At 63.9% G+C, this 109,376-nt stretch carries 110 protein-coding genes, 1 other RNA gene and 1 pseudogene (1 of these 112 running past the window's edge); 74 read left to right on the forward strand and 38 right to left on the reverse strand.

Features of this window, described 5'->3' with window-relative positions:
* The 5 genes and pseudogenes from AC3WL2_RS13945 to moaE form a co-directional block, all read left to right on the forward strand.
* Positions 1-144 (forward strand): annotated as a pseudogene (locus AC3WL2_RS13945) (phosphonate ABC transporter, permease protein PhnE); the annotation flags it as partial.
* 291 nt (positions 145-435) lie between these two features.
* On the forward strand, positions 436-1,830 hold the full coding sequence (locus AC3WL2_RS13950; protein WP_102685458.1) for a PhoH family protein: 1,395 nt from the start codon (positions 436-438) through the stop codon (positions 1,828-1,830).
* 123 nt (positions 1,831-1,953) lie between these two features.
* Entirely contained in the window at positions 1,954-2,424 is a 471-nt protein-coding gene (moaC, locus tag AC3WL2_RS13955) for a cyclic pyranopterin monophosphate synthase MoaC (protein ID WP_046857035.1), read from the forward strand.
* Positions 2,424-2,669 (forward strand): molybdopterin converting factor subunit 1, encoded by a 246-nt coding sequence (moaD, locus tag AC3WL2_RS13960; RefSeq protein WP_023629385.1) that lies wholly within the window; start codon positions 2,424-2,426, stop codon positions 2,667-2,669. Before moaC ends, moaD begins: the two co-directional genes overlap by 1 nt.
* A 2-nt stretch (positions 2,670-2,671) precedes the next feature.
* Positions 2,672-3,118, forward strand: a complete 447-nt coding sequence (gene moaE, locus AC3WL2_RS13965; protein WP_102685459.1) for a molybdopterin synthase catalytic subunit MoaE — start codon at positions 2,672-2,674, stop codon at positions 3,116-3,118.
* Between the two features lie 124 nt (positions 3,119-3,242).
* On the opposite strand, the gene rhlB is transcribed toward moaE, so the two are convergent.
* Complete coding sequence (rhlB, locus tag AC3WL2_RS13970) at positions 3,243-4,715, reverse strand: ATP-dependent RNA helicase RhlB (protein WP_102685460.1); 1,473 nt, start codon at positions 4,713-4,715, stop codon at positions 3,243-3,245.
* Between the two features lie 92 nt (positions 4,716-4,807).
* Positions 4,808-5,464, reverse strand: coding sequence for an alpha/beta hydrolase (locus AC3WL2_RS13975; protein WP_102685461.1), 657 nt, complete (start codon positions 5,462-5,464; stop codon positions 4,808-4,810).
* Positions 5,465-5,799: 335 nt separating this feature from the next.
* Between AC3WL2_RS13975 and AC3WL2_RS13980 the strand changes: the two genes are divergently transcribed.
* From AC3WL2_RS13980 to AC3WL2_RS13995, 4 genes are all read left to right on the forward strand, one after another.
* Entirely contained in the window at positions 5,800-6,828 is a 1,029-nt protein-coding gene (locus tag AC3WL2_RS13980; protein WP_102685462.1) for an amino acid ABC transporter substrate-binding protein, read from the forward strand.
* Between the two features lie 78 nt (positions 6,829-6,906).
* Positions 6,907-8,085, forward strand: coding sequence for an amino acid ABC transporter permease (locus AC3WL2_RS13985; RefSeq protein WP_102685209.1), 1,179 nt, complete (start codon positions 6,907-6,909; stop codon positions 8,083-8,085).
* A 10-nt stretch (positions 8,086-8,095) separates the two neighbouring features.
* Positions 8,096-9,193, forward strand: coding sequence for an amino acid ABC transporter permease (locus AC3WL2_RS13990; RefSeq protein ID WP_102685197.1), 1,098 nt, complete (start codon positions 8,096-8,098; stop codon positions 9,191-9,193).
* Between the two features lie 10 nt (positions 9,194-9,203).
* Entirely contained in the window at positions 9,204-9,968 is a 765-nt protein-coding gene (locus tag AC3WL2_RS13995; protein ID WP_023629378.1) for an amino acid ABC transporter ATP-binding protein, read from the forward strand.
* A 154-nt stretch (positions 9,969-10,122) separates the two neighbouring features.
* Here AC3WL2_RS13995 and algW read toward each other — a convergent pair whose 3' ends face one another.
* A complete protein-coding gene (gene algW, locus AC3WL2_RS14000) occupies positions 10,123-11,283 on the reverse strand; it encodes a Do family serine endopeptidase AlgW (protein ID WP_102685198.1) in 1,161 nt (386 codons plus the stop codon).
* A 205-nt stretch (positions 11,284-11,488) separates the two neighbouring features.
* Between algW and AC3WL2_RS14005 the strand changes: the two genes are divergently transcribed.
* The 3 genes from AC3WL2_RS14005 to cysN all read left to right on the forward strand — a co-directional run bounded on the left by AC3WL2_RS14005 (position 11,489) and on the right by cysN (position 15,253).
* Complete coding sequence (locus AC3WL2_RS14005) at positions 11,489-12,247, forward strand: Nif3-like dinuclear metal center hexameric protein (protein ID WP_102685199.1); 759 nt, start codon at positions 11,489-11,491, stop codon at positions 12,245-12,247.
* Positions 12,248-12,418: 171 nt separating this feature from the next.
* Positions 12,419-13,336 carry a sulfate adenylyltransferase subunit CysD gene (cysD, locus tag AC3WL2_RS14010; RefSeq protein WP_011535568.1) on the forward strand — a complete coding sequence of 306 codons (918 nt, stop codon included), beginning with the start codon at positions 12,419-12,421 and terminating at the stop codon, positions 13,334-13,336.
* 15 nt (positions 13,337-13,351) lie between these two features.
* Positions 13,352-15,253, forward strand: coding sequence for a sulfate adenylyltransferase subunit CysN (gene cysN, locus AC3WL2_RS14015; RefSeq protein WP_102685200.1), 1,902 nt, complete (start codon positions 13,352-13,354; stop codon positions 15,251-15,253).
* Between the two features lie 177 nt (positions 15,254-15,430).
* On the opposite strand, the gene AC3WL2_RS14020 is transcribed toward cysN, so the two are convergent.
* Positions 15,431-15,910, reverse strand: a complete 480-nt coding sequence (locus AC3WL2_RS14020) for an Lrp/AsnC family transcriptional regulator (RefSeq protein ID WP_102685201.1) — start codon at positions 15,908-15,910, stop codon at positions 15,431-15,433.
* A 127-nt stretch (positions 15,911-16,037) separates the two neighbouring features.
* Here AC3WL2_RS14020 and AC3WL2_RS14025 point away from each other — a divergent pair, with 127 nt between their 5' ends.
* Entirely contained in the window at positions 16,038-17,234 is a 1,197-nt protein-coding gene (locus AC3WL2_RS14025) for a methionine gamma-lyase (RefSeq protein ID WP_102685202.1), read from the forward strand.
* A gap of 24 nt (positions 17,235-17,258) precedes the next feature.
* Positions 17,259-19,949, forward strand: a complete 2,691-nt coding sequence (gene mdeB / locus AC3WL2_RS14030; protein WP_173862477.1) for an alpha-ketoglutarate dehydrogenase — start codon at positions 17,259-17,261, stop codon at positions 19,947-19,949.
* Between the two features lie 107 nt (positions 19,950-20,056).
* Here the strand turns inward: mdeB and AC3WL2_RS14035 are convergent, their stop codons facing one another.
* Positions 20,057-20,494, reverse strand: a complete 438-nt coding sequence (locus AC3WL2_RS14035; RefSeq protein WP_102685203.1) for a Z-ring associated ZapG family protein — start codon at positions 20,492-20,494, stop codon at positions 20,057-20,059.
* Between the two features lie 135 nt (positions 20,495-20,629).
* Between AC3WL2_RS14035 and AC3WL2_RS14040 the strand changes: the two genes are divergently transcribed.
* The 3 genes from AC3WL2_RS14040 to zapE all read left to right on the forward strand — a co-directional run bounded on the left by AC3WL2_RS14040 (position 20,630) and on the right by zapE (position 23,821).
* Complete coding sequence (locus AC3WL2_RS14040; protein WP_102685204.1) at positions 20,630-21,265, forward strand: alpha/beta hydrolase; 636 nt, start codon at positions 20,630-20,632, stop codon at positions 21,263-21,265.
* 26 nt (positions 21,266-21,291) lie between these two features.
* Positions 21,292-22,641 carry a tryptophan--tRNA ligase gene (locus AC3WL2_RS14045; RefSeq protein WP_102685205.1) on the forward strand — a complete coding sequence of 450 codons (1,350 nt, stop codon included), beginning with the start codon at positions 21,292-21,294 and terminating at the stop codon, positions 22,639-22,641.
* A gap of 85 nt (positions 22,642-22,726) precedes the next feature.
* Positions 22,727-23,821 (forward strand): cell division protein ZapE, encoded by a 1,095-nt coding sequence (gene zapE, locus AC3WL2_RS14050; protein WP_102685206.1) that lies wholly within the window; start codon positions 22,727-22,729, stop codon positions 23,819-23,821.
* 121 nt (positions 23,822-23,942) lie between these two features.
* Here the strand turns inward: zapE and AC3WL2_RS14055 are convergent, their stop codons facing one another.
* Positions 23,943-24,839, reverse strand: a complete 897-nt coding sequence (locus tag AC3WL2_RS14055; protein WP_173862478.1) for a GlxA family transcriptional regulator — start codon at positions 24,837-24,839, stop codon at positions 23,943-23,945.
* A gap of 207 nt (positions 24,840-25,046) precedes the next feature.
* Positions 25,047-26,087, reverse strand: coding sequence for an NADP(H)-dependent aldo-keto reductase (locus tag AC3WL2_RS14060; protein WP_102685207.1), 1,041 nt, complete (start codon positions 26,085-26,087; stop codon positions 25,047-25,049).
* Positions 26,088-26,343: 256 nt separating this feature from the next.
* Here AC3WL2_RS14060 and rplM point away from each other — a divergent pair, with 256 nt between their 5' ends.
* The 7 genes from rplM (at position 26,344) to AC3WL2_RS14095 (ending at position 31,203) form a co-directional block, all read left to right on the forward strand.
* Entirely contained in the window at positions 26,344-26,772 is a 429-nt protein-coding gene (rplM, locus tag AC3WL2_RS14065) for a 50S ribosomal protein L13 (RefSeq protein WP_008097538.1), read from the forward strand.
* A 14-nt stretch (positions 26,773-26,786) separates the two neighbouring features.
* Positions 26,787-27,179: a 30S ribosomal protein S9 gene (gene rpsI / locus AC3WL2_RS14070; protein WP_003260797.1), complete on the forward strand. Its 393-nt coding sequence runs from the start codon at positions 26,787-26,789 to the stop codon at positions 27,177-27,179.
* A 265-nt stretch (positions 27,180-27,444) separates the two neighbouring features.
* On the forward strand, positions 27,445-28,038 hold the full coding sequence (gene petA / locus AC3WL2_RS14075) for a ubiquinol-cytochrome c reductase iron-sulfur subunit (protein WP_023628711.1): 594 nt from the start codon (positions 27,445-27,447) through the stop codon (positions 28,036-28,038).
* Positions 28,038-29,249: a cytochrome b gene (locus AC3WL2_RS14080; RefSeq protein ID WP_023628712.1), complete on the forward strand. Its 1,212-nt coding sequence runs from the start codon at positions 28,038-28,040 to the stop codon at positions 29,247-29,249. The genes petA and AC3WL2_RS14080 overlap by 1 nt, the downstream gene beginning before the upstream one ends.
* Positions 29,249-30,028, forward strand: coding sequence for a cytochrome c1 (locus AC3WL2_RS14085; RefSeq protein ID WP_102685208.1), 780 nt, complete (start codon positions 29,249-29,251; stop codon positions 30,026-30,028). The genes AC3WL2_RS14080 and AC3WL2_RS14085 overlap by 1 nt, the downstream gene beginning before the upstream one ends.
* Positions 30,029-30,146: 118 nt before the next feature.
* Positions 30,147-30,770, forward strand: coding sequence for a glutathione S-transferase N-terminal domain-containing protein (locus AC3WL2_RS14090; protein WP_102682663.1), 624 nt, complete (start codon positions 30,147-30,149; stop codon positions 30,768-30,770).
* 13 nt (positions 30,771-30,783) lie between these two features.
* The gene (locus tag AC3WL2_RS14095) at positions 30,784-31,203 is read left to right on the forward strand and encodes a ClpXP protease specificity-enhancing factor (RefSeq protein ID WP_102682664.1); all 420 of its coding nucleotides are present in this window, start codon (positions 30,784-30,786) and stop codon (positions 31,201-31,203) included.
* A 56-nt stretch (positions 31,204-31,259) separates the two neighbouring features.
* On the opposite strand, the gene AC3WL2_RS14100 is transcribed toward AC3WL2_RS14095, so the two are convergent.
* The 5 genes from AC3WL2_RS14100 to AC3WL2_RS14120 all read right to left on the reverse strand — a co-directional run bounded on the left by AC3WL2_RS14100 (position 31,260) and on the right by AC3WL2_RS14120 (position 34,982).
* Entirely contained in the window at positions 31,260-31,478 is a 219-nt protein-coding gene (locus tag AC3WL2_RS14100; RefSeq protein WP_102682665.1) for a YgdI/YgdR family lipoprotein, read from the reverse strand.
* Positions 31,479-31,537: 59 nt separating this feature from the next.
* Positions 31,538-32,116 carry a BON domain-containing protein gene (locus AC3WL2_RS14105; protein WP_102682666.1) on the reverse strand — a complete coding sequence of 193 codons (579 nt, stop codon included), beginning with the start codon at positions 32,114-32,116 and terminating at the stop codon, positions 31,538-31,540.
* On the reverse strand, positions 32,113-32,706 hold the full coding sequence (locus tag AC3WL2_RS14110) for a phosphoheptose isomerase (RefSeq protein WP_102682667.1): 594 nt from the start codon (positions 32,704-32,706) through the stop codon (positions 32,113-32,115). Before AC3WL2_RS14110 ends, AC3WL2_RS14105 begins: the two co-directional genes overlap by 4 nt.
* An 87-nt stretch (positions 32,707-32,793) precedes the next feature.
* Positions 32,794-33,165: a YraN family protein gene (locus AC3WL2_RS14115; RefSeq protein WP_046857017.1), complete on the reverse strand. Its 372-nt coding sequence runs from the start codon at positions 33,163-33,165 to the stop codon at positions 32,794-32,796.
* Complete coding sequence (locus AC3WL2_RS14120) at positions 33,165-34,982, reverse strand: penicillin-binding protein activator (protein WP_102682668.1); 1,818 nt, start codon at positions 34,980-34,982, stop codon at positions 33,165-33,167. The genes AC3WL2_RS14115 and AC3WL2_RS14120 overlap by 1 nt, the downstream gene beginning before the upstream one ends.
* A gap of 188 nt (positions 34,983-35,170) precedes the next feature.
* On the opposite strand from AC3WL2_RS14120, the gene rsmI reads away from it, so the two are divergent.
* The 18 genes from rsmI to lpxC all read left to right on the forward strand — a co-directional run bounded on the left by rsmI (position 35,171) and on the right by lpxC (position 54,592).
* A complete protein-coding gene (gene rsmI / locus AC3WL2_RS14125; protein WP_102682669.1) occupies positions 35,171-36,046 on the forward strand; it encodes a 16S rRNA (cytidine(1402)-2'-O)-methyltransferase in 876 nt (291 codons plus the stop codon).
* Positions 36,047-36,113: 67 nt separating this feature from the next.
* Positions 36,114-36,473: RNase P RNA component class A (gene rnpB, locus AC3WL2_RS14130), an RNA gene on the forward strand.
* A 309-nt stretch (positions 36,474-36,782) separates the two neighbouring features.
* Positions 36,783-37,238 (forward strand): division/cell wall cluster transcriptional repressor MraZ, encoded by a 456-nt coding sequence (mraZ, locus tag AC3WL2_RS14135; protein WP_011535546.1) that lies wholly within the window; start codon positions 36,783-36,785, stop codon positions 37,236-37,238.
* Positions 37,235-38,182: a 16S rRNA (cytosine(1402)-N(4))-methyltransferase RsmH gene (gene rsmH / locus AC3WL2_RS14140; protein ID WP_102682670.1), complete on the forward strand. Its 948-nt coding sequence runs from the start codon at positions 37,235-37,237 to the stop codon at positions 38,180-38,182. The genes mraZ and rsmH overlap by 4 nt, the downstream gene beginning before the upstream one ends.
* Complete coding sequence (ftsL, locus tag AC3WL2_RS14145) at positions 38,179-38,472, forward strand: cell division protein FtsL (RefSeq protein WP_023630124.1); 294 nt, start codon at positions 38,179-38,181, stop codon at positions 38,470-38,472. Before rsmH ends, ftsL begins: the two co-directional genes overlap by 4 nt.
* Entirely contained in the window at positions 38,472-40,202 is a 1,731-nt protein-coding gene (locus tag AC3WL2_RS14150; RefSeq protein ID WP_173862425.1) for a peptidoglycan D,D-transpeptidase FtsI family protein, read from the forward strand. Before ftsL ends, AC3WL2_RS14150 begins: the two co-directional genes overlap by 1 nt.
* Complete coding sequence (locus AC3WL2_RS14155) at positions 40,202-41,689, forward strand: UDP-N-acetylmuramoyl-L-alanyl-D-glutamate--2,6-diaminopimelate ligase (RefSeq protein WP_102682672.1); 1,488 nt, start codon at positions 40,202-40,204, stop codon at positions 41,687-41,689. The genes AC3WL2_RS14150 and AC3WL2_RS14155 overlap by 1 nt, the downstream gene beginning before the upstream one ends.
* Entirely contained in the window at positions 41,682-43,049 is a 1,368-nt protein-coding gene (locus tag AC3WL2_RS14160) for a UDP-N-acetylmuramoyl-tripeptide--D-alanyl-D-alanine ligase (RefSeq protein ID WP_102682673.1), read from the forward strand. The genes AC3WL2_RS14155 and AC3WL2_RS14160 overlap by 8 nt, the downstream gene beginning before the upstream one ends.
* Positions 43,049-44,131: a phospho-N-acetylmuramoyl-pentapeptide-transferase gene (gene mraY / locus AC3WL2_RS14165; RefSeq protein WP_011535540.1), complete on the forward strand. Its 1,083-nt coding sequence runs from the start codon at positions 43,049-43,051 to the stop codon at positions 44,129-44,131. Before AC3WL2_RS14160 ends, mraY begins: the two co-directional genes overlap by 1 nt.
* 6 nt (positions 44,132-44,137) lie before the next feature.
* A complete protein-coding gene (gene murD, locus AC3WL2_RS14170; RefSeq protein ID WP_102682674.1) occupies positions 44,138-45,484 on the forward strand; it encodes a UDP-N-acetylmuramoyl-L-alanine--D-glutamate ligase in 1,347 nt (448 codons plus the stop codon).
* The gene (gene ftsW, locus AC3WL2_RS14175; protein WP_102682675.1) at positions 45,481-46,695 is read left to right on the forward strand and encodes a putative lipid II flippase FtsW; all 1,215 of its coding nucleotides are present in this window, start codon (positions 45,481-45,483) and stop codon (positions 46,693-46,695) included. The genes murD and ftsW overlap by 4 nt, the downstream gene beginning before the upstream one ends.
* The gene (murG, locus tag AC3WL2_RS14180) at positions 46,685-47,764 is read left to right on the forward strand and encodes an undecaprenyldiphospho-muramoylpentapeptide beta-N-acetylglucosaminyltransferase (protein ID WP_046857007.1); all 1,080 of its coding nucleotides are present in this window, start codon (positions 46,685-46,687) and stop codon (positions 47,762-47,764) included. Before ftsW ends, murG begins: the two co-directional genes overlap by 11 nt.
* On the forward strand, positions 47,757-49,205 hold the full coding sequence (murC, locus tag AC3WL2_RS14185; protein WP_102682676.1) for a UDP-N-acetylmuramate--L-alanine ligase: 1,449 nt from the start codon (positions 47,757-47,759) through the stop codon (positions 49,203-49,205). Before murG ends, murC begins: the two co-directional genes overlap by 8 nt.
* Positions 49,202-50,158 (forward strand): D-alanine--D-alanine ligase, encoded by a 957-nt coding sequence (locus AC3WL2_RS14190; protein ID WP_102682677.1) that lies wholly within the window; start codon positions 49,202-49,204, stop codon positions 50,156-50,158. The genes murC and AC3WL2_RS14190 overlap by 4 nt, the downstream gene beginning before the upstream one ends.
* 5 nt (positions 50,159-50,163) lie before the next feature.
* Positions 50,164-51,033 carry a cell division protein FtsQ/DivIB gene (locus AC3WL2_RS14195; protein WP_023629819.1) on the forward strand — a complete coding sequence of 290 codons (870 nt, stop codon included), beginning with the start codon at positions 50,164-50,166 and terminating at the stop codon, positions 51,031-51,033.
* Between the two features lie 14 nt (positions 51,034-51,047).
* Complete coding sequence (gene ftsA, locus AC3WL2_RS14200; RefSeq protein ID WP_094010215.1) at positions 51,048-52,316, forward strand: cell division protein FtsA; 1,269 nt, start codon at positions 51,048-51,050, stop codon at positions 52,314-52,316.
* A gap of 55 nt (positions 52,317-52,371) precedes the next feature.
* Entirely contained in the window at positions 52,372-53,568 is a 1,197-nt protein-coding gene (gene ftsZ, locus AC3WL2_RS14205) for a cell division protein FtsZ (protein WP_016395521.1), read from the forward strand.
* A gap of 112 nt (positions 53,569-53,680) precedes the next feature.
* Complete coding sequence (gene lpxC / locus AC3WL2_RS14210) at positions 53,681-54,592, forward strand: UDP-3-O-acyl-N-acetylglucosamine deacetylase (RefSeq protein WP_046857004.1); 912 nt, start codon at positions 53,681-53,683, stop codon at positions 54,590-54,592.
* Between the two features lie 145 nt (positions 54,593-54,737).
* On the opposite strand, the gene AC3WL2_RS14215 is transcribed toward lpxC, so the two are convergent.
* Positions 54,738-55,199, reverse strand: a complete 462-nt coding sequence (locus AC3WL2_RS14215) for a DUF721 domain-containing protein (protein WP_102690691.1) — start codon at positions 55,197-55,199, stop codon at positions 54,738-54,740.
* Positions 55,200-55,531: 332 nt separating this feature from the next.
* Here AC3WL2_RS14215 and secA point away from each other — a divergent pair, with 332 nt between their 5' ends.
* The 4 genes from secA (at position 55,532) to AC3WL2_RS14235 (ending at position 61,240) form a co-directional block, all read left to right on the forward strand.
* The gene (gene secA / locus AC3WL2_RS14220; RefSeq protein WP_102682679.1) at positions 55,532-58,267 is read left to right on the forward strand and encodes a preprotein translocase subunit SecA; all 2,736 of its coding nucleotides are present in this window, start codon (positions 55,532-55,534) and stop codon (positions 58,265-58,267) included.
* 88 nt (positions 58,268-58,355) lie between these two features.
* The gene (gene argJ, locus AC3WL2_RS14225) at positions 58,356-59,573 is read left to right on the forward strand and encodes a bifunctional glutamate N-acetyltransferase/amino-acid acetyltransferase ArgJ (protein ID WP_102682680.1); all 1,218 of its coding nucleotides are present in this window, start codon (positions 58,356-58,358) and stop codon (positions 59,571-59,573) included.
* 93 nt (positions 59,574-59,666) lie between these two features.
* A complete protein-coding gene (locus AC3WL2_RS14230; RefSeq protein WP_102682681.1) occupies positions 59,667-60,299 on the forward strand; it encodes a glutathione S-transferase family protein in 633 nt (210 codons plus the stop codon).
* A complete protein-coding gene (locus AC3WL2_RS14235; RefSeq protein ID WP_102682682.1) occupies positions 60,296-61,240 on the forward strand; it encodes a Nudix family hydrolase in 945 nt (314 codons plus the stop codon). Before AC3WL2_RS14230 ends, AC3WL2_RS14235 begins: the two co-directional genes overlap by 4 nt.
* Before the next feature lie 139 nt (positions 61,241-61,379).
* Here the strand turns inward: AC3WL2_RS14235 and AC3WL2_RS14240 are convergent, their stop codons facing one another.
* The 3 genes from AC3WL2_RS14240 to AC3WL2_RS14250 are packed head-to-tail and all read right to left on the reverse strand — an operon-like array spanning position 61,380 to position 64,930.
* Positions 61,380-61,946, reverse strand: a complete 567-nt coding sequence (locus AC3WL2_RS14240) for a cob(I)yrinic acid a,c-diamide adenosyltransferase (RefSeq protein ID WP_102682683.1) — start codon at positions 61,944-61,946, stop codon at positions 61,380-61,382.
* A 1-nt stretch (position 61,947) separates the two neighbouring features.
* Positions 61,948-63,975 (reverse strand): sensor histidine kinase, encoded by a 2,028-nt coding sequence (locus AC3WL2_RS14245; RefSeq protein WP_102682684.1) that lies wholly within the window; start codon positions 63,973-63,975, stop codon positions 61,948-61,950.
* A 37-nt stretch (positions 63,976-64,012) separates the two neighbouring features.
* The gene (locus AC3WL2_RS14250; protein WP_102682685.1) at positions 64,013-64,930 is read right to left on the reverse strand and encodes a putative 2-dehydropantoate 2-reductase; all 918 of its coding nucleotides are present in this window, start codon (positions 64,928-64,930) and stop codon (positions 64,013-64,015) included.
* Between the two features lie 100 nt (positions 64,931-65,030).
* On the opposite strand from AC3WL2_RS14250, the gene AC3WL2_RS14255 reads away from it, so the two are divergent.
* The 3 genes from AC3WL2_RS14255 (at position 65,031) to AC3WL2_RS14265 (ending at position 67,903) form a co-directional block, all read left to right on the forward strand.
* The gene (locus AC3WL2_RS14255) at positions 65,031-65,516 is read left to right on the forward strand and encodes a YajQ family cyclic di-GMP-binding protein (protein ID WP_011535522.1); all 486 of its coding nucleotides are present in this window, start codon (positions 65,031-65,033) and stop codon (positions 65,514-65,516) included.
* A 113-nt stretch (positions 65,517-65,629) separates the two neighbouring features.
* Complete coding sequence (locus AC3WL2_RS14260; RefSeq protein WP_023631294.1) at positions 65,630-66,466, forward strand: mechanosensitive ion channel family protein; 837 nt, start codon at positions 65,630-65,632, stop codon at positions 66,464-66,466.
* A 198-nt stretch (positions 66,467-66,664) separates the two neighbouring features.
* Positions 66,665-67,903, forward strand: a complete 1,239-nt coding sequence (locus AC3WL2_RS14265) for an MFS transporter (RefSeq protein ID WP_102682740.1) — start codon at positions 66,665-66,667, stop codon at positions 67,901-67,903.
* An 89-nt stretch (positions 67,904-67,992) separates the two neighbouring features.
* On the opposite strand, the gene AC3WL2_RS14270 is transcribed toward AC3WL2_RS14265, so the two are convergent.
* Positions 67,993-69,540 (reverse strand): AmpG family muropeptide MFS transporter, encoded by a 1,548-nt coding sequence (locus AC3WL2_RS14270; RefSeq protein WP_102682686.1) that lies wholly within the window; start codon positions 69,538-69,540, stop codon positions 67,993-67,995.
* Positions 69,541-69,584: 44 nt separating this feature from the next.
* Positions 69,585-69,938, reverse strand: a complete 354-nt coding sequence (locus AC3WL2_RS14275; protein WP_102682687.1) for an MGMT family protein — start codon at positions 69,936-69,938, stop codon at positions 69,585-69,587.
* A gap of 152 nt (positions 69,939-70,090) precedes the next feature.
* On the opposite strand from AC3WL2_RS14275, the gene AC3WL2_RS14280 reads away from it, so the two are divergent.
* From AC3WL2_RS14280 to groL, 5 genes are all read left to right on the forward strand, one after another.
* Complete coding sequence (locus AC3WL2_RS14280) at positions 70,091-71,098, forward strand: DUF481 domain-containing protein (RefSeq protein ID WP_102682688.1); 1,008 nt, start codon at positions 70,091-70,093, stop codon at positions 71,096-71,098.
* Between the two features lie 162 nt (positions 71,099-71,260).
* Positions 71,261-71,986, forward strand: coding sequence for a HugZ family pyridoxamine 5'-phosphate oxidase (locus AC3WL2_RS14285; protein WP_102682689.1), 726 nt, complete (start codon positions 71,261-71,263; stop codon positions 71,984-71,986).
* A gap of 66 nt (positions 71,987-72,052) precedes the next feature.
* On the forward strand, positions 72,053-72,514 hold the full coding sequence (locus tag AC3WL2_RS14290) for an FxsA family protein (protein WP_102682690.1): 462 nt from the start codon (positions 72,053-72,055) through the stop codon (positions 72,512-72,514).
* A 286-nt stretch (positions 72,515-72,800) separates the two neighbouring features.
* Positions 72,801-73,094 carry a co-chaperone GroES gene (locus AC3WL2_RS14295; protein ID WP_003260750.1) on the forward strand — a complete coding sequence of 98 codons (294 nt, stop codon included), beginning with the start codon at positions 72,801-72,803 and terminating at the stop codon, positions 73,092-73,094.
* 48 nt (positions 73,095-73,142) lie between these two features.
* Positions 73,143-74,783 (forward strand): chaperonin GroEL, encoded by a 1,641-nt coding sequence (gene groL / locus AC3WL2_RS14300; RefSeq protein WP_102682691.1) that lies wholly within the window; start codon positions 73,143-73,145, stop codon positions 74,781-74,783.
* Between the two features lie 83 nt (positions 74,784-74,866).
* Here the strand turns inward: groL and AC3WL2_RS14305 are convergent, their stop codons facing one another.
* Positions 74,867-75,595, reverse strand: coding sequence for a phosphatase PAP2 family protein (locus tag AC3WL2_RS14305; RefSeq protein WP_102682692.1), 729 nt, complete (start codon positions 75,593-75,595; stop codon positions 74,867-74,869).
* Positions 75,596-75,657: 62 nt separating this feature from the next.
* Between AC3WL2_RS14305 and AC3WL2_RS14310 the strand changes: the two genes are divergently transcribed.
* From AC3WL2_RS14310 to AC3WL2_RS14335, 6 genes are all read left to right on the forward strand, one after another.
* Positions 75,658-75,795, forward strand: a complete 138-nt coding sequence (locus AC3WL2_RS14310) for a hypothetical protein (protein WP_158247503.1) — start codon at positions 75,658-75,660, stop codon at positions 75,793-75,795.
* Positions 75,776-76,459 carry a two-component system response regulator ColR gene (colR, locus tag AC3WL2_RS14315; RefSeq protein ID WP_102682693.1) on the forward strand — a complete coding sequence of 228 codons (684 nt, stop codon included), beginning with the start codon at positions 75,776-75,778 and terminating at the stop codon, positions 76,457-76,459. Before AC3WL2_RS14310 ends, colR begins: the two co-directional genes overlap by 20 nt.
* Positions 76,449-77,774 (forward strand): sensor histidine kinase, encoded by a 1,326-nt coding sequence (locus AC3WL2_RS14320; protein ID WP_102682694.1) that lies wholly within the window; start codon positions 76,449-76,451, stop codon positions 77,772-77,774. The genes colR and AC3WL2_RS14320 overlap by 11 nt, the downstream gene beginning before the upstream one ends.
* Positions 77,775-77,881: 107 nt before the next feature.
* On the forward strand, positions 77,882-78,562 hold the full coding sequence (locus tag AC3WL2_RS14325) for a class I SAM-dependent methyltransferase (protein WP_102682695.1): 681 nt from the start codon (positions 77,882-77,884) through the stop codon (positions 78,560-78,562).
* A gap of 6 nt (positions 78,563-78,568) precedes the next feature.
* Positions 78,569-79,270 (forward strand): lipopolysaccharide kinase InaA family protein, encoded by a 702-nt coding sequence (locus AC3WL2_RS14330; protein WP_102682696.1) that lies wholly within the window; start codon positions 78,569-78,571, stop codon positions 79,268-79,270.
* A complete protein-coding gene (locus AC3WL2_RS14335; protein ID WP_102682697.1) occupies positions 79,267-79,497 on the forward strand; it encodes a hypothetical protein in 231 nt (76 codons plus the stop codon). The genes AC3WL2_RS14330 and AC3WL2_RS14335 overlap by 4 nt, the downstream gene beginning before the upstream one ends.
* 57 nt (positions 79,498-79,554) lie before the next feature.
* Here the strand turns inward: AC3WL2_RS14335 and AC3WL2_RS14340 are convergent, their stop codons facing one another.
* From AC3WL2_RS14340 to gatC, 6 genes are all read right to left on the reverse strand, one after another.
* A complete protein-coding gene (locus AC3WL2_RS14340; protein WP_102682698.1) occupies positions 79,555-79,941 on the reverse strand; it encodes a carboxymuconolactone decarboxylase family protein in 387 nt (128 codons plus the stop codon).
* Positions 79,942-79,951: 10 nt separating this feature from the next.
* On the reverse strand, positions 79,952-80,995 hold the full coding sequence (locus AC3WL2_RS14345) for a calcium/sodium antiporter (RefSeq protein ID WP_102682699.1): 1,044 nt from the start codon (positions 80,993-80,995) through the stop codon (positions 79,952-79,954).
* Positions 80,996-81,056: 61 nt separating this feature from the next.
* Positions 81,057-81,431 (reverse strand): septal ring lytic transglycosylase RlpA family protein, encoded by a 375-nt coding sequence (locus AC3WL2_RS14350; protein WP_046856981.1) that lies wholly within the window; start codon positions 81,429-81,431, stop codon positions 81,057-81,059.
* 84 nt (positions 81,432-81,515) lie between these two features.
* The gene (gatB, locus tag AC3WL2_RS14355) at positions 81,516-82,961 is read right to left on the reverse strand and encodes an Asp-tRNA(Asn)/Glu-tRNA(Gln) amidotransferase subunit GatB (RefSeq protein WP_102682701.1); all 1,446 of its coding nucleotides are present in this window, start codon (positions 82,959-82,961) and stop codon (positions 81,516-81,518) included.
* An 11-nt stretch (positions 82,962-82,972) separates the two neighbouring features.
* Entirely contained in the window at positions 82,973-84,424 is a 1,452-nt protein-coding gene (gatA, locus tag AC3WL2_RS14360; protein ID WP_102682702.1) for an Asp-tRNA(Asn)/Glu-tRNA(Gln) amidotransferase subunit GatA, read from the reverse strand.
* Positions 84,425-84,439: 15 nt separating this feature from the next.
* Positions 84,440-84,727, reverse strand: a complete 288-nt coding sequence (gene gatC, locus AC3WL2_RS14365; protein WP_102682703.1) for an Asp-tRNA(Asn)/Glu-tRNA(Gln) amidotransferase subunit GatC — start codon at positions 84,725-84,727, stop codon at positions 84,440-84,442.
* A gap of 203 nt (positions 84,728-84,930) precedes the next feature.
* On the opposite strand from gatC, the gene mreB reads away from it, so the two are divergent.
* The 8 genes from mreB to tldD all read left to right on the forward strand — a co-directional run bounded on the left by mreB (position 84,931) and on the right by tldD (position 96,005).
* Complete coding sequence (gene mreB / locus AC3WL2_RS14370) at positions 84,931-85,968, forward strand: rod shape-determining protein MreB (protein ID WP_003255163.1); 1,038 nt, start codon at positions 84,931-84,933, stop codon at positions 85,966-85,968.
* A gap of 194 nt (positions 85,969-86,162) precedes the next feature.
* On the forward strand, positions 86,163-87,170 hold the full coding sequence (gene mreC / locus AC3WL2_RS14375) for a rod shape-determining protein MreC (RefSeq protein WP_173862427.1): 1,008 nt from the start codon (positions 86,163-86,165) through the stop codon (positions 87,168-87,170).
* On the forward strand, positions 87,170-87,658 hold the full coding sequence (mreD, locus tag AC3WL2_RS14380) for a rod shape-determining protein MreD (RefSeq protein ID WP_102682705.1): 489 nt from the start codon (positions 87,170-87,172) through the stop codon (positions 87,656-87,658). Before mreC ends, mreD begins: the two co-directional genes overlap by 1 nt.
* 29 nt (positions 87,659-87,687) lie before the next feature.
* Positions 87,688-88,287, forward strand: coding sequence for a Maf family protein (locus AC3WL2_RS14385; RefSeq protein ID WP_102682706.1), 600 nt, complete (start codon positions 87,688-87,690; stop codon positions 88,285-88,287).
* Between the two features lie 54 nt (positions 88,288-88,341).
* Entirely contained in the window at positions 88,342-89,799 is a 1,458-nt protein-coding gene (gene rng, locus AC3WL2_RS14390; RefSeq protein WP_046856978.1) for a ribonuclease G, read from the forward strand.
* An 88-nt stretch (positions 89,800-89,887) separates the two neighbouring features.
* Positions 89,888-93,697, forward strand: a complete 3,810-nt coding sequence (locus tag AC3WL2_RS14395) for a YhdP family protein (RefSeq protein WP_102682707.1) — start codon at positions 89,888-89,890, stop codon at positions 93,695-93,697.
* A gap of 14 nt (positions 93,698-93,711) precedes the next feature.
* Entirely contained in the window at positions 93,712-94,563 is an 852-nt protein-coding gene (locus tag AC3WL2_RS14400) for a carbon-nitrogen hydrolase family protein (protein ID WP_102682708.1), read from the forward strand.
* A gap of 2 nt (positions 94,564-94,565) precedes the next feature.
* Entirely contained in the window at positions 94,566-96,005 is a 1,440-nt protein-coding gene (gene tldD / locus AC3WL2_RS14405; protein WP_102682709.1) for a metalloprotease TldD, read from the forward strand.
* Positions 96,006-96,061: 56 nt separating this feature from the next.
* Here the strand turns inward: tldD and yjgA are convergent, their stop codons facing one another.
* Positions 96,062-96,583 (reverse strand): ribosome biogenesis factor YjgA, encoded by a 522-nt coding sequence (yjgA, locus tag AC3WL2_RS14410; RefSeq protein WP_023632090.1) that lies wholly within the window; start codon positions 96,581-96,583, stop codon positions 96,062-96,064.
* 109 nt (positions 96,584-96,692) lie between these two features.
* Here yjgA and pmbA point away from each other — a divergent pair, with 109 nt between their 5' ends.
* The 6 genes from pmbA (at position 96,693) to AC3WL2_RS14440 (ending at position 102,046) form a co-directional block, all read left to right on the forward strand.
* A complete protein-coding gene (pmbA, locus tag AC3WL2_RS14415) occupies positions 96,693-98,039 on the forward strand; it encodes a metalloprotease PmbA (RefSeq protein ID WP_102682710.1) in 1,347 nt (448 codons plus the stop codon).
* 231 nt (positions 98,040-98,270) lie between these two features.
* A complete protein-coding gene (locus AC3WL2_RS14420; RefSeq protein WP_046856974.1) occupies positions 98,271-98,672 on the forward strand; it encodes a hypothetical protein in 402 nt (133 codons plus the stop codon).
* Positions 98,665-100,041: a class II fumarate hydratase gene (locus AC3WL2_RS14425; RefSeq protein WP_102682711.1), complete on the forward strand. Its 1,377-nt coding sequence runs from the start codon at positions 98,665-98,667 to the stop codon at positions 100,039-100,041. Before AC3WL2_RS14420 ends, AC3WL2_RS14425 begins: the two co-directional genes overlap by 8 nt.
* 25 nt (positions 100,042-100,066) lie before the next feature.
* Positions 100,067-100,528, forward strand: coding sequence for a DUF2753 family protein (locus AC3WL2_RS14430; RefSeq protein ID WP_102682712.1), 462 nt, complete (start codon positions 100,067-100,069; stop codon positions 100,526-100,528).
* Position 100,529: 1 nt separating this feature from the next.
* Entirely contained in the window at positions 100,530-101,141 is a 612-nt protein-coding gene (locus AC3WL2_RS14435) for a superoxide dismutase (protein ID WP_102682713.1), read from the forward strand.
* An 11-nt stretch (positions 101,142-101,152) separates the two neighbouring features.
* Positions 101,153-102,046, forward strand: coding sequence for a ZIP family metal transporter (locus AC3WL2_RS14440; protein ID WP_102682714.1), 894 nt, complete (start codon positions 101,153-101,155; stop codon positions 102,044-102,046).
* A 48-nt stretch (positions 102,047-102,094) separates the two neighbouring features.
* On the opposite strand, the gene AC3WL2_RS14445 is transcribed toward AC3WL2_RS14440, so the two are convergent.
* The 12 genes from AC3WL2_RS14445 to AC3WL2_RS14500 form a co-directional block, all read right to left on the reverse strand.
* Entirely contained in the window at positions 102,095-102,415 is a 321-nt protein-coding gene (locus tag AC3WL2_RS14445; RefSeq protein ID WP_050704093.1) for a helix-turn-helix domain-containing protein, read from the reverse strand.
* Positions 102,412-102,780, reverse strand: coding sequence for a type II toxin-antitoxin system RelE/ParE family toxin (locus AC3WL2_RS14450; RefSeq protein WP_102682715.1), 369 nt, complete (start codon positions 102,778-102,780; stop codon positions 102,412-102,414). Before AC3WL2_RS14450 ends, AC3WL2_RS14445 begins: the two co-directional genes overlap by 4 nt.
* 98 nt (positions 102,781-102,878) lie before the next feature.
* Positions 102,879-103,151 carry an HPr family phosphocarrier protein gene (locus AC3WL2_RS14455; protein WP_102682716.1) on the reverse strand — a complete coding sequence of 91 codons (273 nt, stop codon included), beginning with the start codon at positions 103,149-103,151 and terminating at the stop codon, positions 102,879-102,881.
* A 19-nt stretch (positions 103,152-103,170) separates the two neighbouring features.
* Positions 103,171-104,025: an RNase adapter RapZ gene (gene rapZ / locus AC3WL2_RS14460; RefSeq protein WP_023629088.1), complete on the reverse strand. Its 855-nt coding sequence runs from the start codon at positions 104,023-104,025 to the stop codon at positions 103,171-103,173.
* Between the two features lie 2 nt (positions 104,026-104,027).
* On the reverse strand, positions 104,028-104,492 hold the full coding sequence (gene ptsN, locus AC3WL2_RS14465; protein WP_102682717.1) for a PTS IIA-like nitrogen regulatory protein PtsN: 465 nt from the start codon (positions 104,490-104,492) through the stop codon (positions 104,028-104,030).
* A 12-nt stretch (positions 104,493-104,504) separates the two neighbouring features.
* The gene (gene hpf / locus AC3WL2_RS14470; protein WP_023629086.1) at positions 104,505-104,813 is read right to left on the reverse strand and encodes a ribosome hibernation-promoting factor, HPF/YfiA family; all 309 of its coding nucleotides are present in this window, start codon (positions 104,811-104,813) and stop codon (positions 104,505-104,507) included.
* 78 nt (positions 104,814-104,891) lie between these two features.
* Positions 104,892-106,388 (reverse strand): RNA polymerase factor sigma-54, encoded by a 1,497-nt coding sequence (locus AC3WL2_RS14475; RefSeq protein WP_102682718.1) that lies wholly within the window; start codon positions 106,386-106,388, stop codon positions 104,892-104,894.
* Between the two features lie 174 nt (positions 106,389-106,562).
* Entirely contained in the window at positions 106,563-107,288 is a 726-nt protein-coding gene (lptB, locus tag AC3WL2_RS14480) for an LPS export ABC transporter ATP-binding protein (protein ID WP_023629084.1), read from the reverse strand.
* The gene (gene lptA, locus AC3WL2_RS14485) at positions 107,289-107,813 is read right to left on the reverse strand and encodes a lipopolysaccharide transport periplasmic protein LptA (protein WP_023629083.1); all 525 of its coding nucleotides are present in this window, start codon (positions 107,811-107,813) and stop codon (positions 107,289-107,291) included. It abuts the gene before it with no gap.
* A complete protein-coding gene (gene lptC, locus AC3WL2_RS14490) occupies positions 107,800-108,372 on the reverse strand; it encodes an LPS export ABC transporter periplasmic protein LptC (RefSeq protein WP_102682719.1) in 573 nt (190 codons plus the stop codon). The genes lptA and lptC overlap by 14 nt, the downstream gene beginning before the upstream one ends.
* 8 nt (positions 108,373-108,380) lie before the next feature.
* Entirely contained in the window at positions 108,381-108,905 is a 525-nt protein-coding gene (locus tag AC3WL2_RS14495; protein ID WP_102682720.1) for a KdsC family phosphatase, read from the reverse strand.
* Positions 108,906-109,376, reverse strand: partial view of a KpsF/GutQ family sugar-phosphate isomerase gene (locus AC3WL2_RS14500; RefSeq protein WP_102682721.1) — the final stretch only. It continues 504 nt past the right edge of the window; the window shows 471 of its 975 coding nt (coding positions 505-975); its start codon lies off the right edge, out of view; its stop codon occupies positions 108,906-108,908.

The following is a 109,376-nucleotide window of genomic DNA, read 5'->3' on the forward strand; positions in this document are numbered from 1 at the left end:
GGCGGGCTGGGGCAGATGCTCTACGCGACCCTGAGCCTGTTCCAGGAGGCCCAGGCCAGCACGGTGATCATCGCCATGCTGGTGCTGGTGTTGCTGGTGGACGCCCTGAGCGATGTGTTGCGCCAACGTTTCGTGCGGGCCTGAGTGTATTCGCGGCACCTGATCCCTGACTGTAGTCCTGCTCCGGGCCCACGCCAAGCCCTGTTCGTCAATCCGAAAAATAAACTTCACCTGAGCGTAAAAAGACTTTTTCCGGTCATGGTTTTTGCGGTATCAAGGAACCAGACAGCCGAACCCTGCAGCACAGGTGGCGTCATCCACGCCTTCCTTGCCAGGTGAGCTTCCCGCCCGTAACGACGCGGATACGGGGAGAACGGCAGTCACTCTGCGGCGCAGCCGTTCGCGCCGTGTGGCTTTCACATAAGGTGAACGAGTATGGATGACCAAGGACGCACCCCTTCCTCCAACCAGCCAATCCTGTATGTGCTCGATACCAACGTCCTGATTCACGACCCCAACGCCCTGCTCAACTTCGAGGAGCACCACGTCGCCATACCGATGACGGTGCTGGAGGAACTCGACAAGCTCAAGACCGGTAAACAGACCATCGCCGCCGAATGTCGCCAGGCCATCCGCCTGATCGACCAGACCCTCGGCGACGCCTCGCCCAGCGATGTCGAGCAGGGCGTGCCGATCCAGCGCGGCAAGAGCGGGCCCAAGGGCTTCCTGTCCATCCTCATGAGCACGCGCAACGAGCCCAACCGCCTGCTCCCCGAGAACCTCGCCGACAACATCATCATCAACCAGCTGCTGGACCTGCGCGCCAAGCGCAAGGACCTCGACGTGGTGCTGGTGACCAAGGACATCAACATGCGCCTGAAGGCGCGTGCCTGCGGGATCGCCGCCGAGGACTACAGCACCGACCAGTTGGTCGACGATGTGTCCTTGCTGTCCAAGGGCTACCACTCGGTCACAGGGTCGTTCTGGGACCGCGTGAGCAAGGTCGACACGCGCCAGGAGCGTGGCCGTACCTGGCATCGGGTGCAGTTGACGGACAACTTGCCCGCCGTGCACGTCAACGAGTTCATCATCGACGAGCAGGGCTTCGTCGGCTGGATCAAGGGCATCCGCAACGACGAACTGCTGCTGCTCGACCTGCACCAGGAACCGCTGCTGCACCAGGAGGCCTGGGGGCTCAAACCACGGGACATCCACCAGAGCCTGGCGCTGTTCGCCTTGCTCGACCCGGATATCCACCTGGTCAACCTGACCGGCGCGGCGGGCTCGGGCAAGACCATCCTGGCGCTGGCCGCGGCCATCGAGCAGACCATGGTCAGCAAGCGCTACCGGCGAATCATCGCCACCCGCAGCGTGCAGGGGCTGGATCAGGAGATCGGCTTCCTGCCGGGTACCGAGGCAGAGAAGATGGAGCCCTGGCTGGGCGCGATCACCGACAACCTCGAAGCCTTGCACATGGATGACGAGAGCACCCACGGCAGTGTCGAGTACATCCTCGAGCGGGTGCCGCTGCAGTTCAAGTCGCTGAACTACATCCGTGGGCGCAGCTTCCAGCAGAGCCTGATCCTCATCGACGAGTGCCAGAACCTCACGCCACACCAGATCAAGACCATCATCACCCGTGCCGGGACCGGCTCGAAGGTGGTCTGCCTGGGCAACCTGGCGCAGATCGACACCCCTTACCTGTCGGCCACCAGTTCCGGGCTGACCTACCTCACCGAGCGCTTCAAGGACTTCCCCCACGGCGTTCATATCACCCTGCAGGGCGTGCCACGCTCGGTACTGGCCGAGTACGCCGAGTCGCACCTGTAACCTGTCGCCGGCCAGCCCGTTCCCACCGTGGGAGCGGGCTGGCCCCGCGATGCGCTGTTCTGCCCTCTGCTCAAAGCTGACCGGCAGGTTTACACTCTGTCATCCCTTCCCAGGAGCAGAGCAGTGCTGACTCATCTTGATTCCCAGGGGCGCGCCAACATGGTCGACGTCACTGAAAAGGCCGTGACCGCCCGCGAGGCGATTGCCGAGGCACGGGTGCGCATGTTGCCGGACACCCTGCGCATGATCGTCGATGGCCAACACCCCAAGGGCGACGTGTTCGCCGTGGCGCGCATCGCCGGCATCCAGGCGGCGAAGAAGACCAGCGACCTGATCCCGCTGTGCCATCCGCTGATGCTCACCGGCGTCAAGGTCGAGCTGGCCGCCGAGGGCGAGGACGTGGTGCACATTGTCGCCCGCTGCAAGCTGGCCGGGCAGACCGGCGTCGAAATGGAGGCGCTCACCGCCGCGAGCGTCGCCGCGTTGACGATCTACGACATGTGCAAGGCAGTGGACAAAGGCATGGTCATCGAGCAGGTGCGCCTGCTGGAGAAGACCGGTGGCAAGAGCGGCCACTACAAGGTGGAGGGGTGATGAAGGTCAAGGTCATGTATTTCGCCCGCTACCGTGAGTTGCTGGGCATCGACGCCGAGCGCCTGGAAGGCGACTTCAAGGTGCTGGACGACGTGCGCCAGGCCTTGGCGGGCAAGGGTGGACACTACGCGGTGCTGGCCGAGCAGAACCTGATGTGTGCCCGCAACGAAGAGCTGTGCCGGCTCGATGAGCCATTGGAAGAGGGTGACGAGATCGCGTTTTTCCCACCCGTGACCGGAGGTTGACCATGACCGTGCGCGTTCAGGAGGCGGCCTTCGATCCGGGCGCCGAAGTCAACGCCATGCACGCCGCCAATGTCGGCGTGGGCGCGGTGGTCGGGTTTGTCGGCTATGTGCGTGACTTCAACGATGGCCGGGAAGTGGCGGGGATGTTCCTCGAGCACTATCCGGGCATGACCGAGAAGGCCCTGGCCAAGATCGTGGTCGAGGCCGAAGGGCGCTGGCCGCTGCTCAAGGTCGAGGTGCTGCACCGTATCGGCGCCCTGGAACCGGGCGAGCCGATTGTCTTTGTCGGCGTGGCCAGCGCGCATCGGCAGGCGGCGTTCGATGCCTGCAACTTCATCATGGATTACCTGAAAACCCGGGCGCCGTTCTGGAAGAAGGAGAATACCCAGGAAGGACCGCGCTGGGTGGAAGGCAAGCAGAGCGACCAGGATGCGGCGGGGCGCTGGTGATGCTCTATTCGCTGGCCGGGGCTGCGCCCCGGATCGCCGGCAAGCCGGCTCCCACAGGAGCGCGTATCTCTGTGGGAGCCGGCTTGCCGGCGATAGGGCAGCGTAGCGGCCCCGATCCTGCCATTCAGTGATGCTTGCGCGGCACGGGCTTCAACAGCTCGTCCGGCGGCATCTCGCACTTGATCTTGCGCCCCAGCAACTCTTCGATCGCTGGCAACTGGTACGAGTCGTCCTCGCCGGCAAAGCTGATCGACACGCCGCTGGTGCCGGCGCGACCGGTGCGGCCGATGCGGTGCACGTAGTCGTCCGGGTCTTCCGGCAGGGTGAAATTGATCACATGGCTGATGCCGTCGATGTGGATGCCTCGGCCGGCCACGTCGGTGGCCACCAGCACGGTGATGCGCCCTTCACGGAAGCTTTCCAGGGTGCGGATACGCTTGTGCTGCGGCACGTCGCCAGAGAGCTGGGCGGCGTTGATGCCGTCGCGCACCAGTTTTTCCTCGATGCGCCGCACCTCGTCCTTGCGGTTGGCGAAAACCATCACCCGTTCCCACTTGTTCTGCGTGACCAGGTTGTACAGCAGCTTGTACTTGTCGCTGCCGGCCACGGCGTAGACGTGCTGTTCGACGGTCTCGCTGGCGACGTTCTCCGGCTCGATCTCGACGATGGCCGGGTTGGTGGTCCACTGCTTGGCCAGGTTCATCACGTCGTCGGTGAAGGTGGCGGAGAACAGCAGGGTCTGGCGCTCGCTCTTGGGCGGGGTCTGGCGGATGATCTGGCGGACCTGGGGGATGAAGCCCATGTCGAGCATGCGGTCGGCCTCGTCCAGCACCATTACCTCGACCATGTCCAGGTGCACCTCGCCGCGCTGGTTGAAGTCCAGCAGGCGGCCCGGGGTGGCTACCAGGATGTCGCAATGGCGCGCTTCCAGCGACTTGAGCTGCTTGTCGAAGTCCATGCCGCCGACAAAGCTCATCACGTTCAGGCCGGTGTACTTGGTCAGTGCCTGGGCATCCTTGGCGATCTGCACCACCAGCTCGCGGGTCGGGGCGATGATCAGCGCCCGCGGCTCGCCCATGTAGCGTTCCTTGGGCGGTGGGGTCTGCTGCAGCTGCGAGATGATCGAGATCAGGAACGCGGCGGTCTTGCCGGTGCCGGTCTGGGCCCGGCCGATAGCGTCCTGGCCGCGCAGGGTGTAACCCAGGACCTGGGCCTGGATCGGCGTGCAATAGGGGAAGCCGAGGTCGTGGATGGCATGCATCAGCTCATCGGAGAGCTTGAAATCGTGGAAACGCGTCTTGCCTTCCTGCGGCTCGACCACGAAGTCCTCGGGCTTCCACAGGCTGGCCTGGGGTTTGGGCTTGCGTTCGCGGCGTGGTTTGTCCTTGGCGGGCGACTCGGCGCGCGGCGGTTGGGCGACCTGGACGGCGGCTTGTGGCTCGGCCTTGGCCTTGGGCGCAGGCTTTGGCCTGGGTTTGCCGGCCTGGCGCTCTGGCGCCTGGGCGGCGGCCGGCTGAGGAGCCGGCTCGGGTTGGGACGCGGCGATGGGCGGTGCGGCGTCACCTTTGGCGAATATTTTCTTGAGTGCCTTGAGCACGGTCGTCTCGTCAACTGGTTAAGGAATGTACGCCGGGCAGTGTAATGCAAGAATCGGGCGCGGCGTAGTGCAATGCGGGCTGGGCTACACAATCACTGCAACTGGCGGCTCAGCCAGTCGTGGATGTCCGTCAGTTCCTCGACCACCACTTCGTGCTCCATCGGGTATTCATGCCACTGGGCGGCCACACCCCAGGTATTGAGGTACTCGAACGCCGTGCGGCCCATCGAGGGGATCACCACCGGGTCGTGCACACCGTGCAGGCACAACGCCGGCGTGCGCTGCTGGCAGGCACTCAGTTGCTGTGCGTCGCTGAAGGTCGGCGCGTAGGTGGAGAGGGCGATGACCCCGCCCAACGCTTCCTGCCACTTTATATAGGCTGTGTGCAGCACCACCGCACCACCCTGGGAAAACCCGGCGAGGAAGATGCGCGACAAGTTGATGCCCTTGGCCTGTTCGGTCTTGATCAGGGCGATCACCTGGTCGGCCGACTCTTCCAGTTGCGCTTCGTCGATGGCTCGCGCTGGGGTCATGGCCTTGATGTCGTACCAGCTGGGCATCTGGTAGCCGCCGTTGATGGTTACCGGGCGCGTCGGCGCCTGGGGCATGATGAAGCGGGTGCTGAGCAGGCGTTCCTGCATGAATTCCGCTACCGGTAGGAAGTCGTAACGGTCGGCTCCCAGGCCGTGCAACCAGATCACACAGGCGTCGGCGGTTTTCTGCGGTTCGATAATCAGCGGTTGGGTCATGACTGCTCCGAAAGAGTGCTGGCGTACTGATGTAGTGCGTAAAAAAAAGGCATTGGCGGTTAATGCCAGAAAAAGATGTCGCAACTCTACAACTTTTCCTACTTGACTACCGCTTTATCGCTTAAGCCGTGGACTGTGGTACGCCCTTTGCTATGTCCTTGTCATGCGAAGAGGTGGGCCGGTCCCGGTAACACCCCTCGTGTGGATCGAAGGCTGTCATAGAACAGCCCATTGCGCCAATTGACCCAAAAACAAGCCAACAAGGGGTCGGATGCGCCTCATAAGGGTGCGGTGCAATTCCGGCTCATACAACAAGAGCGATTTGGAGGTTGTTGATGAAGATGTTGAAAACCACCCTGGCAGTCCTGACCGCCGCCGCCGCGCTGGGCGCCACCAGCTTCGCCCAGGCCGGCGCCACCCTCGACGCGGTGAAGAAGAAGGGCTTCGTCCAGTGTGGCGTGAGCGATGGTCTTCCCGGCTTCTCCGTGCCTGACGCACAGGGCAAGATCGTCGGCATCGACGCCGATGTGTGCCGCGCCGTGGCTGCCGCCGTGTTCGGCGATGCGACCAAGGTCAAGTTCAGCCAGCTCAACGCCAAGGAGCGCTTCACCGCGCTGCAGTCCGGCGAAGTCGACGTGCTGTCGCGCAACACCACCTGGACCAGCTCGCGTGATGCCGGCATGGGCCTGGTGTTCGCCGGCGTCACCTATTATGACGGCGTCGGTTTCCTCGCCAACAAGAAGCTCGGTGTCTCCAGCGCCAAGGAGCTCGACGGCGCCACCATCTGCATCCAGGCCGGCACCACCACCGAACTGAACGTCTCCGACTATTTCCGCGCCAACAACCTCAAGTACACCCCGATCACCTTCGACACCTCCGACGAGAGCGCCAAGTCGCTGGAGTCCGGCCGTTGCGACGTGCTGACCTCGGACAAGTCGCAGCTGTTCGCCCAGCGCTCCAAGCTGGCCGCGCCGACCGAGTACGTGGTGCTGCCGGAAACCATCTCCAAGGAGCCCCTGGGCCCGGTCGTGCGCAAGGGCGACGAGGAATGGTTCAGCATCGTCAAGTGGACCCTGTTCGCCATGCTCAACGCGGAAGAAGCAGGGGTCACTTCGAAGAACGTCGAGGCCGAGGCCAAGTCCACCAAGAACCCTGACGTCGCCCGCCTGCTGGGCGCCGATGGCGAGTACGGCAAGGACCTCAAGCTGCCCAAGGACTGGGTAGTGCAGATCGTCAAGCAAGTCGGCAACTATGGCGAAGTGTTCGAGAAGAACCTGGGCCAGAGCACCGACCTGAAGATCGACCGTGGCATGAATGCCCTGTGGAACAACGGCGGCATCCAGTACGCGCCACCTGTGCGCTGATGGCTGCACCCCGGGGGGGGGGGGGGGCGGCATCCTGCCGCCGCGGGTCGTTCGAATCCCTTCTTTTCGGGGCACTTCATGCAAAATCAAATCGGCGCACGGAAAGGGTTTTCCCTTAGTGATCCACGTGTGCGCGCGTGGCTGTTCCAGATCCTCACGGTGGTCTTCGTGGTGGGCCTGGGCTGGTACCTGTTCCACAACACCCAGACCAACCTGCAGCACCGGGGCATCACCTCGGGCTTCGACTTCCTCGAGCGCAGTGCCGGCTTCGGCATCGCCCAGCACCTGATCCCCTACGTGGAATCGGACAGCTACGCCCGGGTGTTCGTCATCGGCCTGCTCAACACTCTGCTGGTGACCTTCATCGGCATCATCCTGGCTACCTTGCTGGGCTTCATCATCGGCGTGGCACGGCTGTCGCCGAACTGGATGATCAGCAAGCTGGCGACGGTGTACGTGGAGACCTTCCGCAACATCCCACCGCTGTTGCAGATCCTGTTCTGGTACTTCGCCGTGTTCCTGACCCTGCCGGGGCCGCGGGGCAGCATCAATATCGACGACACCTTCTTCATCAGCAACCGTGGCCTGAACATGCCTGGCGCCGCCATGGCCGAGGGCTTCTGGCCGTTCATGATCGCGCTGGTGCTGGCGATCGTCGCCATCGTGTTGATGGTGCGCCTGGCCAACAAGCGTTTCGATGAAACCGGCCAGCCGTTCCACAAGTTCTGGGTGGGCCTGTTGCTGCTGATCGGCATCCCCGGTGTGTGCGCGTTGCTGTTCGGCAGCCCGGTGCACTGGGAAGTGCCGCAGCTCAAGGGCTTCAACTTCGTCGGCGGTTGGGTGCTGATCCCCGAGCTGCTGGCGCTGACCCTGGCGCTGACCATCTACACCGCAGCGTTCATCGCCGAGATCGTGCGCTCGGGTATCCGTTCGGTCAGCTACGGTCAGACCGAGGCGGCCCGTTCGCTGGGCCTGCGCGAAGGCCCGACGCTGCGCAAGGTGATCATCCCCCAGGCGTTGCGGGTGATCATCCCGCCGCTGACCAGCCAGTACCTGAACCTGGCGAAGAACTCGTCGCTGGCTGCAGGCATCGGCTACCCGGAGATGGTCTCGCTGTTCGCCGGTACCGTGCTCAACCAGACCGGCCAGGCCATCGAGGTGATCGCCATCACCATGAGCGTCTATCTCGCCATCAGCATCAGCATTTCGCTGTTGATGAACTGGTACAACAAGCGCATTGCGCTGATCGAACGGTGAGGGTCCTTCCGTGACAGCCCATGTTTTCAAACCCGACATGCCGCCACCGGTGAAGACCGTTGGCGTGCTCGCCTGGATGCGGGCCAACCTGTTCTCCAGCTGGCTCAACACATTGCTGACGCTGTTCGCGCTGTACCTGGTGTGGCTGATCGTGCCGCCGCTGGTGCAGTGGGCGTTCATCGACGCCAACTGGGTTGGCACCACCCGCGCCGACTGCACCAAGGAGGGCGCCTGCTGGGTGTTCATCCAGCAGCGCTTCGGCCAGTTCATGTACGGCTATTACCCGACGGAACTGCGCTGGCGCGTCGACCTGACCGTGTGGCTCGCCGTGCTCGGCGCGGCCCCGTTGTTCATCAAGCGCTTCCCGCGCAAGGCTGTGTATGGGCTGGGCTTCCTGGTGGTGTACCCGATCCTGGCCTACATCCTGCTGCACGGTGGCACGCCAGGACTGGACACCGTGCCCACCAGCCAATGGGGCGGCCTGATGTTGACCCTGGTGATCGCCACGGTCGGCATTGTCGGCGCGTTGCCACTGGGCATCCTGCTGGCGCTGGGGCGGCGCTCGAACATGCCGGCGGTGAAGGTGGTCTGCGTGACCTTCATCGAGTTCTGGCGCGGCGTGCCACTGATCACCGTACTGTTCATGTCCTCGGTGATGTTGCCGCTGTTCCTGCCCGAAGGCATGAGCTTCGACAAGCTGCTGCGGGCGATGATCGGCGTGATCCTGTTCCAGTCGGCGTACATCGCCGAGGTGGTGCGCGGCGGCCTGCAGGCCATCCCCAAGGGCCAGTACGAAGCCGCCGCGGCCATGGGCCTGGGCTACTGGCGGGCGATGGGCCTGGTGATCCTGCCCCAGGCACTCAAGCTGGTGATCCCTGGCATCGTCAACACCTTCATTGCCCTGTTCAAGGACACCAGCCTGGTGATCATCATCGGCCTGTTCGACCTGCTCAACAGCGTCAAGCAGGCCGCGGCCGACCCGGCCTGGCTGGGCATGGCGACCGAGGGCTATGTGTTCGCCGCCCTGGTGTTCTGGATTTTCTGTTTCGGTATGTCCCGCTACTCCATGCATCTGGAGCGCAAGCTGGACACTGGCCACAAGCGTTAGGAGTTTCGAAATGAGTGAAGCGATCAAGCAGCCTGCCGGCCCCGAAGGCATCATCCAGATGCAGGGCGTGAACAAGTGGTACGGCCAGTTCCATGTGCTCAAGGACATCAACCTGAACGTGCGCCAGGGCGAGCGTATCGTGCTGTGCGGGCCGTCGGGCTCGGGCAAGTCGACCACCATCCGCTGCCTCAACCGGCTGGAAGAGCACCAGCAGGGGCGTATTGTCGTCGACGGCGTCGAGCTGACCAACGACCTCAAGCAGATCGAGGCGATCCGCCGCGAGGTGGGCATGGTGTTCCAGCACTTCAACCTGTTCCCGCACCTGACCATCCTCGAGAACTGCACCCTCGCTCCCATGTGGGTGCGCAAGCTGCCGCGGCGCAAGGCAGAGGAAATCGCCATGCACTTCCTCGAGCGCGTGCGCATTCCGGAGCAGGCGCACAAGTACCCTGGGCAGTTGTCCGGCGGTCAGCAGCAGCGGGTGGCGATTGCCCGGGCGCTGTGCATGAAGCCGAAGATCATGCTGTTCGACGAACCGACTTCGGCGCTGGACCCGGAGATGGTCAAGGAGGTGCTCGACACCATGGTCAGCCTGGCCGAGGATGGCATGACCATGCTCTGCGTGACCCACGAGATGGGCTTTGCCCGCACCGTGGCGAACCGGGTGATCTTCATGGACAAGGGGGAGATCGTCGAGCAGGCGGCGCCGGACGACTTCTTCGACCGGCCGCGCAGTGATCGAACCAGACTGTTCCTGAGCCAGATCCTGCATTGATTTACCCGGGGCCGCTTCGCGGCCCTTTCGCCGCGGTTCGTCGCCACGACAAGCCGGCTCTCACTCCGACCGCGCGGCCCTCAATTCAAGCGCCGTCCCTGTGGGAGCTGGCTTGCCAAAACGACACAGGGCAGTTGCTCCCACACCTGTAGCCTTACTTCTCTTCCTTGGCGGCCACCGGCGCTGGTGGTGGCCGCAGGCCCACCTCGGCGATCAGCTTGATCTGCTGACCATTGCGCATCACTTCGATGCTGATCTTGTCGGTCGGCTTGATCCGCGCCACCTGGTTCATCGACTTGCGCCCGTCACCGGCGGGCTCGCCGTTGATACTCATGATCACATCGCCCAGTTGCAGCCCCGCACGTGCCGCCGGCCCGTCGCGGAAAATACCGGCGACCACGATTCCCGGGCGCCCCTGCATGCCAAACGATTCGGCCAGTTCCTGGCTCAGCGGCTGCACTTCGATGCCCAGCCAGCCACGGATCACCTGGCCATGCTCGATAATCGACTTCATCACCTCCAATGCCAGCTTGACCGGGATGGCGAAGCCGATACCTTGCGAACCACCGGACTTGGAGAAGATCGCGGTATTGATGCCCACCAGGTTGCCGTTGGCATCCACCAGCGCACCGCCGGAGTTGCCCGGGTTGATCGCCGCGTCGGTCTGGATGAAGTCTTCGTAGTTGTTCAGGCCCAGCTGGTTGCGGCCGGTGGCGCTGATGATGCCCATGGTCACGGTCTGGCCGACACCGAAGGGGTTGCCGATGGCCAAGGTCACGTCACCGATATGGATGCTGTCGGAGCGGCCGATGGTGATCGCCGGCAGGCTCTTGAGGTCGATCTTCAGTACTGCCAGGTCGGTTTCCGGGTCGCTGCCGATCACCCGGGCAAGGGTCTCGCGGCCATCCTTGAGGGCCACGACGATCTGGTCGGCGCCGCTGGTGACGTGGTTGTTGGTCAGCAGGTAGCCTTCCGGGCTCATGATTACCGCCGAGCCCAGGCTCGACTCCCAGCGCCGCTGCTTGGGCAGGTTGTCGCCGAAGAAGCGGCGGAACTGCGGGTCCTCGAACAGCGGGTGCGCGCTCTTGTTCACCACCTTGGTGGTATAGAGGTTGACCACTGCGGGCGCGGCCAGGGTCACGGCATCGGCATAGGAGACCGGCCCCTGCATGAGCTTAGTGGTTTGCGGGGCTTGTTGCAGGTTGACGTCCTGGCTGGGCAGGCCGACCCATTCGGGGAAGCGCTGGATGACCAGCATGGCGATCAGCACACCGGTGAGCAGGGGCCAGCCGAAGTAACGCAGAGCCTTGAGCATGAATCGATCCTGGGAGTGGGACGGGGGCCGTGTCTATGGGCCCGGGGCGCGAGCGGGCGCGATCATACACCTGAAGATACCGAACGGCGATGGCCGGACACCCCGAGCGCCTGCCGGCGGTTTCCCCCACGCCGGCGACGGCCCATAATGGCGGCCATTATAGGGCCTGACGCCCGTCGCAATGCCGAATTCGAGGAGATTTTTCATGGCCGTCGCCCTCAATATCCTGGTCGAGGAAGCCGAGCGCTACCTGGCCAGCGCCAGGATCCAGGATTACTGCCCCAACGGCCTGCAGGTCGAAGGCCGTCCCCAGGTCAGCCGCATCGTCAGCGGCGTGACCGCCAGCCAGGCGCTGCTGGACGCCGCGGTCGAGGCCGAGGCCGACCTGGTGCTGGTGCACCATGGCTATTTCTGGAAGGGTGAAAACCCCTGCATCACCGGTATCAAGCAGCGACGCTTGAAGACCCTGCTCAAGCACGACCTCAGCCTGCTGGCCTTCCACCTGCCGCTGGACGTGCACCCGGAGGTGGGCAACAACGTGCAGCTGGCGCGCCAGCTGGACATCACCGTCGAGGGTCCGTTGGACCCCAACAATCCCAAGGTGGTGGGCCTGGTCGGCTCGCTGGCCGAACCGGTATCGGCGCGGGATTTCGCCCGCCGTGTGCAGGAGGCGCTGGGGCGTGAGCCGCTGCTCATCGAGGGTGAGCAGACGATCCGCCGGGTCGGCTGGTGCACCGGGGGCGGGCAGGGCTACATCGACACCGCCATCGCCGCCGGAGTCGACCTGTTCCTCAGTGGCGAGGCGTCGGAGCAGACCTTCCACAGTGCCCGCGAGAACGGCATCAGCTTCATCGCCGCCGGTCACCACGCAACAGAGCGCTACGGCGTGCAGGCGCTGGGCGATTACCTGGCGCGTCGCTTTGCCCTGGAGCACCTGTTCATCGATTGCCCGAATCCGATCTGACGGCCGCATCGCGGGCTTGCCCCGCGATGCTTTTTTTGCCCAAACCCCCAGTCATATCATTAGACCTTTTCGATCTAGCCACCCGCCTAAATAGAATCAGGTGCTGTGATAAAGTGGCTCGCTCGAACACGGCCCGCAGGCCGTCCATAAGATCGTTTTTCGTGAGTAGCCATGGTCGACAATCTGACGCACTTGAAACAGCTGGAGGCGGAGAGCATCCACATCATCCGCGAGGTGGCCGCCGAGTTCGACAACCCGGTGATGCTGTACTCGATCGGCAAGGATTCCGCGGTCATGCTGCACCTGGCGCGCAAGGCGTTCTTCCCGGGCAAGCTGCCGTTCCCGGTGATGCACGTCGACACCCAGTGGAAGTTCCAGGAGATGTACCGCTTCCGCGACAAGATGGTCGAAGAGATGGGCCTGGAGCTGATCACCCACGTCAACCCCGAGGGTGTGGCGCAGGGCATCAACCCGTTCACCCATGGCAGTTCCAAGCATACCGACATCATGAAGACCCAGGGCCTGAAGCAGGCGCTGGACAAGCATGGCTTCGATGCCGCCTTCGGTGGCGCGCGCCGCGACGAAGAGAAGTCCCGCGCCAAGGAGCGCGTCTACTCGTTCCGTGACAGCAAGCACCGCTGGGATCCGAAGAACCAGCGCCCGGAGTTGTGGAACATCTACAACGGCAAGGTCAACAAGGGCGAGTCGATCCGCGTGTTCCCGCTGTCGAACTGGACCGAGCTGGACATCTGGCAGTACATCTACCTCGAAGGCATCCCGATCGTGCCGCTGTACTTCGCCGCCGAGCGTGAAGTGATCGAGAAGAACGGCACCCTGATCATGATCGACGACGAGCGCATCCTCGAGCACCTGAGCGACGAGGAGAAGGCGCGCATCGTCAAGAAGAAAGTGCGTTTCCGTACCCTGGGCTGCTACCCGCTGACGGGGGCGGTCGAGTCCGAAGCCGAGACCCTGACGGACATCATCCAGGAAATGCTCCTGACCCGGACGTCCGAACGCCAGGGCCGTGTCATCGACCACGATGGCGCCGGCTCCATGGAAGACAAAAAACGCCAAGGCTACTTCTAATTTCAGGGTTCCAGCATGTCGCACCAATCTGATCTGATCAGCGAGGACATCCTCGCCTACCTGGCCCAGCACGAGCGCAAAGAGCTGTTGCGCTTCCTCACCTGCGGCAACGTGGACGACGGCAAGAGCACCCTGATCGGGCGCCTGCTGCACGATTCGAAGATGATCTACGAGGACCACCTCGAGGCCATCACCCGTGACTCGAAGAAATCCGGCACCACCGGCGAGGAAGTCGACCTGGCGCTGCTGGTCGACGGCCTGCAGGCCGAGCGCGAGCAGGGCATCACCATCGATGTCGCCTACCGCTACTTCTCCACCGCCAAGCGCAAGTTCATCATCGCCGACACCCCGGGGCACGAGCAGTACACCCGCAACATGGCCACCGGTGCGTCCACCTGCGACCTGGCGATCATCCTGGTAGACGCCCGCTACGGCGTGCAGACCCAGACCCGCCGACACAGCTACATCGCATCCCTGCTGGGTATCAAGCACATCGTCGTCGCGGTCAACAAGATGGACCTCAAGGGCTTCGACGAGCAGGTCTTCGAGTCGATCAAGGCCGACTACCTGAAGTTCGCCGAGGGCATCAACCTGAAGCCTTCGAGCCTGCACTTCGTGCCGATGTCGGCGCTCAAGGGCGACAACGTGGTCAATCGCAGCGAGCGTTCGCCGTGGTACACGGGCCCGGCGCTGATGGAGATCCTCGAGACTGTCGAGGTTGCCGCCGACCGCAATGTCACCGACCTGCGTTTCCCGGTGCAGTACGTCAACCGCCCGAACCTCAACTTCCGTGGCTTCGCCGGCACCATCGCCGGTGGCGTGGTGCACAAGGGCGACGAGATCGTCGTGCTGCCGTCGGGCAAGAGCAGCCGGGTCAAGTCCATCGTCACCTATGAAGGTGAGTTGGAGAACGCCGGCCCTGGCCAGGCGGTGACCCTGACCATGGAAGACGAGATCGACATCTCCCGTGGCGACTTGCTGGTGCATGCCGACAATGTTCCAACGGTGGCCGACCAGTTCGACGCCATGCTGGTGTGGATGGCCGAGGAGCCAATGCTCCCGGGCAAGAAGTACGATATCAAGCGCGCCACCAGCTATGTGCCGGGCTCGATCGCCAGCATCACCCACAAGGTCGATGTGAACACCCTGGAGCAGGGCGCCGCCAGCGCGCTGCAACTCAACGAGATCGGCAGGGTCAAGGTCGCCCTGGACAGCGCCATCGCCCTGGACGGTTACGAGAGCAACCGCACCACCGGCGCATTCATCGTCATCGACCGCCTGACCAACGGCACCGTCGGTGCCGGCATGATCATTGCCCCGCCGGTTCTGCCGCACGGTGGCACTGGCCAACACGGCAAGTTGGCTCATGTGTCCACCGAAGAGCGCGCCCTGCGTTTCGGCCAGCAACCGGCCACCGTACTGTTCAGCGGCCTGTCGGGCGCCGGCAAGAGCACCCTGGCCTACGCCGTGGAGCGCAAGCTGTTCGACATGGGCCGTGCAGTCTACGTGCTCGACGGCCAGAACCTGCGTCACGACCTGAACAAGGGCCTGCCGCAGGACCGCGCCGGGCGCACCGAGAACTGGCGCCGCGCCGCCCATGTGGCGCGCCAGTTCAACGAAGCCGGTCTGCTGACACTGGCCGCGTTCGTCGCGCCGGACGCCGAAGGCCGCGAGCAGGCAAGGGCGCTGATCGGCAAGGAGCGCCTGGTGACCGTGTACGTCCAGGCTTCGCCGCTGGTGTGCCGCGAGCGTGACCCGCAGGGCCTGTATGCCGCCGGTGGCGACAACATCCCGGGCGAGAGCTTCCCGTTCGATGTGCCGCTGGATGCGGACCTGGTGATTGACACCCAGTCGGTCAGCGTCGATGAAGGCGTGAAGCTGGTGCTGGATGTGCTGCGTCAGCGTGGGGCGATCTGATTGATTGCCTGAAGTGAAAAACCCCGCTTCGGCGGGGTTTTTCATTTAGGGCTGCTTTGCAGCCCATCGCTGGCAAGCCAGCTCCCACAGGATAGCGCAGGGTTTCAGGTCAGCGCGGTCGGTGTGGGAGCCGGCTTGTCGTGGCGACGAACCGCGGCGATGGGCCGCAGGGCGGCCCTAGATATGCGTTTCGGAAACGGGAATCACCCGCCGTTCTTTCACCGCCTTGTACGAAAAGCTCGAATAGATCTCCTTCACCCCCGGCAACCGCTGCAGCACCTCGCGGGTGAATTCGCCAAACGATTCCAGGTCCCGCGCCAGGATCTCCAGCAAAAAATCATAGCGTCCGGAGATATTGTGGCAGGCGACGATCTCGGGGATCTCCATCAGCCGCTTCTCGAACGCCAGGGCCATTTCCTTGGTGTGCGAGTCCATCATGATGCTGACGAACGCGGTCACCCCGAAGCCCAGCGACTTGGGCGAAAGAATGGCCTGGTAGCCGGTGATGTAGCCGTTGTCCTCGAGCAACTTGACCCGCCGCCAGCAGGGCGAGGTGGTCAGGGCGACCTGGTCGGCGAGTTCGGAAACGGTCAGGCGGGCGTTGTCCTGCAGGGCAGCGAGCAGGGCGCGGTCGGTACGGTCGAGCGCTGAAGGCATATCTTGCCCTCCATCTTCAATTTTTGTTGTTTTTCTTTCAAAACATGCCCGATTGCGTGGGCAAGTTTGGAAAAAGCGCGGCAGCTTGGTGGCATAAGCTTATAACAAACCACAAGAGACTGTTGCCATGCGCGACTCCAACACCAATACCGGTTTCTCCACGCGGGCCATTCACCATGGCTATGATCCGCTGTCCCACGGCGGCGCCCTGGTACCGCCGGTCTACCAGACCGCCACCTACGCGTTTCCCACTGTCGAGTACGGCGCCGCCTGCTTTGCCGGCGAAGAGCCGGGGCATTTCTACAGCCGCATTTCCAACCCGACCCTGGGCCTGCTGGAACAGCGCATGGCCTCCCTGGAAGGGGGCGAGGCCGGGCTGGCGCTGGCCTCCGGCATGGGCGCCATCACCGCCACGCTATGGACCCTGCTACGCCCGGGTGACGAGCTGATTGTCGGCAGCACCCTGTACGGTTGCACCTTCGCCTATTTGCACCACGGCATCGGCGAATTCGGCGTGAAGATCCGCCATGTCGACCTCAACGACATTCCGGCACTGAAGGCCGCGATCACCGCGAAGACGCGGATGATCTACTTCGAGACGCCGGCCAACCCCAACATGCAGCTGGTGGATATCGCCGCGGTGGTCGAGGCTGCACAGGGCCATGACCTGAGCATCGTGGTCGACAACACCTACTGCACGCCCTACCTGCAGCGCCCTCTGGAACTGGGCGTCGACCTGGTGGTGCACTCGGCCACCAAATACCTGTCCGGGCATGGTGATATCACCGCCGGCCTGGTGGTGGGGCGCAAGGCGCTGATCGACCGCATCCGCCTGGAAGGGCTCAAGGACATGACCGGCGCCGTGCTCTCGCCCCACGATGCCTCGCTGTTGATGCGCGGCATCAAGACCCTGGCCCTGCGCATGGACCGTCACTGCGCCAATGCCCAGCAGGTGGCCGAGTTCCTGGCGCAGCAGCCGCAGGTCGAGTTGCTGCATTACCCAGGCTTGCCATCCTTCCCGCAGTACGCGCTGGCCCAGCGGCAGATGCGCCTGCCGGGCGGGATGATTGCCTTCGAGCTGAAGGGCGGGATCGAAGCCGGGCGCCGTTTCATGAACGCCCTGCAGCTGTTCAGCCGCGCGGTGAGCCTGGGCGATGCCGAGTCGTTGGCCCAGCACCCGGCGAGCATGACCCATTCCAGCTATACCCAACAGCAGCGTGCCGAGCATGGCATCTCGGAAGGGCTGGTGCGCTTGTCGGTGGGGCTGGAAGACATCGATGACCTGCTTGCCGACATTGCCCAGGCCCTGAAGGCCTGTGCCTGAACCGCCACGGACGAGGCCTGCGCGATGGTAGCGATGATGAACCCGAACGAGCCGTTGACGGCCCTTGATGCCGCTCTTGACAGCGACCCAGCGGAAACCGCCGAGTGGTGCGAGGCGCTGGCCTCGACCCTGGCCCACTGCGGCCCGACGCGGGCCCGCTACCTGCTGCAGCGCCTGCAGGCCCATGCCCTCGAGCTGGGCCTGGAGCGCGAGGCCCAGGCTTTCTCGGCCTACCGCAACACCGTGCCGGTGGAACAGCAGGGCGCCTACCCCGGGGATCTGGACCTGGACGAGCGCATCACCAGCATCCTGCGCTGGAATGCGCTGGCCATGGTGGTGCGCGCCAACCATGCCTACGGCGAGCTGGGCGGGCATATCGCCAGCTACGCTTCGGCGGCGGAGATCTTCGAAGTCGGTTTCCAGCATTTTTTCCGCGGCGAGGGCGGTGGTGAGCGGCGCAGTGGCGACCTGGTGTTCTTCCAGCCGCACTCGGCGCCGGGCATCTATGCCCGCGCCTTCCTCGAAGGGCGCCTGAGCGAGGAGCAGTTGGCCAACTATCGCCAGGAGGTCGCCGGCAACGGGCTGTGTTCCTACCCACACCCATGGCTGATGCCCGACTTCTGGCAGTTCCCGACCGGCTCGATGGGCATCGGCCCGCTCAACGCGATCTACCAGGCGCGCTTCATGCGTTACCTGCAACATCGCGGGTTGCTCGACACCTCTGGCCGGCATGTCTGGGGTGTGTTCGGCGATGGCGAGATGGACGAGCCGGAGTCGACTGCCGGCCTGACCCTGGCTGCCCGTGAAGGCCTGGACAACCTGACCTTCATCGTCAACTGCAACCTGCAGCGCCTTGACGGCCCGGTACGCGGCAATGGCCAGATCATCCAGGAACTCGAAGCGTTGTTCAGCGGCGCCGGCTGGAACGTGATCAAGGTGCTGTGGGGCTCGGAGTGGGACGCACTGTTCGCCCGCGATCATCAACATGCGCTGCTGCGTCAGTTGGCGGCGACACCCGACGGGCAGTTCCAGACCCTCGGTGCCAAGGACGGCAGCTACAACCTCGAACACTTCTTCAAGCAGAACCCGGCTTTGCAGCGCCTGGTGGCGCATATGAGCGCCGAAGAGATCAACGCCCTCAAGCGCGGTGGTCATGATTTTCGCAAGCTGCATGCCGCCTATGCCGCCGCCAGGGCGTGCAAGGGCCGGCCGACGGTGATCCTGGCCAAGACCAAGAAAGGCTATGGCATGAGCAGTGCCGGCGAGTCGCGGATGACCGCGCACCAGGCCAAGAAACTCGATGTGCAGGCGCTGCTGGCCTTCCGCGATCGTTTCCATTTGCCGTTGTCGGATGAGGCGGTGGAGCAACTGCGTTTCTATCGCCCGGCTGAGGACAGTCCAGAGATGGTCTATCTGCGCCAGCGCCGCCAGACACTGGGTGGGCCGTTGCCGCTGCGCCGCAACGACTGTGCCACCTTGCCCGTGCCGGAACTGGAGGCGTTCGGCGGTTTCGCCCTGCACGCCGAGGGCAAGGAGATGTCCACCACCATGGCCGCCGTGCGCTTGCTGGGCAACTGGCTGAAGGCGCCTGGGTTGGGGCCGCGGGTGGTGCCGATCGTCGCCGACGAGGCGCGCACCTTCGGCATGGCCAGCCTGTTCCGCCAGATCGGCATCTATTCGCCCCACGGGCAACGCTACGAACCGGAGGACGCGGGCTCGCTGCTGGTCTACAAGGAGGCGCGGGACGGCCAACTGCTGGAGGAGGGCATCACCGAGGCCGGGGCGATCTCCTCATGGGTCGCGGCAGCCACCGCCTACGCGGTGCATGGCGAGCCGATGCTGCCGGTGTACATCTATTACTCGATGTTCGGCTTCCAGCGGGTCGGCGACCTGATCTGGGCCGCCGCCGACCAGCGCGCCCGAGGCCTGTTGCTGGGTGCTACCGCGGGGCGCACCACGCTGGGTGGCGAGGGGCTTCAGCACCAGGACGGATCGAGCCTGGTCATGGCGTCGATGGTGCCCAACTGCCGGGCCTGGGACCCATGCTTTGCCGGCGAGCTGGCGGTGATCCTCGACCATGCCGCGCGGCGCATGCTGGTGGAGCAGCAGGACGAGTTCCACTATGTGGCGGTGATGAATGAAAACTACCCGCAACCGTCGTTGCCCGAGGACATGCACGACGATGTACTGCGGGGCATGTACCGGTTTGCCCGGCATTCCTCGGCCGCTCCCCGTGGCCAGGTGCGCTTGTTGGGTTCGGGCACCATCCTGCGCGAGGTGATTGCTGCGGGTGAGTTGCTGGCCAGTGACTGGCAGGTCGACAGCGAGGTGTTCAGCGTCACCAGCTTCAGCGAACTGGCGCGTGGTGCCAGGGATGCGCAACGCCTGGCAATAGCCGGGGAGCAGGTGGATTGCCATGTGCGTCGTTGCCTGTCCGGCGACGCCCCGGTGATCGCGGCCAGCGACTATGTGCGTGCCTGGCCGCAGTTGATCGCCGAGTATGTGCAGGCGCCCTATACCACCCTGGGCACCGATGGTTTCGGGCGCAGCGATACCCGCCAGCAGTTGCGACGGTTTTTCGAGGTGGACCGGTATGCCGTAGTGCTGGCAGCGTTGCATGGGCTGGTGTGCCAGGGCGTGTTGCCGACGGATGTGCTGGGGCAGGCGCGGGCGCTTTATGGCATCGGCGAGGAGGGGGCAGCCTGGTATCGCTGAGGTGATCTGGGCCGGCTCTATCGCGGCCCAAGCCCGCTCCCACGCAGATCCCGTTTGCGACTTCCCACAAAAAAGGCCTCTTGCGAGGCCTTTTTCATGTCATCGATTCAGCGCTTGAGCCCGTAGCTCTCATCGAGCATGCCCGGCGAGTTCGGGGACTTCGGTGCGTAGTCGCGTGGTACTTCGGCGGTATCCTTCGGTGGCGTCAGGCGATCACGCGGGCCTTGCGCGGCTTCGGAGTGCAGCGCGGCCAGCAGGCGTTGGCGGGTCAGCTCGTCCAGGGCCAGGCGGTTGGCGCCCTCGGCCAGGTGATCCTGCACGTCCTGGTAGCTCTGGGTCAGTTTCTTGACCAGCGATGCGGTGCTGTTGAAGTGGGTCACCACTTCGTTCTGGTAATTGTCGAAGCGCTGCTGGATGTCATCCAGCTGGCGTTGGGTATTGCTCGGTGCCGCGTTGGGCAGCAGGCGGGCCAGCGCGAAACCGACGACGACACCGACAACCAGGGCCAGGGTCGGCAGCAACCAAACAAGGAGCGAGTGTTCCACGAGTCCTTCCTCTATAAACGGCTTTGCTTTACGTTAACGGCTCAGACCTGCGCTGTATACCGCGAGCGATCGCAAATCAGAACAGAATTCCTTTGCTAGACGAGTCGACCCTTCACGAGGTCACGGAGTAGTACCTTGCTTATCCGCGAAACCCCCTTGTTCATCGATGGCCCGATCGGCCAGCTTGAGGCGTTGTACCTGGACGTGGCCGATGCCCGTGGCGCGGTGCTGATCTGCCACCCCAACCCGGTCCAGGGCGGCACCATGCTCAACAAGGTGGTCTCGACCCTGCAGCGTACCGCCCGTGATGCAGGTTACGTCACCTTGCGCTTCAACTACCGCGGCGTTGGCCAGAGCGCCGGCAGCCACGACATGGGCGCTGGCGAGGTGGCGGATGCCGAGGCTGCCGCAGCCTGGCTGCGCCAGCAGCATCCTGAGCTGCCCTTGGTGCTGATGGGCTTCTCCTTCGGCGGCTTCGTTGCCGCCAGCCTGGCCGGTCGCCTGGAGGCGGCGGGTGTCGAGCTGCAACAGCTGTTCATGATTGCCCCGGCGGTGATGCGTCTGAACGCGCAGTTCCCGCTGCCCGAGCGCGTTGCGCTGACCGTCGTGCAGCCGGACACCGACGAGGTGGTCGATCCGCAACTGGTCTACGATTGGTCCGCCGCCCTGTCGCGCCCCCACGAGCTGCTGAAAGTGGCAGAATGCGGACACTTTTTCCATGGCAAGCTGACCGATCTGAAGGATCTGCTGCTGCCGCGCCTTTCGAACTGAGCCAAGCCTGAAATAAGCGAACCCCCATGACCACGCGCATCCTCACCGGTATCACCACCACCGGCACCCCGCACCTGGGCAACTACGCCGGCGCCATCCGCCCGGCCATCCTCGCCAGCCAGCAGCCCGGTGCCGACTCGTTCTACTTCCTGGCCGACTACCATGCCCTGATCAAGTGCGACGACCCGCAGCGCATCCAGCGTTCGCGCCTGGAGATCGCCGCCACCTGGCTGGCCGGTGGCCTGGACCCGGCCAAGGTGACCTTCTATCGCCAGTCGGACATCCCCGAGATCCCGGAGCTGACCTGGTTGCTGACCTGTGTCGCCGCCAAGGGCCTGCTCAACCGTGCCCACGCCTACAAGGCGTCGGTGGACAAGAACGTCGAGGCCGGCGAAGACCCGGACGCCGGCGTGACCATGGGCCTGTTCAGCTACCCGGTGCTGATGGCCGCCGATATCCTGATGTTCAATGCCAACAAGGTGCCGGTCGGTCGCGACCAGATCCAGCACGTGGAAATGGCCCGCGACATCGGCCAGCGCTTCAACCACCTGTTCGGCCAGGGCAAGGACTTCTTCGCCCTGCCCGAGGCGGTGATCGAGGAGAGCGTGGCCACGCTCCCAGGCCTGGACGGTCGCAAGATGTCCAAGAGCTACGACAACACCATCCCGCTGTTCACCAGCGCCAAGGACATGAAGGATGCGATCTCGCGCATCGTCACCGACTCCAAGGCCCCTGGCGAAGCCAAGGATCCGGATAATTCGCACCTGTTCACCCTGTTCCAGGCCTTCTCAACGCCGGGGCAGTGCGCCGAGTTCCGCGAAGAGCTGCTGCAGGGCCTGGGCTGGGGCGATGCCAAGCAGCGCCTGTTCCAGCTGCTCGACGGCCAGCTGGCCGAAAAGCGCGAACACTACCACCAGCTGATCTCGCGCCCGTCGGACCTCGAGGACATCCTCCTGGCTGGTGCCGCCAAGGCCCGCAAGATCGCCACGCCGTTCCTCGAACAATTGCGCGAGGCAGTTGGCCTGCGCTCGTTCCGCACCACCGTGCAGGCCAGCACCGAGGTGAAGAAGAAGGCCGCCAAGAGCGCCCGCTTCGTCAGCTTCCGTGACGAGGATGGCAGCTTCCGCTTCCGCCTGCTGGCCGCCGATGGCGAGCAATTGCTGCTGTCGCGCAGCTTCGCAGATGGCAAGAGTGCGGGGGCGGTGAGCAAGCAACTGCAACAGGGCGGCGAGGCCGATGTGCGGGTCGAGGGCCTGGGCTTCTCGCTCTGGCTGAACGGTGAGCAAGTTGCCGACGGGCCGCAGTTCGAGGCCGCCGAGGCCCGTGACGCGGCCATCAGCAGCCTGCGCGAGGCCCTGGCGCCACAGGCGGACTGAGTCACTTTGACGCAAGTCTGATTGCCATTAAGCGGGCCGGTCGCTACAGTGACGGCCCGTTTTTTGTTGCCTCGCTAACGAAATCATGACGCCCCTAGAACGATACCAAGCCGATCTGAAACGCCCCGACTTCTTCCATGACGCGGCGCAGGAAACTGCGGTGCGTCACCTGCAGCGCCTGTACGACGACCTGGTGCAGGCGCAGAACAACAAGCCGGGGGTGTTCGGCAAACTGTTCGGCAAGAAGGAGCAGACGCCGGTCAAGGGCCTGTACTTCTGGGGCGGCGTGGGCCGGGGCAAGACCTACCTGGTCGACACCTTCTATGAAGCGCTGCCGTTCAAGCAGAAGATGCGCACGCACTTCCACCGCTTCATGAAGCGCGTCCATGAGGAGATGAAGACCCTCAAGGGCGAGAAGAACCCGCTGACCATCATCGCCAAGCGCTTCAGTGACGAAGCCAAGGTGATCTGCTTCGACGAGTTCTTCGTCTCCGATATCACCGATGCCATGATCCTCGGCACCCTGATGGAAGAGCTGTTCAAGAACGGCGTGTCGCTGGTGGCCACTTCCAACATCGTCCCGGACGGCCTGTACAAGGACGGCCTGCAGCGCGCGCGCTTCCTGCCGGCGATCGCCATGATCAAGCAGTACACCGATGTGGTGAACGTCGACAGCGGCGTGGACTATCGCCTGCGTCACCTGGAGCAGGCCGAGCTGTTCCACTTCCCGCTCGACGCTGCGGCGCATGAAAGCCTGCGCGCCAGCTTCAAGGCGTTGACCCCAGAGTGCACCCAGGCCGTCGAGAACGACGTGCTGATGATCGAGAACCGCGAGATCCATGCCTTGCGCACCTGCGACGACGTCGCCTGGTTCGATTTCCGTGCCCTGTGCGACGGGCCGCGCAGCCAGAACGACTACATCGAACTGGGCAAGATCTTTCATGCCGTGCTGCTGAGCAATGTCGAGCAGATGGGCGTGACCACCGATGACATCGCCCGGCGCTTCATCAACATGGTCGACGAGTTCTACGACCGCAACGTGAAGCTGATCATCTCGGCCGAGGTAGAGCTCAAGGACCTGTATACCGGCGGGCGCCTGAGTTTCGAGTTCCAGCGCACGCTCAGCCGTCTGCTGGAGATGCAGTCCCACGAGTTCCTGTCGCGGGCGCACAAGCCTTAAGGGCTGATGAAACGGGGCCGCTTCGCGCCCCATCGCCGGCAAGCCGGCTCCCACAAGTTACGTACTGATCTTGTGGGAGCCGGCTTGCCGGCGATGGGGCGCGAAGCGGCCCTTGTCGTATTCAGGCCTCTTGCATGAACTGCTGCCGATACTGGTTCGGCGACAGTTCGGTGTGCTGGCGGAACAGCCGGGCGAAGAAACTCGCGTCGTCGTAGCCCACCTCGTAGCTGATGGTCTTGATGCTCTTGCGCGTGCTCGACAGCAGGCCCTTGGCGGTCTCGATGCGCAGGCGCTGCAGGTAGTGCAGGGGCTTGTCGCCGGTGGCGCTCTGGAAGCGGCGCATGAAGTTGCGGATGCTCATGCCGTGGTTGCGCGCCACATCCTCGAAGCGGAACTTGTCGGCGAAGTGCTCTTCGAGCCAGTGCTGGATCTGCAGGATGATCAGGTCCTGGTGCAGCTTCTGGCCGCCGAAGCCCATGCGCCCCGGGGTATAGCTGCGCTGCACCTCGTAGAGGATGTCGCGGGCCACCGCGCGGGCCACGTTGGCGCCACAGAAGCGTTCGATCAGGTAGATGTACAGGTCGCAGGCCGAGGTGGTGCCACCGGCGCAGTAGAGATTGTCGGCGTCGGTCAGGTGCTTGTCCTGGTTCAGGCGGATCTTCGGGAAGCGCTCGGCGAAGCTGCTGAAGAAGCGCCAGTAGGTGGTCGCCTCCTTGCCGTCGAGCAGCCCCGACTCGGCCAGCCAGAACACGCCGCTGGCCTCGGCGCATAGCACCGCGCCACGGGCATGCTGCTCGCGCAGCCAGGGCAGTACCTGCGGATAGCGTTGCAGCAGGTTGTCGAAGTCGTCCCAGAAGGCCGGCAGGATGATCACGTCGGCGTCGTTGAGGCCGCTGTCGACCGGCAACTGCACGTTGCTGAAGCTGTCCACGGGCAAACCGTCCGGGCTCACCAGGCCGATCTCGAACATCGGTTGCAGGCCCAGGCCCAGCTGCTTGCTGTAGCGCAGGCTGGCCAGGTGGAAGAAGTCCTTGGCCTGCATCAGTGTCGAAGCGAACACTTTATCAACGGCCAGGATGCTGACGCGCCGCAGCGACGCCGGGGGTTGGGTAAACATCATTGTCATTGTTCTTATAGGGTAGAGTGGTCAATCACCGGCTGGATCGTCTTATTTTTTGGCGATTGTGTCTACCCCACGAAAGAGCAGTGCAGCGCCTGCGTTGCATCAAGGCGCGGGGTTTGGCTGCTCCTGATGGACCGCCTCGATTGCCGCCAGCAGTTCATCGCCCAGATTCAACGCCTGGCTGTCGATATTGCTGCGCAGTTGCTCGAGGTTCGTCGCGCCGATGATGTTGCTGGTCACGAACGGCTGCCGGGTCACGAACGCCAGCGCCATCTGCGCCGGGTCCAGCCCGTGTTCGCGGGCCAGCTGCACATAGCGGCCGCAGGCGGCCACGGTCTGCGGATTGGAATAGCGGGCAAAGCGGCTGAACAGGGTCAGGCGGGCGTGTTCCGGGCGGGCGCCGTTTTCGTACTTGCCCGACAGCATGCCGAAGGCCAGCGGCGAATAGGCCAGCAAACCGCACTGCTCGCGGATTGCCACCTCTGCCAGGCCCACTTCGAAGCTGCGGTTGAGCAGGTTGTAGGGGTTCTGGATCGACACCGCGCGGGGCCAGCCGCGGGTTTCGGCCAGGTGCAGGAATTTCAGGGTGCCCCACGGGGTTTCGTTGGACAGGCCGATGTGGCGGATCTTGCCGGCGCGCACCTGTTCATCGAGCACCTCCAGGGTTTCCTCCAGCGGAGTGAAGATGTCCTGGGGCAGGTGCTGGTAGCCGAGCTTGCCGAAGAAGTTGGTGCTGCGCTCGGGCCAGTGCAACTGGTAGAGGTCGATGCGGTCGGTCTGCAGGCGCTTGAGGCTCTCGTCCAGCGCGGCGACGATGTGCTGGCGGTTGTGCTTGAGTTGGCCATCGCGGATGTGGCTGATGCCGTTGCCGGGGCCGGCGACCTTGCTGGCGAGGATCCATTCGTCACGGTCGCCGTTGGCGGCGAACCAGTTGCCGATGACGCGTTCGGTGGCGGCGTAGGTCTCCGGGCGCGGTGGCACCGGGTACATCTCGGCGGTGTCGATGAAGTTGATGCCGCTGGCCTTGGCCAGGGCGATCTGGGCGAAGGCCTGGTCCTGGGTGTTCTGTTCACCCCAGGTCATGGTGCCCAGGCACAGGGCGCTGACATCGAGGTCGGTACGGCCGAGCTTGCGGTATTCCATCGGGAAGGTGCTCCGTGACAAAGAAGTCCATAAAAGCAGGTTGAAATTTTTCCTGCAATCTGGATAATTCTGCCCCTCTCCGTGTGGCGGAAGTGATGCACCACCATGCAGGGAACCCTTGTCGAACATTGGCGTGCCCGACCCGAGCCCCCAAAAGCGTCAGCGTTCGGCTGCGCGCTTGCCCTTGGCAAGCTGTGCACTATCCAGTAAGATTCGCCGTCTATTTTTCGCTGGGCGGCCTCTGAGGCTTTAGAGAATGAAAACTTTTACTGCTAAACCGGAAACAGTAAAGCGCGAGTGGTTCGTAGTCGACGCCGCTGGTCAGACCCTGGGTCGTCTGGCTACCGAAATCGCTAGCCGCCTGCGTGGCAAGCACAAGCCAGAATACACCCCTCACGTTGACACCGGCGACTACATCGTCGTCATCAACGCCGAGCAGATCCGTGTGACTGGTGCCAAGTCTTCCGACAAGATGTACTACTCCCACTCCGGCTTCCCGGGCGGTATCAAGGAAATCAACTTCGAGAAGTTGATCGCCAAGGCCCCTGAGCGTGTTATCGAAACCGCGGTCAAAGGCATGCTGCCGAAGAACCCGCTGGGTCGCGACATGTACCGCAAGCTGAAAGTGTACGCGGGTGCTGCTCACCCACACACTGCTCAGCAGCCTCAAGAACTGAAGATCTAACGGGATAGTTCATTATGTCGGCGACTCAAAACTACGGCACTGGCCGTCGCAAGACCGCAACCGCTCGCGTTTTCCTGCGTCCAGGTACCGGTAACATCTCCATCAACAACCGTTCTCTGGACGTGTTCTTCGGCCGCGAAACCGCTCGCATGGTTGTTCGCCAGCCGCTGGAACTGACCGAAACCGTTGAGAAGTTCGACATCTACGTCACCGTTTCCGGTGGTGGTGTCAGCGGTCAGGCCGGTGCAATCCGCCACGGCATCACCCGCGCCCTGATGGAATACGACGAAACCCTGCGTGGCGCTCTGCGTCGTGCTGGCTACGTCACCCGCGACGCTCGTGAAGTTGAGCGTAAGAAAGTGGGTCTGCGTAAAGCGCGTAAGCGTCCTCAGTACTCCAAGCGTTAATACCGCTTCGGCAGTCGAAAAAAGCCCGGTTCCTTTTTGGAACCGGGCTTTTTTTATGTCTTCAACTAACCTGTCTGCTAGTCCGTGGCCGTTTGTCGCATAGACGCAGATCAAGCAAAGCGAGGGTAGTAGCCCGACGAGCGGGTAATCACCTTGTCAGCGTGTGGATTTGTTCCTTACCATTGCGGCCAATTTTTAGTGCCACAGACGTACCTAAGTAGATGCCTGTTCAAACAGGCCAAGCAAGCTGATGGGAGAGGACTGAATGAGCAATGACGGCGTCAACGCAGGCCGGCGCCGCTTCCTCGTAGCCGCGACATCCGTGGTCGGGGCAGCGGGGGCAGTGGGGGCAGCGGTACCGTTCGTGGGGTCATGGTTTCCCAGTGCCAAGGCGAAAGCCGCAGGGGCACCGGTGAAGGTCAATATCGCCAAGGTCGAGCCCGGTCAGCAGATGGTAGCTGAATGGCGGGGGCAACCTGTATTCATCGTGCGGCGAACGGAGGAGATCCTCGGTAATCTGAAAAAGATCACCGGCGAGCTGTCCGATCCTGAATCCAAGGCGTCGGTGCAGCCGACCTACGTCGACCCGCAAGTTCGCTCGATCAAGCCCGAGATTCTCATCCTGGTAGGTCTGTGCACGCACCTGGGTTGCTCGCCAACCTTCCGCCCTGAAGTTGCCCCGGCTGACCTGGGGCCGAAGTGGGTCGGTGGCTATTTCTGCCCCTGCCACGGTTCGCACTACGACCTGGCCGGGCGCGTCTACAAATCCCAGCCGGCGCCTCTCAACCTGCCAGTGCCACCGCACTCGTACGAGTCGGACGAAATCATCGTCATCGGCGTCGATCAGGAGAACGCATGATGAGCAAGTTCATGGAGTGGATCGATGCGCGCTTCCCTGCAACGAAAATGTGGGAAGACCATCTAAGCAAGTATTACGCGCCCAAGAACTTCAACTTCCTGTACTTCTTCGGCTCCCTGGCGTTGCTGGTGCTGGTCAACCAGATCGTCACCGGCGTGTGGCTGACCATGAGTTTCACCCCCTCGGCGGAAGAGGCCTTCGCCTCGGTCGAGTACATCATGCGCGACGTCGAGTACGGCTGGATCCTGCGCTACCTGCACTCCACCGGCGCCTCGGCGTTCTTTATCGTGGTCTACCTGCACATGTTCCGCGGGTTGCTCTACGGCTCCTACCAGAAGCCGCGCGAGCTGGTCTGGCTGTTCGGCATGCTGATCTACCTGGCGTTGATGGCCGAGGCGTTCATGGGCTACCTGCTGCCCTGGGGGCAGATGTCTTACTGGGGTGCCCAGGTGATCATCTCGCTGTTCGGTGCGATCCCGGTGATCGGTGATGACCTGACCCAGTGGATCCGTGGTGACTACCTGATCTCCGGCATCACCCTGAACCGCTTCTTCGCCCTGCACGTGGTGGCCCTGCCTATCGTGATCCTGGGCCTGGTGGTGCTGCACATCCTGGCGCTGCACGAAGTGGGTTCGAACAACCCCGATGGCGTGGACATCAAGAAGAAAAAGGACGAGAACGGCATCCCGCTGGATGGCATCCCGTTCCACCCGTACTACACCGTCAAGGATATCGCCGGTGTGGTGGTGTTCCTCTTCGTGTTCTGTGCCGTGGTGTTCTTCTTCCCGGAAATGGGTGGCTACTTCCTGGAAAAACCGAACTTCGAACAGGCCAACGCCTTCAAGACCCCTGAGCATATCGCCCCTGTCTGGTACTTCACGCCGTTCTACGCGATTCTGCGCGCGGTGCCCGACAAGCTGTTCGGGGTGATTGCCATGGGCGCGGCAATCGCGGTGCTGTTCGTGTTGCCCTGGCTTGACCGCAGTCCGGTGCGCTCGATGCGCTACAAGGGCTGGCTGAGCAAGATCTGGTTGCTGGTGTTCTGCGTGGCCTTCGTCATCCTTGGCGTGCTGGGCGTGCTGGCGCCGACCCCGGGGCGTACCTTGCTGTCGCAGGTGTGCACGGTGTTGTACTTCGCCTACTTCCTGCTGATGCCGTTCTACACAAGGCTCGAGAAGACCAAACCGGTTCCGGAAAGGGTGACTGGCTGATGAAAAAGTTTATTGCAGTATGCTTGCTGGCATTGATGCCTGGCCTTTCGTTCGCCGCCGAACACGGCCTGGAGCTGGACAAGGTCGATATCGACCTGACCGACAAGGCCGCGATGCAGGATGGCGCACGCACCTTCGCCAACTATTGCATGGGGTGCCATAGTGCCAAGTTCCAGCGATACGAGCGTGTCGCCGACGACCTGGGGATCCCCCACGAGCTGATGCTCGAAAACCTGGTGTTCACTGGCGCCAAGATCGGCGACCACATGAAGATCGGCATGCAGCCCAATGATGCCAAGACCTGGTTCGGCGCTGCGCCGCCCGACCTCACCCTGGTTGCCCGGGTGCGTGGCAACGATTGGTTGTACACCTACCTGCGCAGTTTCTATGAAGACAAGGCGCGGCCATACGGGGTAAACAACAAAGTCTTCCCCAACGTCGGCATGCCTAACGTGCTGGTTGGCCTGCAGGGCAACCAGGTGATTGGCTGCAAGCAGGTGCAGAGTGTGGTCGACGGCAAGAAGCAATATGACCCGCTGACCGGCAGCCCATTGACCCATGAAGCGTGCGACCAGCTGACCGTCGAGGAGAAATCCGGTACCCTGACGGCTGAGCAGTTCGACGAGAAGGTCAAGAACCTGGTGACCTTCCTGGCCTATTCGGCCAACCCGGTCAAACTGGAAAGCCAGCGCATCGGTACCTACGTGTTGCTGTACCTGGCTTTCTTCTTCGTGTTCGCCTACTTGCTCAAGCGCGAATACTGGAAGGACGTGCACTGATCACGCAGTAGTTTCTGGTAGTTGAACGCGCCCGGGGTGCCCCAGTCATGTCGCGGGGGCACCCCGGGCGCGTTTTCATTTGCAGTTTTTACAAGCATCCCGTGCGAGGAGGCGCTACATGGGCGCAACCAACAGGTTAGCCTGCTATTCCGACCCCGCTGACCATTACTCTCATCGGGTACGCCTGGTGCTCGCGGAGAAAGGCGTCACGGTGCAGATCATCGATGTCGACACCAACCGCCTGCCGCCCAAGCTGGTCGAAGTGAACCCTTACGGCAGCTTGCCGACCCTGGTCGATCGCGATCTGGCGCTGTACGAGTCGAGCGTGGTGATGGAGTACCTCGAGGAGCGTTACCCGCACCCGCCGCTGATGCCGGTTTATCCGGTGGCCCGCGGCAACAGTCGCCTGCTGATGCACCGCATCCAGCGCGACTGGTGCAGCCTGGCCGACACCGTGCTGGACCCGCGCAGCAGCGAGCCGGCACGTACCCAGGCGCGCAAGGAGTTGCGCGAGAGCCTGACGGGCGTGGCCCCGCTGTTCGCTGAAATGGCCTGCTTCATGAGTGAGGAGCAGAGTCTGGTCGATTGCTGTCTATTGCCCATACTCTGGCGCTTGCCGGTGATGGGTATCGAATTGCCGCGGCAGGCCAAGCCGCTGCTGGATTACATGGAGCGACAGTTCGCCCGCGAGCCTTTCCAGGCGAGCCTGTCTGCTACTGAACGTGAAATGCGCAAGGTTTAAAGAGGAGCCGTTGATGAACTCCAGTCGCCCCTATCTGGTTCGCGCGCTGTACGAGTGGATCGTCGACAACGATTGCACGCCCCATATGCTGGTCAACGCCGAGTACCCGGCCGTTCAGGTGCCCCAAGGATTCGCCAGCGATGGCCAGATCGTCCTGAACATCTCCCCCAGTGCCGTGCGCAGCCTGCACATGGACAACGAGGCGGTGAGTTTCGAAGGACGCTTCGGTGGTGTGGCGCACACGCTGTATGTGCCCATCGGTGCCATCCTGGGGATCTACGCCCGGGAGAATGGCCAGGGTATGGTCTTCGAGCTGGAGCCGCCGCTCGCGGACGAGGATGACCTTGAGGACGACGTTGTCGAGCCGGATGACGATGGTCCGCCCGAGCCGCCGCGTCCCAGTGGTCGTCCGAGCCTGAAAGTCGTGAAGTAACAGGCAGGGACAAAAAAGGCGATCCGCAGGGATCGCCTTTTTCATGGCTGCCGCAATTACAGGTCCTTGATGCTCTGCACCTGGTCCTTGTTGATGCGGGTCGGCTTGCCGTCCAGTTGCTTGAACTCGTAGAAGCCGGAGTTGCGGTCGAAGTGCGGCGTGTCGGTGGTCTGCAGTTCGCGGCCATCGTTGAGGGTGATCACGCTCGGGGTGGAGCAGCCGGCCAGGGTGGCGAAGGTGCCGATCAGCAGGGCGGGCAGCAGAAACTTCTTCATGGGGTACTTCCTGGATCAGAGTGAAAAAGGCGAGCGTCCCGACGCTCGCCGAGGGGTTGTCAGTCGATGTATTCGAACAGCTTGACGATCTTCTGCACGCCCGACACACCCTGCACCACATTGGTGGCGGCGTTGGCCTCTTGTTGCCTGACCAGGCCGAGCAGGTAGACGATGCCATTTTCGGTGATGACCTTGATGCGCGAGCTGGGCACGCTCTCGTCGGTCAGCATCTGGGTTTTGATCTTGGTGGTCAGCCAGGCGTCGTTGTTGCGCGCCAGGATCGATGACGGCTGCATCACCTGCAGCTCGTTGTGCACCTTCTTGACTCGCTGAACCTGGCCGGCGGTCTGTTCGGCGAGGGATTTGAGGTCGGCGCGGGGTGTCTGGCCGGCAAGCAGCACAACACCGTTGTAGCTGCTGACGACGATGTGCGAGCCCTTGTCCAGCTCCGGGTTGGCCTTGGCGATGTTGACCGAGACCTTGGTCTCGATCAGCGAGTCATCGATCTTGCTGCCGATGGTGCGGGTGCCGCGGTCATCCTCGATAGGCGAGTTACGCGCCGAGGTGAGCACGGAACTGCAGCCCGATACGCCGAGGCACAGGGTCAGGGCCATCAGGCCGATACGCTTGGAGATCATTCTTCACTCCCGAACAGTTGGCTGTCGATCAGGTCGCACAGACAGTGGATCGCCAGCAGGTGGACTTCCTGGATGCGCGCGGTGACCGTGGCAGGGACGCGGATCTCCACGTCCTCGGGCAGCAGCAGCGAGGCCATGCCGCCGCCATCGCGCCCGGTCAGGGCGACGACAATCATTTCGCGGTCATGGGCGGCCTGGATCGCCTGGATCACGTTGGCCGAATTACCGCTGGTGGAGATCGCCAGCAGCACATCGCCGGGCTGGCCCAGGGCGCGGATCTGCTTGGAGAAGACTTCGTTGTAGCTGTAGTCGTTGGCGATCGAGGTGAGCGTCGAGCTGTCGGTGGTCAGGGCGACGGCCGGCAGGCTCGGGCGCTCGCGCTCGAAGCGGTTGAGCAACTCCGAGGAGAAGTGCTGGGCATCGCCGGCCGAGCCGCCGTTGCCGCACGCGAGCATCTTGCCGTCGTTGAGCAGGGCATTGACCATGACCAGGCTGGCCTGCTCGATGTGGGGTGCCAGGATGTCCATTGCCTGTTGCTTGGTGTCGATGCTGGCCTGGAACAGCCGGCGAATTCGGGATTGCATGTCCATCTGGGTGACCTTAAGAGGGGCGGTGGCCTTTGCTACGCGCAACAGTGACCAGCCCGCGAAACATAGAGCTAGAAAATCGAATTGGGTTCAGCATTCGAAGGCATTTTTCAGCCATTGAAGCGGTTGCCCCGCATGCCCCCGGCCCTGCAGGGCGATAACGTCGAAGCGGCAGGGGCGGGTGGCCCAGCGGGGTTCGTGCTGCAGGAAGAGGTTGGCGGCAAGCGCCAGTCGTTGCTGCTTGCGCCCATCGATACTGGCGAGCGCTCCGCCGAACTCCGCATGCAACCGGTAGCGGACTTCGACGAATACTACTGTATCGGCATCGAGCATGACCAGATCGAGCTCGCCCCCCTTGCATCGCCAGTTGCGCTCCAGCAGCCGCAGACCTTGCCCTTGAAGGTATTCAAGGGCGTGATCTTCGGCGGCCTGGCCGGCAAGGCTGGGCGATGCGCCGGGCATCAGCGAGGGGTGTCCGGCAGGCGCTTGACCTGGCCGCCGGCGAATTCGGCCCATGGCAGCTGGCGCTCGATGCGCTGGCTGGGGTTCATGCTCAGGCTGCCGGACAGGCCTTCGACGCGGTTGTCCGGCAGCGCCTTGAGTTGGCCCAGGCGCGGAGCCAGGCTGTAGGCGTCGACGCCCATGGCGTACAGGCGGCCGAGGCTGCCGGCGGCCTGGGGCCACTGCTGCACGACTTGCTGACGCAGGCTGTTGGTGGTGTCCAGCAGCCAAGGCGTTTCGCAGAAGCGGATGCCGTTCATGTCGTTGTACTGGTTCACGTCACCGCTGGCGCTGTACAGGTTGGAGGTGGCGTAGACCGGCACGTCGCCGGCGTACTGGAAGTTCAGCGTCGGCTTGATCTGCTGAGCCTGCTGCGGTGTCGAGGCGAGGAAGATGAAGTCGATGTCCTGGCGGCGCGAAGGCTGCGCGGCGATGGTGCCGCCAACGGTGCTCTGCAGGCTCTTGGCGCGGCCTTCGCTCTGGCGCAGCTGGAACAGATCAGCGATCTGCTGGGCGAGGGCGACGGGCTGGGCGATGCGCTGCGCGGTAATCAGGGTGCCACCATTGCCTTCCCAGTCCTGGCGGAAGGCGGCGAGCACGCGGTCGCCCCATTCACCGCTCGGAACCAGGGCCACGGCGCGGACCATGCCGTCGGCGCGGGCACGGCGTGCCACTTCGCGGGCTTCGTCCTCGGCGGCCAGGCCGAACTGGAACAGCTGTGGCGGCGCTTTCTGGCCAGCGTCGGCGTAGTTCAGGGCCAGGGTGGTGATGGGCAGTTGCGGGTAGGCGGCGAGCTTCTTGACCAGCGGCTTTTCCAGCGGGCCGACTACCAGTTGCACGCCGGCAGCATGGGCCTGACGGTAGAAGTCGTCGAGCGAGGTGATGCGCGAGCTGTCGAACACTTGTACCGCAGGGGCGGGCTGGCCACCTTGCTGGGCCTGGAAGTGAGCGGCCATGAAGCCGTCACGCAGGGCGCGGGCGACACCGGCCAGCGGGCCTTCCTGGGGCAGCAGCAGGGCGATCTTGGTCAGTGGCTGGCTGGCCAGCTCCTTGAGCTTGACCAGGGCTGTCGGCAATTGCTTGGCTGCCGGGTGTTCTGGATGCTGCTGGCGCCAGGTGTCGATGGCGGCCTGTTGCTGTTCCAGGGTGCCGGCGCGCTTTACGGCCAGGGCCAGGCTGGTCCAGCCGGCCAGGGTCTCGTCGGCGGCCGGCTGCTGCAGCTGTTCGGCGGGCAGCGAGGCGACCAGGGCCCAGATCGCGTCATTGTTGGTGCTGGCGGCCTGGCCGCTGAGCAGGGGGGCCAGCAGTGCGCGCTGCTGGGCGGCGGCCAGGGCCTGGCCGTCGGCTTCGAGGGCTGCGGCATGAACGCTGTAGGTGCGGGCCTGCTGCTCGGTCGGTAGTTCGCCGACGCGCTGCAGGCTCGGGTGGGCGAGGGCGGTCAGGGCGGCCTTGGGCTGGTTGCGGCTCATGGCGAGCTCGGCGGCCAGGGTGGAGGCGAACACCTGTTGGGCGGGCTTGAGCGGCTCCAGCGGGACTTGCTCGAGAATCCGCGCGGCGCGCGGGAAGTCCTTTTGCTTGTATGCCAGGTCCGCGGCGCTCAAGCGCAGCAGGGCCGCATCCTCGGCGGACTTGCTGGAGGCCGCCTTCTCGAGCAGTTGCTCGATGCTGGCGTCCGGGGTGCGTGGCAGTTCGCCCAGGCTGGATGAGGGCGAGCTGGCGCAGGCTGCCAGCAGGGCAGCGAGGCAGAGGGCTGTGAGCAGCCGCAGACAAGCGATCATGTAAAGGTCCTGTTACTCGATCAAGTTGGCCGGCAATTGTACCCAAGCGGGGGGCACGGCGCGATCTCGCCGACACTGAACCTTCACTATAGGTGGCCCGAGGTGTGCCTGGGGCGAAGTTCTTTGCGCCCTGTTACCGGTGCTCGGGCTACAATGGCGACCTTTGATCCGGAAAGCAGGTGTGCGCAGTGACTGATGTTGCAGGGGTTTCGAAATCCACGTTGGGCAAGCTTTACGTCGTTGCCACGCCCATCGGCAACCTCGACGACATGAGCGCCCGGGCACTGAAGGTGCTGGCGGATGTCAGCCTGATCGCTGCCGAGGACACCCGCCACTCGGTGCGTCTGCTGCAGCATTTCGGCATCGATACGCAGCTGGCCGCCTGTCATGAGCACAACGAGCGTGACGAGGGCGGGCGCTTCATCACCCGCCTGCTGGCCGGCGACGATGTGGCGCTGGTGTCCGATGCTGGCACGCCGCTGATTTCCGATCCGGGCTATCACCTGGTGCGCCAGGCGCGTGCTGCGGGCGTGCAGGTGGTGCCGGTGCCGGGCGCCTGTGCGTTGATCGCCGCGCTGTCGGCGGCGGGGTTGCCGTCGGACCGCTTCATCTTCGAAGGTTTCCTGCCGGCCAAGGCCGCCGGGCGCCGCGCGCGTCTGGAGCAGGTCAAGGAAGAGCCGCGCACGCTGATCTTCTACGAGGCGCCACACCGGATCCTCGAGTGCCTGGAGGACATGGAAGCGGTGTTCGGTGGCGAGCGTCCGGCGCTGCTGGCGCGCGAGATCACCAAGACCTTCGAGACCCTCAAAGGCTTGCCGTTGGCCGAGTTGCGCGCATTCGTACAGGGTGACAGCAATCAGCAGCGTGGCGAGTGCGTGGTGCTGGTGGCCGGTTGGAGCGCGCCGGAGGGCGAGCAGGCGATCAGCGCCGAGGCGCAGCGAGTGCTGGATCTGCTGCTGGCCGAGCTACCGCTGAAGAAAGCAGCGGCGCTGGCGGCCGAGATCACCGGGGTGCGCAAGAACCTGCTCTACCAATTGGCCCTGGAAAAGCAGAAAGCCCATTAGTGGCATAATGGTATTAATGGTCGCGCCGCTTGTTCTTGAGCGCGGCTACCGGTAACCTTGGCGGCGGAGAGTCGATCGGACAGTCGCTGCCGTCTTTTGTTCCGCAAAAGGCGGGGGAGGAAAGTCCGGGCTCCATAGGGCAGAGTGCCAGGTAACGCCTGGGAGGCGCGAGCCTACGGAAAGTGCCACAGAAAACAACCGCCTAAGCACTTCGGTGCCGGTAAGGGTGAAAAGGTGCGGTAAGAGCGCACCGCACGGCTGGCAACAGTCCGTGGCTAGGTAAACCCCACTCGGAGCAAGACCAAATAGGGTTCCATACGGCGTGGCCCGCGTCGGAACCGGGTAGGTTGCTAGAGGCGTCCAGTGATGGCCGTCGTAGAGGAATGACTGTCCTCGACAAAACCCGGCTTACAGATCGACTCTCCACCTCTTCCCTTCCTGCTTGAATCGATAGCAGATGTGTCCTGGTAATACCGAAAAAATCTTACTCTTAATAAATCACTTTAACTTCGCACTCTATCCGCTTGAGTGTGTTTGATTTTTTCCGTCAGTTTTTCCCTCCTGTAATCCTTCCACCTTCCTTTGTTGCGCTAAATCGCCGTCCTGTAAGGGATTTCCTTATGAACGTGCCTTGACGGTGTGGCGGGCGGATTCCTATAGTGTGCGCAAGTGGCAGAAAGTGGGATGAAGTGGGTTTTCTGGCACAAAAAAGCTAACATTGTGGGGAATCGCAGCCGTGTTCCGCGGAGCCAACGCCGTCAGCCTCGATGCAAAGGGCCGTCTCGCCATGCCGAGCCGGTACCGTGACGAGCTCGATTCGCGTTGCAATGGTCAATTGATCGTGACCATCGACGCCGTTGACCCCTGCTTGTGTGTTTATCCCCTCGATGAGTGGGAACAGATAGAAGCCAAGTTGCGTGCCTTGCCGTCGTTGCGTGAGGAAAACCGTCGCCTGCAGCGTTTGCTGATCGGCAACGCGGTGGACCTGGAGCTCGATGGCAGCGGGCGTTTCCTGGTACCGCCCCGCCTGCGTGAGTACGCCAAGCTGGACAAGAAAGCGATGCTGGTGGGGCAGCTGAACAAATTCCAGCTGTGGGATGAGGATGCCTGGAACGCGGTTTCGGCAGCCGACCTTGCAGCTATTCAACAACCGGGCGCCATGCCCGATGATTTGCGTGACCTGATCCTGTGACCATAGATAGCGGCTTCAACCACATCACCGTCCTCCTCGACGAAGCCGTCGAGGCATTGGCCCTGCGCGCCGACGGTTGCTATCTGGACGGCACCTTCGGGCGTGGCGGCCACAGCCGCCTGATCCTCAGCAAGCTTGGGCCGCAAGGGCGGTTGCTGGGGTTCGACAAGGATCCACAGGCGATTGCCACCGGGCAAGCGCTGGCGGCCGAAGACGGCCGCTTTGTCATTGTGCAGCGCAGCTTTGCCGAGCTCGGCGACGAAGTGCGCGCCCGCGGCCTGGATGGCAAGGTCAGCGGCATTCTGCTCGACCTGGGCGTATCCTCGCCGCAACTGGACGACCCCGAGCGCGGCTTCAGCTTCCTTAACGACGGTCCGCTGGACATGCGCATGAACCCGGGCCAGGGCATCAGTGCCGCCGAGTTCGTCGCCACCGCGCCCGTCGAAGAAATTGCCCGCGTGTTCAAGGAGTACGGCGAGGAGCGCTTCGCCGGTCGCATGGCGCGCGCCGTGGTCGAGCGCCGCGAGAAGCAGCCGTTCACCCGTACCGCCGACCTGGCGGAAGTGCTCAAGGTCGCCAACCCGGCCTGGGAAAAGGGCAAGAACCCTGCGACCCGTGCTTTCCAGGGCCTGCGTATCCATGTCAACAACGAGCTTGGCGACCTCGAGGCCGGCCTTGACGCCGCGCTCGACGCCCTTGAAGTGGGTGGCCGCCTGGCAGTGATCAGCTTCCACTCGTTGGAAGACCGTATCGTCAAACTGTTTATGCGCAAGCTGGTCAAGGGCGAGGCAGACAACCTGCCGCGCAACCTGCCGGTTCAGCACAAGGCCTTCGAGCCGAAGATCAAATTGATCGGCAAGGCGCAGTTCGCCTCCGAAGCCGAACTCAAGGCCAACCCGCGGTCGCGCAGCGCCGTGATGCGGGTAGCGGAGAAGTTGCGGTGAGCAGGCTGTTTGCCAAGCCGCTGCCAGGCGGAAGCTTTTTGATGCTTCTGCTGTTCGTCGCCGTCCTGATTTCGGCGATCGCCGTTTCCTACAGCGCCCACTGGAACCGTCAGTTGCTCAATACCCTGTACGGTGAACTGAACGAGCGCGACAAGGCCCAGGCCGAGTGGGGTCGGTTGATCCTCGAGCAAAGCACCTGGACGGCCTCCAGTCGCATCGAGAGCCTGGCCTCGGAGCAGCTCAGGATGCGCGTGCCCGCTGCTGACGAAGTGCGGATGGTGGCGCCATGATGAAGCTCGAAGGCGCACTCTACCCCTGGCGCTTCCGGGTGGTGATCGGTTTGCTGGCGCTGATGGTCGGTGCCATCTGCTGGCGCATCATCGACCTGCAGGTCGTCGACCGCGACTTCCTCAAGGGGCAGGGCGATGCCCGCAGCCTGCGCCATATTCCCATCCCCGCGCACCGTGGCCTGATCACCGATCGCAACGGTGAGCCGCTGGCTGTCAGTACGCCCGTCACCACTTTGTGGGCCAACCCCAAGGAAATGCAGGCGGCCAAGGATCGCTGGCCACAGCTGGCCGCCGCGCTCGGGCAGAACCCGCAGCAACTGAGCGAACGCCTCACCCAGCAGGCGAGCAAGGAGTTCATCTACCTGGTTCGCGGCCTGACCCCGGAGCAGGGCCAGCATGTCCTCGACCTGAAGGTACCGGGCGTCTACGGCCTCGAAGAGTTCCGCCGCTTCTATCCGGCTGGTGACGTCACCGCGCACATGGTCGGTTTCACCGACCTGGATGACCATGGTCGTGAAGGCGTCGAGCTCGCCTACGACGAATGGCTCGCCGGGGTGCCCGGCAAGCGGCAGGTGATCAAGGACCGGCGTGGCCGGCTGATCAAGGACATCCAGGTAACCAAGAACGCCAAGGCCGGCAAGACCTTGGCGTTGTCGATAGACCTGCGCCTGCAGTACCTGGCCACCCGCGAGCTGCGTAACGCCATCGCCGAACAGGAAGCCAAGGCTGGCAGCCTGGTGATCATGGACGTCAAGACCGGCGAGGTCCTGGCGATGGTCAACCAGCCGACCTACAACCCGAACAACCGCCGCAGCATGTTCCCGGCGGCGATGCGCAACCGGGCGATCATCGATGTGTTCGAACCAGGCTCCACGGTCAAGCCGATTTCGATGAGCGCCGCGCTTGAGAGCGGGCGCTGGAAGCCGACCGACAAGGTCGAGGTGTATCCCTTCACCCTGCAGATCGGCCGCTACACCATCAAGGACGTATCGCGTGGTGGTGGGCCGATCCTCGACCTGACCGGCATCCTGATCAACTCCTCCAACGTCGGCATGAGCAAGATCGCTTTCGATATTGGTGGCGAGGCCATCTACCGGGTCATGTCCCAGGTGGGCCTGGGCCAATACACCGGGCTCGGTTTCCCGGGTGAGCGCGTGGGCAACCTGCCGAATCACCGCGACTGGCGCAAGGCCGAAACCGCGACGCTTTCCTATGGCTATGGCGTATCGGTGACCGCGCTGCAGCTGGTGCATGCCTACGCGGCATTGGCCAACGACGGCAAGATGGTGCCGCTGTCCATTCTCAAGGTCGACAAGGCCCCGGAGGCCGTGCAGGCGATCCCGAAGGAAACCGCCGAAACCGTGCAGGCCATGCTCCAGCAGGTGATCGAAGCACCGCGTGGCGTGTTCCGTGCCCAGGTGCCGTTCTACCACGTGGGCGGCAAGTCGGGTACCGCGCGTAAAGCCACCGTCGGCTCCAAGGGCTACACCGAGAACGCCTACCGTTCGCTGTTCGCCGGCTTCGGCCCGATGAGCGACCCGCGCTACGCCATCGTCGTGGTCATCGATGAGCCGAGCAAGGGTGGCTACTTCGGCGGCCTGGTCTCGGCGCCCGTATTCAGCAAAGTGATGTCAGGCACCCTGCGCCTGATGAATGTACCGCCGGACAACCTGCCGCCGCCTTCGACGCAGCAAGCCAGCGCAGTACCCGCCAAGGGAGGGCGAGGTTGATGACGATGCCATTGAGCAAACTGTTCGCCCATGCCAGCCGCGATCCGCTGATCCGCGAGCTGACCTTGGACAGCCGCCAGGTGCGCCAGGGTGATCTGTTCCTCGCCGTGCCGGGTGCCAAGGTCGACGGTCGTGAGCATATTGCCGACGCACTGGCCCGTGGTGCCGCTGCCGTCGCCTATGAAGAGCAGGGTACCTGCGTGTTGCCGATTACCGACGCGCCGCTGATTCCGGTCAAGGGGCTGATCGGCCAGCTGTCGCAGATCGCCGGGCGCTTCTATGGCGAACCCAGCCGCCAATTGAACCTGGTGGGGGTCACCGGTACCAACGGCAAGACCAGCGTCACCCAGCTGGTGGCCCAGGCGCTCGATGCCCTTGGCCAGCGTTGCGGGCTGATCGGGACCCTTGGCACCGGCTTTTACGGTGAGTTGCAGAGCGGCCGCCTGACCACGCCGGACCCTATCGCCGTGCAGTCGACCCTCAACGACCTGAAAAAAGCGGGTGCCAGGGCCGTGGCCATGGAAGTGTCCTCTCACGCTCTCGAGCAAGGGCGGGTCGCTGCGCTGGAGTTCGATATCGCGGTGATGACCAACCTGTCGCGCGATCACCTGGACTATCACGGCAGCATGGAGGCCTATGAGGCCGCCAAGGCCAAGCTGTTCGCCTGGCCGAGCCTGCGTTGCCAGGTGGTCAACCTGGATGATGAGTTCGGACGCCGCCTGGCTGCCGACTTCGCCCGCCGCCCGAGTGCCGATCATATCGAGACCCGGTTGCTCAGCTACAGCCTGGAAAACCCGGACGCTTCGCTGTTTTGCCGCGAGGCCACGTTCGACGATGATGGCGTACGAGCCACCCTCGTCACCGCACAGGGCGAACGCAGCCTGCGCAGCCAGCTGCTGGGGCGCTTCAACCTGAGCAACATGCTGGCGGCGGTGGCTACCCTGCTGGCGCTGGATTACTCGCTGGACGAAATCCTGAAAGTCACCCCGCAGTTGCAGGGCCCGGTCGGTCGCATGCAGCGCTTGGGTGGCGGTGAGAAGCCTTTGGTGGTGGTCGACTACGCCCACACCCCGGATGCCCTGGAAAAGGTGCTCGAGGCATTGCGCCCGCACGCCCACGGCAAGTTGCTGTGCCTGTTCGGCTGTGGTGGTGATCGTGACGCCGGCAAGCGCCCGTTGATGGCGGCAGTCGCCGAGCGCCTGGCCGATCGTGTGCTGGTGACTGATGACAACCCGCGTACCGAGGATCCGCAGCGCATCTTCGATGACATTCGCCCCGGCTTTGCCCAGCTCGACAGCGTGGAGTTCGTCGCTGGCCGTGGCCTGGCCATTGCCCATCTGGTCGCCACTGCTGCTGCCGAGGATGTGATCGTCCTGGCCGGCAAGGGCCACGAGGATTACCAGGAGATCAATGGCGAGCGCCATGACTTCTCCGATCTGATCGAAGCCGAGAAGGCCCTAGCCGCCTGGGAGGCTCCACATGCTTGAGCCCATGATGCTCAGCCAGTTGACTGCTGCCTTGAGTGCTCGTCTGGCAGGCGCCGACGCCAGCTTTACCGGCGTCAGCATCGACAGCCGCAGCGTCGCTGCCGGTCAACTGTTCGTCGCCCTCACCGGGCCGCGCTTCGATGGCCATGACTACCTGGCCGATGTGAAGGCCAAGGGGGCCGTCGCCGCGTTGGTCGAGCGTGAAAGTGCCGATGTCGATCTGCCGCAACTGGTGGTCGCGGATTGCCGCGTAGCGCTTGGCCAGCTCGGCGCGCTGAATCGTGCCGCCTTCGGCAAGCCGGTGGTGGCCATTACCGGCTCCAGCGGCAAGACCACGGTCAAGGAAATGCTCGCCGCGATCCTGCGCACCCGTGGGCCGGTACATGCCACCCGTGGCAACCTCAACAACGACCTCGGCGCACCGCTGAGCCTGCTGGAGATCGCCCCGGAGCACAGCGCCGCAGTGATCGAGCTGGGGGCCTCGCGCATCGGCGAGATCCGCTACACCGTCGGCCTGACCCGGCCGCAAGTAGTCATCATCAACAACGCCGGAACCGCTCACGTCGGCGAGTTCGGTGGCCCGGAAAAAATCGTCGAGGCCAAGGGCGAGATCCTCGAAGGCCTGGGCGAGGGTGGCACGGCCATCCTCAACCTGGCCGACAAGGCGTTCGACATCTGGCGCCAGCGCGCGGGCAGCCACCGCGTCGTCAGCTTCGCTCTGGACAACCCGCAAGCAGACTTCTACGCCAGCGATATCGGTCGCGACGCCCGTGGTTGCCCTTCGTTCACCCTGCATGGCCCGGACGGCAGTGTCCCGGTGCAGTTGAACCTGCTTGGCACCCACAACGTCAGCAATGCCTTGGCCGCCGCTGCCGCAGCCCATGCCGTTGGTCTGAGCCTGAGCGGCATCGCCGCCGGCCTTGGCGCCGTGCAACCGGTCAAGGGCCGCACCGTGGCGCAGATCGCGCCCAGCGGCGTGCGGGTCATCGACGACAGCTACAACGCAAATCCCACCTCGATGTGTGCCGCCATTGATATACTCGCCGGCTTTTCCGGTCGCACCGTTCTGGTGCTCGGGGATATCGGCGAACTGGGGCAATGGGCCGAGGAAGGTCACCGCCAGGTGGGTGACTACGCACGTGGCAAGGTCGATGCGCTGTACGCGGTGGGCACCAATATGGCCTACGCCGTTCAGGCATTCGGTACCAATGGCCGCCATTTCACTACTCAAGCTGAGCTGATCGAGGCCGTCAAGGCCGAGTCCGCCGGCGACACCACTATCTTGATCAAGGGCTCGCGCAGCGCTGCGATGGAAAACGTCGTGGCCGCACTGTGCGGCGCCAGCGGGGAGAAACATTAATGCTGCTGCTGTTGGCTGAGTATCTGCAACAGTTCCACAAGGGCTTCGCGGTCTTCCAGTACCTGACCCTGCGCGGGATCCTGGGTGTGCTGACCGCGCTGTCCCTGGCCCTGTGGCTGGGCCCGTGGATGATCCGTACCCTGCAGATCCGCCAGATCGGTCAGGCCGTGCGTAACGACGGCCCGCAATCGCACCTGTCCAAGTCCGGCACCCCGACCATGGGCGGTGCGCTGATCCTCTCTGCCATTGCCATCAGTACCCTGCTGTGGGCCGACCTGACCAACCGCTATGTGTGGGTGGTGCTGATCGTCACCCTGGCGTTCGGCGCCATTGGCTGGGTCGACGACTACCGCAAGGTCATCGAGAAGAACTCCCGCGGCCTGCCGAGCCGCTGGAAGTATTTCTGGCAGTCGGTGTTCGGCCTGGCTGCGGCGATCTTCCTGTACAAGACCGCGCCGACCAGCGTTGAAACCACGCTGATCATCCCGATGCTCAAGGACCTGGCCATCCCGCTGGGCGCCGGCTTCATCGTGCTGACCTATTTCGTCATTGTCGGCTCGAGTAACGCGGTCAACCTGACCGACGGCCTCGATGGCCTGGCGATCATGCCGACGGTGATGGTCGGCGGTGCGCTGGGCATCTTCTGCTACCTGTCGGGCAACGTGAAGTTCGCCGAATACCTGCTGATCCCGTACGTGCCGGGCGCGGGCGAGCTGATCGTGTTCTGCGGCGCGCTTATCGGCGCGGGCCTGGGCTTCCTGTGGTTCAACACCTACCCGGCCCAGGTATTCATGGGCGACGTCGGCGCGCTGGCCTTGGGCGCTGCGCTGGGCACCATCGCGGTAATCGTGCGCCAGGAAGTCGTCCTGTTCATCATGGGCGGCGTGTTCGTGATGGAAACCCTGTCGGTGGTCATTCAGGTGGCCTCGTTCAAGCTGACCGGCAAGCGCGTGTTCCGCATGGCGCCGATACACCACCACTTTGAACTCAAGGGTTGGCCCGAGCCACGGGTGATCGTCCGCTTCTGGATCATCACCGTGATTCTCGTGCTGATTGGCCTTGCCACCCTGAAACTGAGGTAAACGAGCGTGTCACTGATCGCTTCCGACCAATTCCGCATCGTTGTCGGCCTCGGCAAGAGCGGCATGTCCCTGGTTCGCTTCCTGGCGAACCGGGGCATTGCCTTTGCGGTCGCCGACACCCGCGAGCAACCGCCGGAACTGGACACCCTGCGCCGTGAATACCCGCAGGTGGAAGTGCGCTGTGGCGAGCTGGACGTGGACTTCCTGTGCCGGGCCTGCGAGCTGTATGTCAGCCCTGGCCTGGCCCTGGCCACACCTGCGCTGCAACAGGCCGCCGCGCGTGGCGTCAAGCTGTCCGGGGACATCGAGCTGTTCGCCCATCACGCCAAGGCGCCGATCGTGGCCATCAGCGGCTCCAACGCCAAGAGCACCGTGACCACCCTGGTCGGCGAGATGGCCGCCAAGGCAGGCAAACGTGTGGCGGTCGGCGGCAACCTCGGTACCCCGGCACTGGACCTGCTGGCTGACGACGTCGAGCTGTATGTGCTGGAGCTGTCGAGCTTCCAGCTGGAGACCACCGACCAGCTCAACGCCGAAGTGGCCACCGTGCTGAACATCAGCGAAGACCACATGGACCGCTACAGCGGCCTGCCGGCCTATCACCTGGCCAAGCACCGGATCTTCCGCGGCGCCCGCCAGGTGGTGGTCAACCGCCAGGATGCCCTGAGCCGTCCGTTGCCGGTCGAAGGCCGGCCGTGCTGGACCTTTGGCCTCAACGCGCCGGACTTCAAGGCCTTCGGCCTGCGTGAAGTGGATGGCGAGAATTACCTGGCGTTCGAGTTCCAGACCCTCATGCCGGTGCGCGAGTTGAAGATCCGCGGTGCCCACAATCACAGCAATGCCCTGGCTGCCCTGGCTCTCGGCCACGCCGTCGGCCTGCCGTTCGCGCCGATGCTCGAAGCCCTGCGCGAATTCAAGGGCCTGGCCCATCGTTGCCAGTGGGTGCGCGAACGCAACGGCGTGAACTGGTACGACGATTCCAAGGCCACCAACGTCGGTGCCGCGCTGGCGGCCATCGAAGGCCTGGGTGCCGATATCGAGGGCAAACTGGTGCTGATCGCCGGCGGCGATGGCAAAGGCGCCGATTTTGCGGCCTTGCGTACCCCGGTGGCGCAGCATTGTCGCGCCGTGGTGCTGATCGGTCGCGATGCCGAACGCCTGGCCGAAACCCTGAAGGATGCCGTGCAACTGGTGCCCGTGCAGACCCTTGATGAGGCCGTGCAGCGTTGCGCCGAGCTGGCCCGCGCCGGTGACGCGGTGCTGCTGTCGCCGGCCTGCGCCAGCCTCGACATGTTCAAGAACTTTGAAGAACGCGGGCGCCTGTTCGCCCAGGCAGCGGAGGGGCTGGCATGATCTTCGGCATCCTCAAGCCGTACCCGTCGCCGCTGATCAGCGGCCGTGGCATCGACCTCGACTTCCCGCTGCTGGCCGGTTGCCTGGCGCTGCTCGGCCTGGGCCTGGTGATGATCACCTCGGCCTCCTCCGAAGTGGCCGCGGTGCAGTCCGGCAACCCGCTGTACCACATGTTCCGCCACCTGGTGTACGTCACCCTTGGGCTGGGCGCCGGGTTGATGACCATGCTGGTGCCGATCGCCACCTGGCAGCGCATGGGCTTCATGATGCTGATCGGTGCCTTCGGTCTGCTGGTGCTGGTGCTGGTGCCCGGTATCGGCCGTGAGGTGAACGGTTCGATGCGCTGGATCGGCTTCAGCTTCTTCAACGTCCAGCCATCGGAGATCGCCAAGGTCTTCGTGGTCATTTATCTCGCCGGCTACCTGGTGCGTCGCCAGACCGAGGTGCGCGAGAGCTGGATGGGCTTCTTCAAACCGTTCATCGTGCTGCTGCCAATGGCCGGCCTGCTGCTGATGGAGCCGGACTTCGGCGCCACGGTGGTGATGATGGGCGCTGCGGCGGCCATGCTGTTCCTCGGGGGAGTGGGGCTGTTCCGCTTCTCGCTGATGGTGGTGCTGGCGGTCATATCGGTGGTGGTGCTGGTCCAGGCCCAGCCTTACCGGATGGCGCGCCTGATCACCTTCACCGATCCCTGGAGCGATCAGTTCGGCTCCGGCTACCAGCTGACCCAGGCGTTGATCGCCTTCGGGCGCGGCGAATGGTTGGGCGTGGGCCTGGGCAACAGTGTGCAGAAGCAGTTCTACCTGCCCGAGGCGCACACCGACTTCGTGTTCTCGGTGCTGGCCGAAGAGCTGGGGGTGGTCGGCTCTCTGCTGACCATCGCGCTGTTCGTGTTCATCACCGTGCGTGCCCTGTACATCGGCCTGTGGGCCGAGAAGGCCAAGCAGTTCTTCGCCGCCTACATGGCCTTCGGTTTGTCGTTCCTGTGGATCGGCCAGTTCTTGATCAACATCGGCGTGAACGTCGGCTTGCTGCCGACCAAGGGCCTGACCCTGCCGTTCCTCAGCTACGGGGGCAGTTCCCTGGTGATCTGTTGCGCCTGTGTCGGCCTGCTTTTACGCATCGAGTGGGAGAGCCGCACCCATCTGGGCAGCGAAGAACACGAGTTCAAGGAGAGCGATTTTGCCGAGGAGCCCAGCCATGGCCGCTGACGGCAAGAACGTCCTGATCATGGCCGGTGGCACCGGGGGACACGTGTTCCCGGCCCTGGCCTGTGCCCGCGAGTTCCAGGCCCGCGGCTACAGCGTGCACTGGCTGGGTACCCCGCGTGGCATCGAAAACGAACTGGTGCCCCAGGCCGGCCTGCCGCTGCACCTGATCCAGGTCACCGGCCTGCGCGGCAAGGGCAAGCTGTCGCTGCTCAAGGCGCCGTTCACCCTGGTCAAGGCCGTGCTGCAGGCGCGGCGCATCGTCCGTGAGCTCAAGCCGGTCTGCGTGGTCGGCTTCGGTGGTTATGTGACCGGCCCCGGTGGCGTAGCCGCGCGGTTGTGTGGTGTGCCACTGGTGATCCACGAGCAGAATGCCCGCGCCGGTACCACCAATCGTTTGCTGCTGCCGCTGGCCGCGCGTGTCTGCGAAGCATTCCCGGACACCTTTGCCGCCAGCGACAAGCTGCGCACCACCGGCAATCCGGTGCGCCCGGAGCTGTTCATGGACGCCCTGCGCGCGCCCCTGGCCGAGCGCCGTGCGCGCCTGTTGGTCATGGGCGGCAGCCTGGGTGCGGAACCATTGAACAAATTGTTGCCTAAGGCCCTGTCCGAGGTGCCGGCGAACCTGCGCCCCGAAGTGTTCCACCAGGCGGGCAGGAACCACGCGCCCGTCACCGCCGAGCGTTATCACGAGGCGGGGGTCGAGGCCCAGGTCGAACCGTTCATCAAGGACATGGCCCATGCCTATGGCTGGGCCGATATGGTGGTGTGCCGGGCCGGTGCCCTGACCGTCAGCGAACTCGCGGCGGCGGGCCTGCCCTCGATGCTGGTGCCCTTGCCCCATGCCATCGACGACCACCAGACCCACAACGCCCAATACCTGGCACGTGAAGGCGCCGCCTTCCTGATGCCACAAGCGACTACTGGCGCAGCGCAGCTCGCTGAACGCCTGAACGAGGTGCTGATGCAACCCGAGAAACTCAACGCCATGGCCGGCACCGCCCGCCGCCTGGCCAAACCTGCCGCAACCAGCACCGTGGTGGATATCTGCCTGGAGGTGGCCCATGGTTGAGAGCCAGAAAGCCATGCCGCATCCGAAGATGGGCCGCATCCGTCGTATCCACTTCGTCGGTATCGGCGGCGTGGGCATGTGCGGCATCGCCGAAGTGCTGCTGAACCTCGGCTATGAAGTGTCCGGTTCCGACCTCAAGGTGTCGCCGGTCACCGAGCGCCTTGAGTCGTTTGGCGCCGAGATCTTCGTCGGCCACCGCGCCGAGAACGCCGCCAACGCCGATGTGCTGGTGGTGTCCAGCGCGATCAATCCGGCCAACCCGGAAGTCGCCACCGCACTGGAGCGCCGTATCCCAGTGGTGCCGCGTGCCGAGATGCTCGCCGAGCTGATGCGTTATCGCCATGGCGTGGCGGTGGCCGGCACCCACGGCAAGACCACCACCACCAGCCTGCTGGCTTCGGTGTTCGCCGCCGGTGGCCTGGACCCGACCTTCGTCATCGGTGGTCGCCTGACCGCGGCTGGCACCAACGCGCAGTTGGGCACCAGCCGCTACCTGATCGCCGAAGCCGACGAGAGCGACGCCAGCTTCCTGCACCTGCAGCCCATGGTCGCCGTGGTCACCAACATCGACGCCGACCACATGGCCACCTACGAAGGCGACTTCAACAAGCTGAAGAAGACCTTCGTCGAGTTCCTGCACAACCTGCCGTTCTATGGGCTGGCGGTGATGTGCCTGGACGACCCGGTGGTGCGTGAGATCCTGCCGCAGGTCAAGCGTCCGACGGTCACCTACGGCTTCAGCGAAGAGGCCGACATCCGCGCCATCAACGTGCGTCAGCAGGGCATGCAGACCCACTTCACCGTGCTGCGCCGTGACTGCGAGCCGCTGGAAGTGTCGGTGAACATGCCAGGCAACCACAACGTGCTGAACGCTTTGGCGACCATCGCCATCGCCACCGACGAAGGCATCAGCGACGAGGCCATCGTCCAGGGGCTGTCGGGCTTCCAGGGCGTTGGCCGGCGTTTCCAGGTCTACGGCGAGCTGCCGGTCGACGGTGGCAGCGTGATGCTGGTCGACGACTATGGCCACCATCCGACCGAGGTCGCCGCGGTGATCAAGGCCGTGCGTGGCGGCTGGCCGAGCCGCCGCCTGGTGATCGTCTACCAGCCGCACCGCTATAGCCGCACCCGCGACCTGTACGACGATTTCGTGCAGGTGCTGGGCGATGCCAACGTGCTGCTGCTGATGGAGGTCTACCCGGCCGGCGAAGAGCCGATCCCCGGCGCCGACAGCCGCCAGCTGTGCCACAGCATCCGCCAGCGCGGCAAGCTCGATCCGATCTACATCGAACGCGGCGCCGAGCTCGCGCCTTTGGTCCAGCCGCTGCTGCGCGCCGGTGACATCCTCATCTGCCAGGGTGCCGGCGATGTTGGCGGCCTGGCCCCGCAATTGATGAATAGCCCGCTGTTCGCAGGCGCCAAGCAGGAGAAGTCGAAATGACCAGCGCCTACGACAAGTTGCACTCGACCCTGGACGTCAAGGCCTTTGGCCGCGTCGCCGTGCTGTACGGTGGCAAGAGTGCCGAGCGTGAGGTTTCCCTGAAGTCGGGCAAGGCAGTGATCGAGGCGCTGACCAGCGCTGGTGTCGACGTAGTCGCCATCGACGTCGGCGACGACCTTCTGAACCGCCTGCAGAGCGAGAAGATCGACCGCGCCTTCATCATCCTCCACGGCCGTGGTGGTGAGGACGGCAGCATGCAGGGCCTGCTCGAGTGCCTGGGGATTCCCTACACCGGCAGCGGCATTCTTGCCTCGGCGCTGGCCATGGACAAGCTGCGCACCAAGCAGGTGTGGCAGAGCCTGGGTATCCCCACGCCGCGTCACGCCGTGCTGGCCAGCGAGCAGGATTGCGTGGCCGCCAGTGCGGAACTGGGCTTCCCGTTGATCGTCAAACCCGCCCATGAAGGTTCGAGCATCGGCATGGCCAAGGTGAACAGCGAGCAAGAGCTGGTCGCCGCCTGGAAAGACGCCGCCAACTACGATTCGCAAGTCCTGGTCGAGCAATGGATCCACGGCCCGGAATTCACCATCGCCGTGCTGCGTGGCCAGGTGCTGCCGCCGATCGCGCTGGGCACGCCGCACGTGTTCTACGACTACGACGCCAAGTACATCGCCAATGACACCCAGTACCGCATCCCGTGCGGCCTGGACAGCGTCAAGGAGCAGGAACTGATCGACCTTACCGCGCGCGCCTGCGATGCCGTTGGCATCGAGGGCTGGGGCCGTCTGGACGTGATGCAGGACGAGCAGGGCCGTTTCTGGCTGCTCGAGGTCAACACCGCACCGGGCATGACCGACCATAGCCTGGTGCCCATGGCGGCCCGTGCCGCCGGTCTGGACTTCCAGCAGCTGGTGCTGGCGATCCTGGCCGACAGCGTAGCGACGAGAGGTTAATAGCCATGCAAGGCGCGATGATACGTCAGCAGCCACCCGTTACCGGCCGTAGCAAGCCGGTGCCGCGTGGTGCCAGCCGACTGGTGGCCGACGAGCCCGTATCGGCGCGCCTGCCGCGGCCAAGCTTCGGCGGCCTGAAGCGCCTGCTGTGGCCGGTATTGCTGGTGGCCGCCGGCTTTGGCGCCTATGAGGGGGCCATTCGCCTGATGCCCTACGCCGACCGGCCGATCACCAAGATCGCCGTGCAGGGTGATCTCAGCTACATCAGCCAGCAGGCGGTGCAGCAGCGTATCGCGCCCTACGTGGCGGCGAGCTTCTTCACCGTCGACCTCGCGGCGATGCGCGTCGAGCTCGAGCAGATGCCTTGGATCGCCCACGCCGAGGTGCGCCGGGTGTGGCCGGACGAGGTGGTGATCCGCCTGGAAGAACAGTTGCCGGTGGCGCGTTGGGGCGACGAGGCCTTGCTCAACAACCAGGGCCAGGCCTTCACCCCGCGCGAACTGGCCAACTATGAGCACCTGCCGCAGCTGTTCGGGCCGCAGCGCGCTCAGCAACAAGTCATGCAGCAGTATCAGGTATTGAGCCAGATGCTGCGCCCCATGGGCTTTTCCATCGCTCGCCTGGAGCTGCGCGAGCGAGGCAGCTGGTTCCTGACCACTGGCGCGGGTAGCGCCGGCCCAGGTATCGAGCTGCTGCTGGGGCGCGACCACCTGGTGGAGAAGATGCGCCGTTTCATTGCCATTTACGACAAATCGCTTAAAGACCAGATCACCAATATCGCCCGCATCGATCTGCGTTATTCCAACGGACTTGCCGTTGGTTGGCGGGAACCGAATGCACCGACGACGGCCCAACCCGCCGTTGCGAAGAATTAGAGAGAGGCAGGACCATGGCAAACGCGCATAGCGGCAAAATGATCGTCGGGCTGGACATCGGCACCTCCAAGGTGGTGGCGCTGGTGGGTGAAGTCGGCGAGGACGGTACCCTGGAGATCGTCGGGATCGGCACCCACCCGTCACGCGGCCTGAAGAAGGGCGTGGTGGTGAATATCGAATCGACCGTGCAGTCGATCCAGCGCGCCGTCGAAGAGGCCCAGCTGATGGCCGGTTGCCGCATCCATTCGGCGTTCGTCGGCGTGGCCGGCAATCATATCCGCAGCCTGAACTCCCACGGCATCGTCGCCATTCGCGATCGCGAAGTCAGCACCGCCGACCTTGAGCGCGTGCTCGATGCCGCCCAGGCCGTGGCCATTCCGGCCGACCAGCGGGTGCTGCACACCCTGCCGCAGGACTACGTGATCGACAACCAGGAAGGCGTGCGCGAGCCCCTGGGCATGTCGGGCGTGCGCCTGGAAGCCAAGGTCCACGTGGTTACCTGCGCGGTGAACGCGGCGCAGAACATCGAAAAATGCGTGCGTCGCTGTGGTCTGGAAATCGACGACATCATCCTTGAACAGCTGGCCTCGGCCTACTCGGTGCTGACCGACGACGAGAAGGAGCTGGGCGTGTGCCTGGTGGACATCGGTGGCGGCACCACCGACATCGCCATCTTCACCGAAGGTGCGATCCGCCACACCGCGGTAATCCCGATCGCCGGCGACCAGGTCACCAACGACATCGCCATGGCCCTGCGTACGCCTACGCAGTACGCCGAGGAAATCAAGATCCGCTACGCCTGCGCCCTGGCCAAGCTGGCCGGCGCCGGCGAGACCATCAAGGTGCCGAGCGTGGGTGATCGCCCGCCGCGCGAGCTGTCGCGCCAGGCCCTGGCCGAAGTGGTGGAGCCGCGTTACGACGAGCTGTTCACCCTGATCCAGGCCGAACTGCGCCGCAGCGGCTACGAGGACCTGGTGCCGGCCGGCATCGTCCTCACCGGCGGCACCGCGAAGATGGAAGGCGCCGTGGAACTGGCCGAGGAAATCTTCCACATGCCGGTACGCCTGGGCGTGCCGCACAGCGTCCGCGGGCTGAGCGACGTGGTCCGCAACCCGATCTATTCCACCGGCGTGGGCCTGCTCACCTACGGCCTGCAGAAGCAGTCCGAGGACCTGTCCCTGACCGGTATCAGCAACAGCAACAGCAGCAACAACAGCTATGGCGATGAACCCAAGGGGCCAGTGCTTGAGCGACTCAAGCGTTGGGTCCAGAGCAACTTCTGAGTTTCAAAGCAGTAGTGGTAGGCGCGACAACTAGAGAACTGTAAGGAGAGGGAAAATGTTCGAGCTCGTAGACAACGTCCCGCAAAGTCCGGTCATCAAGGTGATCGGCGTCGGCGGTGGCGGCGGCAACGCCGTCAACCACATGGTCAAGAGCAGCATCGAAGGCGTGGAGTTCATCTGCGCCAACACCGATGCTCAGGCGCTGAAAAACATCGGCGCGCGCACCATCCTGCAACTGGGCACTGGTGTGACCAAGGGCCTGGGTGCTGGCGCCAATCCGGAAGTCGGCCGTCAGGCCGCGCTGGAAGACCGTGAGCGCATCGCCGAAGTGCTGCAGGGCACCAACATGGTGTTCATCACCACCGGCATGGGTGGCGGTACCGGTACCGGCGCGGCGCCGATCATCGCCGAAGTGGCCAAGGAAATGGGCATCCTCACCGTCGCGGTGGTGACTCGTCCGTTCCCGTTCGAAGGCCGCAAGCGCATGCAGATCGCCGATGAAGGCATCCGCATGCTGGCTGAAAGCGTCGACTCGTTGATCACCATCCCCAACGAGAAGCTGCTGACCATCCTGGGCAAGGATGCAAGCCTCCTGTCCGCCTTCGCCAAGGCCGACGACGTGCTGGCCGGCGCCGTGCGCGGCATTTCGGACATCATCAAGCGTCCGGGCATGATCAACGTCGACTTCGCCGACGTACGCACCGTGATGGGCGAGATGGGCATGGCGATGATGGGTACCGGTTGCGCCAGCGGCCCGAACCGTGCCCGCGAAGCCACCGAGGCGGCGATCCGCAACCCGTTGCTCGAAGACGTCAACCTGCAGGGCGCCCGCGGCATCCTGGTGAACATCACCGCAGGGCCTGACCTGTCGCTGGGTGAGTACTCCGACGTGGGTAGCATCATCGAGGCCTTCGCCTCCGACCACGCGATGGTCAAGGTCGGCACCGTGATCGATCCGGACATGCGCGACGAGCTGCACGTGACCGTCGTGGCCACCGGCCTGGGCGCGCGCATCGAGAAACCGGTCAAGGTGGTCGACAACACCCTGCAGACCGCTCAGCAGGCGTACGAGGCTTCCAACCCGGCCCCGGTTCGCCAGGAGCAGTCGGCCGTCAACTACCGTGACCTGGAGCGTCCGACCGTGATGCGCAACCAGGCCCATGCAGGTGCCGCGGCAGCCGCTAAACTCAACCCTCAGGATGATCTGGACTACCTGGATATCCCGGCGTTCCTGCGTCGTCAGGCCGATTGATGGAATTTATCAGGGGTATAAGGGTGATTGGTGTTCAGCAAAGGCCGGGTCTGTTATCATCCCCAGCCTTTGTTGATACCTGTTCGCAATTTGCGCTGAAGCGGCCAATGCCATGATTAGACAACGCACCCTGAAGAATACCATCCGTGCCACAGGCGTCGGCCTGCACTCCGGGGAGAAGGTCTACCTGACCCTCAAGCCTGCGCCTGTCGACAGCGGCATCGTCTTCCGTCGCGCCGACCTCGACCCTGTGGTCGAAATCCCGGCGCGCGCGGCCAACGTCGGCGAGACCACCATGTCCACCACGCTGGTCAACGGTGACGTCAAAGTCGATACGGTCGAGCACCTGCTCTCCGCCATGGCGGGCCTGGGCATCGATAACGCCTACGTCGAGCTCTCCGCCTCGGAAGTGCCGATCATGGATGGCAGCGCCGGACCCTTCGTATTCCTGATCCAATCGGCCGGCCTGGAAGAACAGGACGCACCGAAGAAGTTCATCCGCATCCTGCGTGAAGTGACAGTGGAAGAGGGCGACAAGCGCGCCACTTTCCTGCCCTTCGACGGGTTCAAGGTGAGCTTCGAGATCGACTTCGATCACCCGGTCCTCAAGGGCCAGACCCAGAGCGCGGTCGTCGACTTCTCGAGCACCTCGTTCGTGAAGGAAGTCAGCCGTGCCCGTACCTTCGGTTTCATGCGTGACATCGAGTACCTGCGCAAGCACAACCTTGCGCTGGGTGGCAGTGTCGAGAACGCCATCGTCGTCGACGAAACCGGTGTGCTCAACGAAGACGGCCTTCGTTCCGATGACGAATTCGTCAAGCACAAGATCCTCGACGCCATCGGCGATCTGTACCTGCTGGGCAACAGCCTGATCGGCGAGTTCAAGGGCTACAAGTCCGGACACGCGCTGAACAACCAGCTGTTGCGCAAGCTGATTGCGGAAACCGACGCCTGGGAAGTGGTCACCTTCGAAGATGCCAGCACGGCACCGATCTCGTACATGCGCCCTGTTGCGGCTGTGTAAGTTCGAACACTCTCTCTAGTGATTAAGGCCACCTTCGGGTGGCCTTTTTTATGGCTGGGATTTGGATCTGGGCTGATGGCAAACAGTTCGAGAGCTGCGTTGTGGCGGATATCGAGTACCTATGCAAGGTTCAAGTCGAGCGCTCTCAGCCGTTATCCTTCCCTTGAGCATGCGCCGCCAATCGCTCCAGCGCCGCCTTGAGCTGCGGGTCACTGATTCCTTCCGCCGACCCTCGGATACTCTGAGCGGCAGTTTCCGAAAGCTCCGGCCCTTGCCCCTCGCGTTTGGCTGCCACCAGCGGCGGTTGCACCTTGAACAGTATGCGCGTCAGGTTGGCGAAGGCTTCCATGGCCATGAGCTGACGTTGCAGGCGTTTCTGCTGGTAGCGCAGGCGGGTCGCCCAATGGCCGTCGGTAACCACCAGCAACAACGTCCCTTCCTTCCAGGAAGCCACGTGGCAATGCTCGCGGGCGGCTGGCTGCAGCTGGCTTTCCAGCAGGCGCTGCAGGTGCTCCAGGCGCTCGGCCTGGTTCAGCAGCAGGCGCAGCGGGCGTGCCTTGCGCAGCAGGGCCGAGGGCGGGTGGGCGGAAGAGGGTTTGTAGGCCATGGAAGTTCGCGGCGGGTTGCTAGACCGGCAGTTTAACAGGCGCCGCCTGATCGCGGGGCAAGCCCGCTCCCACGCGACGTGCAAACCGCCATGCTGGCTGGGATCTTGATGCAAGTCATTCGCGATACGTTTCATCTGCGCGCACCTTGAACTTGCGCAAAAAGCCCCTATGTTAGTCAGGCCCCCTAAAAGCGCTGTGCCAGCATCGTGGAAATCCACCACTTTCCTCACCATCGTTTCCGGGTAGAATGCTCGTTCGCATGCGGCCTCTGGGCTGCACGGGCGACTCATGGGGCCGCCCTCCATCCCTACGTGTGGAAGATCCTGCCGATATGTTTGCGCCTTTGTTAAAAAAACTTTTTGGAAGCAAGAACGAGCGTGAAATCAAACGCATGCTCAAGACGGTGAGCACCGTCAATGCCTTCGAAGAGAAGATGGTGGCCCTCTCCGACGAGCAGCTGCGGAGCAAGACCGCAGAGTTCAAGGAGCGCCTGGCCAAAGGCGAAACGCTTGATCAACTGCTGCCCGAAGCCTTCGCCGTGGCCCGCGAGGCCGGCAAGCGCGTGATGGGCATGCGTCACTTCGATGTCCAGCTGATCGGCGGCATGACCTTGCACGAAGGCATGATCGCAGAAATGCGTACCGGTGAAGGCAAGACCTTGGTCGGTACCCTGGCCGTCTACCTCAACGCGCTGTCCGGCAAGGGCGTGCACGTGGTCACGGTGAACGATTACCTGGCCCGCCGCGACGCCAACTGGATGCGCCCGCTGTACGAGTTCCTCGGCCTGACCGTGGGCATCGTCTCGGCCTTCCAGCCGCCGGAAGAGAAACGCGCCGCCTACGCCGCGGACATCACTTACGGCACCAACAACGAATTCGGTTTCGACTACCTGCGCGACAACATGGCGTTCAGCCAGGACGAGAAGTTCCAGCGTGAACTGAACTTCGCGGTGATCGACGAAGTCGACTCGATCCTCATCGACGAAGCGCGTACCCCGCTGATCATCTCCGGCCAGGCCGAGGACAGCTCCAAGTTGTACATCGAGATCAACCGCCTGATCCCGCGCCTGATCCAGCACATCGAGGAAGTCGAAGGCCAGGTGACCCAAGAGGGTCACTACAGCATCGACGAGAAGAGCCGCCAGGTCGAACTGAACGAGGCCGGCCACCAGTTCATCGAGGACATGCTCACCCAATCCGGCCTGCTGGCCGAGGGCGAGAGCCTGTACTCCGCGCACAACCTGGGCCTGCTGACCCACGTCTACGCCGGCCTGCGGGCGCACAAGCTGTTCCATCGCAACGTCGAGTACATCGTCCAGGACGGCCAGATCCTCCTGATCGACGAGCACACCGGCCGCACCATGCCGGGCCGCCGTCTGTCCGAGGGCCTGCACCAGGCCATCGAGGCCAAGGAAAACCTGAACATCCAGGCCGAAAGCCAGACCCTGGCCTCGACCACCTTCCAGAACTACTTCCGCCTGTACACCAAGCTGTCCGGCATGACCGGTACCGCCGACACCGAGGCGTTCGAGTTCGCGCAGATCTATGCGCTCAACGTGATGGTCATCCCGCCGAACAAGCCGTTGGCGCGCAAGGACTTCAACGACCTGGTGTACCTGACCGCCGACGAGAAGTACGCGGCAATCATTGCCGACATCAAGGAAAGCATGGCCCAGGGCCGTCCTGTCCTGGTCGGCACCGCGACCATCGAAACCTCCGAGCACATGTCCAACCTGCTCAAGAAGGAAGGTATCGACCACAAGGTCCTGAACGCCAAGTACCACGAGAAAGAAGCCGAGATCATCGCGCAAGCCGGTGCGCCGGGTGCCCTGACCATCGCCACCAACATGGCCGGTCGTGGTACCGACATCCTGCTGGGCGGTAACTGGGAGGCCGAAGTCGCCGCCCTGGACAACCCGACCGCCGAGCAGATCGCCCAGATCAAGGCCGACTGGCAGAAGCGCCACCAGCAGGTGCTGGAGGCCGGCGGCCTGCACGTGATTGCCTCCGAGCGCCACGAATCGCGCCGTATCGACAACCAGCTGCGTGGCCGTGCCGGCCGTCAGGGCGATGCCGGCTCGAGCCGCTTCTACCTGTCGCTGGAAGACAGCCTGATGCGCATCTTTGCCTCCGACCGGGTGAAGAACTTCATGAAGGCGCTGGGCATGCAGTCCGGTGAGGCCATCGAGCACCGCATGGTGACCAACGCCATCGAGAAAGCGCAGCGCAAGGTCGAGGGTCGCAACTTCGATATCCGCAAGCAGCTGCTCGAATACGACGACGTGGCCAACGAACAGCGCAAGGTGATCTACCACATGCGCAACAGCCTGCTGGCGGCCGAGAACATCGGTGACACCATCGCCGAGTTCCGCCTGGAAGTGCTCGATGCCACCATCAGCCAGCACATCCCGCCGCAGTCGCTGCCCGAGCAGTGGGACGTGGCCGGCCTGGAGGCCTCGCTGTCCAGCGACTTCGCCATGAAGCTGCCGATCCAGCAGTGGCTCGACGAAGACGATCACCTCTACGAGGAGACCCTGCGCGAGAAGCTGCTCAAGGAAATCACCGACGCCTACAACGAGAAGGAAGACCAGGCCGGCATCGACGCCCTGCGTACCTTCGAGAAGCAGATCCTGCTGCGCGTGCTGGACGATCTGTGGAAAGACCACCTCTCGACCATGGACCACCTGCGCCACGGTATCCACCTGCGCGGCTATGCGCAGAAGAACCCCAAGCAGGAGTACAAGCGCGAATCCTTCACCCTGTTCCAGGAGCTGCTCGAGTCGATCAAGCGCGACACCATCCGCGTGCTGTCGCACGTTCAGGTCCGTCGCGAAGACCCGGTCGAGGAAGAAGCCCGTCTGCGCCGCGAGGCCGAGGAACTGGCCAGCCGCATGCAATTCCAGCACGCCGCCGCACCAGGCCTGGAAGGCGAGCAACTGGCCGAGGAGGGCGCTGAAGTCGCCGTCGCATCGGCCCCTGTGCGCAACGACATGAAGCTCGGTCGCAACGAGCCTTGCTGGTGTGGCTCGGGCAAGAAATTCAAGCATTGCCATGGTCAGATTGAATGATCTGAACCACCTGCAGTAACGTGACACATCCGGGGCCGCTTTGCGGCCCCGCTTTTTGTTCTCAACCGATTTATCTAGGAGCGCTCTAATGGCTGTTGGTCTTGGTCCCCTGCCCACCCTGCACCCGGTTCCCGGTTTCGAACTCGGTATCGCCTCGGCGGGCATCAAGCGCCCGGGGCGCAAGGATGTGGTGGTGATGCGCTGCGCCGAAGGCTCCAGCGTCGCCGGCGTGTTCACCCTCAACGCCTTCTGCGCGGCCCCGGTGATCCTCTCCAAGCAGCGCGTGCAGGGCACCGTGCGTTACCTGCTGACCAACACCGGCAACGCCAACGCCGGCACCGGCGCACCGGGCCTGGCCGCCGCCGAGCGCACCTGCGCCAGGCTGGCCGAACTGGCCGGCGTGCCGGCCGAGTCGGTCCTGCCGTTCTCCACCGGCGTAATCGGCGAGCCGCTGCCGGTCGAGAAGATCGAAGGCGCGCTGCAGGCCGCCCTGGACAACCTGTCGGAAAACAACTGGGCCGAAGCCGCCACCGGCATCATGACCACCGACACCCTGCCCAAGGGCGCCAGCCGTCAGTTCCAGTTCGACGGCAAGACCATCACCGTCACAGGCATCAGCAAGGGCGCGGGGATGATCCGCCCGAACATGGCCACCATGCTCGGCTACATCGCCACCGACGCCAAGGTCGCCCCGGCGGTGTTGAAGGACCTGATGCTCGACGGCGCCAACAAGTCGTTCAACCGCATCACCATCGACGGCGACACCTCGACCAACGACTGCTGCATGCTGATCGCCACCGGCAAGGCTGATGTGCCGGAAGTGACCGAGGCCAGCGGCGCGCTGTTCGAAGCACTGAAGCAAGCGGTGTTCGAAGTGTGCATGGAGGTGGCGCAGGCCATCGTCCGTGACGGCGAAGGCGCCACCAAGTTCGTCACCGTGCAGGTCAACGGTGGGGGCAACCACCAGGAATGCCTGGACGTTGGCTATGCCGTGGCCCACTCGCCGCTGATCAAGACCGCGCTGTTCGCCTCCGACCCCAACTGGGGCCGCATTCTCGCAGCTGTCGGTCGCGCCGGCGTGCCCGAACTGGATGTCAGCCTGATCGACGTGTATCTGGACAGTGTGTGCATCGCCAGCAAAGGCGGGCGCAGCCCGAGCTACACCGAGGCGCAGGGCTCGGCGGTGATGGCCCAGGAAGAGATCACCATCCGCATCGAGCTCGGCCGTGGCCAGTGCAGCGAAACCATCTGGACCACCGACCTGTCCCACGAGTACGTGAAGATCAACGCCGAATACCGCACCTGACCCATCACGGGGCAAGCCCGCTCCCACGCACAGCTTGGTGGGAGCGGGCTTGCCCGCGATTACCGCACACTGCCCGCAACATGGAGCCGAACCATGAGTTATCACCTGATCATCGGCGACAAGCTGTATTCCTCCTGGTCGCTACGCGGCGCCCTGGCCCTTGACCTGGCCGGCGTGCCCTACGAAGAAACCCTGATCAAACTCAACCAGCCCGATACCCGCCAGCGCCTGCTGGCGTTCTCGGCCACAGGCAAGGTGCCGCTGCTCAAGACCGAGCATGGCGTCATCGCTGACTCCCTGGCCATCGCCGAGTACCTCAACGAGCAGCATCCGCAAGCATGCCTGTGGCCGGACGACATCGCGGCCCGTGCCCAGGCGCGTTCGGCCTGCGCGCAGATGCACAGCGGCTTCTTCGCCCTGCGCGGCGCCATGCCGTTCGACCTGTCCCGCGACCAGGCGCTGGAAAGCGTGCCGCTGGATGTGCAGGTCGACATCGACCGCATGGTCGCCCTGTGGTCCGAGTGCCGCCTGGTGGCCAAGGATAGTGGCCCGTTCCTGTTTGGCCGGCCGACCCTGGCCGATGCCTTCTTCGCCCCGGTGGCCGTGCGCCTGCGCACCTACCGCGTCGAAGTGCCGGCCGAGGCCGCCGCCTATATCGAAACCATCTACCAGTGGCCGGCCTTCCAGGCCTGGCAGCAGGCTGGCCTGGCGGAGCGTGAAGGGTGAAGCGGATTCATGTAGTGGCAGCGGTCATCCGTGGTGCCGATGGTCGCATCCTGATCGCCCGTCGTGCGGATACTCAGCATCAAGGCGGCTTGTGGGAGTTCCCCGGCGGCAAGGTGGAAGCGGGGGAGGGCGTCGAAGCGGCGCTGGCCCGTGAGCTGCGTGAGGAACTGGGTATCGAGGTCACGGGGTCGCGCCCGCTGATCAAGGTCAGCCACGATTACCCGGACAAGCAGGTGTTGCTGGATGTGCGAGAGGTGGATGGCTTTACCGGTGAGCCACATGGGGCAGAAGGGCAGCCTTTGGCGTGGGTGGCTCCGCGTGACCTGGGGCAGTATGCGTTCCCCGAGGCCAACAAGCCGATCGTCGCCGCCGCGCGTTTGCCCGATCAATACCTGATCACCCCGGACGGTCTGGAAGTGCCCGAGTTGCTCAAAGGTATCCAGAAGGCCGTGGCCAGCGGTATCAGGCTGATCCAGCTACGGGCACCGGACATGTACGACCCGAAGTACCGCGATGTGGCGGTCGACGCGGTTGGCCTGTGCGCAGGCAAGGCGCAACTCATGCTCAAGGGGCCGCTGGAATGGCTGGGCGACTTCCCGTCGGCCGGCTGGCACCTGACCGCCGCGCAGTTGCGCAAGTACGCGGCCAAGGGCCGGCCATTCCCGAAGGAGCGCTGGCTGGCGGCGTCCTGCCACAGTGCCGAGGAGCTGGCATTGGCCGAGCAGATGGGGGTGGATTTCGTCACCCTGTCGCCGGTGCAGGCGACCCAGACGCATCCGGATGCCACACCGCTCGGTTGGGATGAGGCGCAGCGCTTGATCGGCACGATCAGCCGCCCGGTGTTCCTGTTGGGTGGGGTCGGGCCGGGTGAGCGGGAACAGGCGTGGGATGCCGGTGCTCAGGGCGTGGCGGGGATTCGGGCGTTCTGGCCCGAGATTTGAGTCACTCGTGAGAGGGACCGCTTTGCGGTCCTTTCGCCGGCAAGCCGGCTCCCACAGGTTTGCCACTGACCGAAGGTCGGCGATGTAACTGTGGGAGCCGGCTTGCCGGCGAAAGGGTTGCAAAGCAGCCCCGGCGATTTCAGCCCTGAGGCTTCTCGGCCGCCTGCCACAGTACTTCAGCAATGCCTTGTCGTCGCCCAATGATCCGCGCTGCCACGAACAACAGATCCGACAACCGGTTGATATACGCCAATCCCGCCCCTTCCAGCGGCTCAATGGCATTCAACTGCTGACACCGCCGCTCCGCCGCCCGCGCCTGGCTGCGGCACACATGCGCCTGGGCCACCAGTGCCGACCCACCCGGCAGGATGAAGTTCTTCAGTGGCCCCAACTCGTCGTTCCAGCGGTCTATCGCAGCCTCCAGGCGCTCCACTTCAACGCTGTTCAGCGCCTGGTAAGTGGGCATCGCCAACTCGCCCCCCAGGTCGAACAGCCGATGCTGACAAGGCGCCAGCACCTCGATCAGCTCGCCCAACCCTGCCTCGGCCAGACCTGCCAGCAGCACGCCGAGCTGGCTGTTGAGGCTGTCCACCTCGCCGATTGCCTCGACGCGCGGATGGTCCTTGGGCACTCGGCGCCCGTCGCCCAGGCCGGTTTCACCTTTGTCGCCGGTGCGCGTATAGATCTTCGACAGGCGATAGCCCATGTCATGTCTCCGTGTTCAGGGGGGCCGGTTGGGCCTGGTTCAGGGGCAGGCGCAGGGTGAAGCAGGTGCCCTGGCCCGGGGTCGACTGTACTTCCATCTGCCCCTTGTGATTGTTGGTGATGATGAAGTACGACACCGACAGGCCCAGGCCGGTGCCCTGGCCGATCTCCTTGGTGGTGAAGAACGGCTCGAAGGTGCGCTTGCGCACCGTCTCGGGCATGCCGACGCCGTTGTCCTCGACCTGGATTTCTGCCCAGGGCGGGTTGAGCCGGGTGCGCAAGGTGATACGCCCGGGCTCGCTGGGTTGCGGGCGCTGGTGGATGGCCTGGGCGGCGTTCTTCAACAGGTTCAGCAGCACCTGCTCCAGTTCGTTGGCGGTGCAGGGCACCGGCCCCAGCTGTGGGTCGAACTGGCGGACGATGGCCTGGCCCTTGAAGTCGAAGCCGATGGCCAGGTCGAAGTCGTTGCCGGCGATCTCCACCGCCTGGTCGATCAACGCCGGCAGGTCGCAAGGGGCGAGTTGACGGTTGCTGCGACGGCTGAAACTGAGCATGTGGGTGACGATCTTGGCGGCCCGTGCGCCGGCTTGCTGGATGCCGTCGAGCAACTGTGGCACTTCGCGGCTGTCCAGGTAGCGATTGACGGCCGGCAGGTCGATGCCCAGCTCGCTGGCTTGCTCCTGGTTGCGCGGCAGGTCCGGCGACAGGCGGCGGCGGATGTTCTGCACGTTGTGCAGGATCGCGCCCAGCGGGTTGTTGATTTCGTGGGCCATGCCGGCGGCCAGGCCGCCGACCGAGAGCATCTTCTCGGACTGCACCATCATTTCTTCCAGTGACAGACGCTGGGTGATGTCGTCGATACGGATCACCACGCCGCGTCCGCCACCGCCCATCAGCGGGTAGAAGGTCAGCGCGTAGTGGCGCAGGTCCTCGCCCTTGGGCCAGGTGACGCGCTCGACCTTGGCGACTCGGTGCTTCTCCACGCTCTCCTTGAGCTGCGGCAAGAACGGCTTGAGCGGCTCGAATGCGAGGAAGATCGGCTGGTTCAGCGCTTCGTCCAGCGGTGTCCCGGAGAGCACCGTGGCCTCATGGTTCCACTGGGTGACGTAGAGCTGTTCGTCGAGGGCGATCAGCGCCGAGGGCATCGAGTCGATGATGCTGTTCAGGTAGTTCTGGAAACCGGTGAGTTTTTTCTCGATCTTGCTGCGCACCTGGACTTCCAGTTCCAGCTTGCGGTTGGTATGGCGGGTTTCCTCGGCCAGGCCCTGGGCCTGGTCATAGGCATCCTGGAACTCGTCACGGGTGCGCTTGAGCTGCTGCTCGCGGGCTTCGATGCGCGACAGCATGGTATTGAACGCCTCGGCCAGGCCGCCGATTTCGTCGTCGTTGCCGCGCTGGGCGCGCAGGGCATAGCTTTCCTCGCGGGTGACCTGGCGGGTCAGTTCTTCGAGGCGATTGATCGGCAGGGTGATCAGGCGCTTGATCTGCCGGGCGATGAGCAGCCACAGCAGCACACTGAACACCAGGATGGCCAGGCTGGCGGAGAGGGTGCCGGTGTAGAACGCCGTGGGTAGTTCACTGCTGGCCACCAGCAGCAGGTGTGCGGGGGGCGCGGCGTTGCGTGGCAGGCGGATCAGCTGGGTACTGCGAAACTCCATCAGGCGCCAGCCATCGATGTTGCGGTAGCGCTTGGGCAGGCTCAGCGGCTCGCCATGTTGCAGTTGCGCCAGCAGGCGCCCGTCGCCGCCGTAGATGGCCGCCGCGCGCAATGGCGAGTAACTGTCGAGCTCCTTCAGTAGCGCCGTGGCGGCTTCCGGCGAGTCGCCGGCCCGTGAGGACAGCTGCGGGTTGGACACCAGCTTGCCGATGGTCTGCAGAGCCTGGGGCGCCATGCTCTCCTGGGTGATCCAGTAAGCGGCGCTGATGAAGGCGAGGTTGGCCACCAGCAGGATGGTCACCAGCAGCACCAGCAAGGCCGCCAGCAGCTTCTGCCCGACCGGTAGGTTTTCCAGGCGTTGACGCAGGGTCATGGGTCTGAGGGTGTCCGTATCCGATGAATGGGCAGAATCAGTCGCTGCGCAGGCCACGCGCCTGCAGGTTATCGACCAGGCGCCGGTGCAGGTGTTCCAGTTGCGGCACTGCCAGGCCGTGTCGGCCAGCGGCGCGGCAGGCGTGGCCGAGCAGGTAGTGGACCTCGGTGCGCCGGCCATGGCGTACATCCTGGTACATGGAAGAGTAGTTGGCCGCGGTGGCCAGGATCACCCGCTGTACTTCCTCGTGCAGGTCGCTGGCCGCTTCGGGCTGGCCGCAACGGTGCAGCAGGTTGACCAGTTCGTCGCACAGTGGGTCGACTTCGGTCAGGTACCCGAGCAGGCCGCCATTCTGGCAGTCGTGCAGTACCGTCAGCGGGTTGATCGCACAGTTGAGCGCCAGTTTGCGCCACAGGCGAGCAGGGATGTCGAGCGCCCACTGGGCCGGTATGCCGGCGTCGTGCAGGTCGTCGAACCAGGATGGCATGCCGGGGCTGGCCGGATCACCCAGCCAGTTGAAGCCGTGGCCGGCAAAGCGAACCTGCCAATCGGCTTCGCGGAACGCGCCCTCGGTGCTGGAGGCGAAGATGCAGCGGGCGTGGGGCACCTGCTCGGCAACCTCGTCCTGGCTGCCCAGGCCGTTCTGCAACAGTACCAGCTCGGCGCCATGGGCCAGCCTGGGGGCCAGGCGCGCCACGGCAGGCGCGGCGTCGTAGGCCTTGCAGGCGACCAGCAGGCGATGGATCGGGCCGGGCGCGTCGAAGCTCTCCGCAGGGATCGCATAGTGGTGCTGGGCATCCTGCTCCACCAGGGTCAGCCCGCCCTTGCGTTCATAGGCGGCCAGGCGCTGCTGGTCGCGCAGGATCAGGCGAACCGCCTTGCCGGCGCGGGCCAGGCGACAGGCCCAGAGGCTGCCGAGGCTGCCGGCGCCGAGAATATGCCAGGTGCTGCTCATCTGCGTTTCGCAACCCGTTATAATGAGTCCGCATTTTAACCATCAAACCCGACGCGCTCCATCTTCAGGCCGAGCGCGCTTTTTTTTCTGGAGATCAACCATGCCTTCGTTCGACGTGGTATCGGAACTGGACAAGCACGAAGTGCAGAACGCTGTCGACAACGCCATCAAGGACCTCGACCGTCGCTACGACTTGAAGGGCAAGGGCACCTTCGAGTTCAAGGACAAGGAGCAGACCGTGCTGCTGACCGCCGAGGAGGAGTTCCAGCTCGAGGCCATGCTGGAAATCCTGCGCCTGGCGCTGGTCAAGCGCAAGATCGACGTCAAATGCCTGGAAACCAAGGATCCCTACGCTTCGGGCAAGGAGAAGAAGCAGGAAGCCAAGTTCCGCGAAGGCATCGACAAGGACCTGGCCAAGAAGATCGTCGCCACCATCAAGGACGGCAAGCTCAAGGTCCAGGCCGCCATCCAGGGCGAGCAGGTTCGCGTCACTGGCAAGAAGCGCGACGACCTGCAGGAGGCCATTGCCTTGCTGCGCACCAAGGAATTCGACATGCCGCTGCAGTTCAACAACTTCCGCGACTGATCGCACGGCGGCCCGGAACCTTGATGGCGCATTGATGTCCATCGGGGTCCGGGCCGCTGGCTTTGCGCTGCCCGCTTCACTGTGTACTTGCCGTTCGGCATCAGGAGATAAACATGGATTTGAACGCTGAAGTCGATCAGCTGGTTCGCCAATCGCAGACCTGGGTTCCCTTGATCATGGAGTACGGCAGCCGCCTGTTGCTGGCGCTGCTGACCCTGGCCATCGGCTGGTGGATCATCAACAAGCTCAGTGCCCGTCTTGGCAAGCTGGTGGGCCTGCGTGCCGACGCCGCGCTGCAGGGCTTCATCAGCACCCTGGCCAACATCGTGCTGAAGGTGCTGCTGATGGTCAGCGTGGCGTCGATGATCGGTATCGAGACCACCTCGTTCGTCGCCGCCATCGGTGCCGCCGGCCTGGCCATCGGCCTGGCCTTGCAAGGCAGCCTGGCCAACTTCGCCGGCGGTGTGCTGATCCTGATGTTCCGTCCGTTCCGTATCGGTGACTGGATCGAGGCCCAAGGTGTCAGTGGCACCGTGGACAGCATCCAGATCTTCCACACCGTGCTGCGCACCGGCGACAACAAGACCGTGATCATGCCTAACGGCAGCCTCTCCAACGGCATCATCACCAACACCAACCGTCAGCCGACCCGCAAGGTGGTGTTCGACGTGGGCGTGGATTACGACGCCGACCTGCAGAAGGCGCGCAATGTACTGCTGGAGCTGGCCCAGGATCCGCGTGTGCTGCAGGACCCGGCGCCGCAGGCGGTTATTTCGACCCTGGGTGACAGCTCGATCACCGTGTCGCTGCGCATCTGGACCAAGACCGCCGACTACTGGGACGTGATGTTCATGCTCAACGAGCATGCCCGCGACCGGCTCAAGGCAGAAGGGATCGACATTCCGTTTCCGCAGCGGGTGATCCGTGTGGTGCAGGAGACCGTGGCGTAACATAAGCGTCCGCGAAATCGGGGCCGCTTCGCGCCCCATCGCCGGCAAGCCGGCTCCCACAGGGTCAATGGTCAACCTGCGGGAGCCGGCTTGCCGGCGATGGGGCGCGAAGCGGCCCTGTTTTTTACACTTGTTCACAGCCAGGCGCTGCCATATCTGGCATACACCCTGATCTTGCCTGCCAACCTGATGTTCGCCATGAAACCTCTGCTGTATATCACCCCCCTGCGCGCCTTGCTGTTCGGCCTGACCCTGGCGCTGTTCGAACTGTTGACCTACCTGGCCAGCGACGCGGTCATGCCCGCCATGCCGGTAGTGGTCGGCGATCTCCAGGCCAGCCCCGAATACATTCCCCATGCCCTCAACCTCTACCTGCTGGGTGGCGTGCTGCTGCAGTGGCTGATCGGCCCGTTGGCCGACCGCTATGGCCGGCGCCCGCTGTTGCTGGGGGGCTGTGTGTTCTTCGGGCTGGCGTGCCTGGCGGCCTTCTGGGCACAGGATATCGGTGTGTTCAACCTGTTGCGGCTGTTGCAGGGCATCGGCCTGGGGTTCGTGGTCACGGTCAGCTATCCGGCACTCAACGAGGCGTTCAGCGAGGCCGACGCGGTGCGCATGATGGCGCTGCTGGCCAACATCGCGCTGCTGTCGCCGTTGCTTGGCCCGCTGGTGGGCACCTTGATGCTGCAGTGGCTGGACTGGCGCTGGCTGTTCGTGGCCTTCGCCGCCGGCGCGGTGCTGTGTTGGCTGCTGCTCTACCGGCTGATGCCGGAAACCCTGGGCGTGGAGCGCCGCGACGGTTCGCGCCTGCCGTTCACGCCCATCCACCTGCTGCCATTGCTGGCGGGTTACGGTCAGTTGCTGGGCAACCGTCGTTTCGTGGCCGGTAGCGCGGCGCTGGGGCTGGTGGGGTTGCCCCTTATCGGCTGGATCGGCCTGTCACCTGTGCTGCTGATCCATGATGAAGGTCTGAGCACGATGGAATACGCATTGTGGCAACTGCCGGTGTTCGGCGGGCTGATCCTGGGCAACCTGATCATCAACCGCATCGCCGATCGCTACCCGCTGCCGGCGTTGGTGCGTGGCGCCCTGTGGCCTTACCTGGCGGGCCTGGCGCTGATGGTCGCGGCCACCTGGTTCTGGCCGACGGTGACCAGTGTGGTGGCCGGCATGTCGCTGTACGCGCTGGGCCTGGGCGTTGCCAACGCGGTGCTGTACCGCATGACGCTGTTCTCCAGCGAGCAGAGCAAGGGCCTGGTGTCGGCGATGCTGGGGATGATCACCATCGCCCTGCTGGGCCTGGGCGGCGCGGTGTTGGCGATGCTGGGTGCCGGGGCCAGCCTGATGCATTTTGCCCTGGCCGCGGGCGTGGCGGGTGCGTTGGCGCTGTGGCCGTTGTGGTTCGTGATCGGCAGGCGCCCTGCGGTGGTTGCAGGCTAGACGCATCGCGGGGCAAGCCCGCTCCCACGCAGCGCCCAAAGAAAGTATGCGTGGGAGCGGGCTTGCCCCGCGATAAGGCCGCTAATGGCCTAGTGTTGTTCAGCTGCCGGGCTCTCCACCGGCGCCGGCTTTCCCCGACCGACTTCCTGGCGCCAGTGCAGCGCGATCAGCACCAGCGTCGGCACGCCCAGCAGGGCGGTGACCAGGAAGAAGTCGTGATAGCCGAACTTCTCCACCATGACCCCGGAATAGCCGCCGATCAGGCGTGGCAGCAACAGCATGATCGAGCTGAGCAGGGCGTACTGGGTGGCCGAGAACTTCAGGTTGGTCAGGCTCGACAGGTAGGCGACGAAGGCCGAGGTGGCGAGCCCCGAACTGAAGTTGTCCAGCGAGATGGTGACCACCAGCATTTCCAGGTTCGGGCCCATGTCGGCCAGCATCAGGAACAGGATGTTGGTGGCTGCCGAGGCCGCGCCGCCGATGAACAGGATCGGCAGGATGCCGAAGCGCACGATCAGCAGGCCGCCGGCGCCAGCGCCGACCAGAGTCATGATCAGGCCGAAGATCTTGCTGACACTGGCGATCTGGTCCTTGGTGAAGCCCATGTCGATGTAGAACACGTTGGCCATCACGCCCATCACCGTATCCGACATGCGATAGGTGGCGATCAGCCCGAGCAGCAGCAGGGCCTGCCAGCGATAGCGCACGATGAAGTCGTTGACTGGCGTGAGCACCGGCGCCAGGCCGCGACGGCCAAGGGACGACAGGCACGCCCAGGTCAGCAGCACATAGAGGATCAGGCGCAGGAAGGCGCGGTCTTCGAGCAGCAGGTCGAGCAGGGTCGCGTCGCCGAACGCCACGCTGCCCCAGTCGGTGTTGAACATCTGGGTGAAACTGGCCGGTACCGAGACCAGCAGGATGATCAGCACGAACACCGACGCCAGCTGGTGCATCAAGCCATAGCGCGCGGCCGACAGCTGGGTACGCAGGGGGACGGGGGGCTCACGCATCACCAGGGTGGTGAACACCGCCGGCAGCATCAGCACGCCGAAGAGTACGTAGGTGCCGGTCCAGGCTTCGTGCAGGTAGCTGAAACCGGTGGAGCCGAACCACTCGGCGAAGAACAGCGCACCGGCGGTGGCAAGCAGGGCGGCGACCCGGTAGCCGGCCATGTAGCTGGCAGCCAGGGCAGCCTGGCGCTGGTCGTCGGCGATTTCCAGGCGATAGGCGTCGACGGCGATGTCCTGGGTCGCCGAGGCGAAGGCCACCAGTACCGCCAGGGCGACCAGCCACGACAGGTGTTTCTGCGGGTCGCAGAAGCCCATGCCGACCAGCCCGAGCACCACCAGCAGCTGCGACAGCAGCAGCCACGAACGGCGCCGGCCCATGCCGCCGAGCAGCGGCAGGCGCCACTGGTCGAGCAGCGGCGACCAGACCCATTTGAACGCGTAGGCCAGGCCGATCAGGCTGGCATAGCCGATGGTCTCGCGGGCCACGCCGGCTTCGCGCAGCCACACCGACAGCGTCGAGAACACCAGCATGTACGGCAGGCCGGCGGCGAATCCGAGCAGCAAAAGCACCAGAGTTGACGGGCTGGCATAGGCAGCGAGCGCAGCGCGCCAGGTTTTACGGGGCATGGGCCAACATCTGCCTCAAGGTTTGCGAAAACAAAGCGCGCACTCTAACCGCTGTGCTCCATCGGACGCCAGCCATGGCGCGCCATATCCACACGATTATTGGCCACATTCACGCCTTCTGCGCGCAGCCGGGCGCGTTGTTCGTCGCCAGACGGCGTGCCCAGGGCCAGGCTCAACCTGCCACCCGCGCCCAGTACCCGGTGCCAGGGCAGGCGGGTGTCCTGGGGTAGCTGCGAAAGTGTGCGTCCTACCCACCGCGCCGCGCGGCCAAGGCCTGCAAGCTCGGCGAGTTGTCCGTAGCTGACGACCTTCCCCGGCGGTACCTGGCCGAGGACGGAATACAGTGCCATTCGTCGGGCTTGTGCATCCTGCGCAGCGGGCGGATCGAGGGCGGACATCAGAAGATCCCTGTGCTGCAGATGAAACCGGACAGAAGGTTCCGGCAAATGCGAGTGGAACTCATCGGCATGGTCTGGGTCTGTCCTTGCTCAGGTTGTCGGTATCTGGATAATGCCCGGCTTTTTCGTCGAATCGAACCCATATTGCGCTTATGTCTTCTAGAACCCTGCTGTGCCTCATCGCTGCGTCCCTTTGTACGCCCGTGCTCGCCGACACCGTGTGGATGAAGAACGGTGACCGCCTGAGCGGCAAGATCAAAGTCTTCGACGGCGGCAAGCTGCTGCTGGAGACCCCCTATGGCGGTTCGATCGCCCTGGACTGGAAACAGGTGCAGACGCTGGAAAGCGATCAGGAGCTGCTGGTCAAGCAAGATGCCTACAGCGGCGAAAAGGCCAAGGCATTGAAGGCCGCCGAACCCGGCAAGGTGACCCTGGCCAACGGCGAGGCACCGAAGACCGTCGAGCTGGCCAGCATCGAGCAGATCATGAAGCCGCGTCCGGTGCTCGAGGATTTCCTGTGGAAGGGCAACGTCGATGTGGCGATGGACTACAAGCGCGCCGAGAACAACACCGACGACTATGACGTCAGCTTCAAGACCACCGCCCGCCATGGCCGCTGGCGGCACAACGCCGAGGGCGAATACAACCGCGAGACCAAGGACGACGTCACCACCACCAACAACTGGAGCGCCGAGTACGCGCTGGACCGCTTCATAACCGAGAAGTGGTTCTGGCAGGGGCGCCTGGAATACAAGCGTGACCATATCGAGGATCTGGCCCGCCAGCGCACCGTCGGTACCGGCCCGGGCTACCAGTTCTGGGATGACGAGCTCGGCGCGTTCTCGCTGGGCTCGTTGATCAACCGCACCGACTTCGAGTACCGCGACGGTGGCAAGGACAACTTCTATTCCGCCGCGGTGAAGTGGGACTACAACCGCTACCTGATCGGCAAGAAGGTCGAATTCTTCACCAATGGCGAATTCGGCAAGCCACTGGGCGGCGTGGCCGACTACTCGCTCGATGCCGAGATGGGCCTGCGCTACAAGGTGACCGAGTGGGCTTCGCTCAACCTCAAGGCGGAAAAGGACCTGATCAAGGGCACCCGCGACAGCGACCTGGACAAGACCCGCTATACCGCCGGTTTCGGCGTTACCTGGTAGATCGCATGGGCGCTGCACGCCCCATCGCTGGCAAGCCGGCTCCCACAGGGGCACTTCGACTCCTGTGGGAGCCGGCGATGGTCTGCGCAGCATACTCAGTGGCAGTGGTGGGTGATAATGCTTATCTTGTCACCCATCCAGTCCGCCGCCAGGAGCCCTACAGTGAGTACCAACGCCCTTCGCCCCGCCCGGGAACTGCTGCTCAAGGAATACCGCGGCGTCCTCTCCACGCATTCCAAATCGATGCCCGGTTTCCCCTTCGGCTCGGTGGTGCCGTATTGCCTCGACGCCGACGGCCATCCGCTGATCCTCATCAGCCGCATCGCCCAGCACACCCACAACCTGCAGAAAGACCCCAAGTGTTCGCTGCTGGTAGGTGAGCGCGACGCCGAAGATGTCCAGGCAGTCGGACGCCTGACGGTGATGGCCCAGGCGCGCAAACTCACTGACGATGCCGCCATCGAGGCTGCTGCAAGCCGGTACTACCGGTATTTCCCCGAATCTGCGAACTACCACAAGGCCCACGATTTCGACTTCTGGGTGCTTGAGCCGGTACGCCACCGTTACATCGGTGGTTTCGGCGCGATCCACTGGCTCGATCAGGTGACGTTGGCCAATCCGTTTGCGGGCCAGGTCGAAAAAAGCATGATTGAGCATATGAATGACGACCATGCCAATGCCATTGAACACTATGTAAAACTGTCGGGGCTGCCGCGTTCGGCGCACATGGTCGGTATCGACAGCGAGGGCATGCACCTGCGTATTGGTCAGGGCATTTACTGGCTGCCTTTCCCAGCTACTTGCAATACGCCGACACAAGTCCGCGAGGCTCTGGTTTTGCTGGCGCGCGCTGAAAAATGGCCGGATGCGACGCAAGTCGAGGGTTGAAAACAGGCGTCGAGGCATCCATCTGATGGTCTTACAGGAAGATTCTCTTCCGCCGAGGAACCCTTGATGCGTGCTTTTCTACTGCTGTTTCTTATTTTTCCTGTGCTGGAGCTGTTCGTCTTCGTCAAGGTCAGCGCCGCCATTGGCTTCTTCCCAGCGTTGCTGCTGATCATCGCCGGTTCCGCCCTGGGTGTGCTGGTGATGCGCGTGGCCGGCCTGGCTACCGCCCTGCGTGCCCGGGAGAGCCTGCAGCGCGGCGAACTGCCGGCCGAGGACATGTTCCAGGGCTTGATGCTCACCGTCGGTGGCGGCCTGTTACTGCTGCCGGGTTTCATCAGTGACGTGCTGGGCCTGCTGTGCCTGCTGCCGTTCACCCGCCGCCTGGTGGCCGGCCGTCTGCGCCGCCGCGCCGAAGAGCAGGCCCTGCGTCAGCGGGCGTTCCAGGATGATCCGTTCCAGGCCCAGCCCCGCGATGACGGCCACCGTCCGAACGTGATCGAGGGCGAGTACGAGCGTCGCGACAAGTAACGCGTGTTCATGCGTGGGCTTGCTCCGCGATGGGGGAGTCGCCCTGATCGCAGGGCGAACCCGCTCCCACGATGACTCTTACACCTTATGAAAATTTTTCTGTAGCAAGCCTTGTAATCGAATATCCCGGCCTCATGTATGTGGTCACCGCAAGGTTTCTGGTGGCGACACCAGACATGACACAGGTGGTTCGCCCTTTGCGGGCCACCCCCGGCAACGCCGGATCGAATCAACCCGCCGGTGCTGACACCGGCCGATGAAAACCACAATTTGGGAGAGATCGACAATGAAGCTTCGTCCTCTGCATGACCGCGTCGTCATCCGTCGCAGCGAAGAAGAATCGAAAACCGCTGGCGGTATCGTCCTGCCGGGTTCGGCCGCTGAAAAACCAAACCGCGGTGAAGTCGTTGCCGTCGGCACCGGTCGCATCCTGGACAACGGCGAAGTACGCGCGCTGGCCGTGAAAGTGGGTGACAAAGTGGTTTTCGGCCCTTACTCGGGCAGCAACACCGTGAAAGTCGATGGCGAAGACCTGCTGGTAATGGCCGAGAACGAAATCCTCGCTGTTATCGAAGGCTGATTTCCCCGACTTCCCGTTACTCCAAAGAATTCCAAGGATTAAACGATCATGGCTGCTAAAGACGTAAAATTCGGCGATTCCGCCCGTAAGAAAATGCTGGTTGGTGTCAACGTTCTGGCTGACGCGGTAAAAGCGACCCTGGGCCCGAAAGGCCGTAACGTGGTCCTGGCCAAGAGCTTCGGCGCGCCGACCATCACCAAGGACGGCGTTTCCGTCGCCAAAGAGATCGAGCTCAAAGACGCTTTCGAGAACATGGGCGCCCAGCTGGTCAAGGAAGTTGCTTCCAAGGCCAACGACGCTGCCGGTGACGGCACCACCACCGCTACCGTACTGGCCCAGGCCATCGTCAACGAAGGCCTGAAAGCCGTTGCTGCCGGCATGAACCCGATGGACCTCAAGCGCGGCATCGACAAGGCCACCGCCGCCGCCGTCGCTGAGCTGAAGAACCTGTCCAAGCCATGCGCCGATTCCAAGGCCATCGCCCAGGTCGGCACCATCTCCGCCAACTCCGACAACTCCATCGGTGAAATCATCGCCGAAGCCATGGAAAAAGTCGGCAAGGAAGGCGTGATCACCGTTGAAGAAGGCTCGGGCCTGGAAAACGAACTGTCCGTCGTCGAAGGCATGCAGTTCGATCGCGGCTACCTGTCGCCGTACTTCGTCAACAAGCCGGACACCATGGTTGCCGAGCTGGAAGGCGCCCTGCTGCTGCTGGTCGACAAGAAGATCTCCAACATCCGTGAGCTGCTGCCAGTTCTGGAAGCCGTTGCCAAGGCCGGCCGCCCGCTGCTGATCGTTGCCGAGGACGTCGAAGGCGAAGCCCTGGCTACCCTGGTCGTCAACAACATGCGCGGCATCGTCAAGGTCGCCGCGGTCAAGGCGCCAGGCTTCGGCGATCGCCGCAAGGCCATGCTGCAGGACATCGCTGTCCTGACCGGCGGCACCGTGATCTCCGAAGAGATCGGCCTGTCCCTGGAAACCGCCACCCTGGAACACCTGGGTAACGCCAAGCGCGTCATCCTGTCCAAGGAAAACACCACCATCATCGACGGTGCTGGCGAAGAGTCCGACATCCAGGCTCGCGTCACCCAGATCCGTGCCCAGGTTGCCGACACCACTTCGGACTACGACCGTGAGAAGCTGCAAGAGCGCCTGGCCAAACTGGCTGGCGGTGTTGCCGTGATCAAGGTCGGTGCTGGCACCGAAGTCGAGATGAAAGAGAAGAAAGCCCGCGTCGAAGACGCCCTGCACGCCACCCGCGCAGCCGTTGAAGAAGGCGTGGTGCCTGGCGGTGGTGTTGCCCTGGTACGCGCCCTGGCTGCCATCGTTGACCTCAAAGGCGACAACGAAGACCAGAACGTCGGTATTGCCCTGCTGCGTCGCGCTGTCGAAGCGCCGCTGCGCCAGATCACTGCCAACGCCGGCGACGAGCCAAGCGTTGTCGCTGACAAGGTCAAGCAAGGTTCGGGTAACTTCGGTTACAACGCCGCTACCGGCGAGTACGGCGACATGATCGAGATGGGCATCCTGGACCCAGCCAAGGTCACCCGTTCGGCCCTGCAAGCCGCAGCTTCGATCGGTGGTCTGATGATCACCACCGAAGCCATGGTTGCCGACCTGCCGGAAGACAAGCCAGCTGCTGGCATGCCTGACATGGGCGGCATGGGCGGCATGGGCGGCATGATGTAAGCCAGCCTTACCCCCGGTACCAAGAAGAAGCCCCGCCTAGTGCGGGGCTTTTTCGTTTGCCAGATTTGCCCCGCGATGGTTAATCAGGCAGCGCTGTGTTCGGCCGCTGGTGTTTCGCAGCGGTTTCGGCGATACAGCACCAGGTAGTACGACCCCAGCCCGATCAGCCAGCAGAACACCGCCGTCCATACGTTGTGCGACAGGAAGTGCGCGCCCTGCATCATCCGCCCGATCGACAGCACAGAGCCGGCGACGAAGGCCACTGCCAGCGCGACCCGTGCCATGCGGGGCTTGCGGTCACGCAGCATGAAGAACAGGCCAAACAGGCAGAACCCGGTCGCCGCATGCCCTCCGGGCCAGCACAGCCCAGGCTTGTCGGTAGCCGGGCGGGCTTCGAGCAACTTGCTGTAGGTCTCCTTGCCACCGAACTGCGTCAGGCTCCACGGGCATTGCACCTGGGTCACCTTCTTCAGCGGCGTGACGAAGGCCGTCGACAGCGCCAGCGCCAGTACCAGGCAGCCCAACTCGCGGCGCCAGCCCAGCAGGCGGCTCCAGAAGAAGCTCAGGGCGAACCCGGCCACTGCCAGTAGACCGAACAGGATCACACCCTGCTTGACGCGGTCATGCAGGATATTCTCCAGCACATAGCTGTGGCGGCCGATGAACGCGCCGGCGGCCGGGTCGTAGAACAGGTTGGCCAGGTCCATGTCCAGCGAGGTCCACTCCAGCAGGACCAGGGTCATGACAGTGATGAATGGGATGCCCAGGTACAGCCAAAAATTGATCGGGCGAGGGGGGACGCTAGCCTGCATGGTGACTCCAGAAGGTGTAAGAGACGGGGCATTGTCGTTGGGCCGCTATCCTGTGTTCGTGAATGATCGGTGAAAAAACCGTCAAGTCCGGTGATTTCGATCCAGGGCATGGCACCATGCGGGCAAATGGCCGTAAGCTGCGCCTGCCGCGCCCGGCGAAGCGCCGCACAGGAGATCTCGATGCGCATTCTTTTGGTTGAAGACAACCGCGATATTCTGGCCAACCTGGCCGACTACCTCGGCATGAAGGGCTACACCGTCGATTGTGCCCAGGATGGCCTGTCCGGCCTGCACCTGGCCGCGACCGAACACTACGACCTGATCGTGCTCGACATCATGTTGCCGGGCATCGACGGCTATACGCTGTGCAAGCGCCTGCGCGAGGATGCCCGCCGCGACACCCCGGTGATCATGCTTACCGCCCGCGACCAGCTGGACGACCGCCTGCAGGGCTTCCGCTCAGGGGCCGACGACTACTTGCTCAAGCCGTTCGCGTTGTCGGAGCTCGCCGCGCGCATCGAGGCGGTGCTGCGGCGTGCCCAGGGGGGCGGCCGGCGCACCTTGCAGGTCGCCGACCTGAGCTACGACCTCGACACCCTGGAGGTGACCCGCCAGGGCCGCCTGCTCAAGCTCAACCCCGTCGGCCTGAAGCTGCTCGCCGTGCTGATGCAGAAGAGCCCCCACGTCCTGCGTCGCGAGGTGCTGGAAGAGGCGCTGTGGGGCGATGACTGCCCGGACAGCGACAGCCTGCGCAGCCATGTCCACCAATTGCGCCAGGTCATCGACAAACCCTTCGAAAGACCGCTGTTGCATACCGTCCATGGCGTCGGCTATCGCCTCGCCGAGGGCCGCGATGGAGTTTAAGCAGAGCCTTGCCCAGCGCATCATCATCGCGTTTGCGCTGATGAGCGCGCTGGTGGCCGGGGCATTTGCCTTTGGCATTGTCGCCACGGTGCATTTGGTCGAAGAGCGGTTGATCTCTTCGGTGCTCGGTGGCGACCTGCAGCGCCTGTTGCGCATGGACAGTGTCAGCGACTGGAGCCACCGGCCGCGCCCCGACCAGTTGTTCTACTTCAGTGGCGGGCGAGACGATTTCGAGCTGCCCAAGGACCTGCGCCACCTGGACGCCGGCTTCCACGAAGTGTTTCGCGACCAGCTCTCGTACCACGCCATGGTCGAGATCGTCGATGGCCGACGTTATGTGCTGTTGCAGGACCAGAGCGATTTCGAGGAGCGCGAGCGGGTGCTGTTCGCCGTTGTCGTGGTCGGCTTCGTGCTCAGCCTGGCCCTGGCGGTGATTCTCGGCTGGTTGCTGGCCCGGCGGGTGATGGCGCCGGTGATCCGGCTGGCGCGCCAGGTCCGTCACCGTGATCAGCTGTTGGGATTGGCACCGCCATTGGCACCGGATTATGCCGCGGATGAGGTCGGCCAGTTGGCCGTCGCCTTCGACGATACCTTGGGGCGCCTGCGTGATGCCTTGACCCGTGAGCGCTTGTTCACCAGCGATGTCAGCCACGAGCTGCGTACGCCGCTGATGGTCCTGGCCACCTCGTGCGAGCTGCTGATGGAAAACCCCAACCTCGAGAGCCGCGCGCGCAGCCAGGTCGAACGTATCGCCCGGGCGACCGAGGAGATGCGCGAGTTGGTGAAAACCTTCCTGATGCTTGCCCGGGCCCAGCGCGATGAAGGTGCAGTCGCTTCGCGGGCGACCCTGCGCGAGGTGGGTGACGACTTGATCGGGGTATGGCGCGATACCGTCGAGCAGAAAGGCCTGGCGCTTTACTACGATGGCCAGGTCAGTGCCAGCCCGGTGCTGTACAACGCCACCTTCCTGCAGTCGGTGATGGGCAACCTGCTGCGCAATGCCGCCCACTACACCGACAGTGGATACATCCGCCTCAGCCTGGAAGCCAATGGCTTCAGTGTGGAAGACAGTGGCGTGGGGATTCCCGAAGAACAGCGCGAGGCGATGTTCCGGCCGTTCGTGCGCGGTGATGAGCGTCGGGGCGAGGGGTTGGGGTTGGGCCTGTCGCTGGTCCAGCGCATCTGCGACGACCAGGGCTGGCGCGTGACCCTGACGGCGACGCTGCCCCACGGCTGTCGTTTCCAGGTCGATCTGAGCCAGGGCACCCCGATGGCGCATGGCGAAGGGCATGGCGGGATATTGGATCCGGATTAACGTCCGGTAACACCTGCGGAGCTTTCCTACAGATTTTTCACATCGGCATGACCTGACGCCAACGCCCAACTGCCTAAGGTGGGCGCACTGGAGTCAGGAGATGCTCAATGCGTAGCCCCATCAAACTCGAATTCTCGGACAAGTACGATCGGGATCATGCCCGCCAGTACTTCCTCAAGCACCAGGATGGCCTGGCTCGACGCCTTTCCCACCAGCGCGACGAGCAGCTGGCCCGGCGCGCCCTGGCGTTGGCCGGCGAGCCCGGGCTGGTGCTCGACCTGCCTTGTGGCGCCGGGCGTTTCTGGCCGCTGCTGGCGGAAAAGGCCAACCGGGTGATCATCGGTGCAGACAACTCCGCCGCGATGATCGAGACAGCCTGTGCGGCACAACCGCCAGAAGTCGTCGCACGGGTACGGCCCTTGCAGACTTCCGCCTTTGCCATTGACCTGCCGGACAACTCGGTGGACAGCATTTTCTGCATGCGCTTGTTCCATCACATTGGCGATCCTGCGCATCGAAAGACAATTCTCTCGGAATTTCAAAGGGTTAGCCGCGACAGCGTGATCCTGTCGCTGTGGGTGGATGGCAATTTCAAGGCCTGGCGCCGGCGCAAGCTCGAAACGCGGCGCAGTGCCAAGGCCACGCAGGACAGCTACCAGAACCGATTTGTGTTACCTGCGGCTACAGTGGAAGAAGAGTTTTCCTCAGCAGGCTTCAGAATTCAGGAACGTCTCGACTTTCTGCCGTTCTATGCCATGTGGCGAGTGTACGTATTGCGCAAGGGGTAAAGAGTCATGGCGGTAGCCCAGCATCATTCCAGGCAGTTCGATTATTACTGGCAGCAGCAAGGGGAATGGGTCGAGGAACCCAACCAGCGGCGTGGTGGCGAAAGCGGTGTGCAGCGGCTGAGCGATGACCATGGCCATATGCTGTATGCCAAACGCCAGGTCGGGCATATCTACCGCAGCCTCCTGCATCCTTTCGGGCGCCCCACGGTGTTGCGCGAACTCGACGCATTGCACAGTTTCGAGCAGTTGGGCGTGCGGGTGCCGCGTATCGTCTATGCCGGTGCCGAGCGTGACGCCGATCACCAGTGGCGTGCGTTGCTGGTCAGCGAGGCACTCGATGGCTTTATCGATCTCGATGCCTGGCATGCCTCGGGAGCTCGCGAGCATTATCCGCAGGCGGTGCACGAGCGCATGCTCAAGGATCTGGCCGACAACCTGGCGCGCATGCACCTGGGGCATTGGCAGCATGGCTGCCTGTACGGCAAGCATGTGTTCGTCAAGGTACTTGGCGAGGGGGAGCAGGCGCGGGTGGAGGTCGCGTTGCTGGATCTGGAGAAATGTCGGCGACGGATCAGTTGCCAGCGAGCGGCGTACAACGACCTGCGTCAATTGCGCCGCCACTCGTCGTTCAATGAGGCGGAGTGGCAGACCTTGCTCTACTTTTACCAAATGGCGTTTGGCAGCGCTGTCAAAGGTTTAGAGCAATGAAACTAGAAATAGCTCGAGCTTTGTTCCTGGTTGCGGCGTTGGCGGTGACCACCGCTGCGGCGGCAGCCTGGGAGCAGCCGCGGCCCACGGTGTTCAGCAAGGCCGGGGAGGGTGGGCAGTGCCCATTGCCTCGTGTGGTGAAGGCTGACCAGGCGCAGGCTCAGCCGGATCATGATCTTTTACTGTTTCTGTTCGGGATGAGCCAGGGCCTGCGGCCGGTGGGTTGAGGCAGGTGGTCTTGACGTACGCCAGGGGATCTCCATGAGCCTCTGGCGTTTTGCCGTTTAATTCGCGGTGCTCGCCTGATAGCTGTCGATCACTTCCTGCGCCGCGCGAAACGCATCGATCGCCGCCGGCACCCCGGCATACACCGCGCAATGCAGCAGCGCCTCGCGAATCTCCTCGACCGTGCAGCCATTGTTCAACGCCCCACGCACGTGGCCCTTGAGTTCCTGCGGGCACTTGAGCGCGGTCAGGGTGGCCAATGTGATCAGGCTGCGGGTCTTCAGCGGCAACCCGTCGCGAGCCCAGACGCTGCCCCATGCATGTTCGTTGACGAAGTCCTGCAGCGGTTGGGTGAACGCCGTTGCGTTGCCCAGGGCGCGATCGACGAAGGCATCGCCCATTACCTGGCGACGGATGCTTTCACCGGTCTTTTTCTTGTCAGCCATGTTGTTTTCCTTAGTGTTGGCGGCGCCAGGCGCGGACCGTGGTGTACAGCAGTACGACCCCGAGCACTGGCATTACATAGAACAGCATCAGCTGTTCGAGGCGTCCGGCCAAAGGCAGGCCGGTGGTGAAGGTCACCACGTGCAGGCCGTAGGCCAGGTAAAGACACAGGAACACCAGGCCTTCGGCGCGGGTAACCCGGTAGCCGGAATAGAACACCGGCAGGCACAGCGCGGCGACGCCGAGCATCACCGGCAGGTCGAAGTCCAGTGCATTGGGTGAAATCGACAAGGGGGCGGGGGTGGTCACTGCCGTCAGCCCCAGCACCGCCAGCAGGTTGAACAGGTTGCTGCCGATCACCGTACCCACGGCGATTTCCCGTTCGCCGCGCAGGGCCGCGATCAGCGCGGCAGCCAGTTCCGGCAGCGAGGTGCACACCGCGACCACGGTCAGACCGATGATGCGTTCGGACAGGCCCAGGTCGGTCGCCACCTCGACCGCTGCCTCCAGTACCAGGTGGCCCGCCAGGCTCAGCAGCCCCAGGCCCATGAGGATCTGCAGCAGCGCCCCGCTCCAGAAGCGCAGCGGGCTGGCGTGCTCGGTGCGTGGCGCCGGGTACGTGCGGGCATAGTGCCGCGACTGGTGCCAGAGCATGGCCAGGTAACCGCCCAGGCCGAGCAGCAGCAGGCCGCCTTCCAGCCGCCCCAGTTCGCCGTTGAGCGCAAGCAGGTAGACCAGGGCGCTGGCGAGGATCATCAGCGGGATATCCAGGCGCACCAGCTGGCGTGACACACGCAGCGGAATGATCAGTGCGGCAAGGCCCAGGATCACCAGCACGTTGAAGATGTTGCTGCCCACGACGCTGCCCACCGCGACATCCGGCGCGCCCTGGTAGGCGGCTTGCAGGCTCACGGTCAGCTGTGGCGCGGTGCTGCCGAAGGCGACCAGGCTCAGGCCGATGATCAGCGGGCGCACGTGCAGGCGGCCGGCCAGGCGCAGGGCGGCGCGTACCAGCAGCTCGGCACCGAAGATCATCAGCAGCAAGCCCAGGCCCAGTTGCAGCAGGCTGAAGGCGGGGAGGGTGGCCAGGTCGAAAATGGCGAGGGCTCCAGTCAGGTCAATCGCTCAGACCTTGTACCCGGACTCGCGCGGTTCCGCTACGGAGCATGCCGATTTTTTCTGCGGCGGCGCGTGACAGGTCGATCAGCCGGCCGCGGGTGTGCGGGCCACGGTCGTTGATGCGTACCACCACGCTGCGCTGGTTGGCCAGGTTGGTGACCAGCACACGGCTGCCAAAGGGCAGGCTGCGGTGGGCGGCGGTGAGGCCATGCTGGTTGAAGGGCTCGCCGCTGGCCGTGCGTTTGCCATGGTGGCGTGAGCCGTAATAGGAGGCGGTGCCGCTCTGGTCGTAGCCGCGAGGGTCGATGTCATGGCTGGCGCAGCCGGCCAGGAGGGTAAAGAGGGCGAGGGTGGTGAGGGAACGCTTGAGCAATTCGGAAGCTCCGCTGTCACTTCGAATCATCGCGGGGCAAGCCCGCTCCCGCGATCTGGGAGCGGGCTTGCCCCGCGATCAGGATCACCCTTCGAGCTTGGCCTTGAGCAATTGGTTCACTTGCCCCGGGTTGGCCTTGCCTTTCGACGCCTTCATCGCCTGGCCGACGAAGAAGCCGAACATCTTGCCGCGCTTGGCTTCATCGGCGGCGCGGTATTGTTCGACCTGTTCGGCGTTGGCGGCGAGCATCTCGTCGAGCATCTTGTCGATCGCGCCGGTATCGGTGACCTGCTTGAGGCCGCGGCTTTCGATGATGCTGTCGGCATCGCCTTCGCCAGCGGCCATGGCCTCGAACACGGTCTTGGCGATCTTGCCGCTGATGGTGTTGTCACGGATGCGCAGCAGCATGCCGCCGAGGTGTTCGGCACTGACCGGCGACTGGTCGATCTCGACGCCGAGCTTGTTCAGCAGGCTGCCCAGTTCCACCATCACCCAGTTGGCGGCCAGCTTGGCGTCGCCGCCGATCTTCACCACCTGTTCGAAGTAGTCGGCCTGCTCGCGGCTGGAGGCCAGCACGTTGGCGTCATAGGCCGACAGGCCGTACTGGCTCTGGAAGCGCTCGACCTTCTGTGGTGGCAGCTCCGGCAGGGCGGCGCGCACGGTGTCGAGGAAGCCGGGCTCGATGACCACCGGCAGCAGGTCCGGGTCGGGGAAGTAACGGTAGTCGTTGGCTTCCTCCTTGCTGCGCATGGAGCGGGTTTCGTCCTTGTTCGGGTCGTACAGGCGGGTTTCCTGTACCACCTTGCCGCCGTCCTCGATCAGGTCGATCTGGCGCTGGATCTCGCTGTTGATCGCACGTTCGATGAAGCGGAACGAGTTGACGTTCTTGATCTCGCAGCGGGTGCCGAACTCGGTCTGGCCTTTCGGGCGGATCGACACGTTGCAGTCGCAGCGCAGCGAGCCTTCGGCCATGTTGCCGTCGCAGATACCCAGGTAGCGTACCAGGGCGTGGATTGCCTTGACGTAGGCCACGGCTTCCTTGGCGCTACGCATGTCCGGCTCGGAGACGATCTCCAGCAGCGGGGTGCCGGCGCGGTTCAGGTCGATGCCGGTGGCGCCGTTGAAGTCTTCATGCAGGCTCTTGCCGGCATCTTCTTCAAGGTGCGCGCGGGTCACGCCGATGCGCTTGATGGTGCCGTCTTCCAGGGCGATGTCCAGGTGGCCCTTGCCGACGATCGGCAGGTCCATCTGGCTGATCTGGTAGCCCTTGGGCAGGTCGGGGTAGAAGTAGTTCTTGCGCGCGAACACGTTGCGCGGCCCGATCTCGGCATCGATCGCCAGGCCGAACATGCACGCCATGCGCACGGCCTCCTGGTTGAGCACCGGCAGCACGCCGGGCATGCCCAGGTCGACCAGGCTGGCCTGGGTGTTCGGCTCGGAGCCGAAGGTGGTGGCGCTGCCGGAGAAGATCTTCGACTGGGTGGCGAGCTGGGTATGAATCTCCAGCCCGATCACAACTTCCCATTGCATGTGTGAACTCCTCAGAAGCCGTTGGGGGCGCGGGTGTGCCAGTCGGTGACTTGCTGGTAACGGTGCGCGATGTTGAGCAGGCGGCCTTCCTGGAAATACGGGGCCAGCAGTTGCACGCCCACCGGCAGGCCATCGACGAAGCCGGCCGGCATCGACAGGCCCGGCAGGCCGGCCAGGTTGGCGGTGATGGTGTAGACGTCTTCCAGGTAGGCAGCGACCGGATCGCTGCTCTTGGCGCCAAGTTTCCAGGCCGGGTTCGGCGTGGTCGGGCCAAGAATCACGTCGACGTCGGCGAACGCGGCCATGAAGTCGTTCTTGATCAGGCGGCGGATCTGCTGCGCCTTGACGTAGTAGGCATCGTAGTAGCCTGCCGACAGGGCGTAGGTGCCGACCATGATGCGCCGCTGCACTTCCGCGCCGAAGCCTTCGCCACGGGAGCGCTTGTACAGGTCGGTCAGGTCTTTCGGATCTTCACAGCGATAACCGAAGCGCACGCCATCGAAGCGCGACAGGTTGGAGGAGGCCTCCGCCGGGGCGATCACGTAGTACGCCGGGATGGCGTGCTGCATGTTCGGCAGGCTGATTTCCTTGGCCACCGCGCCGAGCTTCTCCAGCTCCTTGACGCTGGCCTGGACCAGGTCGGCGATGCGCGGGTCGAGGCCGGCGCCGAAGTATTCCTTGGGCAGGCCGATGCGCAGGCCCTGCAGCGAGGCGTTCAGGTTGGCGCTGAAGTCCGGCACCGGCTCGTCGACCGAGGTCGAGTCCTTGGCGTCGAAACCGGCCATGCCTTGCAGCAGCAGGGCGCAGTCTTCGGCGGTGCGGGCCAGCGGGCCGCCCTGGTCGAGGCTCGAGGCGTAGGCGATCATGCCCCAGCGCGATACGCGGCCATAGGTCGGCTTGAGCCCGGTGAGGTTGGTCAGCGCGGCCGGCTGGCGGATCGAACCGCCGGTGTCGGTGCCGGTGGTGGCCGGCAGCAGGCGCGCGGCCACCGCGGCGGCCGAGCCGCCGGACGAACCACCGGGCACGTGCTCGAGGTTCCATGGGTTCTTCACCGCGCCGTAGTGGCTGGACTCGTTTGCCGAGCCCATGGCGAATTCGTCCATGTTGGTCTTGCCCAGGGTGACCATGCCGGCTTCGGCCAGCTTGGCGACCACGGTGGCGTCGTATGGCGCGGTGAAGTTGTCGAGCATCTTCGAGCCGCAGCTGGTGCGCACGCCGTTGGTGCAGAACAGGTCCTTGTGGGCGATCGGCGCGCCCAGCAGCGCGCCGGTCTCACCAGAGGCACGGCGGGCGTCGGCGGCGCGCGCCTGCTCCAGGGCCTGTGCTTCGGTGACGGTGATGAAGCTGTTGAGCTGCGGGTCGAGCTGCTTGATGCGCGACAGCAGGGCGCCGGTCAGCTCTTCCGAGGAGAACGACTTGTCGGCGAGGCCGCGGGCGATTTCGGCCAGAGTGAGTTGATGCATGGCAGGCGCTATCCCTTAATCGATGACTTTCGGAACCAGGTACAGACCGTTCTCGGTCGACGGGGCGACGGCCTGGTAGCGGTCGCGCTGGTTGCTTTCGGTGACCTGGTCGGGGCGCAGGCGCTGGGTGGCTTCCAGCGGGTGGGCGAGGGGCTCGATGCCAGAGGTGTCGACGGCTTGCATCTGGTCGACCAGCCCGAGAATACTGTTCAAGGCATCGGTGGTGCGTGGCAATTCGCCTTCATTCAGGCCCAGGCGGGCCAGATGGGCGATCTTTTCCACGTCGGAGCGTTGAAGCGCCATGGGGATCTCCAGGGAAACGAAAAACGGAATGGGTCCGCAGATGAGGAACATGCCGGCATTCTGGCGGTCAAAGGGCCGCGAACATCGGCAGGCATGCTCGGAAAAACAACCAATTTAACATATTGGCTCCTTGCCCAAAATCCCTGCCATTGTTAGAGTTTGCCGCACTTTTTTACCCACGCTTTCCCCAGGGTCACTTTCCCATGTTCAAGAAACTGCGTGGCATGTTTTCCAGCGATCTGTCCATCGACCTGGGTACTGCCAACACCCTTATCTACGTGCGTGAGCGCGGTATCGTCCTGAATGAGCCCTCGGTTGTTGCCATCCGTACCCACGGCAACCAGAAAAGCGTCGTCGCAGTCGGTACCGAAGCCAAGCGCATGCTGGGCCGCACCCCCGGCAACATTGCTGCCATTCGTCCGATGAAGGACGGCGTGATCGCCGACTTCAGCGTTTGCGAAAAAATGCTGCAGTACTTCATCAACAAGGTGCATGAGAACAGCTTCCTGCAGCCCAGCCCTCGCGTGCTGATCTGCGTGCCGTGCAAGTCGACCCAGGTCGAGCGCCGCGCCATCCGTGAATCGGCCCTCGGTGCCGGTGCCCGTGAAGTATTCCTGATCGAAGAGCCCATGGCTGCCGCCATCGGTGCCGGCCTGCCGGTCGAAGAGGCCCGCGGCTCGATGGTCGTCGATATCGGTGGCGGTACCACCGAGATCGCCCTGATCTCGCTCAACGGCGTGGTCTACGCCGAATCCGTGCGCGTCGGCGGCGACCGCTTCGACGAAGCCATCGTCACCTACGTGCGCCGCAACTACGGCAGCCTGATCGGCGAATCCACCGCCGAGCGCATCAAGCAGGAAATCGGTACCGCCTACCCGGGCGGCGAAGTACGCGAAGTCGACGTCCGTGGCCGCAACTTGGCCGAAGGCGTGCCGCGTGCCTTCACCCTGAATTCCAACGAAGTGCTCGAGGCGCTGCAGGAATCGCTGGCAACCATCGTCCAGGCAGTCAAGAGCGCCCTGGAGCAGTCGCCGCCGGAGCTGGCCTCGGACATCGCCGAGCGCGGCCTGGTGCTGACCGGTGGTGGTGCGCTGCTGCGCGACCTGGACAAGCTGCTGGCCCAGGAAACCGGCCTGCCGGTGATCGTCGCCGAAGACCCGCTGACCTGCGTCGCCCGCGGCGGTGGCCGTGCCCTGGAGATGATGGACAAGCACGCCATGGACCTGCTCTCCAGCGAGTGATCGCTGGTGCAGTAGTGTATGCCCAGGTTTACAGGTGACACGCACAGTGCTACCTGTAAGCGCTGTGCTGGCGCCCGCCCGGGCGCCTTTTCCGTCAATCCGCAGCAGGCCGGTGCATTGCCCCATGTCCAATGACCTCCTGAGTCGTCCACGAGGAACGGCCCATTAAACCGCTTTTCTCCAAGGGCCCCTCGCTGGGCGTTCGCCTGCTCGTGCTGGTCGTGCTGTCGGTCGCGCTGATGGTGGTCGACTCGCGTTTCGACCTGCTCAAGCCGGTGCGCAGCCAGATGGGCTTGGTGCTGATGGAATCCTACTGGATCACCGACCTGCCGCAGCGCACGTGGCAGGGCGTGGCAGGCCAGTTCGGCAGCCGCACCGAGCTGATCGCCGAGAACGAGAAACTCAAGACCGAGGCCCTGCTGCTGCAGGGGCGCCTGCAGAAGCTGGCCGCCCTGACCGAGCAGAACGTGCGCCTGCGCGAGTTGCTAAATTCCTCGGCGCTGGTCAATGAGAAGGTCGAGGTCGCCGAGCTGATCGGGGTCGATCCCAATCCGTTCACGCACCGTATCCTGATCAACAAGGGCGAGCGCGATGGCGTGTTTCTCGGCCAGCCCGTCCTCGATGCCCGCGGCCTGATGGGCCAGGTGGTCGAGCTGATGCCTTACACCGCGCGGGTACTGCTGCTCACCGACACCACCCACAGCATTCCGGTGCAGGTCAACCGCAACGGTCTGCGCGCCATTGCCAGCGGCACGGGCAACCCGGAGCGCCTGGAGCTGCGCCACGTGGCCGACACCGCCGACATCAAGGAAGGCGACCTGCTGGTCAGTTCGGGCATGGGCCAGCGCTTCCCGGCGGGCTATCCGGTAGCCACGGTCAACGAAGTGATCCACGACTCCGGCCAGCCGTTCGCCATCGTCCGTGCCATCCCAACTGCCGCGCTCAACCGCAGCCGCTACATGCTGCTGGTGTTCAGTGACCGGCGCACGCCCGAGGAACGCGCCACCGAGGCGGCGATCGCCCAGGAAGAGGCCGACCGTCAAGGCGCTGGCCACGGCCAGGCACCGGCCACGCCGGCTGCATCTGCGGCGGGTAGCGCGGTTCAGCCTGTGCCCGGCGCGGCCCCAGCGACTGCGGCGCCTGCGGCAAGCCCGGCAGCGGTGCCCCCGGCGCCTGCGAACACCCAACCCCGGAGACAATAATGGCCAGCACCCGTAGCAGAAACGGCTGGGCCATCTGGCTGAGCTTCGCCATCGGCCTGTTGCTCAGCGTCTCGCCCATGCCGCAGTTCATGGAAGTGTTCCGGCCCATGTGGCTGGCGCTGCTGCTGGCCTTCTGGACCCTTGCGGTGCCGGGCAAGGTCGGCATGACCACCGCGTTCCTGCTTGGCCTGGCCGAGGATGTGCTGTACGGCACCCTGCTTGGCCAGAACGCCCTGATCCTTACCTTGATCACCTTCCTGGTGCTTTCGTTGCAGCAGCGCCTGCGCATGTTCCCCATGTGGCAGCAGAGCCTGGTGATCCTGGTGATCTTCGGTATCGCCCAACTGATCCAGCTGTGGCTCAGCGCGTTGACCGGCAATCGCCTGCCAACCCTGGCCCTGGTCTGGTCGGCGGTGATCAGCGCCTTGCTCTGGCCGTGGGTCAGCTTTGCCCTGCGCGGCCTGCGCCGTCGCCTGCATATTCACTGACGCGCCGCCACTGACAGGGAGATGTCCACATGACCCAGCTGTACTTGGCCTCCGGCTCGCCACGCCGCCGTGAACTGCTGAACCAGATAGGTGTGCCGTTCACAGTCGTCAGCGCACCCATCGATGAAACCCCGTTGCCGGGCGAAGCGCCGGCGGCCTACGTCGAGCGCCTGGCCCAGGCCAAGGCCGTTGCGGGCTTCGCCCACACGGATGGGGCAGGGGTGGTGCTGGGCGCCGACACCACCGTGGTGCTCGATGGCCAGATCCTTGGCAAGCCGGAGAATCGCGAGCAGGCCTTGGCCATGCTCGGCGACCTGTCCAAGCGCGAACACCAGGTGCTCACCGCCGTGGCGCTGACCGATGGCCAGCGCAGTATCAGCCGCTGCGTCAGCACCACCGTGCGTTTTCGTACCATCTCCTTCGAGGAGGCGCTGCGCTACTGGGACAGCGGTGAACCTGTCGACAAGGCCGGCGGCTATGCCATCCAGGGCCTGGGCGCAGTGTTCGTCAGCGGCATCGAGGGCAGCTACTCGGCCGTGGTCGGGTTGCCCCTGAGTGAAACCGCCGAACTGCTCGAGCAATTCGGCGTGCCATGTTGGCAACTGCAAGAGGGTTTCGCACAGCGCTAGCCAGCCACGCCGCAGCAATCCATCATTACCCCAGACCACTGACGAGAGCGCGCCATGAGTGAAGAGATCCTGATCAACATCACCCCGATGGAATCACGCGTGGCGGTGGTGGAGAACGGAGTCCTGCAGGAGGTGCATGTAGAGCGCACCCAGCGCCGTGGCATCGTCGGCAACATCTACAAAGGCAAGGTAGTGCGGGTATTGCCGGGCATGCAGGCGGCTTTCGTCGATATCGGCCTGGAGCGTGCGGCGTTCATCCATGCCTCGGAGATTTCCCAGCGCGAAGGCTCGGCCGTGGAGACCATCACCGCACTGGTCCACGAAGGCCAGGCGCTGGTGGTGCAAGTCACCAAGGATCCCATCGGTAGCAAAGGCGCACGCTTGACCACCCAGCTGTCGATTCCGTCGCGCTACCTGGTGTACATGCCGCGCAGCAGTCATGTCGGCATCTCGCTCAAGATCGAGGAAGAAGCCGAGCGCGATCGCCTCAAACAGGTGGTCACCGACTGCATGGCCCAGGAAGACATGAAGGATGCCGGGGGCTTCATCCTGCGCACCGCCGCAGAGGGCGCCCGCGCGGAAGATATCCTCCAGGACATCCGCTACCTGCGCCGCCTGTGGGAGCAGATTGGCTCGCAGATCAAGACCTGCGGAGCGCCCGTGGTCATCTACGAAGACCTTGGCCTGGCGCTGCGGACCCTGCGCGATCTGGTCAACCCCAAGATCGAAAAGATCCGCATCGACTCGCGGGAGACCTTCCAGAAGACCACTCAGTTCGTGGCCGAATTGATGCCGGAGATCGCCGATCGCCTGGAGCACTATCCCGGCGAGCGGCCGATCTTCGACCTGTATGGGGTGGAGGACGAAATCCAGCGGGCCCTGGAACGCAAGGTGCCGCTCAAGTCCGGCGGCTACCTGGTGGTCGACCCGGCCGAGGCGATGACCACCATCGACGTCAACACCGGTGCGTTCGTCGGCCATCGCAACCTTGAAGAGACCATCTTCAAGACCAACCTCGAGGCGGCCACCGCGATTGCCCGGCAACTGCGCCTGCGCAACATCGGCGGGATCATCATCATCGACTTCATCGACATGGAGGACGAGGAGCACCAGCGCCAGGTCCTGCGTACCCTGGAGAAGCAGCTCGAGCGTGATCACGCCAAGACCAACATCATCGGCATCACCGAGCTGGGCCTGGTGCAGATGACCCGCAAGCGCACCCGCGAAAGCCTCGAGCAGGTGTTGTGCGAGCCCTGTGCGGCGTGCCAGGGGCGTGGCAAGCTGAAGACCCCGGAGACGATCTGTTACGAAATTTTCCGCGAGATCCTTCGTGAAGCCCGTGCCTATCAGGCCGAGGGCTATCGTGTGCTGGCCAACCAGAAGGTGGTGGATCGGTTGCTCGATGAAGAATCGGGTAACGTTGCCGAACTTGAAGCGTTCATCGGGCGAACCATCCGTTTCCAGGTGGAGTCCATGTATTCCCAGGAACAATACGATGTGGTGCTGCTCTGACCCCTTCTAACAGCGGTTGCCCCATGGACGGGCTGGCAAAGCGCTTTACACCGGCCATAGTTAAGGGACGACTTGGAGGGCCTCGGCCATGGAACGTCTGACCCGCGTTCTGAGCGCCTTGACCCGCTGGGGGCTGGTTATCTGCGCCCTGCTGGCGGTGCTGGTGGCGCTGTATGTCAGCCTCGGTCGGCAACTGGTTCCCCTGGTCGCCGAATACCGTGCAGACGCCGAACTCAAGGCCGAACAGGCCTTGGGCATGCCCGTGCACGTCGGTGCGCTCGAAGGGCGCTGGAGTGGCTTGGCGCCTGTACTGCGTGTACGTGACCTGCAACTGGGCGAAGGCGCTGCGGCGCTGCGCCTGGACGACGTCAAGCTGGTGCCTGACCTGTGGGCCAGTCTCAAGGCGCGTGAAGTGCGCCTGGCGCGTATCCAGCTCAGTGGGCTGCAACTGATCCTGCGCGAGAACGAGCAGGGCGACTGGACCCTGGAAGGTCTGCCGCACAAGGATGATGCGCCGCTCGATCCGGCCGATGCGCTCAAGCGTCTACGCCAGCTTGGCCGAATCGATGTCTTCGACAGCCAGGTCACCTTGCAGCCCTGGCAACGAGACCCCCTCACCCTCACCTACGTCAGCCTCGGCGTGCAGGCAGGCGCTTCGCGCCAGAGCGTCGACCTGCGCGCCACGCTGCCCGACGGCCAGCCCCTGGCCTTGAGCCTGAACAGCCGCGCCACGGCCAAGGCCTGGCGCGACGGGCGCGTGCAGGCTTACCTGAGCCTGCCGCAAAGCGACTGGGCACGCTGGCTGCCGCCGCAGTTGCTGGGCCAATGGCAGGCCGGCGCGCTGCGCGCCGGTGGTGAGCTGTGGATCGACTGGCGGCAAGGGCAGTTGCAGCAGGCGATGGTTCGCCTCAATGCCCCGCAGCTCAAGGGCGCCTACACCGGGCGCAAGGCCATCACCGTGGACAATCTGGCCCTGTCGGCCTGGTTCCAGCGTCGGGACCAGGGCTTCGACGTCGTCGTCGACTCGCTGGCCATGAGCCTTGGCAAGAACCGTTGGGAGTCGCACCTGCAACTGGCACAGCGTCCGGGCCAGAACCCGGCCGAGGAAAGCTGGCAGGTGCAGGCGGACCGCCTCGACCTGACCCCGCTGACGCCCTTGATCGACGCCCTGGCGCCATTGCCGGACAAGCTGATGACCATGGTCGATGCGCTCAAGGTCAGCGGCGCCCTGCGCAACGTGCGCCTGGACATCCGACCCAAGGCCGAGGGCGACCAACGGCTGCAGTTTGCCGCCAATCTGGAGAAGGTCGGTTTCGATGCCTATCACGGCGCGCCGGCGGCGGGCAATGTCTCCGGGGCGATCAGCGGTGACCTTGGGCATGGCGAGCTGCGCCTGGATACCCAGGCGTTCATGCTGCACCTGTACCCGATCTTCGGCAAACCCTGGCATTACCCGAAAGCCAATGCGCGCTTGACCTGGACCCTGGACAAGGAGGCTTTCACCCTGGTTGCCCCCTACATCAAGGTAGTGGGCGACGAGGGCAAGATCGCGGCGGACTTCCTTATTCGCATCCACCTGCAGCCGGGCCACGAAGACTACATGGACCTGCGCGTCGGCCTTACCGAAGGCGACGGGCGCTACACCGCCAAGTACCTGCCCGAGGTGCTCAGCCCCGCCCTGGACGAATGGCTGCGCAGCGCCATCGTCAAGGGCAATGTCGACGAGGGCTATTTCCAGTACCAGGGGTCGCTGCATCACAATGCGCCGCCCCATGCCCGCGATATCAGCCTGTTCTTCAAGGTGCATGACGCCGCGCTGGACTTCCAGCCAGGCTGGCCACAGGTGCAGCAGGTCGACGGCAATGTGTATATCGAAGACACCGGTGTGCGCATCCAGGCCCATCATGGTCTGCTGCTGGACACCAAGGTCAGTGATGTCAGCGTCGATATTCCCCATGTCGAAGGCGACCAGCACAGCCACCTGATCCTCGACGGTAATTTCGACGGCAGCCTCGGCGATGGCTTGAAGATCCTCAAGGAAGCGCCAATCGGCACTGGGGAGATGTTCGCCGGTTGGGAAGGCGAGGGGCCGCTCAAGGGCAAGATCAAGCTCGACGTACCCCTGGCCCATGGGCAGCGGCCCAAGGTGCTGGTGAACTTCGCGACAGCCGACGCTACTTTGAAAGTGGCGCCCCCGGCCCTGGAATTGAGCCAGCTGAAGGGTGACTTCACCTTCGATCTCGACAAGGGCCTGAGCGGCAAGGACATCAGCCTGCACGCCTTTGGCAAGGCGGTCAGCGCGCAAATCACCGCCGAAGGGCAGGGTGGGCAACTCCAGACCCGGATCAATGCCAATGGCCAGGTCGGCCTCAAGGCCCTGACCGACTGGTTGCAGTTCGCGCAGCCGTTGCCAGCCTCGGGTGAGCTGCCCTATCAGGTGCAAGTAACACTGGGCAGTCGTGACAACCGCTTGACCGTCAATTCGTCGCTCAAGGGCCTGGCCATCGATCTTCCGGCGCCTTTTGGCAAGGCCGCCGCAGAGACCCGCGACAGCCGTTTCAGCCTGACCCTGCAGGGCCCGGAACGGCGCATCGATGGCAGCTACGCGGACCTGGCCCGCTTCGCTTATGCCGCGCCTGCCGACAAGCTGGCCCAAGGGCGTGGCGAGCTGTTGCTGGGCACGGGCGAGGCCAGCTTGCCGTCTGGCCAGGGCCTGCGGGTGCGTGGCCGGCTGGAGACGCTGGACCTGGCCCCTTGGCAGCAACAGATGGAGCGCTTTGCCGGCAAGGATCCGGGCGGTAGTGCCCGGCAGAACCTGCAGAGCGTTGACCTCAGCATCGGCCAGCTCAAGGCGTTCGGCATGGACCTCAACCAGGCGGTGATCCGCCTGATGCGTGGTGGCCCGGCCTGGGACCTGCGCCTGGACAGCCAGGAAGTCATCGGCAATGCGCGCATTCCCGATGCCAAGGCCGCGCCCATGACTGTCCGCCTGCAGAGCCTGCGCCTGCCACCCGCCGACCCGAACGAGGCCCAGGCCGAGAATGCGCCGGACCCATTGGCCGGGTTCGACCCGCGCAAGGCGCCGCCGCTGGACCTGACCATCGACAAGCTGTACCGCGGCGACGACCTGTTTGGCAGCGCCACCCTGAAGCTGCGCCAGACCCCACGGGGCATGGCCATGAGCGACATCGACCTGGACCTCAAGGGGCTGCATATCGACGGCAGCGGTGGCTGGGAAGGCGAGCCCGGCAGCACGTTCAGCTGGTACAAAGGCCGCGTGGACGGCAAGGACCTGGGGAATGTGCTCAAGGCCTGGGGTTTTGCCCCCACCGTCACCAGCCGCGACTTCCGCATGGACGTGGATGGCCGCTGGCCGGGCTCGCCGGCCTGGGTCAGCCTCAACCGGTACTCCGGCAGCCTCGACGCGGCGCTGCGCAGCGGTCAGTTCGTCGAGGTCGAGGGCAGCGCCCAGGCGTTGCGGGTGTTCGGGCTGCTCAACTTCAACTCCATTGGCCGACGCCTGCGCCTGGACTTCTCCGACCTGTTCAGCAAGGGCCTGGCCTACGATCGGGTCAAAGGCCTGCTGGTGGCCAGCGAAGGGGTCTACGTGACGCGGGAGCCGATCACCGTCACCGGCCCGTCGAGCAATTTCGAACTCGACGGCACCATGGACTTCGTCCGTGACCGGGTCGACGCCAAGCTGCTGGTGACGTTGCCGGTCACCAACAACCTGCCATTGGCCGCCTTGATTGTTGGCGCGCCGGCGGTCGGTGGCGCGCTGTTCCTCGTCGATCGTCTGATCGGTGACCGGGTGGCGCGCTTCGCCAGCGTGCATTATCGCGTCGAGGGTCCGGTCAAAGAGCCTAAAATCACCTTTGTGAAACCTTTCGACAAGTAACCCCAGGGGTGGTCATGACGTCAGCAGTGATCCAGATGGTCAGCCAGGACGATGTGCTGGCCAACCTGCAACGTGCCACGGCGCTGCTCGAGCAGGCCGCAGCCGGAGGCGCGCGCCTGGCGGTGTTGCCGGAAAACTTCGCGGCCATGGGCCGGCGCGACGCCGCCGCCATCGGCAGGGCCGAGGCGCTGGGCGAGGGGCCGATCCTGCCATGGTTGAAACGCACCGCTCGCGACCTCAGGTTATGGATAGTCGCAGGTACCCTGCCGCTGCCGCCGGTCGGCCAGCCGGAGGCCAAGGCCCATGCCTGCTCGTTACTGGTCGACGAGCACGGAGAGATCGCTGCTCGCTACGACAAGCTGCACCTGTTCGATGTGGACGTGGCCGACAACCGTGGCCGCTACCGTGAGTCGGACGATTATGCCTACGGCAGTCGGGTGGTGGTGGCCGACACACCGGTGGGCCGCCTGGGCCTGTCGGTGTGCTATGACCTGCGCTTCCCCGAGCTGTACAGCGCGTTGCGCGCCGCCGGGGCCGAACTGATAAGCGCACCGGCGGCGTTCACCGCGGTGACCGGGGCGGCGCACTGGGAAGTGCTGATACGCGCACGGGCCATCGAGACCCAGTGCTATGTACTGGCGGCCGCCCAGGGCGGCCTGCATCCGGGGCCGCGGGAAACCCACGGCCAGGCGGCGATCGTCGACCCCTGGGGGCGGATCGTCGCGCAACAGGCGCGGGGCGAGGCGGTGTTGCTCGCCACACGCGATATCGAAGAACAGGCGTCCATCCGGGCGCGCATGCCGGTAACTACGCACCGGCGCTTTTTCTCGCAGGACGCCTTGCGGCCTGCGCATACCTCGGAGTGACTATGAGCCAGATGTTATCCACCGTCAGTGAGCAGCTCCTGGCCCCGGGCGGGTTGACTCTCGACAGCTTGCAGACGGTGCTGGGCGAGTTGGCCGGTCCCGGCATCGATGCCGCCGACCTGTATTTCCAGGGCCAGATCTCGGAAACCTGGGCACTGGAGGACGGCATCGTCAAAGAGGGCAGCTTCAACCTCGACCAGGGCGTGGGCGTGCGTGCCCAATCCGGCGAGAAGACCGGCTTTGCCTACAGTAATGCGATCAACCTCGAAGCCCTGACTTCGGCGGCGCGTGCCGCCCGTTCGATCTCCCGCGCCGGGCAGAACGGCACTGTGCAAGCCTTCCGCAGTCAGGACGTGACTGCTTTGTACGCGCCTGACAATCCCCTGGATGTACTCACCCGCGCCGAGAAGGTCGAGCTGCTCAAGCGCGTGGATGCCGCTACCCGTGCACTCGACCCGCGTATCCAGCAGGTCAGCGTGAGCATGGCAGGGGTGTGGGAACGCATTCTGGTGGCCGCTGCCGATGGCAGCCTGGCCGCCGACGTGCGTCCGCTGGTGCGCTTCAACGTCAGTGTGATCGTCGAGCACAACGGACGTCGCGAGCGTGGTGGGCAGGGCGGCGGCGGGCGCACCGACTATCGCTATTTCAGTGAAGAGCGGGTGATGGGTTACGCCCGTGAGGCACTGCGCCAGGCGCTGGTCAACCTCGAGGCGATTCCCGCTCCGGCCGGCACGCTGCCGGTGGTGCTCGGCCCAGGCTGGTCCGGGGTGCTGCTGCACGAGGCAGTCGGCCACGGCCTGGAAGGCGACTTCAACCGCAAGGGCAGCTCGGCGTTCAGCGGGCGCATCGGTGAAAAGGTGGCTTCGAGCCTGTGCACCATCGTCGACGACGGCACCCTCGAAGGCCGTCGCGGCTCGCTCAGCGTCGATGACGAAGGCACGCCGACCGAGTGCACCACGCTGATCGAGAACGGCATCCTCAAGGGCTACATGCAGGACAAGCTCAATGCCCGCCTGATGGGCATGGCGGTGACCGGCAACGGCCGGCGCGAATCCTACGCGCACCTGCCGATGCCGCGCATGACCAACACCTACATGCGTGCCGGCGACAGCGATCCCGAGGAAATCATCCGGTCGGTGAAGAAAGGCATCTACTGCGCCAACCTTGGCGGTGGCCAGGTGGACATCACCAGCGGCAAGTTCGTGTTCTCCACCAGCGAGGCCTACCTGATCGAGGACGGCAAGATCACCGCGCCAGTAAAAGGCGCGACCTTGATCGGCAATGGTCCGGAAGCGATGCGCGGTGTGTCGATGGTCGGCAACGACCTGGCGCTGGACAGCGGCGTGGGCACGTGCGGCAAGGATGGTCAATCGGTGCCGGTGGGCGTTGGCCAGCCGACCCTGAAGCTGGATGCGATCACCGTCGGTGGTACCGGCGGGTGATGTTCAATCGCGGGCAAGTCGCATCGGTGCGCCGATGCGACTTGCCCGCGATGGCCTCAGCGCAACCCGCGTTGGGTCTCGTCGAGGTCGCGGATGTACTTGAACACTTTACGCGCAGCGGCAGGCGGCTTGTTCCGCGCCTTTTCATGCTGGGCATGACGGATCAGCGAGCGCAGGTGCTGGCGATCGGTGTCGGGGAACTCGTTGACGAAGCGCTCGAGGTCTTCGTCGTTACCGTCGATCAGGCGATCGCGCCAACGCTCGAGGCCGTGAAAGCGCTCGTTGTACTGGCGGCTGGAGCTGTCGATCTGCTCGAGCACGGCATGGATGGCGTCCAGGTCCTGCACGCGCATCAGCTTGCCGACGAACGACATGTGGCGTTTGCGGGCGCCGTGGGCGGTGTGCTTGCTGGCCTCGTCCAGCGCCTTGCGCAGCTCGTCGGTCAGCGGCAGGCGGGCCAGGGTGTCGGCCTTGAGGGTGGTGAGGCGCTCACCGAGTTCGACCAACGCATGCAGCTCGCGCTTGATCTGGGTTTTGCTTTTTTCGCCATCGAAGGCGTCGTCGTAAGAATCAACCATGGGGGCCGTCCGCAGGAAATCGCCGCCATGATAACCAGTCGGGGGCCGCTTGTCCGGCCCGGTCGAAGAATGACCCAAGCCGTACGCAGAATTTTCAGTGGAGAAAACCATGAGTGCAGTCCAGAGCGTAGGTCCCAAGGACCTGCCGGCGTTGCAGGAGCAGGTCGAGGCGATTGTCGCCGAGGCGCGCCGCCAGGGTGCCAGCGCCTGCGAAGTGGCGGTGTCGCTGGAGCAAGGCCTGTCCACCACGGTGCGCCAGCGCGAAGTCGAGACGGTCGAGTTCAATCGCGACCAGGGGTTCGGCATCACCCTTTACGTGGGCCAGCGCAAGGGGTCGGCCAGCACTTCGGCCAGCGGCCCTGAGGCGATCCGCGAGACGGTCGCCGCCGCGCTGGCAATCGCGAAACATACCTCCGAGGACGCCTGCTCGGGGCTGGCCGATGCCGCGTTGATGGCCCGTGAGATCCCCGACCTGGATCTCTACCATGACTGGGACATCGAACCGGAGAAAGCCATCGAGATGGCGCTGGCCTGCGAGGCGGCGGCGTTCGATGCCGACAAGCGCATCAGCAACGCCGACGGCACCACGCTCAATACCCATCAGGGTGTGCGGGTGTACGGTAACAGCCATGGTTTTATCGGTGGCTATGCCTCAACCCGTCACAGCCTGAGCTGCGTGATGATCGCCGAAGCCGATGGGCAGATGCAGCGTGACTACTGGTACGACGTCAATCGCCAGGGCCAGCTGCTGGCCGACCCGCGAAGCATCGGCCTGCGTGCCGCGCAGCGCGCGGCAAGCCGACTGGGTGCTCGCCCGGTCCCCACCTGCGAGGTGCCGGTGCTGTTCTCGGCCGAGCTCGCTGGCGGCCTGTTCGGCAGCTTCCTGTCGGCGATTTCCGGCGGCAACCTGTACCGCAAGTCGTCGTTTCTCGAGGGTACCCTTGGTCAGCGCCTGTTCCCCACCTGGCTGACCCTCGACGAGCGGCCACACATTCCGCGTGCTCTGGGCAGTGCAGCGTTCGATGGCGATGGCCTGGCCACCTACGCCAAGCCGTTCGTCGACAAAGGCGAGCTGGTGTCGTACATCCTGGGCACCTATTCGGGGCGCAAGCTGGGTTTGCCAAGCACCGCCAACTCAGGTGGCGTGCACAATCTGTTCGTCACCCACGGCGTCGAGGACCAGGCCGCACTGATCCGGCGCATGGGCCGTGGCCTGCTGGTAACCGAGCTGATGGGCCATGGGCTGAACATGGTGACCGGCGACTATTCGCGGGGTGCGGCGGGCTTCTGGGTGGAAAACGGCGAGATCCAGCACGCCGTACAAGAAGTGACCATTGCCGGCAACATGAAGGACATGTTCCAGCAGATCGTCGCCATTGGCAGCGATATCGAGACGCGTAGCAATATCCACAGCGGCTCGGTGCTGATCGAGCGCATGACGGTGGCGGGCAGCTGATCGGCGCTCTGTAGGGATAGGACGTGGGAGCGGGCTTGCCCCGCGATGCCCTCCAAGAACATCGCGGGGCAAGCCCCCCCCCCCCCCCCCCCCCCCCCCCCCCCCCCCCCACGCCGTAACTCCCATTTTCCCCAACCCGGCCATCGCGCCGGGTTTATTTTGCCTATCGTCTAGCTTGAACTGATTCTATTTATCACTTAATAATGAATATCATTATCCAGTAACCCGGCGATGATGTTCATGAAAACCGTCCTCCACGAACTGCCCTACCTGGAAAACTGGCGCTGGCTCAGCCGGCGCATCCGCTGCGCGCTGGAACCCGACGAGCCACGCCTGATCGAGCACTACCTCGCCGAAGGCCGCTATCTGGTGTGCTGCACCGAGACCTCGCCATGGACGGTGGCCTTGACCGCCTTGCGTCTGCTGCTCGATACCGCCAACGATCGCATGTTGCCCTGGCACTGGCGCTGCCTGTGCCTGGACCAGGCCTGGCGGCCGCTGCTCGACCTGCGCAATCTCGACCGCCTCGAACAAAACCAGCGTTGGCAGCCCTACGCGATGCAGCTTGCCAATTGCGTGCTGCTGCCGTCGATTTCTCCCGAAGAACTGATGCAAGGACTTGAAGATGAGTGATACCCGTATCGAGCGCGACAGCATGGGTGAACTGCAGGTGCCGGCCCAGGCCCTGTACGGTGCCCAGACCCAGCGCGCGGTCGACAACTTCCCGGTCAGCGGCAAGCCGATGCCGGCCCAGTTCATCCGCGCCTTGCTGCTGGCCAAGGCCGCTGCGGCCAAGGCCAACGTCGAGCTGGAACAGCTGAGCGCAGGGCAGGGCGCGGCCATCGTCAAGGCGGTGGAACAGTTGCTGGCCGAGGATTTCATCCGGCACTTCCCGGTGGACGTGTTCCAGACCGGCTCTGGCACCAGCTCGAACATGAACGCCAACGAGGTCATCGCGACCCTGGCCAGCCATGTGCTGGGCGAGCCGGTCAATGCCAACGACCACGTCAACTGTGGCCAGAGCAGCAACGACATCATCCCCACCACCATTCATGTCAGCGCCGCCCTGGCCCTGCACGAACAGCTGCTGCCGGCCTTGCGCCATCTCACCCAGGTGATCGAGGCCAAGGCAGTCGAGGTGCACAAGCACGTAAAGACCGGCCGCACCCATTTGATGGACGCAATGCCGGTACGCATGAGCCAGGTGCTCGGTGGCTGGGCCGCCCAGATCAAGGGCGCCCAGGTGCATATCGAAGCCACGCTGCCGAGCCTGCAAGCGCTGGCTCAGGGCGGCACGGCCGTGGGCACCGGGATCAATGCCCACCCGCAGTTCGCCGCAGGCTTTGCCCGCCAGTTGAGCGTCCTGACCCAGGTCGAGTTCACCCCCGGCGAGAACCTGTTTGCCCTGATCGGCTCCCAGGACACCGCGGTGGCGCTGTCGGGCCAGCTCAAGACGGCTGCCGTGGCGCTGATGAAGATCGCCAACGACCTGCGCTGGATGAACTCCGGCCCGCTCGCCGGTCTTGGTGAAATCGAGCTGCAGGGTCTGCAACCAGGCTCTTCGATCATGCCGGGCAAGGTCAACCCGGTGATCCCGGAGGCCACCGCGATGGTCGCCGCCCAGGTGATCGGCAACGACGCGACCATCGCCGTGGCCGGCCAGTCGGGCAACTTCGAGCTCAACGTGATGCTGCCGGTGATTGCCCGCAACCTGCTGGAGAGCATCGAGCTGATGGCCAATGTCAGCCGTTTGCTGGCCGACAAGGCCATCGCCAGCTTCAAGGTCAATGAGGCCAAGCTCAAGGAGGCGCTGTCGCGCAACCCGATCCTGGTCACCGCGCTGAATCCGATCATCGGCTACCTGAAGGCTGCCGAGATTGCCAAGACCGCCTACAAGCAAGGGCGTCCCATCATCGATGTGGCGCTGGAGCACACCGACCTGTCGCGTGACCAGCTCGAAGCGCTGCTGGACCCGGAAAAACTTACCGCTGGCGGCATCTGAACCCGGGCCGCCCAGGAGGCACGTCATGCAGCATTGGAAACGCACCACCCAAGATGCAAACCGCCTGTTCGAGCAGGGCGAGCTGGTCGACGCCCGGGAGCACTACCTGCAAGCACTGGCCTTGGCCCAGGTGCTGTTCGAGCGCTGGCATGACGTCGACGAGGCGGTGGCCGCACTGGTCATCGCCCACCACAACCTGGCCGACCTGCACCTGCGCCTGAACCAGCCGCACGAAAGCGCCGACTACTTGTGCGCGGCGCACCAGCGGCTGCTCCAGGCCAGCCAGGATCCGCGCCTGCCCCAGGCCCTGCGTGACGCGGCCTTGCGCCACAGCGGGCGCACTTATACCGAACTGCTGAGTTTCATCGCCGAGTACGGCCAATACCCGCGTACCGAGCGCCTGCTGAACCGCCAGGCGCCCGCAGCCAGCGAGCTGGTCGCGCACGCGGACATCACGGAACGCAAACCTGCCTACGGAATCCACTGACATGCCACATACCTTGCCTGCGTTGCCCTACGCCTACGATGCGCTGGAACCGCACATTGATACCCAAACCATGGAGATCCACCACAGCAAGCACCATCAGACCTACATCAACAACCTCAACGCCGCCATCGAGGGCACCGAATGGGCCGAATGGCCGGTGGAGCGACTGGTGGGCGCAGTCAAGCAACTGCCCGAGAAACTGCAAGGGGCGGTGGTCAACCAGGGCGGTGGCCATGCCAACCACACGTTGTTCTGGACCGTCATGTCGCCCAAGGGCGGTGGCCAACCCGAGGGTCAGGTAGCCCAGGCCATTGACGAGCAACTTGGTGGTTTCGAGGCGTTCAAGGAGGCCTTCACCAAGGCCGCGCTGAGCCGGTTCGGCAGTGGCTGGGCCTGGCTCAGCGTGACCCCGCAGAAAACCCTGGTGGTGGAGAGCAGCGGTAACCAGGACAGCCCGCTGATGCACGGCAATACGCCGATCCTCGGCCTGGATGTCTGGGAGCACGCCTATTACCTGAAGTACCAGAACCGCCGTCCTGAGTACATTGGCGCCTTCTACAACGTGGTCGACTGGGCCGAAGTGGAACGCCGCTACCTTGAAGCCCTGAAGTGAGTCTGACCGGTATGCGCTCCGAGGTGATGTCTGTCAGCAGTGTGCGCCTGTTCCGCCTGGCGCTTGGGACCGTGCTGTTGCTGGTCGGCACCGCGTTGCTGGTGACGCGTGGCATCGTCTGGCTGGACCTGGAACCGCGCATGTTGCGAGCCCTGGAGGGCGGCGCACTGTGCGCATTGGGGACGGCCTTGGGCGCGGTGCCGGTGCTGGTAATCCGTAACATGCCAGTGGCCGTGGCCGACACCTTGCTCGGTTTTGGTGCTGGTGTGATGTTGGCGGCCACCGCATTCTCGCTGATCATTCCCGGGCTGGATGCGGCCCAGGCCATCGGCTTCAGCCCATGGGGCGCTGGTGGTGTGATCAGCAGCGGCCTGTTGTTCGGCGCGTTGTGTCTGTTTCTGGTCGACCTCAAGGTCTCCGGCGCTTCACCGGAGGCCCTGGTCGGCAGTGAGCGGCAACCGGTTATCGCCGCGCGGATCTGGCTGTTCGTCATCGCCATCATTGCCCACAACATCCCCGAAGGCATGGCGATCGGGGTTTCCGCCGGTGGCGGGATGCCTGATGCCGATAGCCTGGCCATGGGCATCGCGTTGCAGGATGTGCCTGAGGGCCTGGTGATTGCGCTGGTGCTGGCAGGGGCGGGCATGCCGCGCTTCAAGGCGTTTCTGATCGGTGCGGCATCGGGGCTGGTCGAGCCGCTGGCAGCGGTGATCTGTGCCTGGCTGGTGAACATTGCCGAACTGTTGCTGCCGTTGGGCCTGGCCTGCGCGGCGGGGGCGATGCTGCTGGTGGTGACCCAGGAGATCATTCCGGAGTCACGCAGCAACGGGCATCACCGCCTGGCGAGCCTGGGGTTGTGTGTCGGGTTCTGTCTGATGATGGTGATGGACACGGCGATGTCGTGAAAAGCGCAGGATGAGCCGAGTTTCTCGTTTGCTGGCTTTGAGTGTTGTTCAGGCGAAAATGACTTCAACCCGTCCTTGAGGTCGCGACCGCGGCGCGGCCTTGACTACGATCTGCACGTCACGCCCAAGGCGTGCAAGACAATCGATCATCTTGCTTTCGCTGATACCACGGAATTTGCCGCGAATCATTTCCGAGACTTTAGGTTGGGGCAGGCCAAGGATCTGTGCGGCTTGCATCTGGGTCAGATGACGGGCCTTGATGATGCTGCAGATCTTGCTCGCCAGGCGTGCCTTGACCAGCATCTCGTCCGCATCAGGGTAGTTGAGGTCCGCGTAGACATTGCCGCTGCCTTGTTCGATTTCGCTCATGTCTGGATTCCTTCTGAGTGGGCCTGTGCAAGCTTCAATCGATTGCGCACCAGTGCGATGTCTGTTTGGGGCGTCTTGATGCCCGCCGTGGACTTCTTCTGGAAGCAGTGCAAGACATACACTGCAACGCCAAGACGTACGGTATAGACCGCACGATAGGTGTTGCCGTCATGGTCTTCCACGACCTCAAGAACGCCAGCGCCTGAAAACCCTCGGAGGACTTTCGACTGTAGGTGCCTGCCTCCTGTTTGAGCCAGATGCAGAGCGAAGCCGACGGTTTGCTGGACGCCCTCGGGTAGGCACTGCAGGTCCTTTTTGCTGCTTCCGACCCAGTACAGCGGTTTGGGTTGCCTGTCTTGCTCCATGAATTCACCTGTCGAATCTATACCTATATGGGTATAAACGCAATGTGGTGAGTCTGCATCCTGACAATTGGAAGAGGATGTTGCGGAAGGGGAAAGCGTTACTCGCCTTCGTCGAAGAAGTTGTTGATCAAGCCGACCAGCGCATCCATGGCTTCACCGTCCTGCTCACCCTCGGTGAGCAGGTGCACCTGAGTGCCCTTGCCGGCGGCGAGCATCATTACCGCCATGATGCTCTTGCCGTCCACCAGCTTGTCCGGCGCGCGCCCGACCCGTACCTGGCAGGGGAAACGCCCGGCGACGCCGACGAACTTGGCGGCCGCCCGCGCATGCAGGCCCAGCTTGTTGATGATGGTGATTTCGCGGGCGGGCATCGTGGGGCGGATCCTGTGGCTAGAGGTCGCGGTGGCGGACCTGGACGTTTTTCAGGGATTGCTGGAGCAGTTGGCCAAGCCGTTCGGTAATGTACACCGAGCGGTGGTGGCCGCCGGTACAGCCGATGGCGATAGTGACATAGGCGCGGTTGCTGGCGGCGAAGCGCGGCAGCCATTTGAGCAGGTAGCTGGAAATGTCCTGGAACATCTCCTCGACGTCCGGCTGCGCGGCCAGGTAGTCGATCACCGGCTGTTCGAGGCCGGAATGTTCGCGAAGTTCCGGCTTCCAGTACGGGTTGGGCAGGCAGCGCACGTCGAACACCAGGTCGGCATCCACCGGCATGCCACGCTTGAAACCGAATGACTCGACGAGAAACGCAGTGCCGGGCTCGGGCTGGTTGAGCAGGCGCAGCTTGATCGAGTCACGCAACTGGTACAGGTTCAGGTTGGTGGTATCGATCTTCAGGTCGGCAAGGTCGGCGATCGGCCCAAGCAGCTCGCTCTCCACCCGGATTGCCTCAGCCAGCGAACGGCTGTCGTTGGTCAGTGGATGGCGGCGGCGGGTTTCCGAAAAACGCTTGAGCAGCGTGTCTTCGTCGGCATCCAGATACAGCACGTCGCACTGAATATGCCGGGAGCGTGCCTCTTCCAGCAACTGAGGGAAGCGTGACAGATGGCTGGGCAGGTTGCGTGCATCGATCGAGACCGCAACCTTGGGTTGCAACAGCTCTGTGTTGATCAGGGCGTTTTCAGCCAGCTGCGGCAACAGCCCGGCAGGCAGGTTGTCGATGCAGTAATAGCCGTTGTCTTCCAGCACGTCGAGGGCGGTGCTCTTACCGGAGCCGGAGCGACCGCTGACGATGATCAGGCGCATGTTCAGTGCTCGTTTTGTACGTCCAGGACGACCTGGTAGAGGGTCTCGCTGCTATCGGCGGCACGCAGGCTATCGCGGACCTCCTTGCGATCAAGCATGCTGGCGATCTGGCGCAGCAGTTCAAGGTGCGCGTCGGTGGCGGCTTCCGGGACCAGCAGGACAAACAGCAGGTCGACCGGGGCGCCATCGATGGCATCGTAATCAATGGGGGCGTCCAGGTGCAGCAGGGCGCTGACAGGCGCGCTGCAACCTGCCAGGCGGCAATGGGGTATGGCGATGCCATTGCCAAAACCGGTGGAGCCCAGTTTTTCGCGAGCCCACAGGCTGTCGAAGACGTCTTGCATCTCCAGCTCAGGTACTTGCTCGGCGATCAGGTTGGCGACCTTTTCCAGGGCGCGCTTCTTACTGCCGCCCGGCACGTTCACGAGGGAACGGCCGGGGGTCAGGATGGTTTCAAGTCGGATCATGGATGAGGGGGATCAGCGGGCGGCTGCGCCTTGCAGCAGGCTTTGCTGTTTTTCCTTGTGTTTTTTCAGTTGGCGGTCGAGCTTGTCGGCCAGGGCATCGATCGCTGCATACATGTCTTGGTGTTCGGCGTTTGCAACCACCTCACCGCCGGGAATCTGGAGCGTGGCTTCGATCTTCTGCTGAAGCTTCTCGACTTTCATGATCACCGTCACGTTGGTGATCTTGTCGAAATGACCCTCCACCCGGGCGAGCTTCTCGAGCACGTAATCGCGCAGTGGTTGGGTGACTTCTACATGCTGTCCACTGATGTTGACTTGCATACAGCTTCTCCTTTGTTGCCCGTGCATAAAGAGGCAGGTGTTGCACCTGCCACTGAAACGCTGTGGCACATCCGGGGGCTACATCAGCCGCTTGCGCTCGCTCGAAGGGGCGATCCCCAACGACTCGCGATACTTGGCGACGGTGCGACGGGCTACCTGGATGCCTTGTGCCTCCAGTAAACCAGCGATCTTGCTGTCACTCAATGGCTTTTTCTGATTTTCCGCAGCCACCAGTTTCTTGATGATCGCGCGGATTGCCGTGGACGAGCATTCGCCGCCTTCGGCGGTGCTCACGTGGCTCGAGAAAAAGTATTTCAGTTCGTAGATGCCGCGCGGGGTGTGCATGTATTTCTGCGTGGTCACCCGGGAAATGGTCGATTCGTGCATGCCCACCGCCTCGGCGATGTCATGCAGGACCAGCGGCTTCATGGCCTCGTCGCCATGGTCGAGGAAGCCACGCTGGTGCTCGACGATCTGCGTCGCCACTTTCATCAGCGTCTCGTTGCGGCTCTGCAGGCTCTTGATGAACCAGCGCGCCTCCTGCAACTGGTTGCGCATGAAGGTATTGTCGGCGCTGGTGTCGGCGCGACGGACGAAGCCGGCGTACTGCGGATTGACGCGCAGCTTCGGCACCGCCTCCTGGTTGAGCTCGACCAGCCAGCGTTCGCTGTCCTTGCGCACGATGACGTCGGGCACGACGTACTCGGGTTCACTGGACTCGATCTGCGAGCCCGGGCGCGGGTTGAGGCTCTGTACCAGTTCGATGATCTGGCGCAGTTCGTCTTCCTTGAGCTTCATCCGGCGCATCAGCTGGCTGTAGTCGCGGCTGCCGAGCAGGTCGATGAAGTCGGTGACCAGGCGCTGTGCCTCGCTCATCCAGGGTGTCGAGGCCGGCAGCTGGCGCAGTTGCAGCAGCAGGCATTCGCCGAGGGTGCGGGCGCCAATGCCGGCCGGCTCGAACTGCTGGATGCGGTGCAGCACCGCCTCGACCTCGTCCAGCTCGATGTCCAGCTCCGGGTCGAAACCGGCGCAGATTTCTTCGAGGGTGTCTTCCAGGTAGCCCTGGGCGTTGATGCTGTCGATCAGGGTGACGGCGATCAGCCGGTCGGTGTCGGACATCGGCGCCAGGTTGAGCTGCCACAGCAGGTGGCTTTGCAGGCTCTCGCCCACCGACGTACGGGTGGTGAAGTCCCATTCGTCGTCATCGTTGCTCGGCAGGCTGCTGGCGCTGGTCTGGTAGATGTCTTCCCAGGCAGTGTCGACCGGCAATTCGTTGGGGATCCGCTCGGCCCATTCGCCGTCCTCCAGGTTTTCCGTGGTACTGCTGGAGGTTTCCTGGAAACTGTTGTCCTGGGCTTCGGCGGTCGGCTTGTTCTCGGCGTTGTCCGCCATGGGGTCGCTGTTGTCGAAGTCCTCGCCGTCTTCCTGACGTTCGAGCATCGGGTTGGACTCCAGCGCTTCCTGGATTTCCTGCTGGAGGTCCAGGGTGGAGAGCTGAAGCAGGCGGATGGCCTGTTGCAACTGAGGTGTCATCGTCAGTTGCTGGCCCATTTTTAGGACGAGCGATGGTTTCATGGCTGGGGCTTAATACCTTGTTGCCGGCGCGCATGCGCCATCCACTACACGTAGGGCGCTTGGGCGCCGACTTTAAGCAAGTTATATGCCTGAAATTGCAGCGTTTGCCTAGAGCACTGTAACAACTTAAGCCCCGATCAGGCGCATTCGCCAGTGCTCCGGGCAGGCCTGTGGTCAGAGTCGGAACTCGTGCCCCAGGTAAACTTCCTTGACCAACTGGTTGGCCAGGATGGTCTCGGCATCGCCTTCGGCGATCAGTTGGCCATCGTTGACGATGTAGGCCGTCTCGCAGATGTCCAGTGTCTCGCGAACGTTGTGGTCGGTGATCAGTACGCCGATGCCCTTGTTCTTGAGGTGGTGGATGATCTGCTTGATGTCGCCGACGGAAATCGGGTCGACACCGGCGAACGGTTCGTCCAGCAGGATGAACTTGGGTGCGGTGGCCAGGGCGCGGGCGATCTCGACCCGGCGACGTTCGCCGCCGGACAGGCTCATGCCCAGATTGTCGCGGATATGGCTGATGTGGAACTCCTGCAGCAGGCTTTCCAGCTCCTTGCGGCGGCCTTCGCGATCGAGGTCCTTGCGGGTCTCGAGGATGGCCATGATGTTGTCGGCCACCGACAGTTTACGGAAGATCGACGCTTCCTGCGGCAGGTAGCCGATACCGGCCTGGGCGCGCCCGTGCATCGGCTGGTGGCTGACATCGAGGCTGTCGATCAGCACACGGCCCTGGTCGGCCTGGACCAGGCCGACGATCATGTAGAAACAGGTGGTCTTGCCGGCGCCGTTGGGGCCGAGCAGGCCGACGATCTGGCCGCTGTCGATGGACAGGCTGACGTCGCGCACGACTTGCCTGCCCTTGTAGCTCTTGGCCAGGTGCTGGGCTTTGAGGGTTGCCATTTACTCGGCCTTTTTCTTCGGTTGAATGACCATGTCGATACGCTGACGCGGTGCAGTCACGTTGCCACCGCGTCCGGCGGTAGCCACCTGGGTCTTGGTGTTGTAGACGATCTTCTCGCCTTCGGTGGTGTTGCCTTCGTTCTCGACCTTGGCGCGGTCGGTGAGGATCACCACGTCTTTCTGCGCCTGGTACTGGATGGTCACGGCCCAGCCTTTCATCTTGTCGGGCTTGGCGGCGCTCTGCTGCTGCTCGAAGTAGGCCAGGTTGCCCACCGAGGTGACCACGTCGATATCGCCGTTGGCGGCGCGGGTCATGGTCACGGTGTTGCCTTTGATCATCATCGAGCCCTGGGTGATGATCACGTCGCCGGTGTAGGTGGCCACGCCCTGCTTGTCGTCCAGGTGGGCGTTGTCCGCCTGGATGCGGATCGGCTGGTCACGGTCGTTCGGCAGGGCGAAGGCGCTCGCGCTTCCCAGTGCTACGCCCAGGCTGAGCAGAAGGGGGATGGTTTTAACGAGCCTCATACTGTCCTCTTACGTTAGAGAGCAGGTCCATCCTGCCTTCTTTCAAATACGCTTTCATTCCTTTGCCCGTAGTCGTGCCACCGGCGCCGTCGATTCTAACGGCTTGCTCGGTCTGCGCATATTGCTTCTGCGGGAACACGGTCATGCGTGTGCTGGTGATGATGGTTTCGCGTTGCTTCTCGTCGGTGCGCGCCACGCGCACATCGTCGATCAGCTCCACCTCGGTGCCGTCCGGGTTGACCTCGGCGCGCTTGCTCTGCACATGCCAGGGGTACTCGGTGCCACGGTACATATGCAGGTCGGGGGTGGTCACCAGGGTGACCTCGCTGGCCTTGAGGTGCTCGACCTTGGCGGCGGTCATCTCGTACTGCAGCTTGCCGTCGGGCAGGAACTGCAGGCTGTGGGCGTTGATCGCGTAGTAGTCGATGGCGCTCTGGTCGACCTGGGCCTGGGGCTGTTCGAGGAAGCTTTCCGGGCTGATGTTCCAATAGCCTACCGCAACCAGCACGGCGGCGATCCCGCCTAGCAGCGCGACATTTCTGATCTTCTTGCTGAGCATGGGCAGCCTTAGAGGTAATGGGCGTTGGCAGCGTCCAGGGTGCCCTGGGCCTGCATGATCAGTTCACAGAACTCGCGGGCGGCGCCTTCGCCGCCGCGGGCCTGGGTAACGCCGTGGGCATGCTGGCGAACGAAGGCCGCGGCATTCTGCACCGCCATGCCCAGGCCGACGCGGCGGATCACCGGCAAGTCGGGCAGATCGTCGCCGAGGTAGGCGACCTGTTCATAGCTTAGATTGAGTTCGGCGAGCAGGCCGTCCAGCACCACCAGTTTGTCCTCGCGGCCCTGGAACAGGTGCGGGATACCAAGGTTCTTCGCCCGGCGCTCGACCACAGGGGTCTTGCGCCCGCTGATGATCGCGGTGGTCACGCCCGAGGCCATGAGCATCTTGATGCCGTGGCCGTCGAGGGTGTTGAAGGTCTTGAACTCGCTGCCGTCCTCGAGGAAGTACAGGCGGCCATCGGTGAGCACGCCGTCAACGTCGAACACCGCCAGCTTGATAGTCTTGGCGCGTTGCATCAGGTCCTGGGTCATTTACATCACTCCGGCGCGCAGCAGGTCGTGCATGTTCAGGGCGCCGGTCGGGCGGTCGTCCTGATCGACAACCACCAGCGCGCTGATCTTGTGGTCTTCCATGATCTTCAGTGCCTCGGCGGCGAGCATCTCGGCGCGGGCGGTCTTGCCGTGCACGGTCATGACTTCGTCGATGAGCGTCTTGTGCACGTCGATGTTGCGGTCCAGGCTGCGGCGCAGGTCACCGTCGGTGAAGACGCCGGCCAGCTTGCCGTCGTTACCCAGCACCACGGTCATGCCCAAACCTTTGCGAGACATTTCAAGCAGCGCGTCCTTGAGCAGGGTGCCGTTCTTTACCACGGGCAGCTCTTCGCCGGCATGCATGACGTTCTCGACCTTCAGCAGCAGGCGACGGCCCAGCGCGCCGCCCGGGTGGGAGAAGGCAAAGTCTTCGGCGGTGAAGCCGCGAGCCTCCAGCAGGGCGATGGCCAA

The organism is Pseudomonas sp. FW305-96 (assembly GCF_058783825.1).

What these genes read in the sequence shown, in the direction of transcription:
- zapE (WP_102685206.1), top strand. Translation starts at nt 22,727, where the DNA reads ATGACGCCCCTAGAACGATACCAAGCCGATCTGAAACGCCCCGACTTC.
- lptA (WP_023629083.1), bottom strand. Translation starts at nt 107,813, where the DNA reads ATGAGGCTCGTTAAAACCATCCCCCTTCTGCTCAGCCTGGGCGTAGCA.
- AC3WL2_RS14425 (WP_102682711.1), top strand. Translation starts at nt 98,665, where the DNA reads ATGAGTGATACCCGTATCGAGCGCGACAGCATGGGTGAACTGCAGGTG.
- AC3WL2_RS14305 (WP_102682692.1), bottom strand. Translation starts at nt 75,595, where the DNA reads ATGCAGGCTAGCGTCCCCCCTCGCCCGATCAATTTTTGGCTGTACCTG.
- AC3WL2_RS14330 (WP_102682696.1), top strand. Translation starts at nt 78,569, where the DNA reads ATGGCGGTAGCCCAGCATCATTCCAGGCAGTTCGATTATTACTGGCAG.
- AC3WL2_RS14310 (WP_158247503.1), top strand. Translation starts at nt 75,658, where the DNA reads ATGATCGGTGAAAAAACCGTCAAGTCCGGTGATTTCGATCCAGGGCAT.
- rapZ (WP_023629088.1), bottom strand. Translation starts at nt 104,025, where the DNA reads ATGCGCCTGATCATCGTCAGCGGTCGCTCCGGCTCCGGTAAGAGCACC.
- AC3WL2_RS14215 (WP_102690691.1), bottom strand. Translation starts at nt 55,199, where the DNA reads ATGGCCTACAAACCCTCTTCCGCCCACCCGCCCTCGGCCCTGCTGCGC.
- AC3WL2_RS14085 (WP_102685208.1), top strand. Translation starts at nt 29,249, where the DNA reads ATGAAAAAGTTTATTGCAGTATGCTTGCTGGCATTGATGCCTGGCCTT.
- AC3WL2_RS14325 (WP_102682695.1), top strand. Translation starts at nt 77,882, where the DNA reads ATGCGTAGCCCCATCAAACTCGAATTCTCGGACAAGTACGATCGGGAT.
- AC3WL2_RS14025 (WP_102685202.1), top strand. Translation starts at nt 16,038, where the DNA reads ATGCGCGACTCCAACACCAATACCGGTTTCTCCACGCGGGCCATTCAC.
- AC3WL2_RS14340 (WP_102682698.1), bottom strand. Translation starts at nt 79,941, where the DNA reads ATGGCTGACAAGAAAAAGACCGGTGAAAGCATCCGTCGCCAGGTAATG.
- AC3WL2_RS14400 (WP_102682708.1), top strand. Translation starts at nt 93,712, where the DNA reads ATGACGTCAGCAGTGATCCAGATGGTCAGCCAGGACGATGTGCTGGCC.
- AC3WL2_RS14115 (WP_046857017.1), bottom strand. Translation starts at nt 33,165, where the DNA reads ATGCCCGGCGCATCGCCCAGCCTTGCCGGCCAGGCCGCCGAAGATCAC.
- AC3WL2_RS14420 (WP_046856974.1), top strand. Translation starts at nt 98,271, where the DNA reads ATGATGTTCATGAAAACCGTCCTCCACGAACTGCCCTACCTGGAAAAC.
- lpxC (WP_046857004.1), top strand. Translation starts at nt 53,681, where the DNA reads ATGATTAGACAACGCACCCTGAAGAATACCATCCGTGCCACAGGCGTC.
- AC3WL2_RS14435 (WP_102682713.1), top strand. Translation starts at nt 100,530, where the DNA reads ATGCCACATACCTTGCCTGCGTTGCCCTACGCCTACGATGCGCTGGAA.
- AC3WL2_RS14260 (WP_023631294.1), top strand. Translation starts at nt 65,630, where the DNA reads ATGGATTTGAACGCTGAAGTCGATCAGCTGGTTCGCCAATCGCAGACC.
- AC3WL2_RS14290 (WP_102682690.1), top strand. Translation starts at nt 72,053, where the DNA reads ATGCGTGCTTTTCTACTGCTGTTTCTTATTTTTCCTGTGCTGGAGCTG.
- AC3WL2_RS14280 (WP_102682688.1), top strand. Translation starts at nt 70,091, where the DNA reads ATGTCTTCTAGAACCCTGCTGTGCCTCATCGCTGCGTCCCTTTGTACG.
- AC3WL2_RS14245 (WP_102682684.1), bottom strand. Translation starts at nt 63,975, where the DNA reads ATGACCCTGCGTCAACGCCTGGAAAACCTACCGGTCGGGCAGAAGCTG.
- AC3WL2_RS14320 (WP_102682694.1), top strand. Translation starts at nt 76,449, where the DNA reads ATGGAGTTTAAGCAGAGCCTTGCCCAGCGCATCATCATCGCGTTTGCG.
- cysD (WP_011535568.1), top strand. Translation starts at nt 12,419, where the DNA reads ATGGTCGACAATCTGACGCACTTGAAACAGCTGGAGGCGGAGAGCATC.
- AC3WL2_RS14455 (WP_102682716.1), bottom strand. Translation starts at nt 103,151, where the DNA reads ATGCCCGCCCGCGAAATCACCATCATCAACAAGCTGGGCCTGCATGCG.
- AC3WL2_RS14090 (WP_102682663.1), top strand. Translation starts at nt 30,147, where the DNA reads ATGGGCGCAACCAACAGGTTAGCCTGCTATTCCGACCCCGCTGACCAT.
- hpf (WP_023629086.1), bottom strand. Translation starts at nt 104,813, where the DNA reads ATGCAAGTCAACATCAGTGGACAGCATGTAGAAGTCACCCAACCACTG.
- mreD (WP_102682705.1), top strand. Translation starts at nt 87,170, where the DNA reads ATGGCCAGCACCCGTAGCAGAAACGGCTGGGCCATCTGGCTGAGCTTC.
- AC3WL2_RS14195 (WP_023629819.1), top strand. Translation starts at nt 50,164, where the DNA reads ATGCAAGGCGCGATGATACGTCAGCAGCCACCCGTTACCGGCCGTAGC.
- AC3WL2_RS14080 (WP_023628712.1), top strand. Translation starts at nt 28,038, where the DNA reads ATGAGCAAGTTCATGGAGTGGATCGATGCGCGCTTCCCTGCAACGAAA.
- AC3WL2_RS14160 (WP_102682673.1), top strand. Translation starts at nt 41,682, where the DNA reads ATGCTTGAGCCCATGATGCTCAGCCAGTTGACTGCTGCCTTGAGTGCT.
- AC3WL2_RS14105 (WP_102682666.1), bottom strand. Translation starts at nt 32,116, where the DNA reads ATGATCTCCAAGCGTATCGGCCTGATGGCCCTGACCCTGTGCCTCGGC.
- rng (WP_046856978.1), top strand. Translation starts at nt 88,342, where the DNA reads ATGAGTGAAGAGATCCTGATCAACATCACCCCGATGGAATCACGCGTG.
- AC3WL2_RS14270 (WP_102682686.1), bottom strand. Translation starts at nt 69,540, where the DNA reads ATGCCCCGTAAAACCTGGCGCGCTGCGCTCGCTGCCTATGCCAGCCCG.
- mreB (WP_003255163.1), top strand. Translation starts at nt 84,931, where the DNA reads ATGTTCAAGAAACTGCGTGGCATGTTTTCCAGCGATCTGTCCATCGAC.
- AC3WL2_RS14335 (WP_102682697.1), top strand. Translation starts at nt 79,267, where the DNA reads ATGAAACTAGAAATAGCTCGAGCTTTGTTCCTGGTTGCGGCGTTGGCG.
- AC3WL2_RS14440 (WP_102682714.1), top strand. Translation starts at nt 101,153, where the DNA reads ATGCGCTCCGAGGTGATGTCTGTCAGCAGTGTGCGCCTGTTCCGCCTG.
- ftsA (WP_094010215.1), top strand. Translation starts at nt 51,048, where the DNA reads ATGGCAAACGCGCATAGCGGCAAAATGATCGTCGGGCTGGACATCGGC.
- mraY (WP_011535540.1), top strand. Translation starts at nt 43,049, where the DNA reads ATGCTGCTGCTGTTGGCTGAGTATCTGCAACAGTTCCACAAGGGCTTC.
- pmbA (WP_102682710.1), top strand. Translation starts at nt 96,693, where the DNA reads ATGAGTGCAGTCCAGAGCGTAGGTCCCAAGGACCTGCCGGCGTTGCAG.
- cysN (WP_102685200.1), top strand. Translation starts at nt 13,352, where the DNA reads ATGTCGCACCAATCTGATCTGATCAGCGAGGACATCCTCGCCTACCTG.
- gatA (WP_102682702.1), bottom strand. Translation starts at nt 84,424, where the DNA reads ATGCATCAACTCACTCTGGCCGAAATCGCCCGCGGCCTCGCCGACAAG.
- AC3WL2_RS14295 (WP_003260750.1), top strand. Translation starts at nt 72,801, where the DNA reads ATGAAGCTTCGTCCTCTGCATGACCGCGTCGTCATCCGTCGCAGCGAA.
- algW (WP_102685198.1), bottom strand. Translation starts at nt 11,283, where the DNA reads ATGCTCAAGGCTCTGCGTTACTTCGGCTGGCCCCTGCTCACCGGTGTG.
- AC3WL2_RS14100 (WP_102682665.1), bottom strand. Translation starts at nt 31,478, where the DNA reads ATGAAGAAGTTTCTGCTGCCCGCCCTGCTGATCGGCACCTTCGCCACC.
- AC3WL2_RS13975 (WP_102685461.1), bottom strand. Translation starts at nt 5,464, where the DNA reads ATGACCCAACCGCTGATTATCGAACCGCAGAAAACCGCCGACGCCTGT.
- AC3WL2_RS14095 (WP_102682664.1), top strand. Translation starts at nt 30,784, where the DNA reads ATGAACTCCAGTCGCCCCTATCTGGTTCGCGCGCTGTACGAGTGGATC.
- AC3WL2_RS14020 (WP_102685201.1), bottom strand. Translation starts at nt 15,910, where the DNA reads ATGCCTTCAGCGCTCGACCGTACCGACCGCGCCCTGCTCGCTGCCCTG.
- AC3WL2_RS14255 (WP_011535522.1), top strand. Translation starts at nt 65,031, where the DNA reads ATGCCTTCGTTCGACGTGGTATCGGAACTGGACAAGCACGAAGTGCAG.
- AC3WL2_RS13985 (WP_102685209.1), top strand. Translation starts at nt 6,907, where the DNA reads ATGCAAAATCAAATCGGCGCACGGAAAGGGTTTTCCCTTAGTGATCCA.
- AC3WL2_RS14045 (WP_102685205.1), top strand. Translation starts at nt 21,292, where the DNA reads ATGACCACGCGCATCCTCACCGGTATCACCACCACCGGCACCCCGCAC.
- moaD (WP_023629385.1), top strand. Translation starts at nt 2,424, where the DNA reads ATGAAGGTCAAGGTCATGTATTTCGCCCGCTACCGTGAGTTGCTGGGC.
- tldD (WP_102682709.1), top strand. Translation starts at nt 94,566, where the DNA reads ATGAGCCAGATGTTATCCACCGTCAGTGAGCAGCTCCTGGCCCCGGGC.
- lptB (WP_023629084.1), bottom strand. Translation starts at nt 107,288, where the DNA reads ATGGCAACCCTCAAAGCCCAGCACCTGGCCAAGAGCTACAAGGGCAGG.
- AC3WL2_RS14450 (WP_102682715.1), bottom strand. Translation starts at nt 102,780, where the DNA reads ATGGAGCAAGACAGGCAACCCAAACCGCTGTACTGGGTCGGAAGCAGC.
- AC3WL2_RS14155 (WP_102682672.1), top strand. Translation starts at nt 40,202, where the DNA reads ATGACGATGCCATTGAGCAAACTGTTCGCCCATGCCAGCCGCGATCCG.
- AC3WL2_RS14005 (WP_102685199.1), top strand. Translation starts at nt 11,489, where the DNA reads ATGGCCGTCGCCCTCAATATCCTGGTCGAGGAAGCCGAGCGCTACCTG.
- ftsZ (WP_016395521.1), top strand. Translation starts at nt 52,372, where the DNA reads ATGTTCGAGCTCGTAGACAACGTCCCGCAAAGTCCGGTCATCAAGGTG.
- AC3WL2_RS14475 (WP_102682718.1), bottom strand. Translation starts at nt 106,388, where the DNA reads ATGAAACCATCGCTCGTCCTAAAAATGGGCCAGCAACTGACGATGACA.
- AC3WL2_RS13980 (WP_102685462.1), top strand. Translation starts at nt 5,800, where the DNA reads ATGAAGATGTTGAAAACCACCCTGGCAGTCCTGACCGCCGCCGCCGCG.
- ftsW (WP_102682675.1), top strand. Translation starts at nt 45,481, where the DNA reads ATGATCTTCGGCATCCTCAAGCCGTACCCGTCGCCGCTGATCAGCGGC.
- AC3WL2_RS14445 (WP_050704093.1), bottom strand. Translation starts at nt 102,415, where the DNA reads ATGAGCGAAATCGAACAAGGCAGCGGCAATGTCTACGCGGACCTCAAC.
- moaE (WP_102685459.1), top strand. Translation starts at nt 2,672, where the DNA reads ATGACCGTGCGCGTTCAGGAGGCGGCCTTCGATCCGGGCGCCGAAGTC.
- AC3WL2_RS14240 (WP_102682683.1), bottom strand. Translation starts at nt 61,946, where the DNA reads ATGGGCTATCGCCTGTCGAAGATCTATACGCGCACCGGCGACAAAGGT.
- argJ (WP_102682680.1), top strand. Translation starts at nt 58,356, where the DNA reads ATGGCTGTTGGTCTTGGTCCCCTGCCCACCCTGCACCCGGTTCCCGGT.
- AC3WL2_RS14495 (WP_102682720.1), bottom strand. Translation starts at nt 108,905, where the DNA reads ATGACCCAGGACCTGATGCAACGCGCCAAGACTATCAAGCTGGCGGTG.
- AC3WL2_RS14265 (WP_102682740.1), top strand. Translation starts at nt 66,665, where the DNA reads ATGAAACCTCTGCTGTATATCACCCCCCTGCGCGCCTTGCTGTTCGGC.
- AC3WL2_RS14120 (WP_102682668.1), bottom strand. Translation starts at nt 34,982, where the DNA reads ATGATCGCTTGTCTGCGGCTGCTCACAGCCCTCTGCCTCGCTGCCCTG.
- AC3WL2_RS14150 (WP_173862425.1), top strand. Translation starts at nt 38,472, where the DNA reads ATGAAGCTCGAAGGCGCACTCTACCCCTGGCGCTTCCGGGTGGTGATC.
- AC3WL2_RS14230 (WP_102682681.1), top strand. Translation starts at nt 59,667, where the DNA reads ATGAGTTATCACCTGATCATCGGCGACAAGCTGTATTCCTCCTGGTCG.
- AC3WL2_RS14385 (WP_102682706.1), top strand. Translation starts at nt 87,688, where the DNA reads ATGACCCAGCTGTACTTGGCCTCCGGCTCGCCACGCCGCCGTGAACTG.
- groL (WP_102682691.1), top strand. Translation starts at nt 73,143, where the DNA reads ATGGCTGCTAAAGACGTAAAATTCGGCGATTCCGCCCGTAAGAAAATG.
- murC (WP_102682676.1), top strand. Translation starts at nt 47,757, where the DNA reads ATGGTTGAGAGCCAGAAAGCCATGCCGCATCCGAAGATGGGCCGCATC.
- AC3WL2_RS14395 (WP_102682707.1), top strand. Translation starts at nt 89,888, where the DNA reads ATGGAACGTCTGACCCGCGTTCTGAGCGCCTTGACCCGCTGGGGGCTG.
- rpsI (WP_003260797.1), top strand. Translation starts at nt 26,787, where the DNA reads ATGTCGGCGACTCAAAACTACGGCACTGGCCGTCGCAAGACCGCAACC.
- AC3WL2_RS14430 (WP_102682712.1), top strand. Translation starts at nt 100,067, where the DNA reads ATGCAGCATTGGAAACGCACCACCCAAGATGCAAACCGCCTGTTCGAG.
- lptC (WP_102682719.1), bottom strand. Translation starts at nt 108,372, where the DNA reads ATGCTCAGCAAGAAGATCAGAAATGTCGCGCTGCTAGGCGGGATCGCC.
- murG (WP_046857007.1), top strand. Translation starts at nt 46,685, where the DNA reads ATGGCCGCTGACGGCAAGAACGTCCTGATCATGGCCGGTGGCACCGGG.
- gatB (WP_102682701.1), bottom strand. Translation starts at nt 82,961, where the DNA reads ATGCAATGGGAAGTTGTGATCGGGCTGGAGATTCATACCCAGCTCGCC.
- mdeB (WP_173862477.1), top strand. Translation starts at nt 17,259, where the DNA reads ATGGTAGCGATGATGAACCCGAACGAGCCGTTGACGGCCCTTGATGCC.
- rplM (WP_008097538.1), top strand. Translation starts at nt 26,344, where the DNA reads ATGAAAACTTTTACTGCTAAACCGGAAACAGTAAAGCGCGAGTGGTTC.
- AC3WL2_RS14110 (WP_102682667.1), bottom strand. Translation starts at nt 32,706, where the DNA reads ATGGACATGCAATCCCGAATTCGCCGGCTGTTCCAGGCCAGCATCGAC.
- ptsN (WP_102682717.1), bottom strand. Translation starts at nt 104,492, where the DNA reads ATGATCCGACTTGAAACCATCCTGACCCCCGGCCGTTCCCTCGTGAAC.
- petA (WP_023628711.1), top strand. Translation starts at nt 27,445, where the DNA reads ATGAGCAATGACGGCGTCAACGCAGGCCGGCGCCGCTTCCTCGTAGCC.
- colR (WP_102682693.1), top strand. Translation starts at nt 75,776, where the DNA reads ATGCGCATTCTTTTGGTTGAAGACAACCGCGATATTCTGGCCAACCTG.
- gatC (WP_102682703.1), bottom strand. Translation starts at nt 84,727, where the DNA reads ATGGCGCTTCAACGCTCCGACGTGGAAAAGATCGCCCATCTGGCCCGC.
- AC3WL2_RS13995 (WP_023629378.1), top strand. Translation starts at nt 9,204, where the DNA reads ATGAGTGAAGCGATCAAGCAGCCTGCCGGCCCCGAAGGCATCATCCAG.
- secA (WP_102682679.1), top strand. Translation starts at nt 55,532, where the DNA reads ATGTTTGCGCCTTTGTTAAAAAAACTTTTTGGAAGCAAGAACGAGCGT.
- AC3WL2_RS14060 (WP_102685207.1), bottom strand. Translation starts at nt 26,087, where the DNA reads ATGGAATACCGCAAGCTCGGCCGTACCGACCTCGATGTCAGCGCCCTG.
- yjgA (WP_023632090.1), bottom strand. Translation starts at nt 96,583, where the DNA reads ATGGTTGATTCTTACGACGACGCCTTCGATGGCGAAAAAAGCAAAACC.
- AC3WL2_RS14190 (WP_102682677.1), top strand. Translation starts at nt 49,202, where the DNA reads ATGACCAGCGCCTACGACAAGTTGCACTCGACCCTGGACGTCAAGGCC.
- AC3WL2_RS13950 (WP_102685458.1), top strand. Translation starts at nt 436, where the DNA reads ATGGATGACCAAGGACGCACCCCTTCCTCCAACCAGCCAATCCTGTAT.
- AC3WL2_RS14250 (WP_102682685.1), bottom strand. Translation starts at nt 64,930, where the DNA reads ATGAGCAGCACCTGGCATATTCTCGGCGCCGGCAGCCTCGGCAGCCTC.
- AC3WL2_RS14275 (WP_102682687.1), bottom strand. Translation starts at nt 69,938, where the DNA reads ATGTCCGCCCTCGATCCGCCCGCTGCGCAGGATGCACAAGCCCGACGA.